The sequence below is a fragment of the Phaeobacter sp. LSS9 genome, from assembly GCF_003443595.1.
Lineage (GTDB): Bacteria > Pseudomonadota > Alphaproteobacteria > Rhodobacterales > Rhodobacteraceae > Phaeobacter > Phaeobacter piscinae.
In genome coordinates, this window is the sequence record NZ_CP031956.1 from 962663 (window position 1) to 1078005 (window position 115343).

General features: G+C 61.7%; 100 protein-coding genes, 1 tRNA gene and 1 pseudogene (2 of these 102 running past the window's edge). 41 read left to right on the forward strand and 61 right to left on the reverse strand.

From position 1 onward, the window contains the following. The 3 genes in view from D1820_RS04625 to mmsB are tightly spaced (at most 7 nt apart) and all read left to right on the forward strand, a layout consistent with a single transcriptional unit that may run on beyond the window. A protein-coding gene (locus tag D1820_RS04625; protein ID WP_118068034.1) for an acyl-CoA dehydrogenase family protein crosses the window boundary here: on the forward strand, positions 1–69 show its 3' end. It extends 1077 nt beyond the left edge of the window; the window shows 69 of its 1146 coding nt (coding positions 1078–1146); the start codon falls outside the window, past its left edge; its stop codon occupies positions 67–69. Positions 70–76: 7 nt separating this feature from the next. Continuing rightward, the gene (locus D1820_RS04630) at positions 77–1123 is read left to right on the forward strand and encodes an enoyl-CoA hydratase/isomerase family protein (protein ID WP_118068035.1); all 1047 of its coding nucleotides are present in this window, start codon (positions 77–79) and stop codon (positions 1121–1123) included. Then, positions 1120–1995, forward strand: coding sequence for a 3-hydroxyisobutyrate dehydrogenase (gene mmsB / locus D1820_RS04635; protein WP_118068036.1), 876 nt, complete (start codon positions 1120–1122; stop codon positions 1993–1995). The genes D1820_RS04630 and mmsB overlap by 4 nt, the downstream gene beginning before the upstream one ends. 786 nt (positions 1996–2781) lie before the next feature. Here the strand turns inward: mmsB and uvrA are convergent. The 7 genes from uvrA to D1820_RS04670 all read right to left on the reverse strand — a co-directional run bounded on the left by uvrA (position 2782) and on the right by D1820_RS04670 (position 15877). Continuing rightward, on the reverse strand, positions 2782–5658 hold the full coding sequence (gene uvrA, locus D1820_RS04640) for an excinuclease ABC subunit UvrA (RefSeq protein WP_118068037.1): 2877 nt from the start codon (positions 5656–5658) through the stop codon (positions 2782–2784). Positions 5659–5768: 110 nt separating this feature from the next. After that, the gene (locus D1820_RS04645) at positions 5769–7019 is read right to left on the reverse strand and encodes an MFS transporter (RefSeq protein ID WP_118068038.1); all 1251 of its coding nucleotides are present in this window, start codon (positions 7017–7019) and stop codon (positions 5769–5771) included. 129 nt (positions 7020–7148) lie between these two features. Beyond that, positions 7149–8543 (reverse strand): dihydrolipoyl dehydrogenase, encoded by a 1395-nt coding sequence (gene lpdA, locus D1820_RS04650; RefSeq protein ID WP_096868862.1) that lies wholly within the window; start codon positions 8541–8543, stop codon positions 7149–7151. Positions 8544–8734: 191 nt separating this feature from the next. Continuing rightward, on the reverse strand, positions 8735–9313 hold the full coding sequence (locus tag D1820_RS04655) for a DUF924 family protein (RefSeq protein WP_014874837.1): 579 nt from the start codon (positions 9311–9313) through the stop codon (positions 8735–8737). A gap of 137 nt (positions 9314–9450) precedes the next feature. Then, positions 9451–10725, reverse strand: a complete 1275-nt coding sequence (locus D1820_RS04660; protein WP_040169351.1) for an MFS transporter — start codon at positions 10723–10725, stop codon at positions 9451–9453. A gap of 249 nt (positions 10726–10974) precedes the next feature. After that, entirely contained in the window at positions 10975–12045 is a 1071-nt protein-coding gene (gene queA / locus D1820_RS04665; protein ID WP_118068039.1) for a tRNA preQ1(34) S-adenosylmethionine ribosyltransferase-isomerase QueA, read from the reverse strand. A 103-nt stretch (positions 12046–12148) separates the two neighbouring features. Continuing rightward, complete coding sequence (locus D1820_RS04670) at positions 12149–15877, reverse strand: DUF3971 domain-containing protein (protein ID WP_118068040.1); 3729 nt, start codon at positions 15875–15877, stop codon at positions 12149–12151. A 100-nt stretch (positions 15878–15977) separates the two neighbouring features. On the opposite strand from D1820_RS04670, the gene D1820_RS04675 reads away from it, so the two are divergent. From D1820_RS04675 to D1820_RS04700, 6 genes are all read left to right on the forward strand, one after another. Beyond that, positions 15978–16439, forward strand: a complete 462-nt coding sequence (locus D1820_RS04675; protein WP_118068041.1) for a peroxiredoxin — start codon at positions 15978–15980, stop codon at positions 16437–16439. A 141-nt stretch (positions 16440–16580) separates the two neighbouring features. Then, positions 16581–17462 carry a ferritin-like domain-containing protein gene (locus D1820_RS04680; protein WP_118068042.1) on the forward strand — a complete coding sequence of 294 codons (882 nt, stop codon included), beginning with the start codon at positions 16581–16583 and terminating at the stop codon, positions 17460–17462. 405 nt (positions 17463–17867) lie between these two features. Next, positions 17868–19199 (forward strand): M23 family metallopeptidase, encoded by a 1332-nt coding sequence (locus D1820_RS04685; RefSeq protein ID WP_118070028.1) that lies wholly within the window; start codon positions 17868–17870, stop codon positions 19197–19199. Further along, complete coding sequence (locus tag D1820_RS04690) at positions 19189–19731, forward strand: polymer-forming cytoskeletal protein (RefSeq protein ID WP_040169361.1); 543 nt, start codon at positions 19189–19191, stop codon at positions 19729–19731. The genes D1820_RS04685 and D1820_RS04690 overlap by 11 nt, the downstream gene beginning before the upstream one ends. A gap of 262 nt (positions 19732–19993) precedes the next feature. Further along, positions 19994–21238 carry a calcium-binding protein gene (locus D1820_RS04695; protein ID WP_118068043.1) on the forward strand — a complete coding sequence of 415 codons (1245 nt, stop codon included), beginning with the start codon at positions 19994–19996 and terminating at the stop codon, positions 21236–21238. A 243-nt stretch (positions 21239–21481) separates the two neighbouring features. Then, positions 21482–22978, forward strand: coding sequence for a calcium-binding protein (locus D1820_RS04700; protein ID WP_118068044.1), 1497 nt, complete (start codon positions 21482–21484; stop codon positions 22976–22978). An 86-nt stretch (positions 22979–23064) separates the two neighbouring features. Here D1820_RS04700 and D1820_RS04705 read toward each other — a convergent pair whose 3' ends face one another. From D1820_RS04705 to D1820_RS04715, 3 genes are all read right to left on the reverse strand, one after another. Next, entirely contained in the window at positions 23065–24072 is a 1008-nt protein-coding gene (locus tag D1820_RS04705; RefSeq protein WP_118068045.1) for a DUF3179 domain-containing protein, read from the reverse strand. Between the two features lie 198 nt (positions 24073–24270). Further along, positions 24271–24822 (reverse strand): peptidylprolyl isomerase, encoded by a 552-nt coding sequence (locus D1820_RS04710; RefSeq protein ID WP_040178650.1) that lies wholly within the window; start codon positions 24820–24822, stop codon positions 24271–24273. Further along, entirely contained in the window at positions 24815–25321 is a 507-nt protein-coding gene (locus tag D1820_RS04715; protein WP_040169371.1) for a peptidylprolyl isomerase, read from the reverse strand. Before D1820_RS04715 ends, D1820_RS04710 begins: the two co-directional genes overlap by 8 nt. Before the next feature lie 181 nt (positions 25322–25502). Between D1820_RS04715 and pgk the strand changes: the two genes are divergently transcribed. The 5 genes from pgk to D1820_RS04740 all read left to right on the forward strand — a co-directional run bounded on the left by pgk (position 25503) and on the right by D1820_RS04740 (position 31337). Further along, a complete protein-coding gene (pgk, locus tag D1820_RS04720; RefSeq protein ID WP_118070030.1) occupies positions 25503–26693 on the forward strand; it encodes a phosphoglycerate kinase in 1191 nt (396 codons plus the stop codon). Between the two features lie 276 nt (positions 26694–26969). Continuing rightward, entirely contained in the window at positions 26970–27269 is a 300-nt protein-coding gene (locus D1820_RS04725) for a septum formation initiator family protein (RefSeq protein WP_118070033.1), read from the forward strand. 302 nt (positions 27270–27571) lie between these two features. Further along, positions 27572–28585 (forward strand): pyruvate dehydrogenase (acetyl-transferring) E1 component subunit alpha, encoded by a 1014-nt coding sequence (gene pdhA / locus D1820_RS04730; protein WP_118068046.1) that lies wholly within the window; start codon positions 27572–27574, stop codon positions 28583–28585. Positions 28586–28601: 16 nt separating this feature from the next. Further along, positions 28602–29987: a pyruvate dehydrogenase complex E1 component subunit beta gene (locus D1820_RS04735; protein ID WP_118068047.1), complete on the forward strand. Its 1386-nt coding sequence runs from the start codon at positions 28602–28604 to the stop codon at positions 29985–29987. Positions 29988–29999: 12 nt separating this feature from the next. Further along, on the forward strand, positions 30000–31337 hold the full coding sequence (locus D1820_RS04740) for a pyruvate dehydrogenase complex dihydrolipoamide acetyltransferase (RefSeq protein ID WP_118068048.1): 1338 nt from the start codon (positions 30000–30002) through the stop codon (positions 31335–31337). Between the two features lie 182 nt (positions 31338–31519). Here D1820_RS04740 and D1820_RS04745 read toward each other — a convergent pair whose 3' ends face one another. The 22 genes and pseudogenes from D1820_RS04745 to fabF all read right to left on the reverse strand — a co-directional run bounded on the left by D1820_RS04745 (position 31520) and on the right by fabF (position 51271). Continuing rightward, on the reverse strand, positions 31520–32407 hold the full coding sequence (locus D1820_RS04745) for a sulfotransferase domain-containing protein (protein WP_118068049.1): 888 nt from the start codon (positions 32405–32407) through the stop codon (positions 31520–31522). 214 nt (positions 32408–32621) lie between these two features. Beyond that, on the reverse strand, positions 32622–33437 hold the full coding sequence (gene cysE, locus D1820_RS04750) for a serine O-acetyltransferase (RefSeq protein WP_040169387.1): 816 nt from the start codon (positions 33435–33437) through the stop codon (positions 32622–32624). Between the two features lie 267 nt (positions 33438–33704). Further along, positions 33705–34025, reverse strand: coding sequence for a hypothetical protein (locus D1820_RS04755; protein WP_118068050.1), 321 nt, complete (start codon positions 34023–34025; stop codon positions 33705–33707). A gap of 12 nt (positions 34026–34037) precedes the next feature. Next, positions 34038–37993, reverse strand: a pseudogene (locus D1820_RS04760) (glycoside hydrolase/phage tail family protein). Next, entirely contained in the window at positions 37993–38463 is a 471-nt protein-coding gene (locus tag D1820_RS04765) for an NlpC/P60 family protein (protein WP_118068051.1), read from the reverse strand. Before D1820_RS04765 ends, D1820_RS04760 begins: the two are co-directional and overlap by 1 nt. Continuing rightward, positions 38460–39410 (reverse strand): DUF2163 domain-containing protein, encoded by a 951-nt coding sequence (locus D1820_RS04770; protein WP_118068052.1) that lies wholly within the window; start codon positions 39408–39410, stop codon positions 38460–38462. The genes D1820_RS04765 and D1820_RS04770 overlap by 4 nt, the downstream gene beginning before the upstream one ends. Continuing rightward, positions 39410–40042 (reverse strand): DUF2460 domain-containing protein, encoded by a 633-nt coding sequence (locus D1820_RS04775; RefSeq protein ID WP_118068053.1) that lies wholly within the window; start codon positions 40040–40042, stop codon positions 39410–39412. The genes D1820_RS04770 and D1820_RS04775 overlap by 1 nt, the downstream gene beginning before the upstream one ends. Before the next feature lie 15 nt (positions 40043–40057). After that, positions 40058–40714, reverse strand: coding sequence for a phage tail tape measure protein (locus D1820_RS04780; RefSeq protein ID WP_118068054.1), 657 nt, complete (start codon positions 40712–40714; stop codon positions 40058–40060). Beyond that, complete coding sequence (locus tag D1820_RS04785; protein ID WP_118068055.1) at positions 40707–40964, reverse strand: rcc01693 family protein; 258 nt, start codon at positions 40962–40964, stop codon at positions 40707–40709. Before D1820_RS04785 ends, D1820_RS04780 begins: the two co-directional genes overlap by 8 nt. Next, positions 40961–41314 carry a GTA-gp10 family protein gene (locus tag D1820_RS04790; RefSeq protein WP_118068056.1) on the reverse strand — a complete coding sequence of 118 codons (354 nt, stop codon included), beginning with the start codon at positions 41312–41314 and terminating at the stop codon, positions 40961–40963. Before D1820_RS04790 ends, D1820_RS04785 begins: the two co-directional genes overlap by 4 nt. 14 nt (positions 41315–41328) lie before the next feature. Next, the gene (locus D1820_RS04795) at positions 41329–41742 is read right to left on the reverse strand and encodes a phage major tail protein, TP901-1 family (RefSeq protein ID WP_014880167.1); all 414 of its coding nucleotides are present in this window, start codon (positions 41740–41742) and stop codon (positions 41329–41331) included. 106 nt (positions 41743–41848) lie between these two features. Next, a complete protein-coding gene (locus D1820_RS04800; protein ID WP_118068057.1) occupies positions 41849–42262 on the reverse strand; it encodes a DUF3168 domain-containing protein in 414 nt (137 codons plus the stop codon). Beyond that, a complete protein-coding gene (locus D1820_RS04805) occupies positions 42259–42630 on the reverse strand; it encodes a head-tail adaptor protein (RefSeq protein ID WP_040169406.1) in 372 nt (123 codons plus the stop codon). Before D1820_RS04805 ends, D1820_RS04800 begins: the two co-directional genes overlap by 4 nt. Continuing rightward, positions 42627–43274 carry a hypothetical protein gene (locus D1820_RS04810; RefSeq protein ID WP_162894069.1) on the reverse strand — a complete coding sequence of 216 codons (648 nt, stop codon included), beginning with the start codon at positions 43272–43274 and terminating at the stop codon, positions 42627–42629. The genes D1820_RS04805 and D1820_RS04810 overlap by 4 nt, the downstream gene beginning before the upstream one ends. 185 nt (positions 43275–43459) lie before the next feature. Continuing rightward, positions 43460–44644: a phage major capsid protein gene (locus tag D1820_RS04815; RefSeq protein ID WP_118068059.1), complete on the reverse strand. Its 1185-nt coding sequence runs from the start codon at positions 44642–44644 to the stop codon at positions 43460–43462. Between the two features lie 48 nt (positions 44645–44692). Then, positions 44693–45310 carry an HK97 family phage prohead protease gene (locus D1820_RS04820; protein ID WP_118070035.1) on the reverse strand — a complete coding sequence of 206 codons (618 nt, stop codon included), beginning with the start codon at positions 45308–45310 and terminating at the stop codon, positions 44693–44695. A gap of 35 nt (positions 45311–45345) precedes the next feature. Next, positions 45346–45564: a hypothetical protein gene (locus D1820_RS04825; protein ID WP_040169410.1), complete on the reverse strand. Its 219-nt coding sequence runs from the start codon at positions 45562–45564 to the stop codon at positions 45346–45348. Continuing rightward, positions 45557–46750, reverse strand: coding sequence for a phage portal protein (locus D1820_RS04830; RefSeq protein ID WP_118068060.1), 1194 nt, complete (start codon positions 46748–46750; stop codon positions 45557–45559). The genes D1820_RS04825 and D1820_RS04830 overlap by 8 nt, the downstream gene beginning before the upstream one ends. A gap of 204 nt (positions 46751–46954) precedes the next feature. Further along, positions 46955–48247, reverse strand: a complete 1293-nt coding sequence (locus D1820_RS04835) for a DNA-packaging protein (protein ID WP_118068061.1) — start codon at positions 48245–48247, stop codon at positions 46955–46957. After that, positions 48219–48560: a recombinase gene (locus D1820_RS04840; RefSeq protein ID WP_118070037.1), complete on the reverse strand. Its 342-nt coding sequence runs from the start codon at positions 48558–48560 to the stop codon at positions 48219–48221. The genes D1820_RS04835 and D1820_RS04840 overlap by 29 nt, the downstream gene beginning before the upstream one ends. Before the next feature lie 291 nt (positions 48561–48851). Next, entirely contained in the window at positions 48852–50006 is a 1155-nt protein-coding gene (gene mltG / locus D1820_RS04845) for an endolytic transglycosylase MltG (protein ID WP_096706488.1), read from the reverse strand. Further along, positions 50006–51271 (reverse strand): beta-ketoacyl-ACP synthase II, encoded by a 1266-nt coding sequence (gene fabF / locus D1820_RS04850; RefSeq protein ID WP_040169421.1) that lies wholly within the window; start codon positions 51269–51271, stop codon positions 50006–50008. Before fabF ends, mltG begins: the two co-directional genes overlap by 1 nt. A gap of 363 nt (positions 51272–51634) precedes the next feature. On the opposite strand from fabF, the gene D1820_RS04855 reads away from it, so the two are divergent. Beyond that, positions 51635–52546 carry a PilZ domain-containing protein gene (locus tag D1820_RS04855; RefSeq protein WP_254683356.1) on the forward strand — a complete coding sequence of 304 codons (912 nt, stop codon included), beginning with the start codon at positions 51635–51637 and terminating at the stop codon, positions 52544–52546. A 291-nt stretch (positions 52547–52837) separates the two neighbouring features. Here D1820_RS04855 and D1820_RS04860 read toward each other — a convergent pair whose 3' ends face one another. The 4 genes from D1820_RS04860 to fabD form a co-directional block, all read right to left on the reverse strand. After that, the gene (locus D1820_RS04860) at positions 52838–53581 is read right to left on the reverse strand and encodes a HisA/HisF-related TIM barrel protein (RefSeq protein WP_096871438.1); all 744 of its coding nucleotides are present in this window, start codon (positions 53579–53581) and stop codon (positions 52838–52840) included. A 164-nt stretch (positions 53582–53745) separates the two neighbouring features. After that, the gene (locus tag D1820_RS04865) at positions 53746–53979 is read right to left on the reverse strand and encodes an acyl carrier protein (RefSeq protein ID WP_005982462.1); all 234 of its coding nucleotides are present in this window, start codon (positions 53977–53979) and stop codon (positions 53746–53748) included. A gap of 668 nt (positions 53980–54647) precedes the next feature. Then, a complete protein-coding gene (fabG, locus tag D1820_RS04870; RefSeq protein ID WP_118068063.1) occupies positions 54648–55385 on the reverse strand; it encodes a 3-oxoacyl-[acyl-carrier-protein] reductase in 738 nt (245 codons plus the stop codon). An 85-nt stretch (positions 55386–55470) separates the two neighbouring features. Further along, positions 55471–56403, reverse strand: coding sequence for an ACP S-malonyltransferase (fabD, locus tag D1820_RS04875; RefSeq protein WP_118068064.1), 933 nt, complete (start codon positions 56401–56403; stop codon positions 55471–55473). A gap of 184 nt (positions 56404–56587) precedes the next feature. Between fabD and D1820_RS04880 the strand changes: the two genes are divergently transcribed. Then, positions 56588–57892, forward strand: coding sequence for a cytochrome b/b6 domain-containing protein (locus D1820_RS04880; protein WP_118068065.1), 1305 nt, complete (start codon positions 56588–56590; stop codon positions 57890–57892). A 545-nt stretch (positions 57893–58437) separates the two neighbouring features. Here the strand turns inward: D1820_RS04880 and D1820_RS04885 are convergent. Beyond that, positions 58438–59013, reverse strand: coding sequence for a YceI family protein (locus D1820_RS04885; protein ID WP_102896859.1), 576 nt, complete (start codon positions 59011–59013; stop codon positions 58438–58440). A gap of 236 nt (positions 59014–59249) precedes the next feature. Next, positions 59250–59846, reverse strand: a complete 597-nt coding sequence (locus tag D1820_RS04890) for a hypothetical protein (protein WP_118068066.1) — start codon at positions 59844–59846, stop codon at positions 59250–59252. 266 nt (positions 59847–60112) lie between these two features. Between D1820_RS04890 and D1820_RS19070 the strand changes: the two genes are divergently transcribed. From D1820_RS19070 to D1820_RS04925, 8 genes are all read left to right on the forward strand, one after another. Continuing rightward, positions 60113–60352: a hypothetical protein gene (locus tag D1820_RS19070; RefSeq protein ID WP_162894070.1), complete on the forward strand. Its 240-nt coding sequence runs from the start codon at positions 60113–60115 to the stop codon at positions 60350–60352. 64 nt (positions 60353–60416) lie between these two features. Further along, positions 60417–60770, forward strand: coding sequence for a 30S ribosomal protein S6 (gene rpsF, locus D1820_RS04895; RefSeq protein ID WP_014874885.1), 354 nt, complete (start codon positions 60417–60419; stop codon positions 60768–60770). 28 nt (positions 60771–60798) lie between these two features. Then, on the forward strand, positions 60799–61026 hold the full coding sequence (rpsR, locus tag D1820_RS04900; RefSeq protein WP_005982441.1) for a 30S ribosomal protein S18: 228 nt from the start codon (positions 60799–60801) through the stop codon (positions 61024–61026). A gap of 12 nt (positions 61027–61038) precedes the next feature. Continuing rightward, positions 61039–61653, forward strand: a complete 615-nt coding sequence (rplI, locus tag D1820_RS04905; protein ID WP_040169455.1) for a 50S ribosomal protein L9 — start codon at positions 61039–61041, stop codon at positions 61651–61653. A 232-nt stretch (positions 61654–61885) separates the two neighbouring features. Further along, positions 61886–62068 carry a peptidyl-tRNA hydrolase gene (locus D1820_RS04910; RefSeq protein ID WP_118068067.1) on the forward strand — a complete coding sequence of 61 codons (183 nt, stop codon included), beginning with the start codon at positions 61886–61888 and terminating at the stop codon, positions 62066–62068. Positions 62069–62388: 320 nt separating this feature from the next. Continuing rightward, entirely contained in the window at positions 62389–62859 is a 471-nt protein-coding gene (locus tag D1820_RS04915) for a transglycosylase SLT domain-containing protein (RefSeq protein WP_040178672.1), read from the forward strand. Positions 62860–63009: 150 nt separating this feature from the next. Next, complete coding sequence (locus D1820_RS04920; RefSeq protein WP_118070039.1) at positions 63010–64968, forward strand: bifunctional 2',3'-cyclic-nucleotide 2'-phosphodiesterase/3'-nucleotidase; 1959 nt, start codon at positions 63010–63012, stop codon at positions 64966–64968. A gap of 298 nt (positions 64969–65266) precedes the next feature. After that, positions 65267–66535, forward strand: a complete 1269-nt coding sequence (locus tag D1820_RS04925) for a calcium-binding protein (RefSeq protein ID WP_118068068.1) — start codon at positions 65267–65269, stop codon at positions 66533–66535. A 214-nt stretch (positions 66536–66749) separates the two neighbouring features. Here the strand turns inward: D1820_RS04925 and tig are convergent, their stop codons facing one another. Both tig and D1820_RS04935 read right to left on the reverse strand, forming a co-directional pair. Next, complete coding sequence (gene tig, locus D1820_RS04930) at positions 66750–68081, reverse strand: trigger factor (protein WP_118070041.1); 1332 nt, start codon at positions 68079–68081, stop codon at positions 66750–66752. 268 nt (positions 68082–68349) lie between these two features. Beyond that, entirely contained in the window at positions 68350–69480 is a 1131-nt protein-coding gene (locus D1820_RS04935; protein ID WP_118068069.1) for a porin, read from the reverse strand. A 353-nt stretch (positions 69481–69833) separates the two neighbouring features. Between D1820_RS04935 and D1820_RS04940 the strand changes: the two genes are divergently transcribed. Next, positions 69834–72038, forward strand: a complete 2205-nt coding sequence (locus D1820_RS04940) for a methyl-accepting chemotaxis protein (protein ID WP_118068070.1) — start codon at positions 69834–69836, stop codon at positions 72036–72038. A gap of 174 nt (positions 72039–72212) precedes the next feature. Here the strand turns inward: D1820_RS04940 and D1820_RS04945 are convergent. Together D1820_RS04945 and D1820_RS04950 are read right to left on the reverse strand one after the other, a co-directional pair. Then, positions 72213–72297 (reverse strand) — tRNA-Leu (locus D1820_RS04945). A 116-nt stretch (positions 72298–72413) separates the two neighbouring features. After that, on the reverse strand, positions 72414–74108 hold the full coding sequence (locus D1820_RS04950; protein ID WP_118068071.1) for an NAD(P)H-hydrate dehydratase: 1695 nt from the start codon (positions 74106–74108) through the stop codon (positions 72414–72416). Between the two features lie 192 nt (positions 74109–74300). On the opposite strand from D1820_RS04950, the gene D1820_RS04955 reads away from it, so the two are divergent. The 3 genes from D1820_RS04955 to D1820_RS04965 all read left to right on the forward strand — a co-directional run bounded on the left by D1820_RS04955 (position 74301) and on the right by D1820_RS04965 (position 77701). Next, entirely contained in the window at positions 74301–74639 is a 339-nt protein-coding gene (locus D1820_RS04955; RefSeq protein ID WP_014874894.1) for a P-II family nitrogen regulator, read from the forward strand. Positions 74640–74732: 93 nt separating this feature from the next. Further along, positions 74733–76139, forward strand: a complete 1407-nt coding sequence (gene glnA, locus D1820_RS04960; RefSeq protein WP_118068072.1) for a type I glutamate--ammonia ligase — start codon at positions 74733–74735, stop codon at positions 76137–76139. A 536-nt stretch (positions 76140–76675) separates the two neighbouring features. Next, on the forward strand, positions 76676–77701 hold the full coding sequence (locus tag D1820_RS04965; protein WP_118068073.1) for a hypothetical protein: 1026 nt from the start codon (positions 76676–76678) through the stop codon (positions 77699–77701). 16 nt (positions 77702–77717) lie between these two features. Here the strand turns inward: D1820_RS04965 and D1820_RS04970 are convergent, their stop codons facing one another. Beyond that, the gene (locus tag D1820_RS04970; RefSeq protein WP_118068074.1) at positions 77718–78482 is read right to left on the reverse strand and encodes a DUF3445 domain-containing protein; all 765 of its coding nucleotides are present in this window, start codon (positions 78480–78482) and stop codon (positions 77718–77720) included. Positions 78483–78669: 187 nt separating this feature from the next. On the opposite strand from D1820_RS04970, the gene dddP reads away from it, so the two are divergent. Further along, positions 78670–80013, forward strand: coding sequence for a dimethylsulfonioproprionate lyase DddP (gene dddP / locus D1820_RS04975; protein ID WP_118068075.1), 1344 nt, complete (start codon positions 78670–78672; stop codon positions 80011–80013). 77 nt (positions 80014–80090) lie between these two features. On the opposite strand, the gene D1820_RS04980 is transcribed toward dddP, so the two are convergent. After that, positions 80091–80651 carry an NUDIX hydrolase gene (locus tag D1820_RS04980; protein WP_118068076.1) on the reverse strand — a complete coding sequence of 187 codons (561 nt, stop codon included), beginning with the start codon at positions 80649–80651 and terminating at the stop codon, positions 80091–80093. Between the two features lie 95 nt (positions 80652–80746). Here D1820_RS04980 and D1820_RS04985 point away from each other — a divergent pair, with 95 nt between their 5' ends. From D1820_RS04985 to D1820_RS05005, 5 genes are all read left to right on the forward strand, one after another. Next, the gene (locus tag D1820_RS04985; protein WP_118068077.1) at positions 80747–82003 is read left to right on the forward strand and encodes a bifunctional alpha/beta hydrolase/OsmC family protein; all 1257 of its coding nucleotides are present in this window, start codon (positions 80747–80749) and stop codon (positions 82001–82003) included. Between the two features lie 278 nt (positions 82004–82281). Then, positions 82282–83586, forward strand: a complete 1305-nt coding sequence (purB, locus tag D1820_RS04990; RefSeq protein ID WP_040178692.1) for an adenylosuccinate lyase — start codon at positions 82282–82284, stop codon at positions 83584–83586. A gap of 188 nt (positions 83587–83774) precedes the next feature. After that, positions 83775–84380 carry a tetratricopeptide repeat protein gene (locus D1820_RS04995; RefSeq protein ID WP_118068078.1) on the forward strand — a complete coding sequence of 202 codons (606 nt, stop codon included), beginning with the start codon at positions 83775–83777 and terminating at the stop codon, positions 84378–84380. 76 nt (positions 84381–84456) lie between these two features. Then, on the forward strand, positions 84457–85659 hold the full coding sequence (locus tag D1820_RS05000) for a flagellar motor switch protein FliG (RefSeq protein ID WP_096871514.1): 1203 nt from the start codon (positions 84457–84459) through the stop codon (positions 85657–85659). A gap of 377 nt (positions 85660–86036) precedes the next feature. Continuing rightward, on the forward strand, positions 86037–86972 hold the full coding sequence (locus D1820_RS05005) for a lysophospholipid acyltransferase family protein (RefSeq protein ID WP_118068079.1): 936 nt from the start codon (positions 86037–86039) through the stop codon (positions 86970–86972). Positions 86973–86986: 14 nt separating this feature from the next. Here D1820_RS05005 and D1820_RS05010 read toward each other — a convergent pair whose 3' ends face one another. Next, on the reverse strand, positions 86987–87718 hold the full coding sequence (locus D1820_RS05010) for a thioredoxin family protein (protein WP_118068080.1): 732 nt from the start codon (positions 87716–87718) through the stop codon (positions 86987–86989). 245 nt (positions 87719–87963) lie between these two features. Here D1820_RS05010 and acnA point away from each other — a divergent pair, with 245 nt between their 5' ends. Beyond that, entirely contained in the window at positions 87964–90651 is a 2688-nt protein-coding gene (gene acnA / locus D1820_RS05015; RefSeq protein ID WP_096871517.1) for an aconitate hydratase AcnA, read from the forward strand. 274 nt (positions 90652–90925) lie between these two features. Further along, positions 90926–91225, forward strand: coding sequence for a putative quinol monooxygenase (locus D1820_RS05020; protein WP_096789288.1), 300 nt, complete (start codon positions 90926–90928; stop codon positions 91223–91225). A gap of 77 nt (positions 91226–91302) precedes the next feature. Here the strand turns inward: D1820_RS05020 and D1820_RS05025 are convergent, their stop codons facing one another. The 9 genes from D1820_RS05025 to yajC form a co-directional block, all read right to left on the reverse strand. Continuing rightward, positions 91303–91842, reverse strand: a complete 540-nt coding sequence (locus D1820_RS05025; RefSeq protein WP_040178697.1) for a DsbE family thiol:disulfide interchange protein — start codon at positions 91840–91842, stop codon at positions 91303–91305. After that, positions 91835–92005: a heme exporter protein CcmD gene (gene ccmD, locus D1820_RS05030; protein ID WP_040169641.1), complete on the reverse strand. Its 171-nt coding sequence runs from the start codon at positions 92003–92005 to the stop codon at positions 91835–91837. Before ccmD ends, D1820_RS05025 begins: the two co-directional genes overlap by 8 nt. Beyond that, complete coding sequence (locus D1820_RS05035; RefSeq protein WP_040169524.1) at positions 92005–92736, reverse strand: heme ABC transporter permease; 732 nt, start codon at positions 92734–92736, stop codon at positions 92005–92007. The genes ccmD and D1820_RS05035 overlap by 1 nt, the downstream gene beginning before the upstream one ends. Before the next feature lie 45 nt (positions 92737–92781). Then, complete coding sequence (ccmB, locus tag D1820_RS05040) at positions 92782–93438, reverse strand: heme exporter protein CcmB (RefSeq protein ID WP_102896843.1); 657 nt, start codon at positions 93436–93438, stop codon at positions 92782–92784. Continuing rightward, positions 93435–94061 carry a heme ABC exporter ATP-binding protein CcmA gene (gene ccmA, locus D1820_RS05045; RefSeq protein WP_118068081.1) on the reverse strand — a complete coding sequence of 209 codons (627 nt, stop codon included), beginning with the start codon at positions 94059–94061 and terminating at the stop codon, positions 93435–93437. Before ccmA ends, ccmB begins: the two co-directional genes overlap by 4 nt. Before the next feature lie 97 nt (positions 94062–94158). After that, positions 94159–94512, reverse strand: coding sequence for an Mth938-like domain-containing protein (locus tag D1820_RS05050; protein ID WP_118070043.1), 354 nt, complete (start codon positions 94510–94512; stop codon positions 94159–94161). A 168-nt stretch (positions 94513–94680) separates the two neighbouring features. Then, positions 94681–95649, reverse strand: coding sequence for a protein translocase subunit SecF (gene secF, locus D1820_RS05055; RefSeq protein ID WP_096871521.1), 969 nt, complete (start codon positions 95647–95649; stop codon positions 94681–94683). A 1-nt stretch (position 95650) separates the two neighbouring features. Continuing rightward, on the reverse strand, positions 95651–97312 hold the full coding sequence (gene secD, locus D1820_RS05060; RefSeq protein WP_118068082.1) for a protein translocase subunit SecD: 1662 nt from the start codon (positions 97310–97312) through the stop codon (positions 95651–95653). Between the two features lie 34 nt (positions 97313–97346). Beyond that, positions 97347–97631 (reverse strand): preprotein translocase subunit YajC, encoded by a 285-nt coding sequence (gene yajC / locus D1820_RS05065; protein WP_040169532.1) that lies wholly within the window; start codon positions 97629–97631, stop codon positions 97347–97349. Positions 97632–97806: 175 nt separating this feature from the next. Here yajC and D1820_RS05070 point away from each other — a divergent pair, with 175 nt between their 5' ends. Together D1820_RS05070 and serS are read left to right on the forward strand one after the other, a co-directional pair. Then, positions 97807–99222: a pentapeptide repeat-containing protein gene (locus D1820_RS05070; protein ID WP_118068083.1), complete on the forward strand. Its 1416-nt coding sequence runs from the start codon at positions 97807–97809 to the stop codon at positions 99220–99222. 96 nt (positions 99223–99318) lie between these two features. Beyond that, on the forward strand, positions 99319–100611 hold the full coding sequence (gene serS, locus D1820_RS05075) for a serine--tRNA ligase (RefSeq protein WP_118068084.1): 1293 nt from the start codon (positions 99319–99321) through the stop codon (positions 100609–100611). Positions 100612–100702: 91 nt separating this feature from the next. Here the strand turns inward: serS and D1820_RS05080 are convergent, their stop codons facing one another. The 5 genes from D1820_RS05080 to D1820_RS05100 all read right to left on the reverse strand — a co-directional run bounded on the left by D1820_RS05080 (position 100703) and on the right by D1820_RS05100 (position 106348). Next, a complete protein-coding gene (locus D1820_RS05080) occupies positions 100703–101386 on the reverse strand; it encodes a helix-hairpin-helix domain-containing protein (RefSeq protein WP_118068085.1) in 684 nt (227 codons plus the stop codon). Beyond that, positions 101383–102396 (reverse strand): fatty acid desaturase, encoded by a 1014-nt coding sequence (locus D1820_RS05085; RefSeq protein WP_118068086.1) that lies wholly within the window; start codon positions 102394–102396, stop codon positions 101383–101385. Before D1820_RS05085 ends, D1820_RS05080 begins: the two co-directional genes overlap by 4 nt. A 331-nt stretch (positions 102397–102727) precedes the next feature. Then, entirely contained in the window at positions 102728–104188 is a 1461-nt protein-coding gene (gene der, locus D1820_RS05090) for a ribosome biogenesis GTPase Der (RefSeq protein ID WP_040169646.1), read from the reverse strand. A gap of 99 nt (positions 104189–104287) precedes the next feature. Further along, positions 104288–105610 (reverse strand): PQQ-like beta-propeller repeat protein, encoded by a 1323-nt coding sequence (locus D1820_RS05095; protein ID WP_118068087.1) that lies wholly within the window; start codon positions 105608–105610, stop codon positions 104288–104290. Positions 105611–105676: 66 nt separating this feature from the next. Beyond that, positions 105677–106348 (reverse strand): tetratricopeptide repeat protein, encoded by a 672-nt coding sequence (locus tag D1820_RS05100; RefSeq protein WP_118068088.1) that lies wholly within the window; start codon positions 106346–106348, stop codon positions 105677–105679. Positions 106349–106645: 297 nt separating this feature from the next. Here D1820_RS05100 and D1820_RS05105 point away from each other — a divergent pair, with 297 nt between their 5' ends. From D1820_RS05105 to D1820_RS05115, 3 genes are all read left to right on the forward strand, one after another. Further along, positions 106646–107938 carry an efflux RND transporter periplasmic adaptor subunit gene (locus D1820_RS05105; RefSeq protein ID WP_118068089.1) on the forward strand — a complete coding sequence of 431 codons (1293 nt, stop codon included), beginning with the start codon at positions 106646–106648 and terminating at the stop codon, positions 107936–107938. Next, positions 107935–111738, forward strand: a complete 3804-nt coding sequence (locus tag D1820_RS05110) for an efflux RND transporter permease subunit (RefSeq protein WP_118068090.1) — start codon at positions 107935–107937, stop codon at positions 111736–111738. The genes D1820_RS05105 and D1820_RS05110 overlap by 4 nt, the downstream gene beginning before the upstream one ends. Positions 111739–111827: 89 nt before the next feature. After that, complete coding sequence (locus D1820_RS05115; protein ID WP_024096937.1) at positions 111828–112055, forward strand: hypothetical protein; 228 nt, start codon at positions 111828–111830, stop codon at positions 112053–112055. Positions 112056–112117: 62 nt separating this feature from the next. Here the strand turns inward: D1820_RS05115 and D1820_RS05120 are convergent, their stop codons facing one another. Both D1820_RS05120 and D1820_RS05125 read right to left on the reverse strand, forming a co-directional pair. Next, on the reverse strand, positions 112118–113926 hold the full coding sequence (locus tag D1820_RS05120) for an ABC transporter ATP-binding protein/permease (protein ID WP_118068091.1): 1809 nt from the start codon (positions 113924–113926) through the stop codon (positions 112118–112120). 135 nt (positions 113927–114061) lie between these two features. Beyond that, positions 114062–115343, reverse strand: partial view of a LysM peptidoglycan-binding domain-containing protein gene (locus tag D1820_RS05125; RefSeq protein ID WP_118068092.1) — the 3' portion only. The gene runs 404 nt beyond the window's last position; only the last 1282 of its 1686 coding nucleotides appear in the window; its start codon lies off the right edge, out of view; the stop codon is at positions 114062–114064.

Below are 115343 nucleotides of genomic sequence, written 5' to 3' on the forward strand. Positions count from 1 at the left end.
ATCCTTGAGGGCACCAATGAGATCATGCGTGTGATCACCGCGCGCCATCTTCTGGCCGAAAACCACTGAGGCAGCCATGAGCGATATTGATATCCGCGTCACCAGCCGCGCCGGGCGGATCACCCTCACCCGCAGCAAGGCGCTTAATGCACTGAGCTATGACATGTGCTTGGCCGTCGACGCCGCGCTAAAGGCCTGGGCCAAGGACGACGCTGTTGATCTGGTGGTGATGGACGCCGAGGGCGAGAAAGCCTTCTGTGCGGGCGGTGACATTGCCGAGCTGTACCAGACCGGCACCAGTGGCGATTATGACTATGGTCGTCGGTTCTGGCGCGATGAATACCGGATGAATGCGCGGATCTTCGAATATCCCAAACCGGTGGTGAGCTTCCTGCAGGGGTTTGTCATGGGCGGCGGTGTTGGTCTTGGCTGCCACGGCACCCATCGCGTTGTTGGCGACAGCACAAAGATCGCCATGCCCGAGGTTGGCATCGGCCTTATCCCCGATGTTGGCGGCACCTTGATGCTGGCCCTGGCGCCGGGGCGGCTGGGGGAATACCTTGGCCTCACCGGGGCACGTATGTCTGCGGCGGACGCGATTTACGCAGGCTTTGCGGACCACTACATCCCCGAAGCCCGCTGGCCCGATCTGATTGCTGAATTGGAACACTCCGGCCGCGCCGATCTTCTTGCAGACGCCGCGGAATCCGCTCCCGAGGGCCGTCTGGAGGCGCTGCGCGACACCATCGACCACAGCTTCGCCGGGGAGACTCTGGGCGATATTCTGACCACAGTTGATCAGGACAACAGCACCTTCGCCGATGAGACGCTGAAAACCCTGCGCCGCAACGCCCCGCTGTCGATGGCCGCCACGGTTGAGCTGCTGCACCGGCTGCGCGTTGGCACCATGGGTATTCGCAAGGCGCTTGAACTGGAATACCGCTTCACCCATCGTGCGATGGAGAAAGGCGATTTTCTGGAAGGCATCCGCGCCCAGATCATCGACAAGGACCGCCAGCCCAAATGGCAATATGCCGACGGCGCGGTGCCTGCCACGGCGGTCAGCCAGATGCTGATGCCGCTGGCGACGCAGACGCTGCAGTTTGAGGAGGAGAACACATGAACATCGGATTTATCGGTCTTGGCAATATGGGTGGCCCGATGGCGGCCAATCTCGCCAAGGCGGGCCACAGCGTCACCGGCTTTGACATGGCGGATGTCTCCATCGAGGGGGTGACCATGGCCGCCTCCGCCGCAGAGGCGGCGACCGGCGCCGAGGTGGTGATCACCATGCTGCCCAATGGCCAGATCCTGCGCGCGGTCGCAGATGACGTCATCCCCGCCATGAGTACGGGCGCCACGCTGGTGGATTGCTCCACAGTTGATGTCGACAGCGCCCGTGCGGTGGCTGATCAGGCAGGGTCCGCCAACCTGATGTTTGTCGATGCCCCGGTCTCCGGCGGTATTGGCGGCGCCTCAGGTGGCACGCTCACCTTTATGGCCGGCGGCTCCGCTGCGGCCTTTGCAGCGGCGGAACCGCTGTTTGACATCATGGGGCAGAAGGCCGTCCATTGTGGCGAGGCCGGCGCCGGTCAGGCGGCGAAAATCTGCAACAATATGATCCTCGGCATCACCATGATCGGCACCTGCGAGGCCTTTGCCCTGGCCGACAAACTGGGGCTCGACCGGCAGAAGATGTTCGATGTGGTCTCCACCTCCTCCGGCTACAGCTGGTCGATGAACGCCTATTGCCCCGCCCCCGGCGTCGGGCCGCAGTCCCCGGCTGACAATGACTACCAGCCCGGTTTTGCTGCCGAGCTGATGTTGAAGGATCTGCGTCTGGCGCAACAAGCTGCCCATAGTGCGGATGCGGACACCCCCATGGGAGCATTGGCGCAGGCGCTCTATTCCATGTTTGTCGAGGACGAGGGAGGTGCAGGCAAGGATTTCAGCGCCATGCTGCCCCGCTTTGAGGCGCGCAGCCGCCACGACTGATCCGGCATCACCGCAGCGGCACCGCCCACTGACACCGGGGGTGCCGCAGTGATCCAGATGATCCGCGCGCTTTCGTAAAAACGACCAACGCCGCATTCCATTTCGGACTGCGGCGTATTTTTACTAAATTCGCGATTTTCCTTAAATTCAATCACATCTCTGATCGAAATAGCAGCGTCGTGAAGCTCTCAGCATCAGATCGAGAAATACTCGTTAATAATTCACTAATCCTGACATACCGCCGTTAGGAAATATAAAATTCTCATTTTTACGCCACCGTGGGCGTTAACTTTTCCCTAGACGCATGAAAACCCATATGCCAACCTACCATTAGATCAACGACATATTTGATCACCCCCGACGATGTGGCTAGAAACGGCCCCTCCCTCTGGAAGCAATCCGGACACCACCTGTCAATTGGCATCAGGCCGATACCCTGTGGGACTTAACAATGGAAATAGAATGGGAAAGGAAACAATTAACAGAAGCGATCCTTTGCGAATACGTAAGAAACGACACTGATCCCCCCACCGGTTTCGTCTATTTCGTCGCATTTACACAGGTTCGTTTGGCTTCTGAAAAGAAGACTTCCACGCCAATTGGATTAAAGACTTTGGTTCGCGATATCTGCCGCCTGCACATCCTCGCTTGCAGGCTCTCCCCCACCCCCACGGGTGTCGCGCCGTCCCAATCCAGCTCTGTGGAAAGCGCCGCTGACAGAATGTCGGCGGCGCTTCGTTTTTGGGGGGCAGACTTGTCGCGGGACACCACAAACGCTGCGGCGGATCACTCCGCCGCGAGACTGCGGGCGTCGAGGATTTCTTTGAGGTAGTGACCGGTATGGCTGCCCTTTGCTGCGGCCACATCCTCTGGCGTGCCTGCGGCGACGATCTCACCGCCGCCGTCGCCGCCTTCCGGGCCAATATCAATGATCCAGTCAGCGGTTTTGATCACATCGAGATTATGCTCAATCACCACAACAGAGTTGCCCTGTTCGACCAATTCATGCAGCACTTCCAAAAGCTTGCGCACGTCCTCGAAATGCAGACCGGTCGTCGGTTCATCCAGAATATAGAGTGTCCGCCCGGTGGACCGTTTCGCCAGCTCCTTCGACAGTTTGACCCGCTGCGCCTCACCGCCCGACAAAGTGGTCGCCTGCTGGCCCACCTTGATATAGCCAAGGCCCACCCGCATCAGCGCGTCCATCTTGTCCCGGATTGATGGCACCGCCTGGAAAAACTGCTGCGCATCTTCCACCGTCATATCCAGCACATCGGCAATCGACTTGCCCTTGAACTGGATTTCCAGCGTCTCGCGATTGTAGCGCGCGCCCTTGCAGGTCTCACATTCCACGTAGACGTCCGGCAGGAAGTGCATCTCGATCTTGATGACACCATCACCCTGACAGGCCTCACAGCGCCCGCCCTTCACGTTGAAGGAGAATCGCCCCGGTTTGTAGCCCCGTGTCTTCGCCTCCGGCAGCCCGGCAAACCACTCACGGATCGGGGTGAAGGCGCCGGTATAGGTGGCCGGGTTTGATCGGGGGGTCCGACCAATGGGCCGCTGGTCGATGTCGATCACCTTGTCCAGATGCTCCAGCCCTTTGATGGTTTCGCAAGGTGCCGGGGTCTGACGCGCGCCGTTAAGGCGCATGGATGCGGTTTTGAACAGAGTCTCAATGGTCAGCGTGGATTTGCCACCGCCCGACACCCCGGACACACAGAGGAACTTGCCCAGTGGGAACTCCGCCGTGACATTCTTGAGGTTGTTGCCGGTGGCCTTGACCACCTTCACCGATTTGCCATTCCCCTTGCGCCGCACGGCAGGGATGGCGATTTCCCGGCTGCCTGACAGATACTGACCGGTGATCGACCCGGTATCAGCGGCAATCACATCGGGCGTGCCGTGGCTGACGACCTGCCCGCCATGCACCCCGGCCCCCGGTCCAATGTCAAAAACGTAATCCGCCTCGCGGATCGCGTCCTCGTCATGTTCCACCACAATGACCGTATTGCCCTGATCACGCAGGTTTTTCAACGTCTCCAGCAGGCGATCGTTGTCGCGCTGGTGCAACCCGATGGACGGCTCATCCAGCACGTAGAGCACGCCGGTCAGGCCGGAGCCGATCTGCGACGCCAGCCGGATCCGCTGGCTCTCACCGCCGGACAGGGTCCCTGCATTGCGGCTTAGCGTCAGATATTCCAGCCCCACATTGTTGAGGAAGCCCAGACGCTCGCGGATTTCCTTCACAATGGCGCGGGCGATTTCCTGTTTCTGTGCCGACAGGTGGTTTGGCACATCCTCGATCCAGGCCAGCGCCTCGCGGATCGACATCTGCACCACCTGCCCCACATGCAGCCCTGCGATCTTCACCGCCAAGGCCTCTTCACGCAGGCGGTAGCCGTCACAGCTGCCACAGGGGCGGTTGTTCTGATAGCGTTCGAACTCCTCCCGGATCCAGCTGGAATCCGTCTCGCGGTAGCGCCGTTCCATATTCGGAATGACCCCTTCAAAGACGCGGGTCACCTCATAGACACGGCCGCCCTCGTCGTAGCGGAATTTGATTTCCTCATCCCCGGAGCCACGCAGGAACACCTGCTGCACCTTCTTGGGCAGGTCTTTCCACTTGGTGTTCTTGTCGAACTGATAATGTTTGGCAATCGCCTCAATGGTCTGCAGGAAATAAGGCGATTTCCCCTTGCGCCAGGGCGCCAGCGCCCCGTCATAGATTTTCAGGCTCTGATCCGGCACCACCAGTCGCTCATCAAAAAACAGCTCAACCCCCAGCCCGTCACAATCCGGGCAGGCCCCAAACGGCGCGTTGAAGGAGAACAGCCGCGGTTCGATCTCAGGAATGGTGAAGCCACTGACCGGGCAGGCAAAATTCTCGGAAAAGGTGATCCGCTCGGGGTCCGGCGCCTCTTCGCCCTCTTCCGCGCGGGGGGCCGTTTCCAGAATGGCGATCCCATCCGCCAGATCCAGCGCGGTGCGCAGACTGTCGGCCAGCCGGGTCTCTAATCCCTCGCGCACCACCAGACGGTCGACGACCACGTCGATGTCATGACGGAATTTCTTGTCCAATGTCGGCGGCTCGTCCAGCTCGTAAAATTCGCCATCCACCTTCACCCGCTGGAACCCCTGTTTGCGCAGTTCCAGGAACTCCTTGCGGTACTCACCCTTGCGGTCGCGCACAATCGGTGCCAGCAGGAAGCCACGGGTGCCCTCCTCCAGCGTCATGATCCGGTCGACCATATCCTGAACCTGCTGCGCCTCAATCGGCAGGCCGGTGGCCGGCGAATAAGGCGTGCCGGCACGGGCAAACAGCAGCCGCAGATAGTCGTAAATCTCGGTCACCGTGCCAACGGTGGAGCGCGGGTTTTTCGAGGTGGTCTTCTGCTCAATCGAAATCGCAGGCGACAGGCCGCTGATGTGATCCACATCCGGCTTTTCCATCATGTCGAGGAACTGGCGCGCATAGGCCGACAGGCTCTCGACATAACGGCGCTGACCCTCGGCATAGATGGTGTCAAACGCGAGGCTGGATTTGCCCGAGCCGGAAAGGCCGGTGATCACCACCAGCTGATCGCGCGGGATATCCACGTCGATGTTTTTCAGATTGTGCTCGCGCGCACCGCGCACTTCGATCGATTTCAACTCAGCCATACTGCCCCCAAATTCAACGCCAGCCGCCCTTGCGGCCAGTGTCCGACCCTACAGATAGGGACTGCGCCGCGAGTCTCCAATAGAAAAATGAGAACGGAGCGCGAACACGCTCAGATTGCTGCGGTTTGCCCGCGGCGACGGGCCAGCATTGCATGTACGGCAAAGCCCCCGACGAACAACATCAGCGCCATGGTCATCATCCCGTGGTAGCCGCCATAGGCAACTGCCGCCACCATCAGCGGCGTGCCGACCGCATTGCCCAGGTTGCCAGCCTGGCTCATGGCGCCATTGGATTGCGCCTGCTCCGCCGCCTCGGCGTTCAGCTGCGGCACCGAGGCAAAGCTCGCCCCCTGCACCAGCCCAAAGGCCACCGCCAGCGCCATACAGGCCAGCGGCAGACCGGGCGACAGCAGCAGCCAGATTGCGCCGCCCGCTGCCAGCAGGAAACCCGCCTGCACCACGCGCACCGCCGCCATCCGCCGCAACAGCCAGACCCCCAGTGTCATAGAGGTGGCGATGCTGACCAGTGGCATGGCACTGATCACGCCCACCCGCACCGCAGGGTCCAGATGCGGCGGCAGCACCGTCAGCAAGGCGACAAAACAGGTGGTGTAGAACAGCCAGCCCGCCGCCGGGGCCACTTTCGCGGGGGAGCGGTAGATCTCCAGATGCAGCGTCGGCAGATCCGCCAGCTTGGCCAGCGGCAAACGGGGGGGCACCTGCACCGTCTTCAACACCCGTCCCAGCACCAGCGCCAGCCCTGCCATCATTAGCGCATGGACGCCAAACAGCGACAACAGGCCAAACCCGGCGACCAGCGGCAAGCCAAACCACACCAGCAGCGCAAAGGACACGCCAAAGAACGTGCTCCAGATCGAAAGCGCTGTGCCCCGATGACGCGGGCTACAGATCTGCGGGATCAGCGTTGGGGCGGCCACCACGATCCCCAAATGCGACAGGCCTTCGATCAGCCGTGTTGCCAGAAACAGACCATAGGGCAGATGCAGCGCTTGAAGCGCCGATATCACCGCCCCGATCCACAGTGCCCACACCAGACTGCGGCGATACCCGAAGGAGGCGACAAACCCGCCCGCAACCACGCCCAGCAGAATGCCAAGCACACCAACCATGGTGACCACCAGGCTGAGCGAGGACCCCGCCCCGGGATACAGCAGGCCCAACTGATCAAAGATGATCGCGATCTTGCCATATTGCGCCGCAGCGCCCAGACCGGCGGCCCAGATGATCATCACCACACCCCAGCGGGTCTGTGGTTCACGGATATGGGGTGTGTTCATGGGGCTGCCCTCATTGCAATCGCGCATTGCGCAGGAAATCCGCCAGGACCGGCCGAAGCGCAGGACATACCCCGCCTGACAGCGAAGCGCCAGACGGGCTGAACGCCTCAGCCCGAAAACCGCACGTAAAAACGCCCGAAGCGATGCCTCGGGCGTCCTGACGATCTTAATCAGACAGATCAGAAGATCTGCTTACATATGGATCACTCGATCAAAGGCATCCAGCACGCTCTCATGCATCATTTCGCTCAGCGTCGGATGCGGGAAGACGGTGTTCATCAGGTCTTCCTCGGTGGTTTCCAGCTGGCGGCCGACCACATAGCCCTGAATCATCTCGGTCACCTCGGCCCCCACCATATGGGCGCCCAAGAGTTCCCCTGTTTTGGCGTCAAAGATGGTCTTCACCATGCCTTCGGCCTCACCCAGGGCAATCGCCTTGCCGTTGCCGATGAAGGGGAAGCGACCGACCTTGATGTCATAGCCCAGTTCCTTGGCCTTCGCCTCGGTGTAGCCGACGGAGGCGACCTGCGGCTGGCAATAGGTGCAGCCGGCAATGCTCTCAGGCTTTACGGCATGCGCGTGTTTGCCCGCGATCAGCTCCGCCACCATGACGCCCTCGTGGGAGGCCTTATGCGCCAGCCAGGGCGCACCGGCGATATCGCCAATCGCATAAAGTCCATCAACGCCAGTGCGGCAGAATTCATCCGTGACGACATGGGTGCGATCAACTTTGACGCCGAGACCTTCCAGCCCCAGCCCCTCAACATTGCCGACGATGCCCACGGCGGAAATCACCGTGTCAAATTCCTGTTTCTCGACCTTGCCGCCGACCTCAATATGGGCGGTGACTTTGCCCTTACCGCGGTCCAGCTGCTTGACCATGGCTTTCTCCATGATCTTCATGCCCTGTTTGACAAAGGCCTTCTTGGCAAAGGCGGAAATCTCCGCATCTTCCACCGGCAGCACCCGGTCCATGACTTCGACAACAGTCGTATCAGCACCCAAGGTGTTGTAGAAACTGGCAAATTCGATACCGATGGCGCCCGATCCGATCACCAGCAACTTCTTCGGCATCCGCACCGGATCCAGCGCGTGCTTATAGGTCCAGACCAGATCGCCGTCCGCCTCAAGTCCGGGCAGTTCCCGCGCCCGTGCGCCGGTGGCCAGCACGATGTTCTTCGCCGCCAGTTCCTGCGTGCCCTTGTCGGTCTTCACAGATACTTTGCCCTTGGCCGGAAGCGTCGCCTCGCCCATCACAACGGCAATCTTGTTCTTCTTCATCAGATGGCCAATGCCGGAGGACAGCTGTTTTGCCACCCCGCGCGAGCGTTTCACCACCGCGTCCAGATCATAGCTGATGTTCTCGGCCTTCAGGCCAAAATCCTTGGCCCGCTCCATCAGGTGGAACACTTCCGACGACCGCAACAGCGCCTTGGTCGGGATACAGCCCCAGTTCAGGCAGATGCCGCCCATATGTTCACGCTCGACAATACAGGTCTTCAGCCCCAGCTGAGCGGCACGGATGGCAGCCACATAGCCCCCCGGCCCTGCGCCGATTACGATCACGTCATAGGTTTCTGCGGCCATGGTGGTTCCTCGCCAAGCTGGATCAAAAACTAGTTCACCGTTAAACTATTTCTCGCTGCACTGCAATCATCCAGTGCGGGCTCATAGCCGCCATGCAAGAAACAGCAACGCCGCACCCCGATCCTTGGGGCGCGGCGCAAAACCAGTGTCAGGTCAGGACGCGTTTCAGGCAAGCCCGAAAGGCAACCGCCTCAGCCTGCGGCCTGCAGACTGCGCATGGTGCTGCCATAGCCGCCAGCCATGACGTAATCCATTTCAGGCGCCGTGCTGCTGCGCGACAGCGCCTCATTGCGATAAGGAAAGCGACCAAACTGCCGGATCACCTCGCGGTGGGCCCGCGCATGCAGCAGGTTGGAGGCACCGTTCTTGGGCATCCGCTCCAGCATCAGCCGCACACAGCGTTCCTGATCGCACAGGTTCTCCGAATGCATCAGCGGCAGGTAGAAAAACTGCCGCTGCGGTTCGTCGATCTTCATGTCCCAGGACTTGCTGATCGCACATTTCGCCGCCGCCAGCGCCAACGTATCCGTGGCAAAGGCCTGCGCCTCCCCCCGGAACATATTGCGCGGGAACTGGTCGGTCAGGATGATATAGGCCAGAACCCCCTTCGGCCCGCTGCGCCAGTGGTCACATTTGCCCTCGCAGGCGGCCTCCCACGTCGTCTCGAACCGGCGCCGGATCTCCTGATCCAGCGCGTCATCCTGCATATACCAGCCCTTCTCACCCGTGCTTACGAGCCAGAAGTCTAGGATCTCCTCAGGACCTGTCATAGGTCTGCCTCCACATAGATACCATCCTGAAATTCAGACGCTTTTGCAGAGATTTTACAAGGGGAAGCGCGTCACGAATTGCGTCATACACGACAGTTTCGTGAAAATTTCACCACAAATCCCGCAAGTTAGCGCAATCACCCAGCTTCGGCGGCGGCTTCCTGCTCCTCGATTTCCGTCTCAATTGCATATTCCTGGGCAAATTCAACCACAACAGGTGACCCGGTTGGCGCCATCGGTGACATGATCCCGGTCTCTTCGGTCGGAATGGCGGGCCGCTGAGTCGTGCGATAACCGGCATAGACCGCCAGCAACAGCAGCAGCACCGCCATGAACAGGAAGAACCCCGGCGCGCCGAACACACTGTCGCCCATCATCCAGCCGGTGATCAGCGGCCCGGCCACGGCCCCCAGCCCGTTGATGAACACCAGCCCGCCAGAGGCCGCCGGCATATCGTCATAGTCGAGGTAGTCATTGGTATGGGCAATCAGCAATGAGTAAAGCGGGTTGGTCATGCCACCGATCAGGAAGGCCGCGACCAGCAGGAAATTGAAGTCGGTCCCAAGTATCATCGCACCGATGGCCGCAGCCCCGGCAACCGCTGCACCAAACAGGATCAGCACCCGGCGATCCATCCGATCCGACATCCAGCCCAGCGGATATTGCATCACCACGGCCCCCACGTAGAAGGTCGCAACAAAGATCGAGATCTGCGTCAGGCTCAGCCCCGCAGAGGCGGCGTAAACCGCGCTCATGCCGAACTGGGCCGAGAACACACCGCCCAGCAGAAACATGCCGACACAACCCAGGGGCGAGGCATCCATCAGCTGGCGCAACGACATCGGCTTGGTCCGATCAAAGGCAGGCGTCGGCGAAATCGACAGCAGAATCGGCGCGAAGGACACCGAAACCACCACCGAGGCAATCACGAAGGTCTCATAGCCCGACGGATCGCCCACCAGCATCAGCGCCTGCGCGCTGACAATGCCAACCATCTGCACGATCATATAGAGCGACAGCGCCTTGCCCCGGTTTGCATTGTCGGAGGCGTTGTTGAGCCAGCTTTCGGCCGTGACATACACGCCGGAGAAGCAAAAGCCGATCACCACACGGCCCAGCATCCAGGCCACCGGGTTGGTGACCGCAGGATAGAGGATCATCACCGCGGAGATGAACGACGCCAGCGCCGCAAAGACCCGCACATGACCCACCCGGCGGATCATCTCCGGCGCCAGCCGCGACCCGCCCAGAAAGCCAACAAAATAGGCCGACATGACAAAGGACATCTGAAGGGTGGAGAACCCCTCAATATCGCCGCGCACACCCAGGAGCGTGCCCTGAAGACCGTTGCCGATCATCAGCATTCCCATGCCCAACAGCAGCGCCCATGCGCTAGACAGCACCTGCCACATTGCCCGTCTCTCCTACTTCGCTTGTCTGTTCCGGAGCGCGCCAATCCGGCTCCGGCCCCGCGCCGGGGTCTTGTTTAAATGAATATCGGCGTCGCGATTGCCGCGCGCTGTTATGGACCGGATCTCATGGCAGTTTGACGACCACGCGACCCCAAAAACCGGGCGTGCAGATGGCAGACCCGGTGACGACAGTTCCCGGCCCGACCAGAGGTCAGACCGGATAAAATCACTTCTTGCTGAAATTGCGCCTCAGGTCTGCGACAACTCCGCCATCGGCGGGATCAAAAGCGACGCATCGCCGTAGGAAAAGAACCGGTATTCCTCTGCCAGGGCATGATCATAAATTGCCCTGATCCTGTCCTGCCCCATCAGCGCCGATACCAACATCAGCAGCGTCGACTTCGGCAGGTGGAAATTCGTCATCAGCGCGTCGGCCACATGGAAGGTGAAGCCGGGATAGATAAAGATATCCGTATCCCCCTCCCAGGGCTGGATCGCACCCGATTGTGCCGCACTTTCGATCAGACGCAGCGCTGTGGTGCCAACCGGGATCACCCGCCCGCCTGCCGCCTTGGTCGCGGCAATCTCCGCCGCCGCCTCGGCGCTGACGCGGCCCCATTCGGCATGCATCCGGTGGGTGGTCACATCCTCCACCTTCACCGGCAGGAAGGTCCCTGCGCCCACATGCAGCGTCACATAGCTGATCTCGACACCCTTGGCCTGCAATTCCGCCAACAGCGCGTCGTCAAAATGCAGGGATGCCGTCGGGGCCGCCACTGCGCCGGAGTTGCGCGCCCAGACCGTCTGGTAATCGGTTTTATCCTGCTCATCTGCCGGCCGTTTGGCGGCGATATAAGGCGGCAGCGGCATCGCGCCAGCCTCTGCCAGAGCGGCATCAAAATCGGTTCCACTCAGATTGAACGACAGATGCCCCTGCCCATCCTCAATCCGCTCCAATGTCGCGCTCAGCGCATCGGAGAAAATGATCTCCTCGCCCAGCTTGACCTTCTTCAGCGGCTTCAACAGCGCCGCCCAGCTGCCATCCGCGCCCGGATCCAGCAGCGTCACCTCCACCTTGGCCGCCATCGGCCCCTGTGCTGTGTCGCGGTGACGCACCCCGCTGAGCCGTGCGGGGATCACCTTGGTGTCATTCAGCACCAGCCGGTCGCCGGGCCGCAGCCACTGGCCCAGATTGGCCACGCGGGCATCGCTGATACGGTCGCCCTCCGCCACCAGCAGCCGCGCGGAACTGCGCGGCACCGCCGGACGGGTGGCAATGCGGTCATCGGGAAGATCGAAGTCAAAATCACTGAGTTTCATAAGCTGCGATATAGGCTGTTGCGCCGCACTTGGCCAACAGGTTTTGTGCCAAAAACCGCCAAACGCCGTGCCGAAACCAGCCCCCGACCAAGATGCAGCCCCCTTAGCGATCTTCGCCGGGTGAGACGGAATAGGGCGGCCTTTCCCGCTCGGCCCGTGGTACCACGGTGCTGGGCGGCTCCTCCCCCGGCAGGCGCGGCGCCGGACCCCGGAACAGCTCGCGGAAAATCCCCGGTGCCAGTCCCGACAGCGGGTTTACCTGTACGCGCGGATCATCCGCTGCCCCCTTCAACGTGAAGGCAAAGCCAATCAACCCTTCGCCCTTGCGGGTGAACACCCGGCCAACCGCATTGAGCAGATAGATCGGAGAGATCACCCCCCGCATGTTCAGCACGCTGCGCTCCAGATCGTAATTGCCATCCATGGAGAGACCAATCGACGGCCCGACCGCGCTGCTTTCATGGACAATCAGATGGGTCGCGCCCAGCCGGAACTTGGCTTCCACCGTGGTGAACAGAATGCCCTGCCCGGCCAGCGCGTCAATCAGCCCGACCACGCTCACCGCATTGAGCAGCGCCGCCATTGATGGCGCGTCTTTGATGCGGGTGTTCTTCACTTCGATCTGGCCGTCATATTCACCGGGCGCGCCGGGGGCCGGGACCAGCGACATATCAAAGGTGCCGCCCGACCCATGGCGCAGCACGCCCGCCGCACGGAACACCCCGCCTGCGTCCTCTGACTGGATCCGGGTGGCAAAGCCGCCGTCCTTTGGCACCACAACACCGCTGACGCCGGTCTGTCCGTTCAATGCTGCGGTAAAATCACCGTTCAACCCGCCGGTGGTGGAAAACCGGCCGCGAAAACTAGTCAGCGCAATACTGTCGGTGACCTGCATTCGGTCCAATTGCAGCGTAATTGGACCGGTCCCGCCAGAGGAGCCACCGCTGCTGCCACTGCCGCCGGATCCATCCGGCATCCGCCGCAAATCAAGCACACCGCTGCGGATGTTGATGCCTGGCGCCCGCGCGCCACGCCCGACCAGCTCAACCGCCCCCCGGAACCAGCCTCGCAAGTCCACCCGGTCAAACAGTGCCCGGCTCAGGCCACCCCCCGGCTCCAGCGTGACACGGCCAGAGGCCTGCAACCCCGCCCCCTCCAGCGACAGCGCCTCCACCTGCGGCGGCTCTCCCAGCAGCGCGCGCAGTTGCAGCCGACCGGTGCCCGCCTCGCCCAGCCGCCAGCTCAGCGCCGGGATCCGCAGGCCAAGCCCAGCCAGATCGCTCTCCAGTGTCAGCCTTGGCGCAGACCCCTTGTCGATCACCACTTCATAGCGGCCCTCACCGCGACCAAAAACCGATCCCTTCGGCAGGCCGATGCGCAGGGCGTCAACCGTGGCCTGCGACAGCTCAATCGTGCCGCTGACCCGCACCGGTGGTGCCTGACCCGCTGCCGCAGTTGCCCGCTCCGCTGCCGGACCGACGGCCTGCCGCCAGATCAGGCTGCCCGGCACCCCCGACAGCGCGCCGTCCCCTTCGATCTGCACATGATCCTGATCGCCGCTCAGCCCCAGCACCTCCGCCGAGAGGCTCTCTCCCGGCACCAGCACATCACTGGCGGCCTCGCGGATGCGCCCGCGGTAGTGATAGGTGATCTCGTCAGGTGTCACCCCCTTGCGCAGCGGCAGGGACAGCGTGCCGCTCAGTGCGACCTGACCGGAGGCCAGATCCACCGGCAACCCAGCCTTCTCCATCACCGACAGCGGCGGACGGTTGAGCAACGACAGTGCCGCCGTCACCGGCCCCGAAGCCTCAATCCGGGCGATCCCCGGCGCGCCATCCTTCACCGATGTATCCGGAATGATAAACGAGGTGCCCGCCGCTTCGACGCGCCCGCCCTGATCCGCCGTCACCCAGCCCTTCGTCGCCATAACCACTAACCGGTTGCCATAAAGGCTGAACTGCCCGGCGGCCTCGCGCAGGGGCGGCAGCGATTTCTGAAACTTCACCGCCGCATCCTCAAACGCCAGATCCAGATAGACAAAGGGTTTCGCTGTCCCGCTGCCACGCATGGCAAAATTCACATCCCGGGCATAGCCCGCCAGCAGGTTCTCGCGCACCCATTCGCGCGGCTTGGGTGGCGCCGCCGCAGGCCAGACCTCCTTCAGCCGCGCCGCAGACATGCCATTGGCGCGCCCGTTCAGCGCGTAGTCCCAGCCCGCCTGCCCGGCAGAAATCTCCCCGTCCAGCAGGATCCGCGTGTCACCATCCCGCACCAGCATCTCGCCCAGACGCAGACGGAACGGTGCCATTTCCAGCTTGAAATCTGCCGTCACCCCCGCCAGATCCAGCGGCGTGTCATAGAGTTTCGCCGGGTTGAGGCTCAGGTCCTGAAACCGCAGCTGCCCGACCAGATCTGTCAGCTGGCCGTTTTCTACACCGATCAGACGCGCCCGCCCCTCCATCGTGCCGGAACCCCAACCACTGTTCACCGACAGCTCGTTAAAGCGCAGCTCCTGGCGATCCGGCAGATAGGTGAAATAACTCTGCGCGCCGGTGATCGGGACCGGGCGGGTGGCGGCGGTGGGCTGGATCACCCCCTCGCCAATCTGCAGGCTGGCAGACACCGGCAGCAAGGCACCGACACTACTAATCGCACCGCGCAGAGAGCCTGAGATCGGCGCGTCCAGCACGTCCAGCCAGCCGAGTGCGGCGCTCTGTGCCGCGATATCCTTGCTGGCGACAGAATTGACCAGCACGCCAAATTCCGCCGCCTTGTCGCCAATCGCGGAGCTGTAGTTCGCCTCAACCGTGCCAACATAATCGCGCCCGCTCAGCAATGAGAACCCGGCTGCCAACTCGATATCCTGACCGCTGCGGTTCATACGAATGCTGCCGCCATCCAGCGTCCAGACCCGCCCCAGACGCGCATCCTCATAGCGCAGCGTCAGCGCCTCGGTCTCAACCTCCACCAGCGCCGACAGCACCGGCAGCTCCAGCTGGCTGTCCCATTGCTCAATCAGCGCTGGCAGGGTGGCCGCCTGCCGCAGCGGCGCCTCCCCCTCAGCCAGGCTCAGCGCCAAGCCGCCGCTATTGTCCCGCCTGAGGGTGCCATAAAGCCCGCTCAGCATAATCGTCTTGGGTCGGATCTGACCGCGCAGCAGCGGCCGCATCGCCAGCGAGGCCTGCGCATCCGCCAGCCGCGCCACCCGCGCGCCGGTCTCGTCGCGCAGGGTCACATCACGCAGGCTGACACGAGGCCGCCAGCCACGGTTCACCACCAGATGAATGGCCCCGAATTCAATGCTCAATCCACCCAGATGCCGCTCAATTCGCCTCTCCACCCGGTCACGCAGCCAATCCGGCGCGTCAAACCGCGTCCCCAGCCCAAGGAAAACAACTCCGCCCGCCAGCATCGCCAGAACCACGGCGGTGATGGTTGCGCTGCGCAGCATCCGTCGCAGGATGCGGGATTTTGGCTTGGCGCTGGCATTCGACGCGGGTTGTGGCGCTGAAGTCGCCACCACTGGGTCTGCGTCCTCCTCAGCCGGTTTGACAAGATCCCCGGCGGAAATGCCATCGGACGGCTGTGGCCCCGGTACCGGCACCGCCTCGTTCCGCATTCCGCGTTCCGCCTCGGCCCCTTCGGGCGCCGAGGTCACCACCTGCGCTTCCTTACCCGGCGCCTCCTCATCCGGGCCGAAAAACACCACAGTCTCCGGCGGCGGCACCGCCTTTGCGACAGCCACATCCTCCTCAGCCGCAGCCCCACTGGGCCCGGCATCCTGCGCGGCATCCACCGGCGCAGAGGAAGATGGCTCCTGTTCAGGATCCACCGCTGTGGGTGAGGCTGGTTTAATCCTTGCTTTCCCTTTGCCTGTGATGGCCTAACTGTGGCACGCAAACCCTGCGAAACCGTTTTGGAGACCTCGAATTATGCTCGCCCCCTCAGACCCCGCGCCCTCCTTTAACCTGCCCCGCGATGGCGGTGGCACCGTGACGTTGGAGGAGCTGCGCGGCAAGGCTGTCGTGCTGTTCTTTTACCCCCGCGATGATACTCCGGGCTGCACCAAGGAATCCATCGGATTTTCCGAGCATCTGCAGGCCTTTGCCGATGCCGGGGCGGTGGTCTATGGCATCTCGAAGGATCCGGTTGCCAAACACGACAAATTTGTCGCCAAACACAGCCTGACCACGCCGCTGCTCTCCGATGCCGATGGCACCACCTGCGAGGACTATGGTGTCTGGAAAGAAAAGAACATGTACGGCAAGAAACACTGGGGGATTGAACGCTCGACCTTTCTCATCGACGGCGAGGGCAAGATCGCCCAGATCTGGCGCAAGGTGAAGGTCGACGGCCATGTCGCCGAGGTTCTGGAGGCCACCAAGGCGCTCTGATCACCCATCCCGGCAGCCCTGCATATCCCCATAGACCGGGCGTAGGGCTGCCTATCCGCTTGCAGCGCAGCGCGCCGGGTGGCAGGGACTGGCCAACAACAGCCCCAATCAACAGCCCACCGCCAAAACGGATCCGCACCGATGACCAGCGACGCAGTACAGACCCACGCAGACAGCCCCGACAGCCCGCTCAGCCTTGCGCAAATGGCGCAGGAGGTACTGACCACCGCCGATGGGCGCGAGAAAACCGCGCTGTCGCGCCGCCATTCCGCACACTGGTTTGCCTATCGCGCAGGTGATGCGGCAAAGATCGAGGTCGGAACCGCCACCCCCCCGCTGCACCCCGCGCGTCCCGACAGACCTGAACTGCTGAACCCGCGCGATGTCCCCCGCCGCCGCCCGGGATCGGAGGCCGGGCGCAAGGCGCTGCTGCATGCCGTCGCCCATATCGAATTGAACGCGGTTGATCTGCACTGGGACATTATCGCGCGGTTCTCCCATGTGCCGATGCCGCTTGGGTTCTTTGACGACTGGGTCAAAGCGGCGGATGAAGAATCCAAACATTTCAACCTGATGTGCGACTGTCTTGAGGCATTGGGCAGCCATTATGGTGAACTGCCCGCCCATGTCGGCATGTGGCGCGCCGCTGAGGACACCGCCGAGGATCTGATGGGCCGCCTCGCTGTCGTACCCATGGTGCTTGAGGCCCGCGGTCTGGACGTCACCCCCGGCATGATTGAAATCTTCCGCAAGGCAAAGCTCACCCAGGCGGTTGATGCGCTGGAGGTGATCTACGCCGAGGAAGTCAGCCACGTGGCCTATGGCTCAAAATGGTTTCATTTCCTCTGTGGACGCGACAATCTGGACCCGAAGGAGGTGTTTCATGACCTCGTGGGCCGATATTTCCACGGCCATCTGAAACCGCCCTTCAACGAGGAAAAACGCGCCGAGGCCGGCATCCCACCGGATTTCTACTGGCCGCTGGCGGATGAAATCCCGGTCAAACCCCCGGCCCTGCGTTAACCCCGGCGGGCTGCAAACCGGCCCCGGAAATGCCGCGAAACCTTTGCTCGTCACAGATAAAATCGGCCTGCCTATCATGGGCGGGCCGTTTTGTTTAACCTGCGCCGCCCCCCCCGGCTGCGCCACCTTGATCTGGCCAAATCCACGAGATATCGGCGGCTTTTCGCTCATTCCCCGGCCGATCCGCACAGCTGCCGCGCCGTTTCCGCGCGGACCCGCCGAACACTGGGTCAACAGGCTTGCCCAAACTGATCCGGCTGGCTATTCCCTTTCGCCATGGCGCGCGAACGCGGCCTGGCACTGCGACAGGGCAGCTCCGATGGGACCGGATCTGGCCATATGAAACCGGCAGGAGGAGCGCCGGGGACGCAGCGCCACAACTGGGGCAGGACTAAGGACCAAAGCGTGCGGACACGTCTGGCAATCAAAATTCACGCATTTCTCGAACGCCGCTTTCCGGAACGGCGGGTGTTCCTCAAGTCCGACTCAGATACCCGCTTCATTCGGCTCCGCTCCGAAACCCAGCTCATCGCCTTTGCGGGCATGGCCCTCTTGGTGGCCTGGTCCATTGTCGCCACCGCCATTGTTCTGATGGACAGCATCGGCTCCGGCAATTTCCGCGAGCAGGCCAAACGCGATCAGATGACCTACCGCGCCCGGCTCAATGCGCTGTCAAGCGAACGCGACGACCGCGCCGCCGAGGCGCTGGCCGCTCAGGAACGGTTCAACGCCGCTCTGACACAGATTTCCTCCATGCAATCGGAGCTGTTGGCCTCTGAAACCCGCCGTCGCGAGCTGGAAACCGGGATCGAGGTGATTCAGACCACGCTGCGCCAGACCATGTCCGAACGTGAGACCGCGCGCGACGCGCTGGTGGCGCTGAAGCAGGAAACCGCCGCAGACAGCCCGGCCCAGATGATGGCCGTCAGCGCCCCGGTTCAGATGGAATTCATGGCCGACGCGCTGGCCGAAACCGCCGCACAGCGCGACCAGATTGAGGCCAACGCCCGATCCGCGCTGGAACAGCGTGACGCGCTGGAACTGGAACTGCGTCTGCTGGATGAACGCAACGACCAGATTTTCCGCCAGCTGGAAGAAGCGATGGAAGTCTCCGTCGCGCCGCTGGACAAGATGTTCCGCAGCGCCGGCATGCCCACCGACCGCATTCTGGAACAGGTGCGGCGCGGCTATAGCGGTCAGGGCGGTCCGCTCAGCCCTTTAGCCCTGTCCACGCGCGGTGAGGAACCCACCCGCGAGGAACTGCGCGCCAATGATCTGCTGCGCCAGATGAACAAGCTGAATCTCTATCGGCTGGCCGCACAGAAAGCGCCCTTTGCCTCGCCGGTAAACATGAATTTGGTGCGCCGCAGCTCCGGCTTCGGCTATCGCCGCGACCCCAAGACCGGTGGTCGCCGCCTGCACAAAGGCTCCGATTTCGCCGGCCGCACCGGCACCGATATCTTCGCCACCGCTGATGGGGTTGTGACCCACGCGGGCTGGCAATCGGGCTACGGAAAACTTGTGACAATTCAACATGCCTTTGGCATTGAGACGAAATATGCCCATAACTCGAAACTCCGCGTGAAGGTCGGTCAAAGGGTCTCGCGCGGGGATCACATTGCTGATATGGGTAACACCGGACGGTCCACCGGGACCCACCTCCACTATGAGGTTCGGGTCAATGGCAACCCCGTAAACCCGATGATCTATATCAAGGCTGCGAGAAATGTTTTCTAAGAGCAAAATCAACGAGCCCGGCCAGAAAGCGGCCGAAGCAACCCCTGCGGCACCTGCGCCGTCCTCCGCTCCGGTTCCGCCCGCCAGCGATTTCAAGGCAACCGCCCCGAAGGCAAAGCCGCCGGCATCCGTGCTCAGCTCGGATCTGCACATCACCGGCAACCTCAAGACCACCGGCGACATCCAGGTCGAGGGCACCGTCGAAGGCGACATCCGCGCCCATCTGCTGACCATCGGTGAGAGCGCCACCATCAAAGGCGAAGTGACCGCTGATGACGTGGTCATCAACGGCCGCATCGTGGGCCGTGTGCGCGGCCTGAAGGTGCGTCTGACCTCCACCGCCCGCGTCGAAGGCGACATCATCCACAAGACCATCGCGATTGAGAGCGGCGCCCATTTCGAAGGCTCCGTTCAGCGTCAGGATGATCCGCTGAACCCGGGCAAAGCTGCCGCCCCCCGCGCCGCAGCCCCGGCACCGGCCCCCTCAGCCGCCGTCTCCGCAGCCACCGCGGCACATAAATCCGACAGCTGATCCCAAGCCTGCCTATTTCGGCACTCGCTAATAGACAAACGCCGCAGGTCACACCCTGCGGCGTTTTTTGTGTGCTGCAATCGGTATCCAGATCCACTCACACCACCAAGTCACGCAGGCCAAGCGAACGCAACGTCGCGTGCGGGGAACGCGCAACCTGAAATACTGGGCCTTGCACCTATAAGTTGCTGAATGTAGGGAATAGGTAAATTTGCAGGCATTACACCTGCCGCCACCACAATCAGGACATATGTTTTAGACAATGGCTATTTTTACCGTAAATGACCCGACCGGTACGCTGTCGCTGAATAACCTCAGCGACCTAGGCTTTGACAATGCCAGCTTGAACAGCCGGTCAATCAACCAACTGTTCTTTACCAGCCCGACTGGCACCAGCATCACGCTGACTGGGGATTTTTCAGCTGCATCCCCCTATTCTTGGACGATTGAGTCGATGGCGGTGAACTCCGGTGGAACACCGGTCTATGCGATTAGTGAGTTTTCCATAAACTTCTATCGTTTCAGTGCCAGCAGCGGAGCCGCGCTTGAAGCAGCGATTCTCACAGGTGACGACACAATCACCTCCAATATGGTTGAGGGAAATCGTTGGTTGGCCTACGGCGGTGATGACGTCATCAGCCTAGGTATCGGCGATGACTACGTCCACGGGGGGTACGGCACCGACAGGCTGATCATTCACGACACTTATGGCCGGGCGGACATCTCCTCGGTCTACGGTGGCGTGTGGATCGACTCTGCCGACGGGAGAGATACTCTGCTGTCGATCGAACAGCTGCAGTTCAGCAACCGTAGTTTTTCCCTGAGCGTGGACACCAGCAACAGCACCTCAATGAGCGGTGATCGCGACAGCACCCTTACCAGCGACATCATGCTGGGTGGCCTTGGCGCTGACACTTTGGCCGGACTCTCAGGGCGTGATATGCTGCTGGGCGAAGAGGGCGACGATCACCTGATGGGCGGCGAGGGCCACGACACATTAAAAGGCGGCGATGGGCGCGATATCCTTGTCGGCGGTTCCGGACGAGACTGGTTGGCCGGCGATCTCGGCAATGATGCCATCAGTGGCGGCTCCCACGGTGACAAACTGATTGGCGGCGGTGGTCACGACACTTTGCGCGGCCAGGATGGTCACGATGTTCTGCGCGGCAACTCCGGCTGGGATCATCTCTTGGGCGGGCGCGGCAACGACCGCATCTATGGCGATGGCGGTCAGGACCGTCTCTTCGGTCAGGAGGGCAACGACACTCTGGCGGGTGGCGCCCATGCCGACACATTCGTCTTCAATCGCGGCTATGGCACCGACATCATCACCGATTTCACCGTTGGCGAGGATCGGATCCAGATCGGTCGCGGCGCTGACGAGATGGAGGATCTGACCTTCGCCAGCCAAGGCACCACTGTTCAGATCACGTTTGCCGATGTCACCATCATGGTGGAGAACAGCACGCTGGCGCAGATTGAGGATGCGGACAACTTCCTGTTCTGAGCCTCTTCTGACCTGATGGCCCCTGGCCATCCGAAATCACAGGCGTATCCCAAAATGGGATGCGCCTTTTTTCATCCCGGCGGCAGCACAGCCGCAGATCTGGGGAGTGAAGAATTTGCGCAACAGGCTTCATAAAGGTTAAGAATTCATTAACAGCAACCTTCCCAGACCAAAGCCCCCCGCCTAGGCTGATCGCAAAAGCATCGAAAAGATGCGTCAGGCATTCAAGCAGTAGGTCAGACCATGGCAGAATTTCTCGTCACGGCTGCGTCAAATGTGGCGCCGCCGTTTGATTTCAGTGACTTCGATTTTACCAAGGTCGCGGTTCTCAGCGCCACGGACACCCAGATCGCGGTGCAATATAGTGCCTTTGTCATGGTGTTTCAGGGCAGCTTCAGCTTTGATGAAAGCGGCAATCTGAGCCCCGACAGCCCGCTCAATGGCTTTGGCCTGTTTTATGACCAGTCGCTGGTCATGTCGGTGAGCGGCTTCACCCTGTCCTCGCAGATGATTGCTGATGGGGATCTCTACGCGCTGCTGGCGGTGGCGCTCTCCGGGGATGATATCATCACCTCGGCCTGGAGCGGCGGCGAGCGGATCAACGGGTTTACCGGCAATGACACCATCCGCGCCGGTAGCGGAGATGACACCATCTTTGGCGGCGCCGGTCAGGATGAGCTGATCCTGGGGGACGGGGTTCAGACCTACAGTTTTACCTTTGACGACAGCGCCGGGGCGTTGCTGACCACCACTCAGGGGCGTGACATGCTCTTTGACGTGGAAACGGTGCGGCTCGCCAATCAGACCCTGCATATTCAGGAAGGCGGCGGCGCGGATGAGGCCCTGATCAGCACCAATGCCGATGACGCCAGCGTTTCAGACATGATCCATGGCCGGGGCGGCGATGACACGATCACCGGCGGTGCGGGCAAGGACTTTCTGCTGGGTGGCGCCGGGGAAGACAGCCTCTCCGCGGGCAAAAACGACGATTTCCTGGATGGCGGGCTTGGTGATGATCACCTCTCCGGCAAGGCGGGGGATGACAATGTGCGCGGCAGCCTCGGCAATGACACGCTGATCGGCGGCGCAGGCAATGACACGCTGCGCGGCGACAATGACGTGGGCCCCGATGACAACGCCAATGATCTGTTGATCGGCGGCAGCGGCCACGACAGCCTCGACGGCAACGCCGGCGATGACACGCTGAAGGCCGGCAGCGGCGCCGATACGCTGCACGGCGGCGCAGGCGACGACAGCCTCAACGGTGGGCGTGGGCGCGATTTGATCAGTGGCGATGACGGGCGCGATACGCTGGCCGGTGGCCGCGCCAATGATACGCTGACCGGCGGCGCTGACAACGACCGGCTGAGCGGCGGTGCAGGCCATGACGTGATGCGCGGCGATGCCGGCGACGATCTGCTGCTTGGCGGGCGAGGCCACGACATTCTGTTTGGCAGCGATGGCGCCGACCGGCTGATCGGTCAGTCCGGCCACGACCGCCTGACCGGCGGCAGCGGCGGCGACAGCTTTGTTTTTGCCCGGGGCTCTGGCCGCGACACCATCACCGATTTCCGTATCGGCGAAGATGTGATCGAAATTACCCGAGGCGCCAATCGGATCGACCAGCTGGGGTTTTCACAGCAGGGCGAGGATGTGCGCGTGACCTTCGCCAATGTCTCGATCGTGGTTGAAAACGTGACCGTCGACCAGTTGATGGACACCGATAATTTCCTGTTCTGATCAGTTACCGCTCTCAGAATATGGCCTTGGGCGCGCCTTTGCCGGTGCGCCCTTTTTTATGTCCACCCGCAGCGCCGCGCTGCGCCTCACTCCAGCATCCAGCGTCCCTTCGGCCAGAAGGCGTGATAGGCAAAGGCAAACATCACATCATGGGGCAGATCTGCGCCGTCACGCCCCCGTACCCGGACCGAGCCGACATCGCGCCCCTTGCCGACATGCCCCGCATCCAGCGCCGAGGCCTGCCCCGACCGCCAGCTGAGGGTCACACCCGCCTCGCGGATCTCGCCAACCTTGGCCAATCGCGCCAGAGGCCAGGCCCGATCCCCCACCCGCACCACACGCGCCAGCGGCGCGATGCCATGGGGTGGCGGCGTGCCATCATAAAGAAACGGCCAGTTTGACCGGTCATAGCCCTGATAGGGATTGCGGCCGTAGCTGCGATTGTGGCGCGGCTCCGCCATCACCAGCCCCTCTGGATAGGCCGCGCGAAACCCCTGCCAGCTGTCCAGCCAGCTCGGCAGCTGCCGCAGCGCCCGCCCGTTCATCTCGCCCACGATGCCGGTGCCCGTGGCCTGCTGCCACCAGCTTTCCGTCTCGCGGTCATACATCACCATATCGGACTGCCGCAGCTTGCCGGTGACGCCAAAGCTCAGGCTGCGCCCCGCCACCCGCCGGTCAAAGCTCATGGCGGAATTGCACAAGGGGCAATAGGTCACCGCAACCGGGGTACCGCCCACCCCGTCATTGACGATTTCGTGCCAGATCAGATAGCGCAGCGGATAGGCGCGCGCCGCCTGCCCCGGCAGATCCAGCACCACCACCGGTTCAGCGCGGCTCAGCTCCTTGGCCTGCCGCGCAGGGTGAAACGCGGGATCGCTCAGCGCCGGAATGCCATCTTTCGGCGGACCACCGGATTTGATCTCAGCCCAGTCCGCCACGCTGCTGCGCGTGAAATCCGTGACCGGCCATTCCCGCGCCCAGATGGCCGGATCCGCATGGGCCACCGCCAGCCAGGATAGCATCAACAGCAGCGACAGCCCCGCCACCGCTTTGTTTTGCAAGAAGAATGTATGTGTTGCAGTCATCTGTGACATCGCAGGCCTCCTCCCTGTGTCCCCAAGAGGTCTCCCATGGGGTCCCCGGCCCAAATCAGGGGCATAGCCTGCCGCAAATCCGCCTCACATGCACCGCACAAGCCCGTGACAGGCGGCAAACAGCAAACGGCCCGCACCAGTCAAGGCACGGGCCGTTCAGGCTATCATAGGCGGATCAGGAGACCCGCGAGCCAAGGCTCACTCGGTTACAGAGACCGTTTTCATCACATCAGGCTGGCCCACAACGGCGCCGTTCTGACTGCTGCTGCCACGCTTGATCGCGTCAACCACATCCATGCCTTCGGTCACCTTGCCCACGACGGTGTACTGACCATTGAGGAAATGCCCCGGTGCAAACATGATGAAGAACTGCGAATTGGCGCTGTCGGGATCCTGTGAGCGGGCCATGCCGACCACACCACGATCAAACTCCAGATCCGAGAATTCAGCAGGCAGGTCCGACCGCTCGGAACCGCCCATGCCTGCGCGGCGCATATCGCCACCCAGCTTGCCAAATTCCACATCACCGGTCTGCGCCATGAAGCCTTCGATCACGCGGTGAAACACCACGCCATCATATTTGCCTTCTGCCGCCAGCGCGGTGATCTGCTCGACATGTTTCGGAGCCACGTCCTCAAACAGGTCGATCTGGATGGTGCCATTGGCGCCCTCGCCCTCAACCGCGATCTCCAGACCGCTGGCCAGTGCCGGACCCGCCATCAGCGCAAAGACGGCTGCCAGCTTATACATCTGCCGCCACCTTGACGCTGACCATGCGGTCGGGGTTCGCAGGCGGCTCGCCACGGGTGATCGCGTCGACATGCTCCATGCCCTCAATCACACGGCCATAAACGGTGTACTGACCGTTCAGGAAATGGTTGTCCTTGAAGTTAATGAAGAACTGCGAGTTGGCCGAATCCGGGTTGGCCGACCGCGCCGCACCCAGCGTGCCACGGTCATGCGGCAGCTTGGAGAATTCCGCCGGAACATTCGGCAGATCAGAGCCACCGGTGCCCGCCATGCGCAGGTTGAACCCGTCTTCCATGTCACCGTGCTGCACGTCGCCGGTCTGCGCCATGAAGCCGTCGATCACCCGGTGAAACGCCACATTGTCATACTCACCGCTACGGGCCAGCTCTTTCATGCGTGCGCTGTGCTGAGGGGCCACGTCGGGCAGCAGTTCGATCACCACCTTGCCGTCTTTCAGCTCCATGATGATGGTGTTTTCGGGGTCTTTGATCTCGGCCATGTGGCCCTCCTGTTCTTTGCATTTGCCCGATAGTTAAGGCCCACGCCCGCAATTGCCAAGGGAGCTTTGGTCACGGAGCATTGACTGGGCGGCAAAAAGCCCCGAAACATCGCGCCAACACCGCCTGCGGCGCAGTTTCCGCAGCCGACGCCTCAAACCAAGACCAAAGAAGGATATGACCATGGGTTGGACCGCACTCGACACGATGGACCTGGCAGGCAAGCGCGTTCTGGTGCGCGTCGATATCAACGTCCCGGTTGAGGATGGCCGCGTCACCGATGACACCCGCATTCAGCGCGTCGCCCCCACGATCAAGGATATCCTCGCCGCCGGTGGCACGCCAATTCTGCTGGCCCATTTTGGCCGCCCCAAGGGCAAGGTGGTCGCAGAGATGTCATTGCGCCCGCTGGTGCCAGCACTTGAGGCCGCCTTTGACGCGCCGGTGACCTTTGTCGCGGATTGCCGCGGCCCCGCTGCCGAGGCCGCCGTTGCGGGCCTGCCTGCTGGTGGCGTGCTGCTGCTGGAGAACACCCGCTTCCACGCGGGCGAGGAAAAGAACGACGCCGATCTGGCGGCAGAGATGGCGAAGCTGGGCGACATCTACTGCAACGATGCGTTTTCCGCCGCCCACCGCGCCCATGCCTCGACCGAGGCGCTGGCCCGTCTGCTGCCTGCCTGTGCCGGCCGTCTGATGCAGGCCGAATTGACCGCGCTGGAAGCCGCGCTTGGTCAACCCCAGCGCCCGGTGACAGCCGTTGTCGGCGGTGCCAAGGTCTCGACCAAGCTGGAACTTCTGGGCAATCTGGTGGGCAAGGTCGACAATCTGGTGATCGGCGGCGGCATGGCCAACACCTTCCTCGCGGCACAGGGCATCGACGTGGGCAAATCCCTCTGCGAACACGAGATGGCCGACACCGCCCGCGAGATTCTGAGCAAGGCCGAAGCCAAGGGCTGCAAGATCCTCCTGCCGGTCGATGTTGTGGTCGCACGCGAATTCAAGGCAGGCGCCGAGAATGAAACCGTCGCTGCGGACGCCTGCCCCGCCGATGCTATGATCCTGGATGCAGGTCCACAGACCGTCGCCGCCGTCGCGGATACGCTTTCAGCCTCCAAAACGCTGATCTGGAACGGCCCGATGGGCGCCTTTGAGATCGCGCCTTTTGATGCGGCCACCAATGCCGCCGCACAACAGGCCGCCAGCCTCACCAAATCCGGCGCGCTGGTCAGCGTGGCGGGCGGTGGTGACACCGTGGCCGCCCTCAATCAGGCCGGGGCCGCGGCTGATTTCACCTATATCTCCACCGCAGGCGGGGCCTTTCTGGAATGGATGGAGGGCAAGACCCTGCCCGGCGTCGCTGCCCTCGAAGGTTAAGCTAACAGCACATAGGGAGGCCCGGTTGCACGCCGGGTCCCCCACTCTCCCGTGAAATATTGCCAAACCGTTAAGATTTTACCGATCCGCCAATCACGTTAACCAGCCGTTAACCTTCTGCGGTCAACAGCTGGCGCAAGATGTATTTTCCATCGGAAAATGTTCAAAATTAACAATTTTCATCTTTCACAAACCATGTTGCCTGTGGCAGTATTGTTGCAGACGCTGGGCAAACCGGCGCAAGACTTGAGCAGCAGATCATACAGGCTATCCACCGTGACCCGAAGCAACCGGCCCTCTCTGGGCGCATTCGTTTTCTCCACGATTGCATTCGCGCTCAGCGCGTATTTCACCTTTGCCGCTGTGCAGGGGGACTTCGGGTTGTTCAGGCGGGTCGAGATCCAGGCCGAGGCCGAAGCGCTGCGTCAGGATCTCGACCAGCTGAAACGCGAAACCGCGCAGATTGAAAATCTCACTCACCGGCTGTCGGATGACTACCTCGATCTGGATCTGCTGGACGAGCAGGCCCGCTCGGTCCTCGGCCTGCTGCGCGCCGATGAGATTGTCATCCGCTAAGCCAAGCATTCAGCAGACCACAACCAAATATATGTCACCGCCCGCAGCCCCCGCTTGCGGGCGTTTTGCTGTGATGAGGCGCCGCTAGCTGCTGCCCGGCCCCATGCCACAGCACCCCCAGCGCAATCCCCTCATAAATACGCCACCTCTCCCGCCACCTCTCCCAACGTCACCGCCTCTATCCGCCATCGCCTTTACCCCTTGGTGACGGCACGTCATAATAACACTCGCATGACGTGACAAAATCCATTATGAACTAGTTTAGCATTAAACTATCTAGCCTTAAGGGGGAGCCCGCCACCATGGCTGCGAGAAAAAGTGTCAAGAAACCAAACGTTTCTGCTGATGAGCTGCTCGAATACTACCGCGAGATGTTGCTGATCCGGCGATTCGAGGAAAAGGCCGGCCAGCTCTATGGCATGGGTCTGATTGGCGGCTTCTGCCACCTCTATATCGGTCAGGAAGCGGTTGTTGTCGGCCTTGAGGCCGCTGCAGATGACGGCGACAAACGCGTCACCTCCTACCGTGACCACGGCCATATGTTGGCCTGCGGCATGGATCCCAACGGCGTGATGGCGGAACTTACCGGTCGCGAAGGCGGCTATTCCAAAGGTAAGGGCGGCTCCATGCATATGTTCTCCAAGGAGAAGCATTTCTACGGCGGCCACGGCATCGTCGGCGCGCAGGTGCCGCTGGGGGCGGGCCTTGCCTTCTCCGATAAATACAAAGGCATCGACCGGGTGACCTTCGCCTATTTCGGCGATGGCGCGGCCAACCAGGGTCAGGTCTACGAGACCTACAACATGGCCCAGCTCTGGGATCTGCCGGTGGTTTTCGTGATTGAAAACAACCAATACGCCATGGGCACCTCGGTGCAGCGGTCAACCAAATCCCCCGCCCTGTGGAAACGCGGCGAAGCCTACGGCATCAAGGGCGAGGAAGTGGACGGCATGGATGTGCTGGCAGTGAAAGAGGCCGGCGAACGCGCCGTTGCCCACTGCCGCGCGGGCAAAGGCCCCTATATCCTTGAGGTCAAGACCTACCGCTACCGTGGTCACTCCATGTCCGACCCCGCCAAATACCGCACCCGCGAAGAGGTGCAGAAAATGCGCGAGGAACGTGATCCCATCGAACAGGTCCGCGATATGCTGCTCACCGGCAAACACGCGACCGAGGATGACCTGAAGGCGATCGACAAAGAGATCAAGGACATCGTCAACAAATCCGCAGATTTCTCCAAGGAGAGCCCGGAACCGGCGCTCGAAGAACTCTGGACCGATATTTATGCGGACGAGCTGCCGCAAGAAACCGCCTGAGGGGACGTAACACGATATGGCAACTGAAATCCTGATGCCCGCCCTGTCGCCGACCATGGAGGAAGGCACCCTGGCCAAATGGCTCGTGAAGGAAGGCGATACCGTAAATTCCGGCGATATCCTGGCCGAAATCGAAACCGACAAGGCCACGATGGAGTTTGAGGCCGTCGACGAAGGCACCGTCGGCAAGATCCTGATCGCCGAGGGCACCGAAAACGTGAAGGTCAACAGCCCCATCGCGGTGCTGCTGGAGGATGGCGAAAGCTACGACCCCGATGCGGCCCCCGCAGCATCCGCGCCCTCCGCAAGCGAAGCGTCGGCGGCAGAGGCACCTGCGGCGCCCGCAACCACCACCGCTGCTGCCGCAGCCCCCGCCGCACCGGAGGTGGACACCACCCCCGACTGGCCCGAGGGCACCGAAGTGGTGCAGACCACGGTCCGCGAAGCCCTGCGCGACGCCATGGCCGAGGAAATGCGCCGCGACGATGATGTCTTCCTGATGGGCGAGGAAGTCGCCGAATATCAGGGCGCCTATAAGATCTCTCAGGGCCTGTTGGACGAATTCGGCGCCAAGCGGGTGATCGACACCCCGATCACCGAACATGGTTTTGCCGGCATCGCCACCGGCGCGGCCTTTGGCGGTCTGCGCCCGATTGTGGAATTCATGACCTTCAACTTCGCCATGCAGGCGATTGACCACATCATCAACTCTGCCGCCAAGACGCTCTATATGTCCGGCGGTCAGATGGGCGCACCGATGGTGTTCCGTGGTCCCAACGGTGCCGCCGCCCGCGTGGGCGCACAGCACAGCCAGGATTATGCCGCCTGGTACATGCAGATCCCCGGCCTGAAGGTGGCGATGCCCTACTCCGCCTCCGACGCCAAAGGTCTGATGAAAACCGCAATCCGCGACAACAACCCGGTGATCTTCCTCGAGAATGAGATCCTCTACGGCAAATCCTTTGAAGTGCCGAAGCTGGATGATTACACCGTTCCCTTTGGCAAGGCCCGGATCTGGCGGGAAGGCACTGACGTCACCATCGTCTCCTTTGGCATCGGCATGACCTATGCGCTGGAAGCGGCGGAGAAACTGGCCGAGGATGGCATCAGCGCCGAGGTCATCGACCTGCGCACCCTGCGCCCCATGGACACCGGCTCCATCATCAAATCGGTGATGAAGACCAACCGCCTGGTTACAGTTGAGGAAGGCTGGCCGCAGGGCTCTGTTGGCAGCTACATCTCCTCTGTGGTGATGCAGGAGGCGTTTGACTACCTAGACGCCCCCGTCATCACCTGCACCGGCAAGGACGTGCCCATGCCCTATGCCGCCAATCTCGAAAAACACGCGCTGGTCACCACCGATGAGGTGATCGAAGCGGTGAAGCAAGTGACCTACCGGTAAGGAGAGACAGCGATGCCCACAGAAATCCTGATGCCCGCCCTCTCTCCCACAATGGAGGAAGGCACGCTCGCCAAATGGCTCGTGAAGGAAGGCGACACTGTCGCCTCCGGCGACTTGCTGGCGGAAATCGAAACCGACAAGGCGACGATGGAGTTTGAGGCCGTCGACGAAGGCACCATCGGCAAGATCCTGATCCCTGAAGGCTCTGATGGCGTGAAGGTCAACAGCCCCATCGCCGTGCTGCTGGAAGATGGCGAAAGCGCCGATGATATCGGCGCCACACCGGATGCCCCCGCTGCCGCAGCAGACGAGGCGCCCGCACCCGCCGCCTCCGAGGAAGCTGCTCCCGCATCGGCCCCGGCAGAGGCCGCGGCCGCAACACCCGCGCCCGCAGCCCCACAGGGCGCCGATGGCAACCGCATCTTTGCGTCACCTCTGGCGCGCCGGATTGCGGCGGACAAGGGTCTGGACCTCGCAGCCCTCACAGGCTCCGGCCCCCGTGGCCGCATCGTGAAGGCCGACGTCGAGAACGCCAAACCCCAAGCCGCTGCGGCCTCAGCACCGCAAGCCAAGGCCGAGAGCGCCAGCGCCCCGGCCGCCACCGCCGCAGCCCCCACAGGCCCCTCCGCCGATAAGGTCGCCCGCATGTACGAAGGCCGCACCTATGAGGAAGTCAAACTCGACGGCATGCGCAAAACCATCGCTGCACGCCTCACCGAGGCCAAGCAGACCGTGCCGCATTTCTACCTGCGTCGCGATATCCAGCTGGATGCGCTGCTGAAGTTCCGCGGTGAGCTGAACAAGCAGCTGGAGGCCCGCGGCGTCAAACTCTCGGTCAATGATTTCATCATCAAGGCCTGTGCCCTGGCGCTGCAAGCCGTGCCGGACGCCAATGCTGTCTGGGCCGGGGACCGCGTGCTGAAAATGCAATCCTCCGACGTGGCCGTTGCAGTCGCGATTGAGGGCGGCTTGTTCACCCCGGTCTTGCAGGACAGCGACACCAAATCGCTCTCGACCCTCTCGACCGAGATGAAAGACCTCGCCAAACGCGCCCGCGACCGCAAACTTGCGCCGCATGAATATCAGGGTGGCAGCTTTGCGATCTCCAACCTCGGCATGTTCGGCATCGACAATTTCGACGCCATCGTGAACCCGCCGCACGCAGGCATCCTCGCCGTGGGCGCAGGGGTCAAGAAACCGGTTGTCGGTGCAGACGGCGAACTGGCCGTGGCCACCGTGATGTCCGTGACCATGTCCGTCGACCACCGCGTCATCGACGGCGCCCTTGGCGCCGAACTCTTGAACGCGATCAAGGACAACCTGGAAAACCCGATGATGATGCTGGCCTGAGCCACCGCACCTCAACGGACGAGAAAAGGAAAGGACCGGGGCAGCGCTCCGGTCCTTTTTTATGTGGAGCGAGACTTTTGACCGCTCGGGATCCGCCCTCGAAGTTGAAACACAAAAGCTACAGCTGATCCTCAACGATTCAGCATCCCAGATCAGGACACCGAAGGCCTGCACAGCCCCGGTTAACCGGACTTCAACAATCCGGCGCTGCCATATTCCAACCAGTGCCGTTCCTCAGGGCTGAGCAACTCCGCCATACGCGCCTCATAGGCCGCAAGATCCGCATCCGAAAGCCGACCAACCCATTTCCCCGATGTCGCACTATCAAAGAAATCAGAATCGTTCCGCCAGAACCCTTGCCGCGCCAAGACGGCAAATCTCTCTGCGTTGCGCTTCATATTGGAAAATCGCGCCGCTTCCACCAGCGTCTCCATCACGGCAGCCGGATGGGTCAGGCCAATATGCTCTGCAATCCGGGCGACGGCTGACCTCAGATCACGGGTCATATCTGCGTAGTGCAGGCAGAGCACATTGTCCCGATTTTCCAATGCCAACACACTGCGGTAGTGATCGACAATGGATATCAGACTGGCCCCATCGCGATGATCTCCCTCCAGAAAAAGATGAAACCCCGCCTGAACGTCGCGTGGGAAGACCTCCTGAAGCACCTCCTCCGTCATGTTCTCGACATGGCGGCGAAAGGAAAAATGCACATCAATAGGATGCCTGAAAACCGTGATATAGCGCAGGTCCGACCAAAACGGGATCCCATCTAGCGGGGTATGGGTTTTGACCTGCCGCCGCCCGGTTTGCGCGTTCAGTTCAGCGATAATTCCATCCTGCTCGGGCGAGGTGACATCAATCCACGGTGCCTTGCGCGAGATCGCGGCATCCACCTCCGGGTCGCCGGAGATCAACAAGGCAAGAATGGCCTGCGTCCAGGTCGTGCCTGACTTTGGCGGCGTCGACACAACAATATCCCCCGCGCGCGGGGTGAAGGCCAACCACCGCTCAGGATCCGCAATCTTGCCGTCGTACCGGCGCTTTGGCAGTTCGGGTTCGTTTAACATGTCGCCATGGCTATCAATGCAATCAGGGCGTGTATATATTATATACTACACTGAAGCGACATAATGTTCATGACCTGGACCGAACCTCCTCCACCCCACGAAAAAAGGGGCCAGCCAACGCCGCCCCCTCTTCATCGTCATCTTTCCAAAAATACTCACAGGTATATCCGTGGCGGTAATCGCAACACCCGCGATGTTCCTCCGCAGCGCCGCCTTACTGCGGCTTGCCGCCCGCCAGCACCTGATTCATGCTGACCGAGGGCTGATCACAGCCTGCCTCGCCGACGATCTTGGCCGGCACGCCCGCCACGGTCTTGCACGGTGGCACCTCCTGCAGCACCACGGAGCCTGCGGCGATGCGGCTGCAATGGCCGACCTTGATATTGCCGAGCACTTTGGCGCCAGCCCCAATCAGTACGCCATTGCCAATCTTGGGATGGCGGTCTTCCTCTTCCTTGCCGGTGCCGCCCAGGGTCACCGAATGCAGCATCGACACATTGTCGCCCACCACAGCGGTTTCGCCAATGACGATGGAATGGGCGTGGTCGATCATGATGCCCCGGCCAATCCGCGCCGCCGGGTGGATATCGACGCCAAAGATCTCGGAGATCCGCATCTGGAAGAAATAGGACAGGTCATAGTCGCCCTGCTGCCACAGCCAATTGGCCACACGGTAACATTGCACCGCCTGATAGCCCTTGAAGTAGAGGATCGGCTGCAACAGCCGGTGGCAGGCGGGATCACGTTCATAGACCGCCATCAGATCGGCGCGCCCGGCGGCGATCAGATCGGGGTTTTCGCCATAGGCCTTGTCGACAATCTCGCGCAGGATCACCATCGACATCTCATTGGAGCAAAGCTTGGCCGCGATGCGATAGGACAGCGCCTTTTCAAGTGAGGTGTGATGCAGGATGCAGGCGTGAATCAGCCCGCCCATCAGCGGCTGGCGGCTCACGGCGTCCTGCGCCTCGGTGGTGATCTGATCCCAGACCGGATCAACGGAACTGACGGCGTGGCGCGTCTCAAGCATGGCTCTGCCTCCTGTGCTGCCGCTCAGAGTAGCGATTTATCCGCCGAAAGGCCAACCGCAAATCCGTGATGACAGCCATCGGATCTGCTGATCTTTCCGCTACGCCAGATTTATATGCCGCGCCAGCCCGTTGTTTTTATTGCGCCGAGGGTCGAATTACGACGCGCAGCAGCGCACGCACAGCGGCTGTGCGGATCTGTGATCGCCGGAAGGGAGACACGGCACAGCGCGCCTCAAAACAGCGTCGGCAGCCGCAGCAGATCGGCCTTAAGGGTCAGCTCCGTGACCTTCCCCCGAGCCATGGTCGCGCAGATGCCGCGCCAGCCGGGCCAGCACCAGCCGCGTGCAGGCCAGATAGGGGGCCACGTCATAAAACGGCTCATCCGCCAGCGTGAATTTTCGCGCCGCCGCGCTGAGGGAGCCATCACCCCAATCCGGGCAGAGCCGCCGTGTGCGGCGCGTATGGCGCAGCGCCTGCCCGGCCCCGGCAAAGATCCGCTCGCACAGCGCAAGCCGCTGCGCCGGGGCCACCGCCAGCAGGGCGCGGGCGGTGCTGGTGATGTCGCCGGGCAGGATGGGCCGCCGCATTGCCGTCCCTCCTCAGACCAGCCGCAGGGCAGTGGCCGCCCCGGCGCCATACCGGGCCGAGATCTGCGCCACCTCAACCCGGTCGCCGGGTGAAACCGCATCCGCCACCTGCGCCGCTGGCGGATAACTCCAGGCCGGACTGTCCAGCAGCTCCTCGCGCAGCACCTCACTTCCGCGCAGGATGCGCAGGCGGTAGCGCTCCAGATCCTCGCCAAGCGGGATCTCCGCCAGATCCCAGCGATCACCATCAATGCGGCTGCGGCGGATCCAGTTCAGCCCGACCGCACCAGAACCCAGCGCGCCTTGCTGGCGCAGATGCACCGGCGCATAGGGACGCAGCCCTTCCCCCGCGAAAGCCGCCTCCAGATGCAGATAGCTCGGATCATCATAGGGCCGCCGGGCGGTGCCAATGCGGTAATGGCGGTTCAGCCCCCGTTGGTTGGCGGCCAGCGCAATCTGCTGTGGTGTGCCATCCAGCGCCACCACATAGGACCCTTGGGGCCATTGCACCCGCATCCGCGCATCGCTGCCCTGCTGACCGCGCAGCCGGTCGCGCAGCAGGTAGCGCCCAGGTGCAATCAGCTCGACCGTTGCAAACTGTATCAGCTCCCAATTGCCGGGGGTGCCATCACCGATTGCCACCAGATTGGCGCCATTCAGCACCGCCAATGGGTCACGGCTCTGGAACTGGCCGGAGATCATATCGACCTCCAGATCCCCCCCCGCTCCCAACGGCCCAGCGCGCCCGCAGGCAGCGCGGTATTGGTGATGGCAATGGTAGAGGCCGCGGCCAATACCTCCTCCAGCAGGTAATCCGCATCGCTCTGTGCGCCATATAGGGCAACACTCCCCGGCCAGGGATCCGCCGTGACCGCCAGATGCGGCGCATGGGGCACCTCATCGCCGCGGATCAGCGGCAGATCCATGAACAGCGGCAGCACCGGCACTGGCGCTACAAAGGCGGTGACACCGGGCAATTCCTCCGGCACCGGCGCGGGGTGGTAATTCTCCGGCTCGATCCGCACCGCCTCGATCAGCTGCGCCGCGCCCTGTTCGACCCGGTCAATCCGGTAACGCGCCTGCGCGCCGCTGTCGGAACCCGGTTTGGCAACCGCCCCCGCAAGCGGCAGGCGGATCACATCCCCCGCGCCCAGCGCCATGGCGGAGGGTGGCAGTTCCAGCCGCAGGGTATCGCGGGCCATGCGCGCCTCGCTCAGCCAGCGGTCCACCACCTGCCGCCCTTCGGCGCGGGTCAGCGCCATCGGCAACTCATTGTCGCTGACCGCATGGGTGGCCTCATCGGGCAGGATCGCCTCCTCGCCGCGCAGATCATGGCGCCCGCCCCATTCGACAAAGCGCAGGCGCATACGGCCAGCCAGCTCTGCCTCTGGCGCGCGGGTCTGTTCGATGACCCCGTCCAACTCCTGCCCCTCAACCAGTTGCGCCAGATCCAGCGTGGCATCCGGTCGCCCGTTGCGCAGGCGGAATCGCAGCACCCCGTCGCGTTCTATCGCATCCACCCCGTGGCGCAGCAGCAGCGGTTGCAGAGCGGCGCGGGCCTCCCCGACGTCGCTAATCGCATAGCCCCGCACCAGTGCGGGCAGGTCGCTCACATCTATTGCCGCAACCCCAGAGGCGGCACAGATCTCCTCCAGCACCGAAGCCAGCGTGCGTTGCCCCACCCGTCCGTTGAGCCAATGGCCCCGCAGGTAGTTCTCACCGTCGCTCCAGACCTCCACCGCATTGGGAAAGGTCGGAAAGGGGCGCGCATCCCAGGCCCAGACATAGGCGTTGGACATATCCAGCATCGGGCCGCCATAGACCTCTGAGACCGGGTTATTCCCCGCCTCCCCCCAATAGCCCAGAAGGGCACGCAGATAGGCCAGCTGCATCATGTCATCACGCTGCCCGTCGGAGAACTTCGGCAGTTTTGATTCCGAGCTTTTGGGATCCAGAAACTTGTTCGGCTGATTGGTTCCCTTGTCGATGGCCGCACAGCCCAGTTCAGTGAACCAGATCGGCTTGCTCTCAGGCTCCCATGCGGTGGGCAATGCGGCCCGTTCGCCGTTGATCCGGTCATGATGCGGCTTCGACCACCAGCTGCGCAGATCCTTGTAGCGCCAGATCCACGGCTCCTCATAAGCCCCATCGGTGATCGGGGTGCGGATCTGGGCCGCCTCCGCCTCGGGCGAGTGGTAATACCAGTCATAGCCCTCACCGCCCTCGATATTGGCGCGCAGATAGCTGAGGTCATAGATATTGGGCGTGCCTGCCTTGGCGTCCAGATGGTCCTCCCCCTCGCGCCAGTCGGACAGCGGCATGTAGTTGTCGATGCCGATGAAGTCGATCTCCTCATCCGCCCACAGCGGATCAAGGTGGAAATAGCGATCCCCCTCCGGGCTCTGGTAGCCCCAGTATTCAGACCAGTCGGCGGCATAGCCGATCTTGGTGTCCGGCCCGAGGATCTGGCGCACCTCCTGCGTCAGCGCCCGCAGTTCTGCCACAGCGGGAAAGCCCGCCTCGTCGCGGATCTGGGTCAGCCCGCGCATCTCAGAGCTGATGCAAAACGCCTCAACCCCGCCCGCCGCTGCACAAAGCGCGGCATTGTGCAGGATAAACCGCCGCAGCCCCCAGTCCTCTACCGGGCCACTGTAGCTGACGCTCCCGTCAGCCACGGTGAAATCCGCCGCCGTCACTGTGCCAAAGAACTGCTGCACCTCCATACGCGCCGCTGCTGTCTCATCCGGGCTGCCCGGCTGTCCCGGTGCCCGCGACAGGGTGATCCGCCCGCGCCACGGCAGATGCGCTTGCCCTACTTCGCCGCTCCAGGGATCGGGCAGATCATTGCCCGCCATCTGATCCATCAGAATAAACGGGTAGAACATCACCCGCTTGCCCTGTTCTTGCAGTGCGCGAATGGCCTCAATCACCGAGGCGTCGGTCGGGGTGCCGCCATAGATCGGCCGATCCTCCTGCCGCGCGATCAGCTCTGCCTCCGTGCGGGTCAGACCCCCGACGGACCAGGGCATATTCGCCCCCTCGATATGCTGACGCTCCACCTTGGGTTTGATGGTACAGTCCCCGCAGCGCAGATCATTGCCAAACCACGACACGATCAGCGAGGCCGCGCCGCAGGCGGGCAGCTCCTCTCCCAATGTGGTGAGCGAGGTCACCAGATCCGTCTCTCCCGAAGGGCTGTGTGAATTGGCCGGTTTGGCCTGTCCCGGCCCATGATCATAATGCACCGGCGTCGTGGCCAGCGCATACTCCCCGGTCCCCGGCATCAGCGCCACGCCTTGCACCAGCTGCGGCAGATCCAGATCATAGCTGTTTGAGCTGGGTTGCTCGGCACGCAGCACCTCAAACGAGAATTGCGGCACCCGGTTGCCAAAGCGCTCCAGTGCGAGACCTTCCATCACCACATAGGCGGTGCCGCGATAGGCGGGCACCGCGCCTGCGCCCTCCACCGCCTCCATCACCGGGTCGGGCAGTTGGTCCATGGTGCCGCGATAGACGGTCATATTGAGATCCTTGGGCGCCACCTCCTCCCCATCGGCCCAGACCCGCCCGATGGAGGCCACCTCCCCGGCGCAGACCGCCACCGCCAGCGAGACATCATAGCTGTAGCTGGTGACCTTGGGCTGGCGCGCACCGCCGCCCTTGCCTCCGCCGCCACTGGTGGTGGAGGTTTCGCGGAACTCAGACGCCCAGATCACCTGTCCGCCCACCCGCATCCGGCCATAAACCTGCGCAATCGGCTGGCCGTCACTGGCATGGGTCAGGCGAAACCGTTCCACCCGGCCGGTCTCCACCGGCTCACTGCCCGCGCCCAGCAGGCGGCTGTCAATCGCGCGTCCAACCGTAGCGCCAAGCGCGCGGCCAATCGCAACTGACGACAGGCCCGCCACAGCCCCCCCAACCGAGCCGCCAAGTGCCGCCCCCGCCGCAGAAAGAAGAATGGTCGCCATCACGTCACCTCATCAGCATCAACATCAGGAAAGGAAAACCGCGCCACGATCCGCCGGTGCCACGGGTGGCTCAGGGTGTTTTCAACCACCCCGTGGCCGCTATAGGCATGGATAAATCGCGGCATGGCGCCGGTTTCAGTTTGCAGCGCAATATGTTTTGCCACCGCGCCGCGCCGCATCCGGAACAGGATCACATCGCCAGCGCGCGCCTCGGTGAGGGGTTTGGGCATGAGATGGCGCAGCGCGGCCTGCCACAGCGCCTCCTCACCTTGCGGTTCGGACCAGTCCATCGTGTAGCCGGGCACCGCCTCCGGCTCCTGGCCGTAGACCTCGCGCCAGAGCCCCCGGATCAGGCCAAGGCAATCACAACCGGCACCGCGCGTGGCCGCCTGATGCACATAGGGCGTGCCCAGCCAGCCCCGTGCTGCCGCGACCAATGCGGTGCGGGATACCCCCGTCGCGCCACTCATCTGCGGCTGCCGCCGGTGTTGGTGCCGCTCTGGCGCGGCACGCTCATCACCCAATCTTCTCCGGGAATATCAGGGAAGCCCTGAAAGTTGACGCCATTGTTGAACTTCAACCGGCAGGTCTTCAGCCGCTTGTCACAACCCGCGGCCAGATGCAGCAGATCGCCGGGCTGAACCGTCGCGCGCAACGGCTCCCACAGGGTCAGCTGGCGGTGTTCAACACTTGGATCCGGCGCGCTTGCATCCTGTCCCAGCCGCCCGGCCTGCTGGCGGTCCTGTTTGATCCAGCCCCACAGCCCCTTGGCGGCCCCACTCATCACCGTGAGGCGGCCAGACGTGAACCAGTTCGGCTCAAACCCCGGCAACGCGGCAAAGCTGAAATATTGCCCCTCGCGGATCTCTTCTGCGGCCCGGTCCAGCGTATAGCCCGGTGTGGTCATATCAAAGCGGCAGGCCCGATCACCCAGCACCGCCGTGCAAGGTTTCTGATAGATCCGCCCCATCGGCTGGTTGAGCGCCTCGGTCAGGCCGCGCAGCTCCGCCTCAAAGGCGCCGCCAGCGCGGCGGATCTGGCCGAAACTGCCGCGAAACTGCAACCAGCGGACCGATACATCGGCCCAATTGACCAGCCAACAGCGCACCTCAGCACCATCAAACCGCCCGGCCTCAATCTCTTCTTCGCGGATGGCGGCATCGCTCAGCGCGCCAAGCGCCTCGGTATTGTCCACCGCCAGCCCGGTGGCCTGTTGCAGGCTGCGCGCGGTCAGGCCAGTGCCTGCGCGAAACAGGAGACCGGCCTCACCCTCGGCGGCACTCTCGAACCGCAGATCGCGGTCATGGTCAGTAAAGCCGAACCGGGCGCCATCATTGCGGGTGACCAGCCAACAGCGACACAATGTGGTCAGGCCGCCTGCTACATGAGTTTGAAATGCCTCGCTCACCCCCGCCATCAGACCCGCACCTCCACCACTGGCACATTGGGCACGTCGCCCGCCTGAAAAGACGCCACGCTGGTCTGAATGCGGTCGGTGTCAAAGCGCACCGGCACATCAAATTCAAACCCTGCCTTTACTGCCAGACCGGCCTCCGGCGGATGTACCAGCGTGATGGTACCAAGGCTGCTGTCGAGCGTGTAATCCACCGTCTCCTGCAGGGCGTCCTGCTCAATCCCGATGCGCACGCTGCCCACCACCGGTTTCGCAATCGGTCGCTGATAAGCATAGCTGCCGGAGCGATAGGTCTTGGTCAGCTGAAACACCCGCTGTTCCCCGTCGCCCATGCCAATCACCTGATCGTCAAAGGCCACCTCCTGCGTGGCACGGGCGGATTTGAAATCGGACCAATCCTTCCAGCGGAAGCCATACATCTGGCCCTGCCGCGCCTCGAAAAAGGCGATCAGCGCCTCGATATCTTCCAACCCCCGAAGGCCCAGCCCCGCGTCATAGCGGCGGCGCGAATGCGCCCAGGGGGTGTTGCGTTCCTCATGCCCATTGGCGAGCGTCACCACATCGGTGCGCCGCTCCGGCCCACCAATGGACCCAAAGCTGAGCGATGCGGGAAATCTGACCTCGTGAAAATTCATCTGCTGTCCTCCGGCTCAGCGGTTGCGGTTGCCACGCGTCAGGGTGCGGCTCAGCTGGGCCGCGATCTGGCCCTGGCTGCGTTGAAATCCCTGCACATCAGGGGTCTGGATATTCATCACCACCGAAGGGCCCCCGCCGCCCTGGCTGCGCACCCCCAGCGCCCCATCAGCGCCGCGTGTCAGCGGCAGGATTGCCTCCGGGCCGGTCTCTCCCATCAGGCCGGTTGCGCCCCGCATCGGAAAACTCACCGGCCCGGTCACAACACCGCCTTTGGCAAAGGGCATCACCCGGCCTTGCGAAAACGCCGCCCCATCGGCAAAGGGGAGGATACCGCTCATCAGCTTGCCCACCCCCTCCGACAGCAGCCCGCCCACATGGCTGGTCACGGGTTTGATGGCCGCCGAATAGGTGGTCTGGATCATCGACTGCGCCATGGTATCCAGCGCATCGGAGAGTTTCATGCCGTCAAAGACAACACCGTCAAAGGCCCGGCGCAGCCCCTTGGACATGCCGCGCTCCAGTGTTTCGGCATCCTTGCCGGTGGCGGCGAAGGCGGCGCGCACCCGGCGCAGCTCGGCGTCGAACGTGGCCGCCATACCTGCCGCATCGCCCAGGCTATCGCTCAGCGCCTCGCTCTGCTGGTCCAGCGCATTCAGTCCTGTGTCAGTCATCGCTTACTGCTCCTGTTTCTTTGGGTGTCAGCGCTGCGGGGTCGGGAAAGGCCTGCATCAGTTGATCCAGACCTGACCGGCCCAGTGGCACCGCGCCCGTGTCCTGTCCCAGCATCAACCGCAGCTCTGCCGGGGTGAGGCGCCAGAACTGATCCGGCGTGAGGCGCAGCCCAACCAGCCCCGCCCGTATCAGCGCCGGCCAATCAAGCCCGGTGCCTTGTCCATCTGTGGCGCGCTGCTGGGGCGTCATGGGGTCACCTCTCCCGGCAGCGCAAAACTGCGCGCCAGGAGCTGTGCGGCGACCCGCGCCGCCTGCATCGGGCCGCCGTCAATATCGCCAGCGGCCAACTCGGCAGCGCTGAGGGCGTGACCGCCGCCGCGCAACCCCGCCGCCAGCAGCGCCAGCACATCGGCCGCGGAGAAGCAGCCGCCCTCAAACCGGGTCACGAGGTCAATCAGGGACCCGGTCCGCAACTCGCACTCCAAAGCGGCAAGTGCGCCAAGGGTCAGTTTCAGCGGCAGCATCTGGCCGTTGATCCCCAGCGCCACCTCACCTGTGTGGGGATTGGCACCAGAGCCGGTTTGCACATGGGGATCCATCCGCACCGCCTCCCTTAAATGGCCGTGAAGACCAGCGCCCCAGCGCTGGCCAGCGACAGCTCATACGTCGCCTCGCCATTGTGGCTGCCGGCATATTCCAAGGCGGTCACCTGAAACGCGCCTTCGACAATGCCAAAATCGGGGATGATCACCTGAAACGCCGGGGTCAGCCCGTCAAAGAACAGCTGCCGCGCCCTCTCATCGGTGCCTTCGTCGCGAAAAATACCAGAGCCGGAGATATTCGCCGAACGCACCCCGGCGCCGGACAACAGCTCACGCCAACCGCCCTGACTTTCCAGACTGGTGACATCGACGCTTTCAGCGTTGAAGCTGATACGCGTGGCGCGCAGCCCTGCGATGGTTTCGAACTGACCGTCGCCGGTCATATCGACCTTGACCAATAGATCCTTGCCGTTTTGGACACTCATTGTGGTGATCTCCTGTGGTTGAAAAGGCGGGCAGCACGGCGCAAAAGAACATCAGCTGTACTGCGCAATTATCTGATTTATCGGTATTGTCGTTTGTTTTGAGCGGTCAGATATCCTCCAGTCGCGCGGCAAAACGCAGGCGGATCTGACGGCCACCGGAGGTGGTGCGGCTGGCATTTGCGCGCTCAAACCACAGCCCCACCAGCCGCCCCCGAGACAGGGCCAGCACCGGCGCAACTGCCGTCAGGCTGTCGCAAATCAGGGCGGCAATCGCCTTGGCCCCGGCAAAGCCGGCGGTATCGGTGTGCACGGTGATCTCCACCCGGTGATGGGCGCCGGCGCCGCTGCGATCAGAACGGTCGCGCACCTCCTCCGGGCCGATGGTCACATAGGTCTGCGGCAGCGTGCCGGCAGGCAGCGCGTCATAAACCGCACCATTCAGCGCTGCGGTCAGATCGGGGTCGGTGCTCAGATGCTGAAACAGTGCTTCCTGCAATGGCAGGGCCAGGGCATAGGTCATGCGCTTGTCTCCTCGGTTGCAAAACAGGTCAGGAAGCGGCCATCGGGGTCGCCTTCGGCCACCGCATCAATGCGGAAAATCCGGGCGCCATCGCGCAGCCGCTGATCTGGTCGGGGCCGCGCCGGGCTGCCGGGTGGATGGGCACGCAGGGTGATGCGATAGCGTTGCAGCGACAGGCTGGTGCCGGATTGGTCGGTGCTGCGCCCGGTGAGCGCGCGCATCTCGCACCAATGGTGGCCAAGCAATTGCCATGCCTCAAGAAACCCGCCCGCGCCATCCGAGGTGCGGCGCGGATCTTCCAGCGCCAGACAGCGGTTGAGACGTGGTGTGGCGGCGGATGCGCGGCGCGCGGTGGTGCGGCGGCTCATGCGTCTGCTCCACGTCCAAGGTTGCGACCAAAGCCACGGTCTCCAGCGGCCCCCACGCCTAGGCTCACCCGCAGGGCGCGATAGCGTTCGATCAGGCTGGTCACTCCAAAGGGCATGCACCCGCCCTGCAGCCGGGTGTCATCGCGGAATTCATAGTAGTGCGCCGCCAGCATCAGCACCGCCTGCGCCAGATCACCGGGCAGCGCCGCCCAGCTGTTGGCCATGCCAGCGCGGATCGAAATCCGCACCGCGCCGCCGCTGGCAATCACCGGCAGCAGTCCCCCCACCGGGCGCAGCCGGGGCTGCTGGCTGTCGGGTTCCAGCCGGTAGCGCCCGGCCTCCAGCAGCGTCTCGCCCCCGTTGGAGCCAACCAGCGTGACCGAGTGGATCATCTGCACCGGCGCCAGTGGCAACGCCTGCACCTGCGGGTCGCGCCAGGTCGAAAGTGTCAGCAGAAAATCCCGCGCCAGCAACACCTTGCCGGTGCGCGCCTCAATCGCCGCGATGGCCGCACGCAGGAAGCTGATCAACACCGCCTCCTGCAAACCCGCCTCAACAAACCCGGTGCCCAGACGCAGATGCGCCTTGAACGCCTCTTGCGGCAGGGCTGCCTCTGGCACCGGTGTCACTTCACTCAACATCATCATTTCACTCCAACGGCTGTTCTTTCAGGGCTGCTCGGGTGGGGCTGCGTCTGGCGGATCGGATCGGGGCACGAATGCGCGCCGGGCTGCTGCCGTGGGACGGAAGGGGAGCAGCTGGACGACAGTCGCCGGGGCGCGCATCCACAGACGGAACCGGAGAGCCGGTCCCGCCATCGGTCCAAGCGTCAGCTCAGGCCGAATTTCAGCAGTTTGATGGCCGCAAAATCGCTGACATTGCCGCCCACACGTTTGGTGGCATAAAACAGCACATGCGGTTTGGCGCTGAAGGGATCGCGCAGCACCCGCAGGTCCGGGCGTTCGGCGATGGTGTAGCCAGCCGCAAAATCGCCAAAGGCCACGGCATAGCCATTCACATCGGCGTCGGGCATATCCTCAGCGATGACAACGGGATAGCCCATCAGCCGCGCCGGTTCTGCTGCGGCCAGACCATCGGACCACAGGAAGCGGCCATCAGCGTCCTTCAGCTTGCGCAGCAGGCCTGCGGTTTTGGAATTCATCAGAAAGCTGGCGTTGGCGCGGTACTGCGCGCCAAGCGCATAGACCAGATCAATGATCGCATCGCCATCGCCGATATCGCCTTCAACACTGGTGGTCACATAGCCAAGGTTGCCCCAGCTCCAGCTGTCGTTGGCCACCACCGGGTGGTAGAGGATGCCGGTTGGCTTGTCATTGCCGTCCCCCATGATGAAGGCGGCGGCCTCGGCACGGGAGAATTTATCCGCGATGCGCCCTGCCAGCCAGCCCTCAATATCAAAGGCACTGTCATCCAGCAGCCGCTGCGAGGCCTTGGGCAGCGCGCTGAGTTCATGCAGCGGGATGGTGATCCGGTCGATCACCGGGGTGGATGTTTCGGTCACAGTGCCGGTCTCATTGGCCCAGCCATGCCCCACATCGCCGTGGTCAATGAGCACATCATAAGAGGTTGCCTCCACCGTCACCACCGACGCCACTGCGCGGAGGGAAGCGGTGCTGGAGAGCACCGATTTCACGCTCTCTGCGGTCTGTGGATCCACCAGGTAGCCGCCATCGCCGTTGACGGTGGTGTTCATCGCCTTGGCATCCAGATCAAGACCGCGCAGGGCGGCATCATCACCGGAGCGAAGATAGGCATCCAGCGCCTTTTGATGGGGGGCCGCGCCCGCATCAGCGGCGGCAAGCGGGGGGCGATTGGCAAAGTGGGATTTACGATCCAGCATGGTCACACGCTCTTCTGTCTGTTTCAGTTTCAAGGCAATGTCGTCTTTGAACCCATTGAAATTATGCACGAAGTCGGCAACGGCCTGTTTGACCTCCTGCGGGGCTGCATCGGGGTGGGCCGATGGGTCGTTGTGGGATTGGGGGTGGCTCATCTGTCTGTCCTTTGGGTCGGTTGGAGAAGACGGGAAACGGCGCTGTGTTCAGCCAAGGGGTGCGAGGCTGGCGCCACTGCGCAGCATCTCGATCACCTCGCGCCAGATCTGCGGTGTCTCGCCGGGATCGCTCAGATCCGGCTCGGCCGATGTCGATTTGGCAGCTGTCACGGGCTGTGCGGTGGCGGTTACGCGGGCGGTGGGCAGCATCGGGAAGGTCACCAGCGACACCTCCCAGAGGTCGAGTTCCGCCAGGCAACGCCCGCCGCCTTTGCGCGCGGTGGCGCGGCGGGTGCGATAGCCGATCGAGAGACCATCCAGCGCGCCGGCACCAATCAGCGCTGCCGCCTCCGCCCCCTTCTGGGTGCGGGTCAGGATACGGCCCGTGACATGCAGGCCGCGGGCATCCTCGCGGACCGCATCCCAGACGCCGATCGGCTGTGCCGGGTCGTGCTGCCAGAGCATTTTCACGGCAATCCCGGCCTTGGACAGACGGTCCAGTGACGCCTGATAGGCGCCGGGTTGCACCAGATCACCGCCGCCATCGACGCAGCCGAACAAGCTGGCGTAGCCGCTGATCACGACCATGTCGTCGGCCTCATCCCCGACGGTCAGATCCTCGCCGAAGCGCGCGAATTTATGTTCCAGATGCTCATCATGTCGCATCATCTTCCCCTTATATCTCATTGAATTCATGTGAGTTACTGGACCACCAGAAAGGACTGGAACGCCTGTGCCAGAATGACCGCAGCAACACCGTAGACAGTGAGCCAGAGCCGTTTTTCCATCCGCTCCATCATCATCTCCAGCCGGTCGAGCCGACGGTTCATCGCCTCCTGCTGGATTTCAGCGATGCGTTCATGGGCGGAGAGCCGCAGCCCCGGAGAGCATTCAAACGGCGGGATCGGGATCTCAGTCATCGCGGTCCCCTTCCTCTTGTGGCGGCAGGCCCAGAAGGTGGCGTTTCTCTGCCACGGTCAGGAAATCGGCGCTGGCCACACGGCGCCACTGCGCCTCGCGTTCGGAGGCCAATGCAGACACCTGATCAAGGTCGGGCTTCAGGGTGACCGCAGCGCCCTGATAGCGCGACAGCCAGTCCGACAGGCTTGCCGCCACGCGGGTCACCAGCGGCAGGACGGTCAGGCGATAAAAGGCGCGATTGGCCTCTTGGTAATTGGCGTAGGTGGCATCGCCCGGCAGTCCCAGCAGCATCGGTGGCACCCCAAGCGCGAGCGCAATTTCGCGGGCGGCGGCGTCTTTGGTCTGGTGAAACTCCATATCCGACGGCGAGAAACCCATCGGTTTCCAATCCAGCCCGCCTTCCAGCACCATCGGACGACCAGCGTTGCGCGCGCCCTGAAAATTCATTTCTATTTCGTCACTTAGGCGGCGAAACTGATCCTCCGCCATCAGCCCTTGACCATCGCCGCCGGTCCAGACCAGCGCGCCCGAGGGGCGGGCCGCATTGTCCAAAAGCGCCTTCGACCAGCGCGAGGCGGAGGTGTGAACATCCACCGCCATGGCCGCAGCCTGCATCGGGGACAACCCGTAGTGGTCATCCTGCGGATGGAAACTGCGCAGATGGCAAATCGGCGCGCAGGCCAGGGTCACATCAAAACGATGTTTGCGCCCCGACACGCTGTAATCATAGGCCACGGGCCAGCCGTCGCTGCCGGGCACCACAGTCATCCGGTCAGGGCGCAGCACGTGCAATTCAACCGGGAGCGCGGCGCCCGCATCCGGGTCGCAGACCGCCTCGATATAAGCGTTGCCGGAGAGCAGGAGGTGACCAAACAGCGCCTCCAGCAGCTCGGCACGGCCCTGGGCGGCATTGGGTCGGGCCAGCAGCGTCAGCAGCGGGTGGCTGTCGTAGCGCTGTGTGCCATCCTGCAACACCAGCGGCAGCGCGGCGGCGGCCTCGATGATCATCTTGACCGCGCGGTAGCCCACCGGATTGCCAGCAAAGCCGCTGCGGGTCAGTGAGCTGCTGTCGCGCGGGCTCCAGCCTGTGCCACCGGTGCTGCCATGCCAGGCCACCACACGGGCGGCGGCGCTTGTCTTGGTTTCGACGGGCTGTTGCTTGCGCCGCAGGAGGTCAAAGACCATGGGCCACTCCTTTGCTTGAACTTGCGGGACCGGGCAAATCCTGCCCCCTGTTTGCTGCAATCCTTTATGACGGCTGGAATTGAATAAGATTTGAGCGAGGCGCGCGCAGGGCACGCAACACCCGCACCAAAAGATTGTAATAAAACGAAAAACGCCCGCATCACTGCGGGCGTTTCTGAGGCTGTCGGCCGAGGTGTGATCAGCTCACAACATGCGGGCGCGGGGCATTCGGTGGCTGTTGGCCGGGGTCAGGATCAGCTCCTGCACCGCCCAGACCAGCGCATCCAGCCGGTCGGGAGAGCCCTGCCCCAGATAGCCGCGCGGGGTCATCTGGCAGAGCTGATCCTCCAGCGCGCCCAAGGCCGGCAGGTGGCGCACACGCCCCTGCTCGTAAAGTGCGGCGACCGGTTCGGCCCGTCCGCCCTTGCCCCGGCTGGCGTGCAGCGCGGTGAAGGGCACCAACGGATCAATCTGGCGCAGCAGACTTTCGACCAGCGCGCCGCCCTGATTGACCTCCGCCACCACCCGGTCGGCGCCGTAGCGGTCGCGGGCATCAATGGCAGCCTGCGCCCAAGTGAGCGGGCCGACGCCCTGCACCGTGCAATCGGCCAGCACATAGGCGCACCAGTCCTGTGGCGGGCCCTGCAGGGTTGCGCCCACCACCATGATGCCACAGGCGTCGGAGTGTTTGCCCGCGCTCACCGCCGGGTCCACCGCCACCACCACCCGGTCCAGTGCCGGGGCCTTTGCAATCTGCGCGGCAACCAACCCGGCATTGGACCAAAGCGCGCCCTCGACATCCTGCAACAAGATGCCGTCCAGCTCCTGCCGACCAAGGCGGGACCCGGCGTAGCGATTGCGCACCTCTGCCAGAAAGGAGGCGGCGAGATTGGCGCGGTTGGCCTCCGTTGCGGCATGGGTCTGCACCGTGGAAGGGCTGGCGAGGAGGTCGCGCAGCACGCCCACATTGCGCGGCGTTGTGGTGACACAGACGCGCGGATCGGTGCCAAGGCGCAGGGCAAATTGCAGCATGTCCCAACTGTCCTGCCCGCGTTTCCATTTCGCCAGCTCATCCGCCCAGGCGGCATCGAACTGCGGGCCGCGCAGTGCCTCGGGGTCATGGGCAGAAAACGCCTGTGCGGTGGCCCCGTTGGGCCAGATCAGCCTTCGTTCGGTGGCTTTCCACGTCGGGCGCCGATCGGGGGGCGTGCAGGCAAGGAGGCCGCTGTCGCCCTGTACCATGACATCGCGCACCTGATCATAGGTCTCCCCAAGGAGCGCGATGCGGCGGGCGCGACCAGCGGACAGGGGTGTTGCCCCTTCGGCCAGCGTACGCACCCATTCGGCACCGGCCCGGGTTTTGCCAGCGCCGCGCCCGCCAAGGATGATCCAGCTGCGCCAGTCGCCCGCCGGCGGCAGCTGATGTGGCAGCGCCCAGAGATCAAAGAGATAGGGCATCGCACAGAGGTCATGATCGCTGAGCCGGTCCAGAAACATCGTCTGCGTCGAGGCTGGCGCGCAGGCGAGCCAAGCGGTTTTCGATTTCGCTGCGCGCGGCCTTGATGTCGAGACCGGCTGCGGCCTGATGCTGTTCACTTTGTTCGACAAGGGTTTTCTCCACTTTCTGGCTGTCACGGATCAGGCTTTCCAATTTGGCGATGCGCGGGGTGCTGCTGCCCTCCTCTGCATCGCAGGCAAGACGTTCGAGCATCTGCTCTGCCTCCTGCCGGAGCCGTTCGATGGAGCTGTGGAGTGAGGACAGGAGATCGGCGGTTTTTGCCAGCCGATTTTCCGGTGTATAACTGCTCATGGTTGGGGCCTCATAGTGATGGAACCTCCATCCGCAAAACCACGGATCCAGCCAGATGCGCAGCCCCAGATGAGGCTCCTGCATGGCAGATCAGTCAGTTTTCCAGCTGCCCCGAGAGCATGGCATAAAGCAGCGCAAAAGTCAAAATTCACCACCTGAAGTATCGGGCGCAAACTGCCGAATTTATTAAGGAAATGCCTGATTTCCCTACGATGGAGTTAACGGGTGCGCGCACGAAAAAAGGGACGCCAAAGCGCCCCTTTCCAGGCTTGGTTTATGCTGTTGTTGCGATCAGTTGCTGTTGCGCTCGGCTTCGATCTCGCGCCATTTGGCAACATTGCGGTTGTGCTCTTCCAGAGTGACGGCAAAGGCATGACCGCCAGTCCCATCCGCAACAAAGAACAGGTAATCTCCCTGATCGGGATCCACCGCAGCCTCAAGGCTGGCCATCCCGGGATTGGCGATCGGGGTCGGCGGCAACCCTTCGATCACATAGGTGTTCCAGGGGGTGGCCCGGCGTAGCTCGCTCTGGCGCAGCCCACGGCCCAGCACGCCCTCACCCTTGGTCACGCCATAGATCACCGTCGGGTCCGTCTGCAGCCGCATGCCGCGATTGAGACGGTTGGTGAAGACCGAAGCCACCTGACGGCGTTCTTCGGCGACGCCGGTTTCCTTCTCGATGATCGAGGCAAGGATCAGCATCTCCTCCGGGCTGGTGACCGCCGCGCGGTCCGAGCGGCTCTCCCAGGCGGCATTGATGCGCAGCACCTGACGTTCCTGCATCTCGGCCAGGATCTCAGCGCGATTGTCACCGGGGGAGACCTCGTAGCTGTCGGGTGCCAGCATCCCTTCCGCAGGGCGATCGCCTGGCTCGCCTTCAAGGATATCCATCGCCTTCAGCGATTCCACCACCTGCCAGCTGGTGACCCCTTCCGCCAACGCAATGCGGTAGCGGGTGTCGGCGTCGGCTTTCTTCTCATCGTAGACGGCAGGCACCTCATCGACGCCGGGCACAAATTCCGCGCGCTCAACAAAGCGGTTGGTGGCCGGATCCAGTTCGCGCACCTCTGCCAGCACGCGGGTGACGCCCACGCGATAGACGATCTCCGTGCCGCAGCTGCTGGCGCCGCCACGGGTGATCTGGTCCACGATGGCCTCCATCGAAGCGCCGGCTGGCACCAGATAGCTACCGGCCTTCAGCTCACCGGTTTTCTCGGCGTAACGCACCCCAACCCGAAACAGCGGGCCAGAATTGATGGCACCCTGGGTTTCCAGATCACGGCTGACCCGCGACATGTTGGAGCCAGACGGCACCCGCAGGCAGATTGCGCTCTCCAGCGGACCTTCCGAGGTATATTGCGACTGCCCCCAGAGGATGACGCCGCCCAGAAGGAACAGCATCACCACCAGGACCGTCAGCATATTAGAGGCGAGGCTGCGCCACATCACTCAGGCTTTCCGAACAGGACCGACGCATTGGTGCCGCCAAAGCCGAAGGAATTGGACAGCGCCACGTTGATCTCGCGCTCACGCTTGGCATTGGGGGCCAGGTCAACGGCGGTTTCCACTGCGGGAGTGTCCAGGTTGATGGTGGGCGGCGCCACCTGATCCCGGATCGCCAGAATGGAGAAGATCGCCTCAATCGCGCCAGCCGCGCCCAACAGGTGGCCGGTGGCGGATTTGGTGGAGGACATGGTGACCTTGCCTGCGGCATCGCCCATCATCCGCTCAACCGCGCCCAATTCGATGGTGTCAGCCATCGTGGAGGTGCCATGAGCGTTGATATAGTCGATGTCCTTCGGCTCAAGCCCGGCATTGGCCAGCGCCGCCCGCATGGAACGTTCGCCGCCTTCTCCGTCCTCAGACGGTGCGGTGATGTGGTAGGCATCGCCAGAGAGACCGTAGCCCAGCACCTCGGCGTAGATCTTCGCACCACGGGCCTTGGCGTGCTCATAGTCTTCCAGCACGACGATGCCCGCACCCTCACCCATGACAAAGCCATCACGGTCGGCGTCATAGGGGCGCGAGGCCGCTTTGGGGTCATCGGCGCGTTTGGTCGACAGCGCCTTGCAGGCATTGAAGCCCGCGATGCCAATCTCACAGATCGCCGCCTCGGCGCCGCCTGCGATCATCACATCAGCGTCGCCGGATTTGATCAGACGGGCCGCGTCGCCAATGGCATGGGCACCGGTCGAACAGGCGGTCACAACGGAGTGGTTCGGCCCCTTGAAGCCAAAGCGGATGGAGACCTGACCGGAAATCAGGTTGATCAGCGCGCCAGGAATAAAGAAGGGCGAGACCCGGCGGGGGCCTTTCTCCTTGATCATCACGGCGGTGTCCGCGATCGAGCTGAGCCCCCCGATACCGGAGCCGATCATCACACCGGTGCGCAGGCGGCTTGCCTCATCCTCGGGCGTCCAGCCTGCATCGCGCACGGCCATATCCGCGGCGGCAATACCGTAGAGGATGAAGTCGTCAATCTTCTTCTGGTCTTTCTTCACCACCCAGTCATCGGGGTTGAAGCTGCCCTCGGAGCCATCGCCGCGCGGCACTTCGCAGGCATATGTGGTGGCGACACCGCTTTCGACCGCATCAAAATGCGTGATCGGACCCGCGCCGGACTGCCCGTCCAGCAACCGTGACCAGCTTTCTTCGACGCCGCTGGCCAGCGGTGTGACCAGGCCCAGTCCGGTAACTACTACTCGACGCATTTCTTGCCCTCCTTTGCCTCGGCAATTTGTCACCAAATAGCTTGGATTGGCGCAAAGGTGCAAGAGCCGGAACAGTCGGGCGGTTTTACGCTATTTTAATGACATCCTTAGATTGCAATTAACCTCGCGAAGGTATCCCTAGGGTGTTTCGTGGCGCGGCTCACCGGGGGATCCCGGCTCAACGGCACCTGCGAAGCGACATGTGGCGCCTGCCTAGACAGGGCGCAAAATCAGGATCTACGGCTCTGGGGCAAGGCGTAAATGGTGCAAATACAGTTGTTATTGGGACGCCCCGCGTCATCGGACCCAGATTTGCGAAGGGGTCGGCGACCGGCACACCGCCGCCCTTCGCGCATGTGGGGCATGGGGCTGTTCGCCCTTTTGTTTATCACCGGTTTGTTTCTGGGCGCCGAACCGCTGGCGGCGCGGGAATGCCGGGTGTTCAACAAATTGATGACCCTGACCCTCGCCAGCGAGGACATGCTGGGATATCTGCGCACCGGCCGCAATTCGCGCGCCGTTCAGGAGCTGGAGCGGTTTTTATCCAATACCTCCAAGACGGAGCTGCAGCGTGGAATGCAGCGCGAGAACCTGCGTGAACTGTCCAAAGCCACCAACAATCTGATCGCCCAGCAGCGCAGCCTGTTGCGGGTTCTGTCGATCAAGGATCGGCGCACGGCGGAACGGACGTCGGTCAAGCTGTTCGCCCGCGAAACCCTGGATGCCTATCGCCGGGATTTGTCGAGGATGCCCTGTTATCGCGCCCATAAGAAGGATCTGAGCGCTGGCGGCATCGGTTCCCTGCCCGCCCTTGGCCATATTTCCAGCACCACAGCCGCAATCGGGTCGCTTGGGCTGGTAGCCTTCGGGGCCCTGTGTTTCATTCTGTTTGAGCGGCGCGTGGCCACTTTGAAGCGGCGGCGCAAACGCCATACCTGCAATCTGGACTGCCTGTTGCTGCACGCAGAGGAGGAAGCGGAGGCCACGCTTCTGGATATCAGCCAAGAAGGGGCCAAGATCAAATCCGATTTCATCTGTGCGGTCGGCGATGTGATCTCGCTGGACCTGCCCGAGGATGCGCCACAGGTCGAGCTGTCAGGCCGGGTCCAGTGGTGCAACGCCAATTATTTCGGCATTCAGTTTAAGGAAAGGTTGCCTCGGGATGTGGTGAAAAAACTGGCAGGGTTCCGCCGGGCGCCGTCGCGGGCCACGCGTGGTTTCGCGCGCGGCGACACGCCGCCCGACCTGGAACCACAGAGCGCCGTTTCCGGCTAGTTCTCCGCCCCCTAACCTGGAATCCTGCCCTAGCGCCCTATCCCTGACACTCTGCCCTGACGCCCTGCCCCGGACCATCACACCGTGCCTGACGCGCTGGTTGCGCCAGCCCCGAAGTAACACCACACGTGATGAAAGGCTGCGCAGTCGCCTGCGCAGCCTCCCTTAGGGTCGGTCGTGTGGTCCGACCCGATACCGGCGCTAGCCCCGGTCGATGCTTGCTCAAGCTTGCTCCGTCCCGGCCCGGCCCTGTCTGGGTCTCGGCCCGATCCTCGCTCAGCTCGGATCAGATCAGCGGAACTCAGCCACGGGTTCACGGCTGGGGGCGGCCTCTTCCAATGCCTCTGTCAGGGTCAGTGTCTTGCGGAACAGCGCCCGCCCGACCAGCGTCCCGGAGACCGAGCCAATGTATTTCAGCCGCGCCACATCGTCCGCAGTGCGCACCACGCCGCTGGCGATCACCGGCGTGCGGGCCTTCTCCGCCAGCCCGGCGATCAGCCCCAGTTGCGCCTCAACATCGCTCATATCACTTTCGATGTCGGTGATGATGATCCCCGCAAAGGGACAATCGGCAAAGGCTTCGATAAAGGCTTCGGGCGTGAACGACCCGGCCTGACGCCAGCCATCGGTCATCACCTGACCTTCCCAGACATCCACCGCCAGCACGATCTGATCGGGATAGAGACGGGTCAACATGCGCACCATCTCAGGATCCTGCGCGGCCAGAGTACCAACCACAACGCGGCCTGCGCCCTTGTCGATCCAATGTTCAACATGTTCGCGGCTGCGCATGCCACCGCCCAGCTGCACGGGAATGCCCGCCGTGCGGATGATTTCCTCCACCAGCTCAGCATTCCGGTTGTCGCCTTCAATGGCATCAAAATCCGTCAGATGCATCCATTCGGCACCATCGGCCGCAAAGCTGCAAGCGGTGGCCACCGGGTCCACATGCCAGATCATGGCGGTATCAAGCCGCCCCTTGTCCAGCGTCACGCAGCGCCCGTCCTTCAGCTCCATCGTGGGGTAGATCATCATCGCTATGCCCTCCTGTCGTCGGCAGTTTCGCCAAGGCTAGCACGGAGATCGATCACCCCTAAGGAGAAAACCCGACCTCGCATGGGTCGGAAACGGCCACAAACGCAAAACGGCGCCTTCCTGCCCGGAAAGCGCCGTCTGTGATCGTCACCGATTGGGTGGGATCAGGAAGCTTCGCTGATGAACTTCACCGCATCGCCAAAAGTCTGGATGGTCTCGGCTGCGTCATCGGGGATCTCGATGCCGAATTCTTCTTCGAAGGCCATGACCAGCTCAACGGTGTCCAGGCTGTCGGCGCCCAGATCATCGATGAACGACGCGTTCTCGGTCACTTTGTCTTCTTCAACACCCAGGTGTTCCACAACGATCTTTTTTACGCGGTCTGCGACGTCGCTCATGTCAATTCCTCATCTTTTCAGGCATTCGCCCGGTTTGTCAGGCCTTCGCCCGGTTCTGCCCTTGCCCGCTCGGGGCGGCGTGGTTGTGCCCGATGCGGGCGATCATGTCCCGCATAGCGGAACGTGCCCCTGCCGGTCCGGCATGGACCCGCAGATGGCGAATATGCGCCGCCTATAACACAGACCGACGCAGAGGCAAACGATTTCGCAGCATCCCTGCGACCGTCGACCAGAAGCCTGCTACCTGAGGCTCAGGCAACAGGGTGAGCATTTGGCCACAGGCGGCGGCACATGCAAGACTTGTATACGATATTTTTCATCCCATACCGACCATAGGCGCGATTTTTGCATTATCTTTCAGCGGGTTTCAGCCATATTTACCAGCTGCCAAAGCGGCGTTTTGCCCGCATTCACGCCACACCCGGACGCAGATCCACCGCAAAATACGCCGATCCCTCCCGCAAATCATCGTTGAGACCGCGCGCGATCAACTCCCCCCTGAGGCATCCGCATCACAGATAGGTCGGGCTGCGGCGGGCATGGCACACAAAAGCCCCGCCGCCGGAGGACCCGGAGACGGGGCCATTGATAGTGCGAGCGATAGAGCCAGTGACCCAGCCAGTAACGCGGGCCTCTGGTGCCTCATCCAAAGAGCTATCAGCCCCGGATCAGAGCATCGCCATACCGCCGTTCACATGCAACGTGGTGCCGGTGACGTAGCCGGCCTCAGCGCTGGACAGATAGAGCACGGCTGAGGCGATTTCCTCAGGGTTGCCCATGCGTCCGCTGGGGATCTGGGTCAGGATCGCGTCTTTCTGGGCGTCGTTCAGCTTCTCGGTCATGGCGGTCGCGATAAAGCCGGGAGCCACCGCATTCACGGTGATGCCACGGTTGGCGACCTCATAGGCCAGCGATTTCGACATGCCAACCATGCCCGCCTTTGCGGCCGCATAGTTGCCCTGACCTGGATTGCCGGTGGCCCCTACGATGGAGGAAATGTTGATGATCCGGCCCCAGCGTGCCTTCATCATGCCACGCAGAACGCCGCGACACAGGCGCATGGTGGAGGTGAGGTTCACCTCAAGCACGCTCTGCCATTCCTCATCCTTCATCCGCATGAAGAGGTTGTCGCGGGTGATGCCGGCGTTGTTGACCAGAATATCGACCGACCCCATCGCCGCGATGGCCTGTTTCGGCAGTGCCTCAACCGCCTCCCCATCGGAGAGGTTACACGGCAGCACATGGGCGCGCTCCCCCAGTTCGGCGGCGAGCTCCTGCAAGGGGGCTTCGCGGGTGCCAGAGAGGCCAACCGTGGCGCCAGCGGCATGCAGCGCGCGGGCGATATCACCACCGATGCCGCCGGACGCGCCGGTGATGAGGGCAGATTTGCCAGTCAGATCAAACATATGGTTTCCTTTGTCGCATCCCCGGCCCGCGGTCCGCCGTTTTCATTGGAAGAAAACGAGCCGGAATTTTAATGAAATTCCGCGTTCAGCCCGCGGTGATGGCGGCCACATCCTCAGCGGTGCCGACCTGACGGCTGGTCAGGCTGCGGTCGATCTTGCGGATCATGCCGGAGAGCGCCTTGCCTGCGCCGATTTCCCAGAACTCACTCACCCCTTTGGCGGCCATGGTCTGCACGCTTTCGCGCCAGCGCACCGACCCGGTCACCTGTTCGACCAGCAGTTTACGGATCTCATCGGGTTCGTTCACCGCATCGGCACGCACATTGGCGATCAGCGGCACGGCGGGGGATTTAATGGCCACATCTGCCAGCGCCTCGGCCATCACGTCGGCGGCAGGCTGCATCAGCGCACAATGGAACGGTGCCGAGACCGGCAGCATCACCGCCCGTTTGGCGCCTTTTTCCTTCGCTATCTCAGCGGCGCGTTCCACGGCAGCCTTGGCGCCGGAGACCACCACCTGGGTCGGGTCATTGTCATTGGCGGCCTGGCAGACCTCGTCTTGCGCGGCCTCCTCAGCGACGGCACGCACGGCCTCAAGGTCCAGCCCCAGAATGGCGGCCATTGCGCCCTCACCCACTGGCACCGCGCTTTGCATGGCCTGGCCACGGGTGCGCAGGAGCCGCGCCGTATCGGCCACCGAAATCGCGCCAGCTGCGGCCAATGCGGAATATTCACCAAGACTGTGACCGGCAACAAAGGCGGCCTTGTCGATGCTGACACCCTCAGCCTCCAGCGCCCGCATGGCAGCAAGCGACGTGGCCATCAGCGCGGGCTGAGCGTTCTGCGTGAGGGTCAGGGTTTCGATATCCCCCTCCCAGATCAGTTGGCTCAGCGCCTCTCCCAATGCGGCATCCACCTCGTCAAAGACCGCCTTGGCTGCCGGATAGTCCTCGGCCAGCGCCTTGCCCATCCCGATGGTCTGCGCGCCCTGCCCTGGAAACACGAATGCAATTGTCATCTGAGACCTCATCTTCTCTGCCATCTGCGTTGCACCGGGTTTAGACGCAGGTGACGCTGCGTACAAGCACAGCCTTGCGCGGATGCACCAAGCCTGTGCATCAGGTGACAGAGATGCGTGTTGTCTCAGACAGCGGAGGGGATAGGGTAACCCTGTCACTCCCGATGAGAAGGTTTTCCCTGACGTGTCCTCCCCTGCCAGCTCTCCCGTCGCCCGCCACAACACCGCCCTTCACTATGGCAGCGTTGCCAAGGGGTTCCACTGGCTGACCGCCCTGTTGATGCTGGCGGTGTTTCCGCTGGGATATTTCGCCAATGATCTGGCGCATCACATCCAGAGCGCCGATTTCGACGGATCGCAGGCCACGCTAACCCGCGCCGCGCTGCTGTTTTCGCTGCATAAAACACTGGGGCTGGCGCTGTTTCTGACGGCGCTTCTGCGCATTCTCTGGGCGTTGAGCCAGCCCAAGCCGGTGGCACTCCACCCCGAACGACGGGCGGAGACGGTGCTGGCGGAGGTGGTGCATTGGCTGCTGTATGGTGCGCTGGTCGCCGCGCCGCTGACGGGCTGGATCCACCATGCGGCGACCACCGGTTTTGCGCCGATCTGGTGGCCCTTTGGCCAGAGCCTGCCGTTTGTGCCGAAATCGGAGGCGGTGGCTGCGGTGTTTGGCGGGCTGCATTGGCTGTTTGTCTGGACCCTTGCGGTGGCGCTGGGGCTGCATATTGCCGGTGCGCTGAAGCATGAGGTGATCGACCGTGACGCCACCCTGCGCCGGATGCTGCCGGGGCGCGCGCCTAAGGTCAGCGTCAAGACCGAGACGCCCCATGGTGCCCTGCCGTTTCTGATGGCGCTGGTGATCTGGGTTCTGGTGCTGGCGGGTGGCGGGGCCTTCGGACTTTATGCGCCGCATAGCCATGGGCCCGCTGAGACCACTGCCGCCTACGGAGATGATCATACCCAAGAGGTCGCCACAGATGCCGCCCCCGCTGAGGCGCTGCCCGCTGGTGGCTGGGTGGTTGAGGACGGCACTCTCGCCATTGCCATCGTGCAGATGGGCAGCGAGGTGCGCGGCCAGTTCGACCAATGGCAGGCGAGCATCGCGTTTGAGGAGCCAGACGCCCCCGGCCCGGCAGGCACGGTCACCGTCTCCGTGGCAATCCCCTCGCTGATGCTGGGATCGGTCACCGATCAGGCGATGGGTCCGGATTACTTCGATAGTGCCAGCTATCCCACCGCCGAGTTCCGCGCAGAGATCGAGAAGCTGGCGGAGGGCTATGTCGCTGACGGCACCCTGCGCATCCGCGACCAGGAGGTGCCGCTGCGCCTGCCCTTCACCTTGGATCTGAACGGTGACACCGCCGTGATGTCCGGCAGCGCCGAGGTGAACCGGCTGGATTTCAACATCGGGCGCGGCGTAAAGGACGAAGGCTCGCTGGCCTATGCGGTGACCATCGCCGTCGACCTGACCGCCAGCCGCGCGCCCTGAGGGGGCTGTAGCAGGCACACAGCCGATGGATGAGGGATCCACACAGAGTCTTGGTCAACTATGCGAACGAAGCTGCCGTTTAGATTTATATAACTAGGCCAAACAAAAACAAAATCAGCGCTTCTTTATCGGAAACTGTGAACCATACGGCGACCAAAGATAAAGAAACCGAGCGCGCATAGAACCATCGGAACAATCGGGTCGATGATCTCTGCCAGAAATTTCGGAGCCACAAAAAATAGCCCAATGAATACAACGCATAGGACAAAATTGACTAATGGTGATGAGAGTAGTTTTCGCATCGTATGTCGGTTTCGCCCGGCAGGCGCGGCTCCTCAGTTTACGCTTGTGCATTAGCGGCCATAACGCAAGCGCTATTGACGTTCTTGGATTTCGTCAACGGTTTTGCTGTATATGCAAAGCAAGACAGAATGGGCTCACAGCGGACCATCATGCTCCAACGACAAAAAACCGCCACCCCGTCGGGGCAGCGGTTTCAAGTTATTGGGCGGCGGGTCTTGTGATCCCGCCGTTGGGCATCCGGCTTATTCGGCTTTCATCGCCTCAACCGAGATTTTCACATCGACCTCATCGCTGACGAAGGGGGCGAATTTGCCCAGTTCATAGTCGGAGCGCAGCAGCGTGGTGGTCGCGTCGAAACCGGCCCAGGGCTTACCCGCCATCGGGTGATCACCAACCTGGTTCAGTTTGGCATCCAGCACCACGGATTTGGTGACACCGTTCAGGGTCAGATCGCCGGTGATTTCGGCGGTATTCTCGCCAGTCACCTTGATGCCGGTGGAGGTGAAGGTGATCATCTCCTTGTCATCAGCGCCAAAGAAATCCTTCGACATGAAGTGATCAAACCGCCCTTCCCAGCCGGTCAGCATCGATTGTGCGGGCATCGAGACCGAAACGCTGGAGGCTTCGGGGTTTTCCTGATCAAAGGCAATCTCACCCTCGAACCCGGAGAACATGCCATAGGTCGTCGAGAACCCAAGGTGGTTGTAGCTGAACACCACCTGGCTGTGGCTCGCATCCAGATTATAGGCTTCGGGTGCGGCAAAAGCGGTGGTGGCGGCAGCGCCCATCAGGGCGGCAGCGAGAAGAGTGGTTTTCATGATCTTGGCTCCATTGGACCGTGTAACATCGCTTCCCAGTTGAGGATTTTCTCGCCCGAAAGGGAAGCCCGCAAAACCCAACACTATCTGTGTTCAGATGAACAACCAAAGCTGCATCTGTGCAGAGCGGCAGGTTCTCGCGCAGTTGTGATGGATTGCGGCCGGGATTGGACCGGCAGTTGATCGGAGCAGATCGGCGGGGGGCACCGCCTGTCGGGCCGGTTCTGCTGCGGCCGTCAGCTGAGAATGGGCAAGGCGCCATTCAGCTGATCGCGCAGCCGCAGACGGGTGTCGGTGCTGTCAATCGGCAGCTCCATCAGCACGGAGCCATCGCTGTCGAGCACCGAAATGGCATTGGCCGAAAGGCGCACACCGCCAAGGCTGGCGTAGCTGCGGCGCAGGACAACGCGGGGGACACCACTGCGGGATTTGCGCAGGATCCGCAGCTCGCGCCGGACCGGATCGAAACACGCCTCCGGCTGGCTGTCCGGGTGATGCGTGGTCAGCAGGATCAGTCCGACAAAGAGGAAGGCGATGGAAATGCCGATCCGGATCAGCGACATCTGCGGGTCGATCCCGGCGTCGGGCAGCAGCCACAGACCTGTCGACCCAAGCACCATCCCCCCGCCAAGAATACGCAGCAAAATGGAGCGGACCGGCCAATTGGCCTGCACCTGCAGGTTCAAAGGTGTGGCGCGGGCCAGATCCGCCAATCGGCGCGCGGCACGAGATTGCCTGACGTAGGATTGAGTTGAGGCGCCCTGCATGGCGTGACCAAATCGAGCCTGATGCGCAGGCTGAAACCCGATGTCGGATGGTTCGATGATGCTCATCTCTGGTCCCTTCTCACTCTTAGCGCGGTCGGTCTGTCCTGCCTTTTTCTGCGGCGCTTTCTGCGCCTTTGGTCTGGGTCTGGCTGGCCGGTTAACGCTTTGTTAACCAAGATTGACGCCAGCATTGAGGCTGAAATGCGGCGGAGTTGCGGTAAATGCGGGTCGCGCCCATAGGGTTGCCCCGGAGGTTGGTCCTGGGCCTGCCTGCCCTGCCTGTCCTAGCTTCCTGGCTGCCCCGATCACGTGGGCTGGTTCAGGCGGGGCTGGTGGAAACGGCAACCGTTGTCGCTGCTCTGGATCCACCCATAATCTTCTGGCTATCTTCAGCCTTGCATGATTTTGCTAAAATTTGGTTCACATCCGCTGAGCTGGCCCCTCACCGCGTGATTGACCCCGAAAATCCGCACAGACAGGGGCTGCCGGGAAACGGCGCTTGCCCTTTTGGCGGCAGCCTGTATATGGGGGTTTCCTTCCGCGACATTTTCGATCCGCGCAGACTCTCGTGACAGGGCAGCGGAAGGATCAACCGCCCCGTCTATGAAATGCGCCTAGACACAAACTGGAGTTCACATGCCACTCTACGAGCATGTCATGATTGCGCGTCAGGACCTGTCCAACTCGCAAGCTGAAGGCCTCATCGAACATTTCGGTGCTGTTCTGTCCGACAACGGCGGTAGCCTGGTCGACAGCGAGTACTGGGGCGTCAAGACGATGGCCTATAAGATCAACAAAAATCGTAAGGGCCACTACTCCTTCCTGAAGACCGATGCATCCGCAGCGGCGATCCAGGAAATGGAGCGTCTGATGCGCCTGCATGATGACGTGATGCGCGTTCTGACCATCAAGGTTGACGCACATGAAGACGGCCCCTCGGTTCAGATGCAGAAGCGCGATGAGCGCGACTCGCGTCGTGAGCGCCGCTGATCAACGCTTGAGAAAAGGACGCTAAACCATGGCAGCCAAACCGTTTTTCCGTCGTCGTAAAGTATGCCCGTTCTCGGGCGACAATGCGCCGAAAATCGACTACAAAGACACCCGTCTTCTGCAGCGCTATATTTCCGAACGTGGTAAGATTGTGCCCTCGCGCATCACCGCCGTTTCGGCAAAGAAGCAGCGTGAACTGGCCCGTGCTATCAAGCGCGCCCGCTTCCTCGCCCTGCTGCCCTACGCCGTGAAGTAAGGAGATAAGCACATGCAAGTTATCCTTCTGGAACGTGTGGCCAAACTGGGCCAAATGGGCGAAGTCGTGGACGTTAAGCCCGGCTACGCACGCAACTTCCTGCTGCCGCAAGGCAAGGCGCTGACCGCGTCGCAGAACAACATCGCTCGTTTTGAGGACCAGAAAGCGCAGCTAGAAGCGCGCAACCTGGAAACCAAGAAAGAAGCGGAAGCTCTGGCAGAAAAGCTGGACGGTCAGCAGTTCATCGTGATTCGCTCCGCTTCTGACGCGGGCGCGCTCTACGGTTCCGTCACCCCCCGTGACGCGGCAGACGCAGCCACCGAAGAAGGGTTCTCGGTCGACAAGAAGCAGATCGCTCTGCTTTCGCCGATCAAGGATCTGGGCCTGCACAGCGTTGCTGTGAAGCTGCACCCTGAAGTCGAAGTTCAGATCAAACTGAACGTTGCACGCTCTGCTGAAGAAGCTGAGCTGCAGGCCTCGGGCAAATCGATTCAAGAGCTGGCCGCTGAAGAAGAAGCCGCTGCTGAATTCGAAATCTCCGAGCTGTTCGACGATATCGGCTCTGCCGCTTCGGACGACGACGACGATGCAGCCCCGGCTGCAAGCGACGACGAGACCAACGCCTAATCGGCCTTGGATCTATCCGACATTGAGAAAGGCCGCTCCATCCGGGGCGGCCTTTTTCATGTGCCCATTCAGATGCTGCGATCTGCAGACAGATCAAAATCGCCTCAAACTCACCGCATAAAGCGCTGCGTTGGTAACCTCATCTTCGCTGGTTTCGACCAGTCTTGGACCCCGCCGTGGGCTTGTGCCTGCGCGTCTGTGTTCGACGATATGCAGTCATCTGGGGGTGACCATGGAAGAGGAACTGATCCGGGAAGAAACCGCATTGCGCCGCCGTCTGCTGTTGCGGCTGCTGCGGGGGTTCAGCTTTGAGAACCCGAGCCACAAGGGCGAGGCCATCAGCAATCTGGTGCCGCCGGAACTGATCACGGCAGAGCTGACCCGGCACAATCCGCATAGGATCATTCAGCCCTGAGTGCTCTGGCGGAGCCGCGAAGGCTCCCCCTCGCGGCCCCTTTGCATGTGCATCCCAAGCGGGCCGCAGGCACGGGAGCCGTGTTGGGACGGGGCGATGCCCGGTTCATGCGCGTCGAAATCCTGCGGCGTCCGGCAGCCCGGCACAATTGAATAGCGGCTAAAATTTTAGCCAGCAGTGCTCGCGGCGCGATGCCGCCTGGCCCCGGTCACCAACTGGGGGATATCCGCCGATGCCAACATCTGCCGTTTGCCCAAATCCCCTCCCCCGCCTAACCTGCCGCCGACCCGGCCAGACCGGGGATCTAACAGGCAGTTTCCATGATTGATCGCAGAACGGCTCTGGCCTTCCTTCTCAGCCCGCTGGCCCTTGCTGCCTGCGGAGATGCCCCCGCCGCAACCGAACGCGCAGCGGAGCCGCCGCTTTATCCCAATGAAACACCGGAGCTGCGCCGCAAGATCAATTTCTGGGCCGACCATTACGAGGTGCCGCGCCCTCTGGTGCACCGGCTAGCGATCCGCGAGAGCACCCATCGCCCCTGGGCCATCAACCGACCTTATTACGGGCTGTTGCAGATCCTGCCCGCCACCGCGCGGTCCATGGGATTTCGAGGCAGGCCGAAGGATCTTCTGGATGCGGACACCAATCTGAAATACGCGGTCAAATATCTGCGCGGGGCCTGGCTTCTGTCTGATGGCAGCTATGATCAGGCGGTGAAGCACTATTCACGCGGCTATTATTACGCCGCCAAACGCCGAGGCATGTTGCGCGAAACGGGGCTACGCCCTTAAGGATTCGAACACAACCACCTGATAAAAAACAGATTTTGTAGTTTTACGCGACAGGCTGCCGCCGAACCTGTTAGCGCAAAACTGTCACATGACGGCGGGCATTTTTCTGCTAGCATGGATGTCTATTATAAAAAGACGTGGGAGCGAAAAATGCCTATCCAACTTGACCGCCGGTCCTTTCTGGCTGGCAGCGCTGGTCTGATTGCGCTGCATCCGTTTTCTGTTCAGGCGGCCTCCAACCAGGTGCATCTGCGCCTGATGGAAACCACCGACCTGCATGTGCATGTGTTTCCCTATGATTACTACGCCGACAAGCCGCGCGATACGGTGGGTCTGGCCCGCACCGCCTCGCTGATCGGCGATATCCGCGCTGAGGCGACCAATTCACTGCTGCTGGACAATGGCGATTTCCTGCAGGGCAATCCGATGGGCGACTATATCGCCTATGAGCGGGGCATGAAGGAAGGCGACACCCATCCGGTCATTCAGGCGATGAATGCGGTGGGCTTTGATGCCTCGACGCTGGGCAACCATGAATTCAACTACGGGCTGGATTTCCTGATGAAATCCCTCGCCGGGGCCGATTTCCCGGTGGTCTGTGCCAATGTCGCCAAATCCACCGGCGCCGGGCCGCGCGACGACACAACCCTGCTGCCGCCTTATGTCATTATGGAGCGCGAGCTGACCGATGGCGCAGGCAATACACATGCAATCAAGATCGGCCTCATTGGATTTGTCCCGCCGCAGGTGATGAACTGGGACCGCCGCCATCTGGAGGGCAACGTTCAGGCGCGCGACATTCTGGAAACCGCCCGCGCCTATGTGCCGGAGATGAAGGAAAAAGGGGCCGATATCATTATCGCGCTCTCTCATTCCGGCATTGGCAGCGCACAGGAAGCTGATGGAATGGAGAACGCCTCGGTCCCGCTGGCGGCGGTTGAGGGCATTGATGCGATCATGACCGGCCATTCACATCTGGTCTTCCCCTCCTCCACCTATGCGGATTTTGCCGGGGTCGATGTCGACAAGGGCACCATCCACGGAACTCCCGCCACCATGGGCGGGTTCTGGGGCAGCCATATGGGTCTGATTGATCTGATGCTGGAACGCGATGGTGCTGGCTGGCGCGTCGTCGGCCATGCGTCTGAAGCGCGGCCAATTTCTCGGCGTGAAGAGGACCGCTCGATCACCGCCCTGGTCGACAGCGCACCGGCAGTGCTGGCGGCAGCACAGAAAGAGCATGATGAGACGCTGCAATATGTGCGCCGCGCCGTGGGCAAGACCGACGCGCCGTTGCACAGCTATTTTGCTCTGGTTGCGGATGACCCGTCGGTGCAGATCGTGTCGATTGCCCAGACCTGGTACATTGAACAGATGCTGAAAGGCACCGAACATGAGGGGCTGCCGATCCTCTCTGCAGCGGCCCCGTTCAAGGCCGGCGGTCGTGGGGGGGCGGAGTATTACACCGACGTGCCTAAGGGCGATGTGGCGATCAAGAATGTCGCCGACCTCTACCTCTACCCCAATACCGCCCGTGCGGTCCGGGTGACCGGCGCGCAGGTCAAAGACTGGCTGGAACGCTCTGCCGGCATGTTCAACCAGATCACCCCCGGTGAGGCGGATCAGGTGCTGCTCAACCCGGCCTTCCCCAGCTACAACTTTGACGTGATCGACGGGGTGACCTATCAGATCGACCTGTCGCAGCCTTCGAAGTTCGGCCCCAAGGGCGCGTTGGAAAATCCTGACGCCAATCGCATCGTCGATCTTGAGTTCAACGGCGCGCCGATCGACCCCGCGCAGGAGTTCATTATCGCCACCAACAATTACCGCGCAGGCGGCGGTGGCGCCTTCCCCGGCGCGATGGGTGACACGGTTGTCTTTGAGGGGCCAGACACCAACCGCGATGTGATCGTGCGCTATATCGTTGAGAAGGGCACCATCAGCCCGCAGGCGGATGCCAACTGGCGGTTCGCCCCGCTTGCGCAGACCTCCGTGCTGTTTGACACCGGCCCGAAGGCGGCGGCTTATGTCGACAGCGTCGAGAGCATTGCGATTGAACCTGCAGGTGAAGGCCCGGATGGCTTTGCACGCTACAGGATTTCTCTGTGAACAAACTGTTTCCATTTTGAGTGAAATAAACCGATTCCTGCCGTCCGGCGATACGTCACCGGGCGGCAGATCTAGGCGCACACGCCCCGCTTGCACACTATTTGTTGCGGCGCGCCCTAAAGGTTAATTTTTACAAATTTCGAGCAAAATTACGCTCTCCTTACTCTTTTTTAGGCATTTGTTTGCCAAATTACTGCCCCCTTCTTGCGACAGAGTTTTCCGACATGCCATGTGTCGGACAACGCTGAACACCAGCAGTCCGCATCAAGACGGTTGATACGCAAGAGGAGCAGTGACAATGCCAAACGGCAGTTTCAACGACTTTCGCAATGCGCTTCTGGCGTTTGAATCCGGCTGGGATCGGGACCGCTACGACGCCGGGCAGATCAGCGACGCACAGCTGACACAATGGGCCGGTGCGCCGGTTGGCAGTTTTTATCAGGGTCTGAGCAGCTGGGGCCAGCTGAACGCGACCCAGTGGCGCGATATGGCCTATCACTCGACCAACTCGCTGGGCTTTGTCGGCTATCAGTTCGGCGAGGCGCTGCTGATTGACCTAGGTTATTACCGGGATGATTTTTACTACCTGGGCGGTGATAGCATCAACCGCTGGGACGGCACCTGGACCGGCAAGAATGGCGTCAACAGCCTCGATGATTTCAAGACCCATGCCGCGCAGGACACAGCCATCAATGAGGCCTTTGGCTATAATTTCGAGATGCTCAGCTACTATCTCGGCCAGCAAGGGCGCAGCCTCGCCGATTACGTAGGTGAAACTGTCTCCTACCGCGACGTGAATGGCGCCATGGTTGAGGTTACCCTGTCCCTGACCGGGTTGATGGCTGCCGCACATCTGCGCGGTGCTTCCGGGCTGGCAACACTGCTGCTGAGCGATACCGCGTCGACGGATGAATACGGCACCTCGATTCTGAAATACGTTAAGGATTTTGGCGGCTATGACAGCCCCACCGCCGACGCGCTGATCGCCTTCTGGCAGGATCGCAAGGCAGGCGGCAACGCGCCGCTGGATATGGGCGAGCCTGAAGTGGGGGAAACCCTGCTGGGAACTGTCAGTCGCGATGTGCTTGACGGAACTGGAGCGGATGATCTTATTTCCGGCCGAGGTGGCAATGACCGGCTTGCCGGACGTGCCGGCGATGACGACCTGCGCGGCGGCGGCGGACGAGATCGGCTGATTGGCCAGAACGGTGACGACAAGCTGAATGGATCCCATGGGGCAGATACGATCCGTGGTGGTGCGGGCAATGACACGCTGGTTGGCGGCAACGGTAATGACAAGCTGTTCGGCCAACAGGGCAATGACCTGCTGATCGGCGGCAATGGCGCCGATACATTTGCCTTTGGCAGCAATCACGGGCGCGCGCGGATCCGAGACTTTGAGATCGGAACTGACAAGATCGATATCCTCAGCGGGGCTGAGACCCTCAATCAGATTGATTTCACCGCGAAAGGCAATCACGTTGTGATGGCCTTCGACAACGTGGTTGTAACGGTGGAGAATGTTTCGGTGGCGGAGTTGTCAAACTCCGATAACTTTTTGTTCTGACACTCATTTCCGACGAAGGCTGGAGAAACCACGCTCACATCATTCCGCGCCGCCCTTGGATAAGCCCAAGGGCGGTTTTTGCTTGTGACGGGCGCCCTCAGCGGTCCGGGTTGTCCCATTTCTGATCCGGAAAAGAAAAAGGCCACCCCCGAGGGGCGGCCTGTTCCATAGTCAGAAGCAAGAGCCCGCGCGAAGGCGCAGGCCCGAGGTCTGATTACTCGTCTTCCAGGGCCTCAACGGCGGCCTGCAGATCGTCTTTGGAGACCTCTTTCTCTTCCACTTTCGCCTGTTCGGCGATGTGGTCGATCACTTTGTCTTCAAAGATCGGCGCGCGCAGCTGCTGCTGCATTTGAGCATTCTGCTGGATGAACTCAAAGAACTGACGTTCCTGACCGGGGTACTGGCGTGCCTGCTGCATGATCGCCTGGGTCATTTCTGCGTCGGTCACTTCGACTTCGGCTTTCTGGCCCAGTTCTGCCAGCAGGAGGCCCAGACGCACGCGGCGTTCGGCCAGCTTGTTGTGCTCGTCAGTGGCTTCGATCTCTTCGTGATCATGGCCCTGAACCTCGGGGTTTTCCTCGTGCCACAGCTGGTGCGCGATTTGTTTGGCTTCTGCTTCGACCAGCGAAGGCGGCAGGTCGAAGGAGACCAGATCGTCCAGCTTGTCCAGCAGGCCGCGCTTCATCACGGCACGGGCCGCGCCGGTGTATTCGGCTTCCAGGCGCTCGGAGATCTGGCCTTTCAGGCCAGCGAGGTCTTCGGCGCCGAATTTCTGTGCCAGCTCGTCATTGATTTCTGCCGCTTTAGGGGCTTTCACCTCTTTCACGGCGCAGGAGAACACGGCTTCTTTACCGGCCAGATGCTCGGCCTGATATTCCTCAGGGAAGGTGACGGTGACGTCTTTTTCTTCGCCCGCTTTGGTGCCGACCAGCTGCTCTTCAAAACCGGGGATGAAGGAGTTGGAGCCCAGTGTCAGCGGGTAGTCGTCGCCTGCGCCGCCATCAAAGGCTTCGCCGTCAACCTTACCAACGAAATCGATGACAACCTGATCGCCATCTTCTGCCGCGGCACCGTCTTCGCGGGCTTCGAAATCCTGCGCGGTTTCTGCGAGGTTGGCCAGCGCTTCGTCAACGGCTGCGTCGTCTGCTTTCACGACCAGCTTTTCCAGCTCAACACCGGAGAGATCAACGTCGGGGATCTCGGGCAGTGCCTCATAGGACATCTCGACGTTGACGTCGTCGCCCTCTTTCCAGTCTTCATTGGTCATTTTCACGTCGGGCTGCATGGCCGGACGGTCACCGCTTTCCTCGAAGTGCTTGTTCATCGCACCGTCGATGGTTTCCTGCATGGCTTCGCCGATCAGACGCTGGCCGAACTGCTTCTTCAGCAGCGCCATGGGAACCTTGCCCTTGCGGAAGCCTTTCATCTCGACTTCGGGCTGTGCCTCGACCAGTTTCTCATTGACCTTAGCGTCCAGCTCGGCGGCGGTGACGGTGATCGCGTAACCGCGTTTCAGACCTTCGTTCAGCGTCTCGGTGACCTGCATCATATTCCCCATAGAGATTCGGGGCGCGCGCGCAGGCGCTCCCCCAGACAATTTGTGGCCTTCTATTTGCACATGAGCGGCGGCGCAAGAGGGATTGCCTCAAGAGCGGCCCCGACCGGGGCGGATGCGGCGTTTTTTGGCCCTCCAAAAGAAAAACACGCCCAAAGGGGCGTGTTTTGAGGGTGTACGGCCAGCTGAAGAACAATTCAGTCCAAGGTCAGGCAGGCGCGGCAGCCGTGCCACAACCGCCCTGCCCCGGCTGATTGGATCAGAACTTCCAGCGGGCCCCTGCCATAATGGACGAGGAGTCCTGATAGCTGGTCGCGCTGGTGTCCGAATAGGAATAGTCACGGTAGGCGACATAGGTCTCAAGGTTCAGATTGTCGAAATTCTGAACCGCCGCGACGCCCCAGGATTCAGCACTATCGCCGCTGGTGACCATATCCGAGCCGTCATAGTAATCGATGGCAAAGGACGTCGCCCCAACCGACAGGAAATTCGCGGTGTAACCCAGCTTGGCGAAGGCATAATCGCCGCCGGTGTCCCGGTCGCCGCCGGCAACGGCGAAGGACACGCCCGACGGCTCATGCAGTGCCGCAAAAGAGGCTACAATATCACGAGTTTTGGTGCCGGGGCCGTTCTCATTCCACACCGCACCCAGGGCGCCATTGATGGTAAAGTCACCGAGGTCATCATTGGTGTAGCGCACCGCAACATCATAGGCTTCGCGATCGGAATTCGAGCGCAGGATTTCCTCGCCGTAAGACGCCGACACGGTGAAGCCGCTGAATTCCGGCGTATCATAGCGCACCCGGCCCAGGCGACCGCCGTCCAGGCTGCGGAAGGCAGACCCGATGCTGACGCCGGACAATGCGCCAGAGGAGGTGCGGAACAGGAAACCGCCAGCAGAATCCGCAATCGAGGATGTCTGGATCACGCCAGTGCCGGAGAGATCAGACTCCGCCAGCCCATCCGATGCCATGGACCCCTGACCGAAAGAGAACGTGCCATACCGCGCGGTCGCATATTGGAGATCAACCTTGCGGATCCGGGTGCGGTCCCAGCTGATATTCTGAGGGCGCCCATTCTGGTCCACCCCGTCAGAGGAGCGCAGACCAAACGCGGTCTCGAAATTGAACCGCAGGGTGTTCTCGCCAAAGGGCTGTTCCAGCCAGAATCCGATACGGGAGTTTGAATTGGCGTTGTCGACAAGCGCGCTGAAATCGTCGCCGCCGTCGTCAAACGACTGGAAGGAGGGGTTGAACTGACCATAGTAGCGGAAGGTCCCGCCCGAGCTGTTCTCGTAGGTTGGTCCGGCCACCGCAGGCGCTGCAAGGCCGACAAAAAGCCCAGAGACCAAGGCCGTCGCCCCGAGGTGAGAGGCAAATCTGGTGTTCATGAGGAGATGCTCCAATATTGTTCAGGGCAGCTCCCTCTCCATCCCTGAGGGGCTGACCTGTCGCAGGTGCTATCACGCGTTTTTTCGCGGCAGTAGGCTTGAAATATACCGCGCTGCTTCCCTTGCCAGCGGCGGGACAAATTCTCTCAAAATTGTGATCGGTGGAATCACACGCGCGGCTCGCCGCACGGGGCGCGTATTGGATCCGCGACAAGGGTGTCATCACGGAACGTAAACCGAGCCCGAGTCAGGCGCAAAAACAGATCAAAACATGCAGGTTTTTCACAAGTTTCCACGGTTTATTAACAGCCGGCCGATAGTCGTGGCAGATCGACAAAGCAGGTACTCAGACTATGAAATTCAAGACTTCCATCAAGACGGCCGTATTTATGATCGTCTTCCTGGCCAGCGCAGTCATGTTCGCCCTGATCGGACTGTCGCGCTATACGGATCAGCTGCGCACCGAGATCGAGGCGGAGGTTACCGCGGTCGAAGGGTTTGCACAGACACTGTCAGAGGTGAGCGCTGATTTTCAGAGCACCCGTCTGGTCGAGATGAGCTTTCGCCTGAAACCGAGCCACGACGTCCTTGCCACGCAGGCTGATACGATGGCGCATCTTTCCAACCGGATTGAGAGTGCAAAAACCCAGATCTCGGCGCTGGACGGCATGGCGGAGGCCTCGGACAATCTGCGCCAGCTGGCAGCAGCGATCACCGCTTATGAGGCCGGGTTTGCCGAGGTGGTCGCCAGTCAGGAACGGCTAGGCTTTGACGAAACCGATGGGCTGCAGGGGGCGCTGCGCAGTTCCGTGCGCAGCATTGAGACGGCGCTGAAAGACACCGCCGAGCCTGACATGACAATCAAGATGTTGATGATGCGTCGCCATGAGAAAGATTTCATCATGCGTCACGCTGCAAAATACATTGAGCGTCTGAACGCGCGGGTTGATGAATTCCGTGCCTTTCCTGGCAGTTACTACAAGAATATCTCGCAGCGCGCCCGAATTGGCAGCCTGCTGACCAGCTATCAGAATTCCTTCAATGCTTATGCTGAGGAAGTCACCCAGATCGATGACCACTACAAGGCGCTGGACGTCATTGAGGCGGCCGCTGAACCGGTGTTGGCCGCCATGAATGAGCAGACAACGGCCCGCCTGGACATGATCCATGCCAGCGCGGCTGAGGCGATCAGCACGGCCAATGCCAATGCGCTGAAGGCCGGGTTAGGCGGGCTTGGCATCTTTGTCGTGGTGGCGTTCTTCCTGGCCATCGGCATCTCGCGGCCACTGTCGCGGGTCAATTTGGTCCTGCAGAAAATCATGGTCGGCGATTTCTCCACCCCGGCGCCGCAGTCGCGCATCAGGGAGGTTTCGACCATTGCCACCGCCGTTGAAGAGCTGCGCGCCGACAATGAGATGAAGGACCGGCTGACGCGCGACATCTCAGAGGTGATCCGCGCCTGCGCCGCCGGTGATTTCTCCAAACGGCTGCAGGTGGAGGGGGCCAGCGGCTCCTTTGCGGAGCTGGGTCGCGGCGTGAATGCCATTGGCGATGCCGCCGAAGGCGGGCTGGGCGATATTCGCCAGGTTCTGGACACGCTGGCGGCCGGCGATCTGACCCAGCGGATGCCGGAGGGCCAGAAAGGAATCTTCAAGGAGATCGCCAACGCAGTCGACAACCTCAGCGACAATCTGACCGGAATGGTGCAGCAACTGTCCCACAGCAGCGAGGTTCTGAACTCCACCGCCGCAGAAATTGCCGCCGCCGCAGATGACGCCTCGCGCCGGGGCGAAACCTCTGCCGCCTCTCTTGAGGAAACAGCCGCCGCCCTGCAAACGCTGGATGACACCGTACGGGGCACCGCCGAGGGCTCGGAGCAGGCCAAGGATATCGTACGCGACGCCTTCACCCAGGCCCGCACCACCAGCGAACTGGCCAGCCAGACCATCAGCGCGATGCAGCGGATTGAGGATTCGTCCGGCGCCATCGCCAAGATCACCGACCTGATCGAAGATCTTGCCTTTCAGACCAACCTTCTGGCGCTGAACGCGGGGGTCGAGGCCGCCCGCGCCGGCGAGGCCGGTCGCGGTTTTGCGGTCGTCGCGTCAGAGGTCCGCGGCCTTGCGCAGCGCTCCGCCGATGCGGTGCAGGAAATCAATCAGCTGATCGACGTCAGCACCCATGAGGTGGCACAGGGCGTGAAACTGGTCGATCAGACCGGCACTGCCCTCGCCTCCATCCAAAGTTCCGTGGAAGCGGTGGTGGGCAAGGTTGAACAGATTGCCGCCACCACGGTCGAGCAATCCAACGGGCTTTCCGAGGTGAACACCGCGGTTGTCAGTCTGGATCAGAATGCGCAGAAAAACTCCGCCATGCTGGAACAGACCGCCGCTGCCGGCCAGATGCTGCGCGAGGAAGCTCAGACATTGGTGCAGGCGGTCTCTGGCTTCGCCATTGATCCCACCAGTCGCGTCAACGAGCGCACCCCGCCGCCCGCGACCGACGATTGGGCCGACACCACCTTTGATGACAGGGACACCTACGCCCGCTCAGCGTGACGGGGGAAAAGACCACCGCATCGGTGCAAGACAAAAGCCGGGAGACACCTGATGTAACGGGTGTCTCTCAGATCGGTGGCCTATTTCAGGCCCCCAGCGAAAAATAATGCGAGGGCCAGAGTGCGAACCGAAACCCCGCAGAGACGCGATTATTCAACAGTATCAAGGGATAAATGGTGCGGGTGAAGGGACTTGAACCCCCACGCCTTGCGGCGCCAGAACCTAAATCTGGTGCGTCTACCAATTCCGCCACACCCGCATCCTGACGATGGGCGCGCCCACCGTGACGCGCTCAATAGCAAAGCTTTTCAGCGGATGCAAAAGGGAAAGCACTCTTTGGGCAAAACTTTTCCACGCCTTCCCTCCGCCGCCCGCTTAGAAAATATCAAGCTTGCGCAGAACAGCCGGAATTTGCTCCGGCAGGTCTTCAGCGATGAGCCCCGGGCCGAAGTTCAACGCGCATTCGACATGCAGATATGCAGCTGTTTCTGCCGCCTGCATCGGGTCCAATCCGCGCGCCATCAATCCTGTGATGAACCCGGCCAGCACGTCGCCCGACCCGGCAGTCGCCAGCCAGGGCGCGGAGCGGTCGTAGTGGGCGGAATTCACTGAGCAGAGCCCGTTCGGCGCGGCGATCACCGTGTCCGGCCCCTTGAACAGCACCACGCAGCCCGCGCGTTTGGCAGCCTCTCGGGTGGCGTCCACCTTGGAATAGGCGGGGCCGGTTGTGGCGGGCGCGTTCAGTTTCTCTGCCAGATCTGGAAAGAGCCGCGAAAATTCACCGCCATGCGGGGTGATGACACAGTTTTCGTGCAGCACCTCAAACAGCGCCTCAGCACGGTCCTCGAACTGCGTCAGCGCATCTGCATCCAGAACCGTGGCGCGGTTTGCCTGCAAAACCTCCAGAACCAAGCCCTCTCGATCAGCGGCCAGCCCAAGCCCCGGCCCAAGACAAACCGCGTTGAAACGGCTGTCCTGCAACAGCGTGCGCAGCTCATCCGCGCCATCCATCTGTCGCAACATAATCGCGGTCAGCTGGCAGGCGTTTTCCATCATCGCCGCACGTGGCGTGCCAACCGTGACCAGCCCCGCCCCGATCCGCAACGCGCCGCGGGCGGCAAGACGGGCGGCGCCGGTCTTGCCGTGGCCGCCGGAGAGGACGAGGGCGTGGCCGTGGGTGTATTTGTGGCTCCCGCCCCTCTTCCTTATTACGTCTGGCTCCGCCAACTTCGCAACGGCGCCCAGTTCAGTGCCTCCACCTGTTTCCAGGCCAATGGGCTTCACCACAACTTTGCCTGACTGCTCAGGGCCATTTACTAGGGCGTGCGCTAGCTTCATTCTGTGAAACGTCACGGTCAGGTCAGCACGGATTTCCTCAAACTCACGTGGTGGCTTCTCGCTCTGCAATATTTCACCAGAGTCGGTGCAGACCCCGCTGGGCAGGTCAATCGAGACTACGCGGGGAGCGGGAAAACAGCCCTTTCTCAAGGGTTCTTTGAGACGCCACTCGGTTATCTGGGTCACCCAACCGAACGAGTTAAATTTCTCGACCGGCCGGGTAAGGCCAGTTCCGAACAGCGCGTCAACAAGAAGAGTGTTTTCACGGTATCGTGTAGGATCAAGCGCAAAAGCGCCTTCCCCCTCATCATAGTATGGAACTACACCACTCAGCTCCCGCCACCGCTCATAATTCACCTTCGCATCCGGCGGCAGCCTGTCCGGGGCTCCATACAGAAACACCTCGACGTCCCAGCCGCGCTCCTTCAAGAGTCGCGCCACCACAAAACCGTCGCCGCCGTTGTTCCCCGGTCCGCATAAAACCACTGCACGCCGAAAGGGTTCGCCGCCCATATTCTGGCCTGAATTATCCCGGGGAGAGACCTGAGGCCGGGGGGCAGCCTCCCCAGCCTGGTAACCCAGATCCGCATCCAGCTCCGGCCATTCCTCAAAAATGGCCGCAACCACGCCCTGCCCGGCCCGCTCCATCAGCTCCAGCCCGGTCACCTCACCAGCGGCAATCGCGGCCTGTTCGATGGCGCGCATCTGGGCGGCGGTCAGCAATTCGGTCATGTCTGGGGCCTCTTTTTCATGTCGTGGTCATGTCGCGATTCAAAATTGCGCGAAAATCAGGCGCTGTGCTTAATTTTTAGGCAGAGACCGCGAAATCAGGCGCAGTTTCGCCGCAGCGCTTGCGGCTATTATTGTCCCCGCTCAGTAGAAGTGATCTGACCTCTCTCGACAAGGTTGCGAGGAGCCATGCCGATGAAAAAGATCGAAGCCATCATTAAGCCGTTCAAATTGGACGAGGTGAAGGAAGCCTTGCAGGACGTGGGCGTGCAAGGCCTGTCGGTGATTGAGGTCAAGGGGTTTGGTCGCCAGAAGGGTCACACCGAACTCTATCGCGGTGCCGAATACGTCGTCGACTTTCTGCCGAAGGTGAAAATCGAGGTGGTGCTGGACGATGATCAGGTCGACGCCGCAATCGAGGCCATCGTGGCCGCGGCCAAGACCGACAAGATCGGTGACGGCAAGATTTTTGTCTCCCCCGTAGAGCAGGCCATCCGCATCCGCACCGGCGAAACCGGCTCGGACGCGCTCTGAGCCTGACACCAGAACACAGGGGTGCCCGCCGTCGCTGATGGGCGCGGCAGCCCGGACACACATAAGATTACAAGATCAGAAGGACCATTGGAAATGAGCGCAGACGCAGTTCTGAAGATGATCAAGGACGAAGACATCGCCTATGTCGACATCCGTTTCACTGATGTGCGGGGCAAGCTCCAGCACGTGACCGTTGATGTCGACCTGGTGGACGAAGACTTTATCGAAGAAGGCTTCATGTTCGACGGTTCCTCCATCGCAGGTTGGAAGTCGATCGAAAACTCCGACATGAAGCTGATCCTCGACACCAGCTCCGCCTATATCGATCCGTTTTATGCCGAAAAGACCCTCTGCATCCATTGCTCCGTGGTTGAACCCGACACCGGCGAAGCCTACCCGCGTGACCCGCGCGGCACCGCGCAAAAGGCAGAGGCCTATCTGAAGTCCTCCGGCATCGGTGACGTCGCCTATATGGGCCCCGAGGCGGAATTCTTCCTGTTTGATGATGTGCGCTTCTCCAACACCATCAACAAAGTGTCCTTTGAGGTCGACGCAACCGACGCCTCCTGGAACACCGACACTGAATATGAGATGGGCAACATGGGCCATCGCCCCGGTCTCAAGGGCGGCTACTTCCCGGTGAACCCCATCGACGAAGCCCAAGATCTGCGCTCCGAGATGCTGTCCACCATGAAGCGTCTGGGCATGAAGGTCGACAAGCACCACCACGAGGTGGCCTCCTGCCAGCACGAACTGGGTCTGATCTTTGACAGCCTGACCAAACAGGCTGATGAGCTGCAGAAATACAAATATGTGATCCACAATGTGGCCCACGCCTATGGCAAATCGGCAACCTTCATGCCGAAGCCGATCTACGGTGATAACGGCACCGGCATGCATGTGAACATGTCGATCTGGAAAGACGGCAAGCCGCTCTTTGCAGGCGACAAATACGCAGATCTCTCCAATGAAGCGCTGTATTTCATTGGTGGTATCCTGAAGCACGCCAAGACGCTCAACGCGTTCACCAACCCCTCGACCAACTCCTACAAGCGCCTGATCCCCGGCTTTGAGGCCCCGGTTCTGCGCGCCTATTCGGCCCGCAACCGCTCTGGCTGCGTGCGGATCCCATGGACCGAAAGCCCGAAAGCCAAGCGCGTTGAAGCCCGTTTCCCCGATCCGGCCGCGAACCCCTACCTGTGCTTTGCCGCACTGCTGATGGCCGGTCTGGACGGCATCAAGAACAAGATCGATCCGGGCGAAGCCATGGATAAGAACCTCTATGATCTGCCCGCAGAAGAGCTGGCCGATATCCCCACCGTCTGCGGCTCCCTGCGCGAAGCGCTGGAATCGCTGGCAGGCGATCACGACTTCCTGCTGCAGGGCGACGTGTTCACCAAAGACCAGATCGAAGGCTACATCGCCCTCAAGATGGAAGAGGTGGAAACCTACGAACACACGCCGCATCCGGTGGAATACGGCATGTACTACAGCTGCTGATCCCCGATCACGCAGATTTACTGGGCGCTCCCATCACTTGGGGGCGCCTTTTTCGTTTGCAGAGCCCCACGCCTTTTGCAAACCCCAGCCCCCGGCCAAACCTTGTCTGACAGATGCACCCCGACCGCCTGGGGCACTGCCTTTGGTTGACGCTTTGACTACCGACCGGGCTGTCGCGCGCTCTGGATTTCATATTCTCAACACTGCCCCCCCCTTCCCCGGCGCAGCCTGATCGTTCCACGCAAGCCCTCAAGGTTGACCTCGCGTCACTCAATCGGAAACACTGTTAGCCTCACGCCCAATTTGTAAGGGCTACGGCATCAATATGGCCGTCAGCTGCCCAGTTCTTGCCCAAATTCAAAGAGGCGCTTAGGGCGGATTATTATTTTACTGTTAATTTTCAAATGGTTAAATCAATCACAATACAATCGTCAAATTGGAAAGGAATTTTTTACCTCTCAGCTGTCACCGCCTCACTTTCTGCCATTTCAAATTTTAACTTAATTGCTGAAGCACCTGAGCGGAGGACCCTGACGGTGACACAGGTAGATCAGTATAAAGGCAAGCTGGGTTTTGAAATTCGAGACCCAGATGCGCTGTCCAGCGGCTCGACTGCTGTGGTCGATACATTGGAAGAATACGGCCACAGCGTGCGCCAGTTCCAATCGCGAAACCCCAATCTGATCCGCCTTGATTGTGATCACTACCGGGTTGAACTGCGCTACCGTCGCCATCCGATCAAACCAACGCAGGCCAGTGCGGCTGGTACTGACAGCACCGAGACACCGCTGCGCAGTTCGCTTGGCGTGACGCTGACCCCAAACCACCCGGACCACTGCGATGTGGAGCTGAGCGAGATGTTGCTGGCGATGATCCTGCGCCGCCTGGCCGAGGATCTGGATGTGGCGACGGTGGACTGGCTGCATGTGCCCTTCACCCTGACCCGTGACGCTTTCCTTGGGGTATTTGAAGACGCGGAAACGCAGGTGGAAACCCACGCGGAGGCTGTTGCAGACCACGCCACGCTGGACATTTCTCCTGTGACCGAAATCGCCGCGGATATCGCCGACAGCCAAGCCGCCAAGTCGAGCGCCCCGCTCAGCCCGCAGACGACACACGAAGCGGACGCCCCTGTTGCGACACCGATTGATGCCGCCCTTGATACGCCGCCGCCTTCGCCGCAGCTTGCCACCGGCGCCAAGCCTGTTGCAAATGGGCGCCTGCGGGGACGCGCCTGTTTTGAGCCGGTCGAGGTAACGGTTGCGCAGCTGGAAGAACATTATGCCGCAATGTTGCAGTCCCCGGACACCCGCGCCACCGGGCGCCATGCTGTCGAGGCGCGCAATCGGGCCCGGGCCCGCGCCAAAGCGGTTATGACACAGTCCCGCGGCAGCGGTGCCGCCGTTGCCCGGTTGGGCGGTCTTCTGGCGGCCATGCCGCAGCGGATGATCGCAACCACCAGCCATCTCCTGCGCAGCCCGCAGCTGCGTGGCCATCTTCACATCGTCTGCGGCGCGACGGCCCTTCTTGCGCTGCAAAGCTCGGCTGCCATCGCCTTTTAGACCTCCCGGTCTTCACTCAGCGCGAGGCTGCCGGTGCCCCCCACTGGGCCATCACATCCGTACGGGTCACGACACTGGTGTGGATGCTGAACACAACGGCGCGGCTCTGCGGCAGGCGCAGGATCGTCTGCCGCTCACTGCGCATATAGCCCGCCGTTTCGACGCCGGGACGCGGGCGATCGCCACTGGCGCGGCGCGGCTGGTGCAGCGTCGCATCGGCGTACCACAGCGCATTGAACCGCCACATCGGCCGCCCCACCTGCACCCCGTCAAACAGCCGCTGCACCCGCGCAGCAATGCCAGAATCATAGCTGTCGACCGGCGCGTGAATGGCAATCAGTGGCCGCCCTGCTTTCTCCGCCAGCGTCCAATTTGCGGGAAAGCACAGGATCGCGCCGGTCAACACATGCTCTTGCGCGCCCTCCGGTTTTTCCAAAATGCAGAAATCCTGCTGGGCAATCCGGCCAAGCGTGCCCAGCGGATCTTCCCAATCCAATGCCACCTCGACCCCATCGGGGCGGACCACGTGGGTCCGGGCCGTATCCGGGTAGAGCTGTGCCAAAACCGCGTCCAACAGCTCAGAGGCCGCTGGCATGGCCTCGGGCGCGCAATACAGGACCTGCGTACGGCACTGCTGCAACAGCCGCTCCCGCTCCGCCATCTGGCCCGCGCACGCCTCATCAAAGTTCAACCAGTCCTGCGGCGCCAAGGGCTGAATACCGGGCAGCTTGCGCTCTTCCAGCGGATTATACGGCAGGCGGGTTTGCAGAATCTTGGTCATGACATGTTGTAGCAAGCCAGACGCGCAGCGCCACCCGCAACGTGAGACAGGCTGACCCATTCAAATCTGTCTGAAAACGACCGTTTGCGCGGTCGCATTTGGTGGCGACTCATCTTCGCGGCACGGGTCACATTGGACAGAGATGTCCAGCGGCCAATTCAAGACGATGTCGAGTACGGAGCCAGAGATGAACGAGCATTACCGCGACACCCGCAAGATCGACCCCACGCGCGGTGCCACCCTTGGCGACAACACCCCCAATGATCAGGACCGGGTCGAAATTGGGCCGACCCGGCTGGCCTTCGGCGAATGGGCGGCTGCGGGTCTTCAACTGCCCGATCTTCAGGCCATGCGGCGCTATCGCTGGGAGCGGCTCACCCGGTTCATCAACGATCGCGATTATGCCGGACTGTTGGTGTTTGATCCGATGAACATCCGCTACGCGACGGATTCCACCAATATGCAGCTGTGGAACACCCACAACCCGTTTCGCGCGCTGCTGATCTGCGCCGATGGTTATATGGTGATGTGGGACTACAAACAGGCGCCGTTTCTTAGTGAATTCAACCCTCTGGTGCGCGAACAGCGGGCCGGGGCCGATCTGTTTTACTTTGACCGGGGCGATAAGGTGGATGTGGCGGCGGACGCCTTCGCCAATGAAGTGCGCACACTGCTGGCGGAGCATAGCGGCGGCAACACGCGTCTTGCGGTGGACAAGATCATGCTGCACGGGCTGCGCGCGCTTGAGGCGCAGGGGCTTGAGGTCTTCCCCGGCGAGGAGTTGACCGAGAAATGTCGCGCGGTAAAAGGCCCGGATGAAATCCTCGCCATGCGCTGCGCCAATCACGCCTGTGAAACCGCCGTCGCCGAGATGGAGCGCTATGCCCGCAGCGCCATACCCCGCAGTGGCATCAGCGAAGATGACGTCTGGGCCGTGCTGCATGCCGAAAACATCCGCCGCGGTGGTGAGTGGATCGAAACCCGCCTGCTGACTTCAGGCCCGCGCACCAATCCGTGGTTTCAGGAATGCGGCGGGCGGATCATCCAGAACAATGAAATCGTCAGCTTTGACACCGATCTGGTCGGCTCCTACGGGATCTGCATCGACATCTCGCGCAGCTGGTGGATTGGCGACCGGGCCCCGCCCGCAGATATGGTCTATGCCATGCAGCACGGGGTTGAGCATATCCAGAGCAATATGGAGATGCTGAAACCCGGCGTGAACCTGCAGGAGCTGTCGCGCCACTGCCACCCTCTGGATGCGCAGTTCCAGAAACAGAAATACGGCTGCATGATGCACGGCGTCGGACTTTGCGATGAATGGCCGCTGGTGGCCTACCCGGATGCCATGGTCGAGGGTGCCTTTGATTACGAGCTGGAGCCGGGCATGGTGCTCTGTGTTGAGGCGCTGGTCTCCCCGGAAGGTGGTGATTTCTCGATCAAGCTGGAGGATCAGGTGCTGATCACCGAGGACGGATATGAGAATCTCACCACCTACCCGTTTGATCCCGCGCTGATGGGAAAGCCGTGATGCCGCCGCCGCAATGAGTGGCGACAAAACCGCCGTAGTGCCCCACCTGGCGAACGGCCGCTGATCCTGTGGGGCGCTTAGCAGCCTGCGCTGTGCAACCGGGCCAGTTTTTCCTGCAAGATCAGCACACTATCCGCCTGACTATACTGCGCCAGCTCTGCCAACGGCACCCAGGCGAGTGCCTTGGACTCCGCGCTGGCATGGATATCGCCTGCTTCAGCACGAAACACGTAGCGCACATCATAGTGCAGATGCGCCGCCTCGCGGCTGTTGGCGGGTATTTCGTGGATATCAATGTCAAACACCTGATCGGACAGCAGGCTAATCCGGGCCAGACCGCTTTCTTCATAGGCTTCTTTCTGGGCGGTAAACCGGGCGTCGGCGATGCCGTCGCAATGTCCCCCCAGTTGCAGCCAACGGTCCAGTTTGGCGTGATGGGTCAGGAGCACCGCTGACAGATCGGGTGACAGGACAAAGGCCGATCCCGTCACATGGCCGGTCGTTGGATCTCGTTCAAACGCCTTTGGTTCGCGCGCGCAAAACGCGGTCAGGCGCTGCCACATCTGCTGGTCACGCGCATCCTGCGGCGCGAAACCTCCGATGCCTGCGCAGGCCTCGGCCAAACGGTCTGTTGTCAATATCCCTCACCTTCCCGTGACGTGGGCGGCGGATGCCTTGTGCCCGCCCGCCTGTCGCCGCACCTTAGGGTGACCCCCAGATAAAGGCGAGCCTGATGCCCACCGAACGCATTTCTTTTTCCGGCCACTCCGGTGACCAGCTGGCTGCGCGGCTGGACCTGCCCGAAGGGCCGATCCTGTCCACAGCACTTTTTGCCCATTGTTTTACCTGTTCCAAGGACATCCCCGCCGCACGGCGTATCTCAGCCCGTCTGGCGGCGATGGGCATCGCCGTGTTGCGGTTTGATTTCACCGGTCTTGGCCATTCCGATGGTGAATTTTCCAATACCAACTTCAGCTCCAATGTCGCCGATCTGGTGGCGGCGGGACAGTATCTGGCCGGGCGCGGGCTGGCGCCATCATTGCTGATCGGTCATTCGCTGGGCGGCGCTGCGGTGCTGCGGGCGCGGGCCGGGCTGCCATCGGTGCGCGGTGTTGTCACGCTGGGCGCGCCCTCTGACCCGTCCCATGTGGCGCATCAGTTTGGAGATGCGCTGGAGGTCATTGAGGCCGAAGGCGCGGCGGAGGTCTGTCTGGCTGACCGCCCGTTCCTGATCCGCAAGCAATTTGTCGATGACATCCGCGCCGAGGCGCTGACCAGCGCCCTTGCCGGTCTGGATGCCGCCCTGCTGGTGATGCACGCCCCTCTGGATGCCACGGTCAGCATCGACAATGCCGCCGATATCTTTGTTGCCGCGAAACACCCCAAGAGCTTCATTACCCTAGATGATGCCGATCATCTGATCACGCGGCCCCGTGATGCGGAATATGCCGCTGATGTCATTGCCGCCTGGGCCGGGCGCTATATCGATCTGTCCCCCCCGGCACCGCCCCCCGGCGCGCCTGAGGGTGTGTTGCGCGTCACCGAAGCTGATCCCAATGGGTTCCTGCAGGATATCCAGTCCGGCCCGCGCCATCACACCTACGCGGATGAGCCACTGGCCTATGGCGGCAGCAATCGCGGCATGACGCCTTATGGGTTTATCTCGGCGGGGCTGGGTGCCTGCACCTCCATGACCATCCGCATGTATGCCCGCCGTAAGGGTTGGCCCTTGGAAGGCGTCAGCGTCGATGTCTGCCATGACAAGGTTCACGCACAGGACGCGCTGCCCTCCGGTCCCGCGCAAATCGACCAGTTCACCCGTGTGATCTACCTCAGCGGCAATCTGACCCAGGATCAACGTGCCAAACTGCTGGAGATCGCCGACCGCTGCCCGGTGCATCGCACGCTGGAACATGGCGCCAAGGTCACCACCCGATTGGATGAGCCCGAGAGCGAGGCAGATGTAGATCCCGCGCATCTGCCGTTCTGACCGGTGCGCCGTGCCCCGGCCCGATGAAATCACCACGAGCCCCCTTGCAAATAGGGGGCTTCGACCGTGACTGACGCGCGACCCAATTATCGGCAGGCTATGGGCAGTCTCGTGGCCTAGGCAGACCGAACATCATCCTTCCCACCATAAGAGACCTGTTTTTGCGGGCTTTCTGTCGCGGCGCGCGCCCCTGCCCTTGCCCTGTAGGGCGCGCTGCTCTAAGACCCGCGGCATCATCCGCTTCCCTTCTGCCCTGCTATGAAAAGGTGCTGCTGCCCATGATCCCCCGCTATTCCCGTCCTGAAATGGTTGCCATCTGGTCGCCGGAAACCAAATTCAAGATCTGGTACGAGATCGAGGCACACGCCTGCGAAGCCATGGCCAACCTTGGCGTGATCCCGCGCGAAAACGCCGACGCGGTTTGGAAAGCCAAGGATGTCGAATTCGACGTCGCCCGCATCGACGAAATCGAAGCCGTCACCAAACATGACGTCATCGCCTTCCTCACCCACCTTGCCGAACACGTCGGTTCTGAAGAAGCGCGTTTTGTGCATCAGGGCATGACATCCTCTGACGTGCTGGACACCTGCCTCAATGTGCAGCTGGTGCGCGCCGCCGATATTCTTCTGGGTGGCATGGACAAGGTACTGGCCGCGCTGAAAAAACGCGCGCTGGAACATAAGGACACCGTGCGTGTTGGCCGCTCTCACGGCATCCACGCCGAGCCGACCACCATGGGTCTGACCTTTGCCCGTTTCTACGCCGAGATGGACCGCAACAAACAGCGCCTGCAGAACGCGCGCAGCGAAGTCGCCACTGGCGCGATTTCCGGCGCGGTTGGCACCTTTGCCAATATCGACCCTCGCGTTGAAGAACACGTCTGTGAGCAGCTCGGCCTGAGCCCCGAACCGATCTCGACACAGGTGATCCCGCGTGATCGTCACGCGATGTTCTTTGCCACGCTGGGGGTGATTGCCTCCTCGATCGAAAACATCGCGGTAGAAATCCGCCACATGCAGCGCACCGAAGTGCTGGAGGGGGCGGAATTCTTCTCCATGGGGCAGAAAGGCTCCTCCGCGATGCCGCATAAGAAGAACCCGGTTCTGACGGAAAACCTCACCGGTCTCGCACGTCTGGTGCGTATGGCGGTGATCCCGGCGATGGAAAACGTGGCTCTCTGGCATGAGCGCGATATCTCGCACTCCTCCGTTGAGCGCGGCATCGGCCCCGACGCCACCGTGACCCTGGACTTTGCGCTGAACCGTCTGGCTGGCGTCATCGACAAGATGCTGGTCTTCCCGGAGAACATGCTGGACAATATGAATAAATTCCCCGGCCTGGTGATGTCGCAGCGGGTACTTCTGGCGCTGACGCAAGCGGGTGTCAGCCGCGAAGATGCTTACGCCATGGTGCAGCGCAACGCCCTCAAAGTCTGGGAAGATCGCGTTGATTTCCGCGAATTGCTGCTGGCGGATGCTGATGTGGTTGCCGCCCTCGGCGAAGAGGCGATCAACGAGAAATTCGACATGGGGTATCATACCAAACATGTCGACACGATCTTCAAGCGGGTGTTTGGCGCCTAAGCCGGAGTTCACCAGCAACCACAACAAGGGGCCGTTCTGTCAGCGACAGGGCGGCCCTTTTTCTATAGTCATACAGTGCTGGGATCACGTCTCACCGTCTTGTTATCGCGCGGTTGCGGCCAACCGTCTAAGGTGGAGCGATCCAAAAGGCCGCAGAGCTGCGGCGCGCGCGACAAAAGGACAAACTGATGCCTGCCATGCTGACACATAATGCCCCCCATGCCCGCTCTCTGCCTGCATCTGCGATGCGCGCCAGCTGCGCGACCCTAACCGCGCTGGTGCTCTCTGCGGCATTTGCCAGCGGCGCATTTGCCGCCGGAAGCGGTGACAGCGCGGCGCCAAAACCGACCAACACCACCAAAACCTGCAAGGGCGCGAAGGTCTGGGACGATCAGAAACAGCGTTGCGTTGCACCAGAGCAATCCTCCCTGGACCCGGATGAGATGTATGATGCGGTGCGCGAACTCGCCTATGCCGGGCGCTACAGCGACGCGCAGGCGGTACTGGCCGCGATGCCTGACCAAACGGATAGCCGGGTGCTGACCTATTGGGGCTTTACCTATCGTAAGCAGGGCTATCCCGATCAGGCGATGTCCTATTACACTCAGGCCATCGCGCAGGATCCGCAGAACCACCTTGCGCGCTCCTACATGGGTCAAGGGTTTGTAACCGAAGGAAAATACGGGCTTGCGCTGGAACAGTGGAAGATCATCCGCGCCACCGGAGGCAGCGACAGCTGGGCCGAAGTCTCCCTGCGGGACGCTCTTTTGTCCGGACAGACGCAAAGCTACTGATTTTCAGCATTTATTTACTGCTTTGCCCCTAGATTGGAGACAACAGAAAGAGAATCTTTTTGGCTAGGGCTCATAAATGCAGAATGAAAATGCTTTGGCGCTTCCCATGGCGGCCTCCTCAGATGATTTGGGTGATTTTTCCGCCCCGGCTCCGCTCGGCGGTATGGATCTGGGCGGCGATTTCGGCGGTGGTGACTTGGGCATGGGCGGCATGGGTGGTGGCGCGCTGGATATGCCTGCCATGGGTGGCGGCGGTCTACCTGCTGCCAAATCCAAACTCAGCGGCAAGGCGAAGGCCGCCATCGTGGTGCGCCTGCTGCTGAATGAAGGGGCCGATATTCCGCTGGAATCGCTGCCCGATGATCTTCAGATCGAACTGACACAGCAGATGGGCCGCATGGGGCTGATCGACCGCGACACCCTACATGAGGTGGCCGGTGAATTTGCCGAAATGCTGGACAATGTCGGATTGTCCTTTCCCAACGGGCTGGCCGGTGCGCTCTCCGCGATGGAGGGCAAGATCAGCCGCCAGACCGCGAGTCGCCTGCGCAAGGAAGCGGGCGTGCGCCAGTTTGGCGACCCATGGGAGCGTCTGCGCGCCCTGCCGCCAGAGGATCTCGCCGAGCTGGCAGAGGCCGAAAGCACCGAGGTCGCCGCCGTTCTCCTATCGAAGCTGGACACCACAAAGGCGGCGCAGATGCTGATCCACCTGCCTGGCCCGGTCGCCCGCCGCATCACCTATGCCGTCAGCCAGACCGCCGCCGTGACCCCGGATACCGTCGATCGCATCGGCCTGTCCCTCGCCGCGCAGATTGAGGCGCGGCCGGAGGTCGCCTTTGACGAGACCCCGGGCCAGCGCATGGGCGCCATCCTGACCCAGGCGGCCGCCGGCAAACGCGACGAGGTGCTGACCGCGCTGGACGAAGAAGACGAGGAATTTGCCGGCGACGTGCGCAAATCGATCTTCACCTATGCGCTGATCGCCCAGCGGGTAAGCCCGGTGGACGTGCCAAAAATCGCCCGTGTTCTGGCGCAGCAGGATCTGGTCACGGCCATCGCCTTTGCCACCGACGAAGAAGATGTCGAAACCAGCGAATTCATGCTGGCCAATATGTCCAGCCGCATGGCCAACAACATCCGCGAAGAGGTGAGCGAGCGCGGCAAGGTCAAGCGCAGTGTCGGAGAAGGCGCCATGAGCACCATCGTCAACGCCCTGCGGGAGCTTGTGAACTCCGGTGAGGTCGAACTTCGCTCAGCCGAGGATGAAGAAGAAGAGTAAGCCCGCGCGATCAGGTCTCCGCATTGGCCTGTGCCTTCCTGCCTGCGGTCGCACACATATGTCGACAGCCCTAGAGATAACTGATGCCCGACCACGCCCATCTGCGCCACCGCTCTGAGACGGGACCTCAACGGATACCGCAGTGATCGAAGGCGCCCTGCCAACGGATCAGCACCCCGGCCCGCGCCTTGTCTGCTGATCCGTAGCTGAGACTTGGCATCGCTGGCATGTGGCCTTGATACCCCGCCGCCGTCAGGGACGCAGTTCCGCTGAGCGCGGCCCGCAACTGCGGATCACCGCCGGGCTTGCTTGTGCCTCTCTGCGCTGCCGTTTATGGTCGCGGCGATATTGTCTCTCCAATTGCAGGCCCTCCGGACATGCCCGTCGATCCCTCCACCCTGTCCCCAGGCCGTCGCGCCAGTTACTACGCCAGCAATCTGGCTCTGCGTGGTCTTATCGGGGCGCTTGGGCTGATCCCCTATGAAAAGCGTATTCCGGCAATGGGCTGGGTGATGCGCAAGGCTTCCCCTCTGGTGGGGTTTCACAATCGGATCCGTGATAATCTTGCGCTCACCTGTCCTGAGCTGCCGGAGGCGGATGTCGCGCGGCTTTGCGATGAGGTGAGTGACAATATCGGCCGTGTCGTCGCCGAGCTCTATGCCGGACAGCCGTTTCTGGAGCGCGCCTGGGCGGCGCCGGTTTCCGGCCCCGGCCTGCCCGCGCTGGAGCGCGCCCGCGCGGAGGGGCGACCGGTCATTCTGGTCACCGGCCATTTCGGCAATTACGACGCCGCCCGCGCCAACCTGATCCGGCGCGGCTTTTCCATGGGGGCGCTCTATCGCCGGATGGCCAACCCCTATTTCAACGACCACTACGTTCAAGCAATTGAAAAAACCGGCAAGCCGATGTTCGAACAGGGCAAACGCGGCATGATGGAAATGGTCCGTCACCTGAAACAGGGCGGCATCATTGCGATTGTCGCGGATCTGCACGCCCATGGCGGGGTCAACATCGATTTCTTCGGTGAACCCGCCGTGACGTCCATTGTGCCGGCAGAACTGGCGCTGAAATACAACGCCGCGATGATCCCGGTCTATGCCATTCGCCAGCCCAACGGCCTCGATTTTGAAATTATCGTGCAGGAGGAGATTGCCCCCTCTGATCCGGTCACCATGACAACCACCGTCTGCAAACGGCTGGAGGATCTGGTGCGCCAGCACATGGGGCAATGGTTCTGGGTTCATCGGCGCTGGAAACCCTATGTGCCGATCCCGAAATCCTCGCCGACAGGTCAAAGGTCCAGCTCCGACTGACCCCAAGATGCCGCTTAGTTGAGTGTCGCCGCGGCAAGGATGGCACCATAGGGCGCTTGCTGAACCAGCAATGCCGCCGGACGCGTATCGGTCAGCGTCACCGTCAGCTGCAATGTGCCCTGCCCGTCCCAGTCCGCCACGCGGTCAATCTGCTCCACCACATTCGCATAATCCAGGCGTCGGCCCGCCAATTCTCCACGGGAGATATCGACCGTTTTCAGCGGCGCATAGCGCACCAGTTGTACCGAAATCGGACCGGACAGCACCGGTGCGACATCGGCGCGGCGCAGTTCTACAGCGATCCCGCCCGTGCCGCTTTGGGTGCCGTCGATGGTGATCGCAACCGGGGTTGGGCGTGCCTGATGCGCGGCGATGGTCTCGCTCAGCTTCATGGCATTCGCACCGACCACATCGTCCTGACCGTTCACGATCATCTGCGGTGTGTAGACCATCTGACGGCCACCTTCATGGGCGTAGCCTTTCTGACGGCGGGTGTGGGCCGGGTGGGCGAACTGATCTTTCCAGCCGATATAGTCCCAATAATCCACATGCAGCGCCAGGGGCAGCACATCCGACCGCGCTGTCAGCTGCTGTAACAACGCATCGGCTGGCGGACAGGAGGAGCAGCCCTGCGAGGTGAACAGCTCCACCACCACCAGATCCGTGGCCGGTCCACCGCTCTGGGCGGCGGCCCCAACTGGCAGCGCCATCCACGCGGCCATGACAAGCGATGCGAAAAATTTCATGCAACGAACCCTTTTTGCTCTGATCTACCGATGTAGCGGCGGCCGGCTGAAATGACCAATCAATCATTCTTGAGACCGTCGTGCGCAGGGCGATTTGAGGCGAAATGCGACGTTGGTGCAAATTTTGTGTACTATTGCATACAAAAATGCAGCCTGCGGCGTTTCAGCTATTGAATGCACGCCCGACCTGTTGCAGATAGCCGGTAGCGAATTCCCTGTATTCACATCCCAGAGGGAGGCCAAACATGCCTATCACCGTCGGACAGGACAATGCCAAGACGCGCCGCAAGCTGAGCGCGGGTGGCAAGTCGATCTCATATTACTCGATCCCCGCAGCCACCGAGGCCGGCCTTGGCGATTTTGCCAAACTGCCCGCCGCCCTGAAAGTGGTGCTGGAAAACATGCTGCGGTTTGAGGATGGCGGCTTCTCCGTCTCCACTGACGACATCAAGGCCTTTGCCGAATGGGGCGCCAACGGCGGCAAGAACCCGCGCGAAATCGCCTATCGTCCGGCCCGCGTGCTGATGCAGGATTTCACCGGTGTTCCCGCCGTTGTGGATCTCGCCGCCATGCGCGACGGCATCAAGGCGCTGGGGGGCGACGCCCAGAAGATCAACCCGCTGAACCCGGTTGATCTGGTCATCGACCACTCCGTCATGATCGACGAATTCGGCAACCCGCGCGCGTTCCAGATGAATGTCGACCGCGAATACGAACGCAACATGGAGCGGTACCAGTTCCTGAAATGGGGCCAGGGCGCGTTCAACAATTTCCGCGTTGTGCCTCCGGGCACCGGCATCTGCCATCAGGTGAACCTGGAATATCTCGCCCAGACCATCTGGTCGGATGAGGATCAGAACGGCGATATGGTTGCCTACCCTGACACGCTGGTCGGTACCGACAGCCACACCACCATGGTCAACGGCGCTGCCGTTCTCGGCTGGGGTGTAGGCGGTATCGAAGCTGAGGCCGCGATGCTGGGTCAGCCGATCTCCATGCTGATCCCTGAGGTTATCGGCTTTGAGCTGACCGGCGCCATGGTCGAGGGCACCACCGGCACCGACCTCGTGCTGAAGGTTGTGGAAATGCTGCGCGCCAAAGGTGTGGTTGGCAAGTTCGTGGAATTCTACGGCAAGGGTCTGGACACGCTGCCGCTGGCGGATCGTGCGACCATCGCCAACATGGCGCCCGAATATGGTGCGACCTGTGGCTTCTTCCCGATTGATGATGAGACCATCCGCTACCTGCGCAACACCGGCCGCGACGAAGATCGTATCGCGCTGGTCGAAGCCTACGCCAAGGAAAACGGCTTCTGGCGCGATGCGGATTATGCTCCGATCTACACCGACACGCTGAGCCTCGACATGGGCACCATCGTGCCTGCGATCTCCGGCCCGAAACGCCCGCAGGACTATGTTGCCCTGACGGGCGCCAAGGCTGCGTTCCGCAAGGAAATGGAAGAGACCTTTAAGCGTCCCATGGGCAAGGAAGTCGCCGTCAAAGGCGAAGACTACACCATGGAAAGCGGCAAGGTCGTGATCGCCTCGATCACCTCCTGCACCAACACATCCAACCCTTACGTGATGATCGGTGCGGGCCTTGTGGCGCGCAAGGCCGCAGCATTGGGTCTGGATCGCAAACCTTGGGTCAAAACCTCGCTTGCGCCCGGCTCGCAGGTGGTTTCCGCCTATCTAGAGGCCGCAAACCTTCAGGAAGATCTGGATAAGGTCGGCTTCAACCTGGTCGGCTATGGCTGCACCACCTGTATCGGCAACTCCGGCCCGATCCAGCAGGAGCTGTCAGACGCCATCGCCGAGGGTGATCTGGTCGCGACTTCCGTCCTGTCCGGCAACCGCAACTTCGAAGGCCGCATCAGCCCTGATGTGCGCGCCAACTACCTGGCCTCGCCGCCGCTGGTTGTCGCCTATGCGCTGGCGGGCACCATGGATATTGATCTGGCGACGGATCCGATCGCACAGGACAAGGACGGCAATGACGTCTACCTGAAAGACATCTGGCCGAGCCAGAAGGAGATCGCAGATCTGGTCGAAGCGACCGTGACCCGCGAAGCCTTCCTGTCGAAATATGCCGATGTGTTCAAAGGTGACGAGAAGTGGCAGGCGGTGGAAACCACCGATGCAGAAACCTACGACTGGCCTGCAGCCTCCACCTACATCCAGAACCCGCCCTACTTCCAGGGTATGGGTTCTGAGCCGGGCACCATCTCCAACATCAAGGACGCAAAACCGCTCTTGATCCTTGGCGATATGGTCACCACCGACCACATCTCGCCCGCAGGTTCCTTTGCAACCACCACCCCGGCTGGCCAGTATCTGCTGGACCGTCAGGTGCAACCGCGTGAGTTCAACTCCTACGGTTCGCGTCGTGGCAACCACGAGATCATGATGCGCGGCACCTTTGCCAATATCCGCATCAAGAACGAGATGCTGGACGGTGTCGAAGGTGGCTATACCAAAGGCCCCGATGGTCAGCAGACCTCTGTCTACGAGGCTTCCATGGCCTATCAGGAACAGGGTATCCCGCTGGTGGTCTTCGGTGGTGAGCAGTATGGCGCGGGTTCCTCGCGCGACTGGGCGGCCAAGGGTACAGCCCTGCTGGGCGTCAAGGCTGTCATCGCCGAGAGCTTTGAGCGGATCCACCGCTCCAACCTGGTTGGCATGGGCGTTATCCCGTTTGAGTTCACCGGCGGCGACACCCGCAAATCGCTGAACCTCACCGGGGATGAAACCGTCTCGATCCACGGTCTGGATACCATCAAACCTCAGGAAGAGGTCTCCTGCGACATCACCTATGGCGATGGCACAACCAAGACCATCACCCTGAAGTGCCGCATCGATACCGCGCCGGAAATTGAATATATCGAACACGGTGGCGTGCTGCACTACGTGCTGCGCAACCTCGCCAAATCGTAAAACCGGCGCAGGTTTCCTGCGACCCTAACACAGAAAACGGGCGCCATTGCGGTGCCCGTTTTTGTTCCCGTTAAATGACCCGCTCCCTGCACCCGCTTAAAGAGCATCGGCAATGGCAATTTCCCTTACGTCAACTTCCATCTGGACGGCGCACTGTTCAGCGGTCTAGCATTCATGTTGATGGTGGGCACTCCGCCGTACCCTTTCTTTGCGACAGTCGCCACCAACACACACTGCCACCCCCGGCAGAACAACAACCACAAACGGACAGCCCGTGACCAAGACCCCTGAAAAAGAAGCAATTGTTGTCACCGTAAAAGCAGTGCCCAGCCTGTTCGAGGAGTTGGTCGCAGCAACCCAGGCCATGATGCCGGAAACCCGCGCGTTTCCCGGCTGTATCGAGGCGCATCTGCTGCTGGCCCCAGAGCGCGAAGAGATGGTGATTTTTCAGATCTGGGAAAGCAGCGAAGCCCAGAACGCCTATCTGACCTGGCGTGCGGAACGGGGCGACTTTGAGCGCCTGGGCGAGCTGATCCACGATGAGCAGATCTTCCGCACCTATTCACTTGGCTGACACCAAAAAGCGGAGCCAAAAATGGCCCCGCTTGGGTCGATTTTCCGCCGCCTGCCTTGCGGAGCAGCGGGCCCGCATCAGTTCTGCGCCGCACGCTCCAGCGCCGGGCGCAGGGTGGTGTCGATCACCCGCTGCGTAATGGGACCGGCAAAGCGCAGGATAATGGTCCCCTCACCGTCGATCACATAGGTTTCCGGCACGCCATAGACGCCCCAGTCCAGCGCCATCCGGCCGGCCTCATCCCGGCCAATGGCACGATAGGGGTTGCCCAGCTCCTCAAGGAACCCAACCGCATTGTCTTCTTGATCCTTGTAGTTGACGCCATAGATCGCCAGCCCTTCCTCGGACAAGGCGTCAAGGCTCGGATGTTCCACCCGGCAGGGGCCGCACCAGCTGGCCCAGAAATTCACCAGTTTTACAGTGCCGTCACGCAAGGTCGCATCATCAAATCCGGGGTCGTCAGCAAAGCTGGTCAGCACAACCGGCGGCGCCGATTGCCCTTCACGCGCAGATGGCAGGCTTTCTGGATCGTTGCGAAACATGCCAGCAAAGGCCAGCGCAACAAAACTGCCAAAGACCAGAACGGGCAGCGCCATCACAGGAGAGATCTTAGCCACGGCGCGGTCCTCCCTGGCTTTGCATCTGCTGCTCCATCTCCTGCATCTGTCGCCGCACGCGGCGGCCACGAGCAAATGTCATCAGCAGCAGCGCCAACAATAGCAACAGGGAAGCGGCATAAGAGGACAGTACCTCAACCGCATATTTTCCAAGATCCGGCATCATGCTTGCATCCTTTCCCGCAGCATCAGGGCGCGCATCCGACGGGCGCGGATCTCTGTGCCGGTGCGATAGAGCACCAGCGCCAGAAACAAGAGACCAAAGCCAACCATACAAACATACAGCGGGTTGGAGAACGCATCCGCCACATTCTCCTCCTTGTCCAGCGACAGCGAGGCCCCTTGATGCAGCCCCTGGTTCCAGAAGTTGACCGCATAGCGGCTGAGCACCGCAAAGACCGAGCCGACCAGACATAGGATGGAGGTCAGATCAGCGGCAGTATCTGGGTCCTCAATCGCCTCCCAGAGGGCGATGTAGCCAAGGTAGAACAGGAACAGCACCAGAAAGGAGGTCAGCCGCGGATCCCATTCCCACCAGGTGCCCCACATCGGCTGCCCCCAAAGCGCCCCGGTGATCAGCGCAATCAGCGTCATCACCACCCCGATGGGGGCCGCAGCCTTCGCCGCCAGCGCGCTCACGTGATGGCGACGTACCACCCAGATCAGCGAGGCGACCAGCATCATGAACCAAGCATTGATCGCAATCAGTGCTGCGGGCACATGCAGGAAGATGATTTTGACGGTAGACCCCTGACGGTAGTCATCAGGCGTGAAAAAGAACCCCCAGATCAGCCCGACCGTGCACAGCACAGCGGCTGAGACCCACAGTGCAGGCATCACCCGTTCCGACGTGGTCAGAAACTTCTTTGGATTGGCGTATTCCCAGATCGACATAGTGGCTATTTAGCTCTTGCTTGAAGGGATCTCAATTCATTCATCCTAGCGCAAATTGACGCGCAGGACGGCGGCGCTGGCAAAGGGCAGCAGCGCCAGCGTGGCGGCCGAAATACCGGCCAGCATCAACAACGGCGTCTCCACCGCCATACCCGCGGCACCCCGCCGCGCGGCCTCTGCGCCGAAGATCAACGTCGGCACGTAAAGCGGCAGCACCAAGAGCGACATCAACAGCCCGCCCCGCTTCAGCCCCACTGTGAGTGCGGCGCCAAAGGTGCCGATCACCGACAGTGCAGGCGTGCCCAGCAGAAGCGAGACAACCAGCCACAGAAAGCCTTCGGTCGGCAGGTTGAGCAGCACGCCCAGCACAGGCGCCGCCAGCACCAGCGGCAGGCTGGTGGTGATCCAATGGGCCAGCGCCTTGATCGTCACCACCGCTTCCAGCGGCAGCGGAGCGGTGGCCATCAGATCCAATGTGCCATCCTCCCAGTCCAGCGCCAGCAGCCGGTCCAGCGACAACAGGCAGGCCAAGAGCGCACCAAGCCACAGCACACCGGGGGCAATGCGGCCCAGCAGCTCTGACTGCGGTCCGACCGAAAACGGCACCAGCACTGTAACAATCAGGAAAAACGCCAGCCCCAGGCCAAAGCCGCCGCCCGCGCGCAAGGCCAGCCGCAGGTCGCGCAGCAACAGCGCCCTCACAGGAAGGCTCCGTCGAAATTGTCCAGATCCGGCAGCTTGGCGCGAAACCGGCTGACGTCCAGCGTGTCGCCGTCAAGGCCAAGGTCGATATGGGTGGCAATCAACGCCGCACCGCCACCCGCAAGATGGCCCTGCACAACATTCGCAAACTGCTGCACCGAGGCCCGGTCCAGACTGACCGTCGGCTCATCCAATATCCAGTAACGCCGCCCGGTGACCATCAACCGCGCCAGCCCCAGACGGCGTTTCTGCCCGGCAGAAAGCGCCCCGGCCTGCCGATCACGCAGGGACCGCAAATCAAAGGCATCCAGCGCGTTGTCGATCTCATCCGTAGCAAAGATCGCCGCCCAGAACTTCAGGTTTTCCGCCACCGTCAGGGTCAGCTTGATCCCGTCGGCGTGGCCTGCATAGGCGATATCGTCGCCCTCGCCGGTCCCGTTCATTGTCACCTCACCGGCAAGCGGCGGTTGCAGCCCGGCAATGGTGCGCAGCAGCGTGGTCTTGCCACAGCCATTCGGCCCCCGCAGGATCAGTGCCCGCCCGGGCGTCAGCACAAAGCTCACCCCTTCCAGCACGGGCACGCCGCCGCGCGCGATGCTCAGCCCTGCAATGGTCACTGTCATGAAATCCGCCTACCTCTTTGGTTCTTGGTCGAAAAACCCGATCCCGCGCGGCCTGTCCTTGCGCCAGATCAAGCCTGTTTCCATCATGGACAGGTGATCAGACCGCAAGCGCCGCAAGGGCGATCCGGCGCCCTTCTGAGAGGAGGACGTTATAGGTCCGGCAGGCCGCGGGAGAGTTCATCGCCTCAACCCCAATTCCGGCCCCTTCCAGCTGCCGACGCAGGCTGGCCGGAATATGCGCGACCTCGGCGCCGGTGCCGATGAACAGCACATCCACCTCGCCGACAAGTGCCAACAGCGGGCCAGCGTCCTCATAGCCGCCCCAGCCAGTGGTCCCCATTGCCCCGGTCAGGATAGAACCGTGAAACACCTCACCGCCCACGCGAAAAAAACCCGGGCCGTAGCCGTCGATAGGCAGGGCGTCCGTATAGGCAACTTCGTTCAACCGCATGGCGTGCATCCTCTGTTCGTGGTCGGCGGTGGGCGCGTGGCGCGGCGCCCTGCCCGGCTGCATAACATGTCCGTCCCCCTGACAAAATACCAGCCCGGCTGAGACCCATAAAAAGAGGCCGCATCCCGGCGGGACGCGGCCTCTGACATGTCATACCTAAGCGGCGGCTCAGGCGTCGATATTGGCGAACTGGTTGCCGGTGGTGTTCGATGGCTTCGTCCAGTCACGCTTCACGCCCAGCCACAACAGGATGGTGGAGGCCACGAAGATCGACGAATAGGTGCCGATGATAACGCCCCAGATCATCGCAAAGACAAAGCCTCGGATCACATCCCCGCCCAGCACATAAAGCGAGATCAGCGCCAGTAAGGTGGTCACCGAGGTCATCACGGTCCGGCTGAGAGTCTCGTTGATCGAGATGTTCAGCACCTCGGCCAGCGGCTTCTTCTTGTAGCGACGCAGGTTTTCGCGCACCCGGTCAAACACCACCACAGTATCGTTCAGCGAATAGCCGACGATGGTCAGCAGCGCTGCGATGATCGCCAGGTCGAACTTGATCTGGAGTTCGGAGAAGACACCGATGGTCAGCACCACATCATGCACCAGCGCCGCGACGGCCCCCAGCGCAAACTGCCATTCAAAGCGCAGCCAGATGTAGATCAGAACCGCGCCAATCGCGAGCGCAACCGCCAGGACTGCCGTCTGCACTAGCTCGCCCGAGACCTTCGGCCCGACGGACTCCACCGACACGAATTTGATGCCCGGCGCCACCGCATCCAGCGCGGCATTCACCTCGGCAATCACCTCACCAGAGATCGACTCGCCATCAGCCTGCGCCTGAATACGCACCATGGCGACATGCTGATCCTCGGCAAATGTCGGATCAAACACCTCGCTGATGGTGATGTCACCCAGCTCCAGCGGCTCCAGCGCAGTCCGGTAGCTGCCCACGTCAATGTCCGTGGTGCTTTCGGTGCGGATGGTTGTACCGCCCCGAAAATCAATGCCGAAGTTCAGCCCCTGCAAGGCAAAGGAGGCAAAACCCACGACGATCATCAGGGCAGAGATGCCCAGCCACAGTTTCCAGCGCTTGAAGAAATCAAACGAGGTACTTTCGGGAATAAGTTTCAGCCGCATCTCACACCTCGATCGTTTTCGGACGACGCCGTTCAAACCACATCACAATGATCACCCGCGTCACAAAGATCGCGGTGAAGACGGACGTCATGATCCCCAGCCCCAGCGTGATCGCAAAGCCGCGCACCGGGCCGGAGCCCATGGCAAACAGGATCACCGCCGTGATGAAGGTGGTGATATTGGCGTCCAGAATGGCGCTCAGCGCCTTGGAGTAGCCCTCATCAATGGCCCGTGCAGGACCACGACCAGCCTTCAGCTCCTCCCGGATCCGTTCAAAGATCAGCACGTTGGCGTCGACCGCCATACCTACCGTCAGAACGATACCCGCAATCCCCGGCAGGGTCAGCGTTGCGCCAATCAGGCTCAGCGCGCCAAAGATCAGGCCGATGTTGAGGATCAGCGCGACATTTGCAAAGAGGCCAAACAGACCATAGCTTAGCGCCATGAAGACCAGCACCCCGACAAAGGCGACAATCGTCGCAACCTTACCGGCATCAATGCTGTCCTGACCCAGTTCCGGGCCGATCGTACGCTCTTCCAGGAATTCCAGCCCCGCAGGCAGGGCACCGGCACGCAGCAGGATCGCCATATTGGTGCTTTCCTCGATGGTGAAATTGCCGGTGATGATACCTGAGCCACCTGCGATATGGGCCTGGATGACCGGGGCGGAGACCACCTCTTCATCCAGTACAATCGCAAAGGGAGAGCCGATGTTCTCCGCCGTGTAGTCGCCGAACTTGCGCGCCCCTGTGGTGTTGAAGCGGAAGCTGACAGCCGGGCGGCCATTCTGATCAAACGACGGCTGCGCGTCCACCAGTTCCTCACCGGTCACAACCGGTGCGGCCTCGACGGTGTAGAACACGCCGTCCTCATCAAGCGACGGCACAACCTTGTTGCCCACGCCCGCATTGGAGTCTGCATCGCTGCCACGGCCCACAACCGGGTTAAAGGTCAGCTGAGCGGTGGTGCCGATGATTTCCTTCAGCTCAGACGCCGACCCGATGCCCGGCACCTGAATCAGGATCCGATCGCTGCCCTGGCGTTGAATGGTCGGCTCGCGCGTGCCCACCTCGTCAATCCGGCGGCGGATGATTTCCAGCGCTTGCCGCACCGTGCGATCATCAGAGGCCAGCTTTTCCTGCTCGCTCAGCTCCACGGTCAGAATGTCCCCGCTCCCGGACACGGTGATATCGGTGGCCCCGGCCCCGGTCAGGCTGGTGATCGGATTGGCCAGACCACGCACAACCTCCAGCGCGCGGGCCATGCCCTCGGGCTTGGAGATCTTCAAACGAATCTGCCCCTCCGGTGCCTGCTGGCGGCGGAAGGTGCCGACCTCACCACGCTCGGGCCGCAGCGCGTCACGCACCTCAGGCCAGAGCGCATCCATACGCGCGCCATAGACGTCGGCGACCTTCACCTCGGCCAGAAGATGCGCACCACCGCGCAGATCCAAGCCGAGGTTGACCAGCGACGACGGCATGAAGGACGGCCATTGGCCCGCCACCTCCAGCCGCTCGGGGCTCTCGCCCTTGGCGATTATTTCGGCGGCGGCGTCGTTGGCCTGCTCGACGCGCGTGTAAAACGCATTTGGCAGGGCAAGCAAAAGGCCGGTCACACAGACCAGCCAGATGAGAACCCGCTTCCAGAGATCAATTTGCAGCATTGCCCTGCCTTTTCAGTTGGTTAAGCGGGGCTACTTACGCTGCCGGCTCGGTCTTGTTCAGAACCTGTGCGATGGTGGTTTTGATCACGCGGATTTTCACACCCTCGGCGATTTCCACTTCGATTTCGCCGTCATCCTTGACCTTGGCCACCTTGCCGATGATGCCACCCTGGGTCACCACCTGATCGCCACGGCGCAGTGCTTCGACCATCGACTGATGCGTCTTCAGCTTTTTCTGCTGCGGACGGATCAGCAGGAAGTACATGATACCAAAGATCAGAATGAGCGGGAGAAATTGGGCGAGTGCGCCACCTTCCATGGGATATTCCTTCTGTGTGACAGGCGCTTGAGACGCCCTTAATTTTGCAGGGGAACCTATGCGCAGAAAGGGCCACTTGCAAGGCTAAGGGAGCCTTATCTGATACCGCAAACGCCGTTGACCCGATGCAGGCGCGGCGAGAGGGTGATCGCATATTTATATCGAGGCTATTTTAGTGCTGGATACCTATCTGACCATCGTCAGCCACCCGCTGTTATTCACCTTCATTGCGCTTTGCGGTGGCGTCTACGCGCTGCTCTGGGCAATCAGCCTTAAGCCCACCACACTCCCGCAACTATTGGCTTGGCTGCGCCAGCACTACGTCATGGCGCTGCTGATCGTGGTTAGTCTGCTCTTTGTCCTCGCGATGACCTTCTATCTGGTCGAAATCGGGCTGAGCGTGCGTCGCCTTGTCGATCTTCTGGGGAACGAACTTGCCAAAGCAGAGCCGCAGGCCGAAGCGCTACGCTTTCTCGCTCACAGCATCGGCATCCTCGTCGCCATACTCGCAGGCTCCGCCACCATATTCTTTGCCTCAATCCGGGTGTGGACGAATGAACGAAACACGACGGCCACCGAACAGGGGCTGATCACCGACAGGATCAACAAGGCCGTTGAGGGTTTGGGGGCTGAGAAGACGGTGAAGCAGCAAAGACAGGATTCCGAAGGTGCTTTGCTCTATGAAGATGATGCGAATGGTGAGCCGGATCTGAAAAAGCCGATCATGGCGGAAATCACCAAACCAAACATCGAAGTCCGAATTGGGTCGATCTTAGCGCTGGAGAGACTGGCGAAAGAGAATTTGGAATTTCACATCCAGATTGTGGAAATCCTTTGTGCCTATGTCCGAAATAACGTGCCCTGTGACGATCCCAGCCCCACAGGGAAGCTGGAAAGAGTTCCGCCATTGAGGGACGACATCCAAATGGCCATAAAAGCAATTGGCCGACGTGGACAGAAGGGAAAACAAGCAGAAGCTTTGCTGCGCTTCAGACTGGACCTGCGCAGTTGCAATCTTTCTGGTGCCGACTTCGCTACACGCGATTATTCTGGAGCGATGTTCCACCACAGTCTCATTGAGGGCGCTAATTTTACGAGGGCGAATTTCCAAGGCGCTGAGTTGAGCTACTGCACTCTAAACTATTCAAGATTTCTGGATTGTGATCTGACAGGCGCGAACCTAGCACACGCGACACTTAACCGGTCGGCAGGCCCGATTCACTATAATAATCTTGGATGGGCAACTCTGCGGGGGCTTAATGTCTCAGCTGCTGATTTATCAGGTGTATTCAGCCTCGGCGACAACATCCAGATGAATACGATTTTCGGCACGAGTGATACCAAACTCCCGGAACGCTATACTAGCCCAAACAGAACTGGCAGCATTTCTGAACTTAGGATGGAATTGGAGTATGCAAAAGATGACGGAGAGGCCGAGCGCGCGGATGACCTGTTACGTAAATTGTCTGAAAAAGGATTTAAGTCTTGGTCACCATATAGTTCTGACGACGGTGTAACCCACTCTCTCTACAACGACCTTATGATCAAACTGGACCTCTGCCACTTCCCCTTTCATGGAAGACACAAGTGAGCGAATAAGTTCGCCAACCACTAGCGCCCCCTTCCCCTTCCCGCCCCCATCCGGCATATGCTGGCGGCACTGATTCAACGCTTTAGGAGCACCCCCATGCATGACATCCGCGCGATCCGCGAGAACCCTGCCGCTTTTGACGCCGCTTTGGCGCGGCGTGGGGATGCGGCGATGTCTTCTGACATCCTGGCGCTGGATGAATCCCGCCGGGCCAAGATCCAGGCGGCTGAAACCGCGCAGGCCGATCAGAACAAGGCGGCCAAGGCCATTGGCGCGGCCAAGGCCAAGGGGGATGACGCCGAATTCGAACGTCTGCGCGCCGAGGTGGCCGGCAAGAAAGCCGAAGTCGCCGCCCTGCAGACCGAGGCCAAGGAGCTGGACGCCAAGCTCACCGACGTGCTGGCCCGCATTCCCAACCTGCCGGCCGAGGACGTGCCAGCGGGCGCGGATGAGGACGACAATGTCGAGGTCAGCAAATGGGGGGCGATCCCCAATTTCACCTTCGACCCCAAAGAACACTTTGAGATCAAGGGCGTCGCGGCGGCGATGGACTTTGAAACCGCCGCGAAGATCTCCGGCTCCCGCTTTGTCCTGCTGAAGGGCGCCGTGGCCCGCATCCACCGCGCGCTGGCGCAGTTCATGGTCGACACCCATGTCGATGAGAACGGCCTCACCGAGGTAAACTCCCCGGTACTGGTGCGTGATGAGGCGATGTATGGCACCGATAAGCTGCCCAAATTCGGCGATGACAGCTATCAGACCACCAATGGCTGGTGGCTGGTGCCCACCTCCGAGGTGCCGCTGACCTATTCCGTCGCGGGCGACACGCTGGACGAGGCCGCCCTGCCGATCCGCATGACAGCCCATACGCTCTGCTTCCGCTCCGAGGCGGGCAGCGCGGGCAAAGACACCTCCGGCATGCTGCGCCAGCACCAGTTTGAGAAGGTGGAGATGGTTTCCATCGTGCATCCGACCCAATCCGATGATGAGCAAAAGCGGATGCTGCGCTGCGCGGAAGGTCTCTTGGAGAAGCTGGGCGTGCCCTATCGCACCGTGGTGCTCTGCACCGGGGACATGGGCTTTGGCGCGCGCCGCACCTTTGACATTGAGGCCTGGGTGCCCGGTCAGAACACCTACCGCGAGATTTCCTCTGTCTCCACCACCGGTGATTTCCAGGCCCGTCGCATGAATGCGCGGTTTAAACCGGCCGATGGCGGCAAACCGGAATATCTGCACACGCTGAACGGCTCTGGGCTGGCTGTCGGGCGCTGCCTGATTGCGGTGCTGGAAAACGGTCAGCAGGAAGACGGCTCCGTCAAACTGCCCGAGGTTCTGGCCCCCTATCTGGGCGGTCGTTTGACCCTGACGGCGGAGGGGGCGTTGGTTTAACAACTGCGCGCAACCTATTAATAAAAAGTAAAAAAACCGACGCCTTACAGCGTCGGTTTTTCTTTGTTCTCATTATAGCGTCCCGGCGGCGCTATTTCTTTTTCTTAGGTTTCGCAGCAGCACCCGGATCAGGTTGCTTTTTGGCCAGGGATTTCTTGGCCGCGTCTTTCTTGGCTGACGCCTTCTTGGTCGGGTCCTTCTTGGATGGGTCTTTCTTGCCGCTGTCCTTCTTAGGTGCCTCTTTCTTCGGGTTGTGCTTGGCCTCAAGGATGGCCTTCGCCTTGGCCTTTTCCTTCTCAATCGCGCGTTTGGCCTTGGCCTTCACCCGCTTGGCCTTCGCCTTGGCTTTCACCTTTGCGGCAGCAAATTCCTCAGCAAGCGCAGCGGCTTTCTTCGCGGATTTTTTGGCTTTCAGCACAGCTTTTTCGGCCTTGGCCTCTGCCGCACGACGGGCAGCCTCAGCCGCGGCCAGCGCGGAGCTGAGCTTTTCCGCCTCAGCGCGGTCAACGGGCTGCTCCTGCGCTGCACCATTCGGCATCGCTGGAGCATCCCCATTGGCACGGCGGGCAGGTTTGCCTTGCTCTGGGCTGGTTTCCCCATGGGCTTTCTTTGCTTCTGCGGACAATCTCGCCGCGCGCAGCTTGCCGATCCGTGGGATTTTGCTCAGCTCCTGCGGCGATTTCCCTGCCACCGCCTCTATCGTGGCGTAGCCATGGTCAGTCAGAACCCGCGCCAGCGCGGGGCCGACACCGGGAAGTTTGGCGATGGATGTCATGAAGGCTCCTGCGTATTGGTTCGCCCTGCTGCCCTGGCCAGCGCCCCCTGCGCATTGCCCGGTGGGAATGGCACCAGCCGCTGTTGGTCTTCGTCCCAGAGCTTCAGCCCCAGAGCGCGGATCGCCTCGCCAAATCCAATGCGACGCGGCGCAATCTCGGGCGGCAGATTATGGTGACAGCGGCGCAGCCGGTAGCTGGGAATGCGGGCGTTGAAATGGTGAATGTCATGCAGCGTGATATTGGCGACTGCAAAGTCAAAAAACCAGCCAAAATCGAGACAGGAGGACCCCTGAAGCGCTGCAACCTGCGGATTGAGGTCGGGCCGACGATCCCAATAGGTGTCTTCAAAATTATGCTGCAGATAGACCAGAAACACACCGATCATCCCACCGAGAAACGAAAATCCCAGCCAGATCAGCACGCCAGTTGTCCCCGCAATGGCATAAAGCAGCCCAAGCAGCAGCAGAATGACGACGTTGTGCAGAACCACCCCCAAGGCGCCAAACCGCAGCGTGTTCTTTGGCCAGCGGTAGCGGATAAAATAAGTGAACGCCGCCCCAAACGGCACCAGCACAAGCGGATTGCGATAGAGCCGATAAGCCAATCGCTGCGCCCATCCCGCCGCCTGCCATTCGCGCAGGGTCATGGTGTGGATCTCGCCGGATTCGCGGTGCTCCAGATTGCCGACATAGGCGTGATGCTCATTGTGGTTCTGCTTCATCACCTCAAACGGGGCAAAGGTGAAGGGCGACAGCACATGACCGGCAAGCTCATTCTGGAGGCGCGTTTCAAACAGCGACTGATGGCCGGTATCATGTTGCAGCACGTAAAGCCGCACCGCCGCAAAGGCAAAAACCACCCCCGCAGGCAGCATCAGATACCAGATCTCAGCGTGGCGGATCGCCACCGTCAGCGCGAGGAAATAGACCGCAAATGTCCCGAAATAGCTGAGCGCGGCCAGCCGGTTGTCTTTCTCGCAATAGGTCCGCGTATATGCTCTCAAATCCATGGGATGTTCCCTAGAGACGCCGTGTGACACTGCCGTGACGCCAGATCTCAGCACATGGCCGATAACCTCGCGATATCCCGAACCGTCACGGTTCATATCCCGGCGTCTGCCCTGCCTGTGCCGATCCGGTCCCTGTGCCCGGCCCAGTCACACCCCAGTTCTGCAAGACACGCGCCCCATCTTTCAATAACCTATGGTGAAGCCTAGCAAAGCCAATGGCTTGCGGTCAAATCCTGCCGATACCGCAGGCGCAAACCTGCCCCAGCCATGAAAAAAGGCAGCCCCCAAGGTGGGAGGCCGCCTGATAATTTGACCAGAAACAGGCGCGCGCTTAGTTGCGGCGGCCTTCCAGATGTTTGCGCAGCTTCGACGGCGGCGCCTTCTTCTTACCCTTGTAGGGATTCTTGTCCGACTGCGAGCGCAGCGTCAGACGGATCGGCGAGCCGGGCATATCAAAATCCTGCCGCAGCCCGTTGACCAGATAGCGATTGTAGCTCTCGGGCATCTTGTCGGGATGTGAACACATCACCACAAAGCCCGGCGGACGGGTCTTCGCCTGGGTCATATAGCGCAGCTTGATCCGCTTGCCCTGCGGGGCGGGCGGCGGGTGCTGTTCCAGCATTCCCGTCAGCCAGCGGTTCAGCGCCGCGGTGGGCACCCGGCGGTTCCAGACGTCATAGGCGCGCATGATCGCTGCGTGCAGACGATCCAGCCCCTTGCCGGTCTTCGCCGAAACCGTGATCAGTGGTGCACCGCGCAGCTGCGGCAGCAACCGATCAAAGGCTTCCTTGAGGTTGCGCAGCTTTTCCTGCTTCTCATCCTCAATGTCCCATTTGTTGACCGCAACCACCACCGCGCGGCCTTCCCGCTCGGCCAGATCGGCAATCCGCAGATCCTGCTGTTCAAACGGGATCGCCGCATCCAGCAGGACCACCACCACCTCGGCAAATTTCACCGCGCGCAGACCGTCGGAGACGGAGAGCTTCTCCAGCTTTTCCTGCACCTTGGCCTTCTTGCGCATGCCAGCAGTATCGAAGATGCGCATCGGCACATCCTGCCAGTCGATCTGAAGCGAAATCGCATCGCGGGTGATCCCGGCCTCAGGCCCGGTCAGCAGGCGGTCCTCACCCAGAATCTTGTTGATCAGGGTGGATTTGCCCGCATTGGGACGTCCGACAACAGCCACCTGCAACGGTTTGTTGCGGGTTGGCATCGGCACCGACAGATCGTCTTCGTCGGCGTCTTCGTCCAGAACGACGTCGATCTCGGGGCTGTCGTCCTCGGCGCGTTTTTCAAACTCATCCGCCAGCGGCATCAGCTGCGAATAAAGGTCATTCAGACCTTCGCCATGCTCACCGGACAGGCGGATCGGCTCCCCCAGACCCAGGCCCCAGGCATCCAGCACACCGGCATCGGCGGCGTTGCCCTCAGCCTTGTTGGCGGCCAGAATCACATGGGCGGATTTCTTGCGCAGGATCTCTGCAAACATCTGGTCCACCGGGGTCACGCCAACGCGGGCATCCACCATGAACAGACAGATATCAGCCATATCAACCGCCCGCTCGGTCAGGCGGCGCATCCGCCCTTCCAGCGAGTTGTCGGTGGCATCTTCCAGACCGGCGGTGTCCACCACGGTAAAGCGCAGGTCGCCGAGACGCGCTTCCCCTTCGCGCAGATCGCGCGTGACGCCGGGCTGGTCATCCACCAGCGCCAGCCGCTTGCCGACGAGACGATTGAACAATGTGGATTTGCCCACATTCGGGCGGCCCACAATAGCGAGGGTAAAAGACATCAGACCAACTTTCTGCGATTCAGACGCGCCCCATAGCGCATCTGCGCGCGCCCTGCCAGAGCACATCGCTGCGTAAATCTCTCCTACCGCATCAAAGCGCTATCGGAAAGCGTGCAATTCACCCTTGGTGGAGACAACATAAAGCGTCCCATTCGCCACAACGGGCGCGGTGCTGGCGCCGCCGGGCACCGCCACACTGCGCAGCAGCGCGCCGCTTTCAGGGCTGAAGAAGCGCAACAGCCCGTCGTTGGAGGCCACCACCACCTGACCACCAGCCAGAACTGGCCCGTGATGGGCCACCACTGCGCCGCGTTTGCGGGGTTTATCCTTGAGGTATCCGGGCAGGTTCGTGGCCCAGATCGCCGCGCCACTGTCCGCATCCAGCCGCACCAATTGGCCAAGGTCGCTGATCAGGAATACATTGCCCGCAACCGCCCAGACCGGATCCACCGCCCCATGGGGCGCGGTCCACAACCGGTCGCCGGAGCCAAGGTCAAAGGCCGCTGTTCGCCCGGACTGGTTGCCCACATACATCCGGTTGCCGGACACAACAGGCGCGCCGGTGACATCACTGATCCGGGAAATGGTCCGGCCAATCCGCTTACCCGCCACGGAGGCGTTCCAGCGCCGCAGGCCGCCCTTGCGGAAGGTCGCGGTCAGATCACCCGAGCCAAAGGCGAAGATCGCCAGATCAGAGGTGACCGCAGGCGCCGGTGCGCCCAGAATGTTCGAGGGGCTGGGGGTGGCCTGAACCTGCCAGGCAATACGACCATCCTTTGCGTGTACCGCCCAGCCGGTATCATCTCCGGCCACCAGATAGACCAGACCGTCGCGCACCGTGGGCTGACCGGAGCCGGTGGCCTCCAGCTCCTGCCGCCAGATGGTTGCTCCGCTGGCCGCATCCAGCGCGGTCAGCACGCCATAGCCGGACGAGACATAAAGCACGCCACCGTCGTAGGCCAAACCGCCACCGGTGGCCTGCCCTGAGCTGTCAGACGCAGGCAACAACTCGCTTTGCCACTGCAACGCCCCGGCTGGGCTGACGGCCGAAACCCTGGCGCCGCTGTCCAGCGTGTAGATACGCCCATCGCCCACAACCGGTGTCGCGGTGATGCGCTGGCGGCGGCTGTCACCGTCGCCGATCGAGGTGGACCAGATTGCGTGCGGCGCAGCGGCCAACGCCGGATGTACAGGGCGCAGCCCCTCAACGCCCGGCCCCTGTGGCCAGCTGGCATTGTTGCGTGTTGCAGGCAGCGCAATGGCGCGGGTCTCATTGCTGACAACCGTGACGCTGTCATCGCGCAGATCCAAACGCTCGCCGCGCAGGATGACCTCAGGCTCGGCGCAGGCGGACAGGATCAACGCCAATGCGGTTCCCGTCAGAATGCCCCTCGCGCTCCAAAAGCTTGTTACTGCCATCATTGCCCTGCCCCATTACTGCACTTTTACTGCACGTTTGTCGTGGCGCCAATCGGCGCCGAATTGATCTTAGCCTTCTGTCGCCGATACCGGCTCCAGCGCTCCCCCAAGCGCCACAATCACTTGCGAAGCACGGTCTTTCAAGTCCGAGGTGACACCGGCGGAGGCAATAATCTCCTGCAACCGCGTAATGGCGGCTTCTGTGTTGTCCTCTTCGATATCAATCAGTGCCAGCTGTTCCTGTGCCAGTAGCGCCAGCGGCGCACCGGGTTGGGCCAGCGCCTCGAACTGAATCCGGCGATCTGCCGCTGGCAGGCTCTCCTGCTGCAGGCCAAGCGCCTTGAACGTCGCGATGTGACGATAGATCAGTGGCATCTCACCGTTGCGCGCAACCGCATTCAGCCGTTCAACAGCCGCCGCACGGTCTCCGGCATCCGCCAAAGCACCCGCCTGCAACAGCTTCAAAACGGTATCGCCACCTGTGGTCTCAGCGGTGATCGCATCCAGGGCCGTCGCCCGTGCCGCACTGTCATCACTGTCCAGCGCCGCAATCATCTGATCGCCAAGCGCCTGGGATGCCGCTTCGGTCTGGGCCCGGTTATATTCGCGCAAGGCGGCGCCACCGACGATCAACACCACCGCAATGCCGCCAATCCAGCCATAACGTTTGAGCATCTTGAACAGGCGATCGCGGCGGACCTCTTCTGTCACCTCATCGATAAAGCTGTCGGTGTCGCTCATGAAAATGTCCCTGGCAGATCCCGCAACCGCCCCCGCAGTCGCCGGAAAGTTTCCTGTGTTCTGCTTCTCTTACAGTGCAACCGATGCCAAGCCAAGTGGCCCTGATACCCCGGTATGGGCACAAACCGCTCCAAAAAGGCAAAAAATGTGAACTGAACTACAGAGTTTAGTATGGACAATACTTATATCGCCCATATCACTTAGCGCCAGTTCGCCCGAACATGCCCATTAATGGTATGATTGTTGAGTGGCTCTATATGTCCCGAATGGGATGACTATGTATTAGGAAGGCCCAAGATGCGTGTAATTCCACTGATGACTGCTGCTGTTGTGACGGCAGGCCTGTATTATGCCGTGATTGAGCGGGATGCGCTTCTGGCCTTTGCCCGTGGCGAGCAGGTCAGCGATGAGACCGCATCCTCTGATGTCTCCGAGCCGACCGATGCATCCGCAACAACCGCCGCAGCAGCAGAAGCTGTGGCCCCGCAAGCCGCCGACGCTGACAAGGCCGACAATTCAGGCGTCCGAGTGGTTGCCCTGCGCAGCACCGCCCGCGGCATCGACAGCGCGGTTGTACTGCGCGGGCAGACGCAGGCTATTCGCCAGGTCGAAGTCCGCTCCGAAACCACCTCCACCGTGCTGTCCGAACCGCTGCGCAAAGGCGCGCAGGTGAAGGCGGGCGATCTTCTGTGCAAACTGGATCCCGGCACCCGCCCCTCCACCCTGTTGGAGGCCAAGGCCCGGCTGAGCGAGGCGAAAATCCGCGTTCCCGAGGCGCAGGCCCGTCTGGACGAGGCCCGCGCCCGCCTCAAGGAAGCGCAGATCAACCTGACAGCAGCCGCCAAACTCTCCGAAGGTGGCTTTGCCTCCGAAACCCGCCTGGCCTCCTCCCAGGCCGCAGAGCGCTCGGCCGTGGCTGGCGTGGCCACTGCGGAAACCGGTCTGGAGACCACCAGTGCGGGGATTGAGGCAGCCTCAGCCCAAGTCGCCGCCGCCGAGAAGGAACTGGCGCGTCTGGATATTCTGGCCCCCTTCGACGGGCTACTGGAAAGCGACACCGCCGAGCTGGGCAGCCTGATGCAGCCCGGCAGCCTCTGTGCGACCGTGATCCAGCTGGAGACCATCAAACTGGTTGGCTATGTGCCTGAAACCGAGGTGAACCGCGTCACCATCGGGGCGGGCGCGCGCGCTGAGCTGGCCAATGGCCGCAATGTTGAGGGCAAGGTGACCTTTATCAGCCGCTCCGCAGACCCGACCACCCGCACGTTTGAGGTGGAAATCACCGTGCCCAACCCGGATCTGGCGATCCGCGACGGCCAGACCGCCGACATCGTGATCTCTGCCGAAGGCTCCAAGGCCCACTACCTGCCGCAGTCGGCGCTGACCCTGAATAACGACGGTCAATTGGGCGTGCGTGTGGTAGAAGACGACATGACCGTCGGGTTCTACCCCATCCAGCTGCTGCGCGACGAAGCAAGCGGCGTTTGGCTGGGCGGCCTGCCGGAACAGGCCGATGTGATTGTTGTGGGACAAGATTTTGTTGTTGCGGGCGTCTCTGTTGCGCCCACCTATAAAGAGGTATCCCAATGACCGGTATCGTCAGCTGGGCCGCAGAACGGGCCCGTATGATCCTGGCATTCATTGCCATCTCGCTGCTGGTCGGCGGCTTTGCCTATGCCAGCCTCCCGAAAGAGGGCGAGCCGGACATCGAAATCCCGGCTCTGTTCATCTCTGTCCCCTTCCCCGGCATCTCTGCTGAGGATGCCGAAACGCTGCTGGTCAAGGTGATGGAGACCGAGCTGGCTGATCTGGACGGGCTCGACAAAATGTCCTCCACCGCCGCCGAAGGCTATGGCGGTGTGGCGCTGGAGTTCGATTTCGGCTGGGACAAGACCGCCATCATGGCCGACGTCCGCGATGCGATGGATGCCGCCGAGGCGGATTTCCCCGAGGGGGCAGAGAAATATTCGATCAACGAGATCAACTTCTCCGAATTCCCTATCGTCATTGTCAACCTGACCGGCGCCGTGCCGGAACGCACAATGGCGCGGATCGCCAAGGATTTGCAGGACAATCTTGAGGCCTTGGAACCGGTGCTTGAGGCCGGGATCGCCGGCAACCGCGACGAGATGGTCGAGGTGCTGATCGACCCCCTGCGGCTGGAGGCTTATAACGTCACGGCGCTTGAGCTGATCACCGTTGTGCAGAACAACAATCAGTTGATCGCAGCGGGCGAGGTCGAGAGCAATCAGGGCACCTTCTCGGTAAAGATCCCCTCCTCCTTTGACGACGTGCGCGATATCTATGAACTGCCGATCAAGACCAATGGCGACCGCGTGGTCACGCTTGGCGAGCTGGCAACCATCAACTTCACCTTCGAGGACCGTCGCGGCACCGCCCGGTTCAACGGTAAGGACACCGTTGCCCTGCAGGTGGTGAAGCGGAAAGGCTACAACCTGATCGACACCGTTGATCTGGTGAAGGAAACGCTGGCTGAAGCAAAAACCAAATGGCCACCGGAATTGACGGCAGCCGTCTCCGTCGGCACCTCAAATGACCAAAGCCGCGTCGTGGCCTCCATGGTCGGCCAGCTGGAAGGCTCGGTTCTGACCGCCGTCGCACTGGTGATGATTGTGGTGCTGTCAGCGCTTGGCAGCCGGGCGGCCCTGCTGGTCGGCTTTGCGATCCCGACCTCCTTCCTGCTGTGCTTTGCGCTGCTGGCTGTGATGGGGATCAGCATCTCCAACATCGTGATGTTTGGTCTGATCCTCGCGGTGGGCATGCTGGTGGATGGCGCCATCGTGGTGGTGGAATACGCTGACAAACGCATCAAGGAAGGCACCGGCCCGATGCACGCCTATGTCGAGGCGGCACAGCGCATGTTCTGGCCGGTGGTCTCCTCCACCGCGACCACGCTCTGTGCGTTCCTGCCGATGCTGTTCTGGCCCGGCGTTCCCGGTGAGTTCATGGGCATGCTGCCAGTCACGCTGATCTTCGTTCTGTCGGCGTCGCTGGTGGTGGCGCTGATCTACCTGCCCGTCATGGGCGGCGTCACCGGCCGGATGAGCCGCCTGTTTGAAAACCTCTCCGATGGGTTGCGCGCCGTTGCGCCCTGGTGGCTGCGCGCGGCGCTGGTGCCCGTGATGCTCTGGGGCATGTTTGCAGGCGCAATGCAGATGCTGAACGGCGGCTACCTGCTGCCTGCGGATGTGCCGGATGTGGCCGCGCTGATCTTCGGCGCGCTGGTCTTCGTGCTGGCCTCCTTCGGCGCCTCTGTCACGCTGGGCGCTACCAGCCTGCAACGGTCGGAAAAATCGGTCAACGCCGGCTACAAACACACGCCCTTTGGCCATTTCATTAAGTTCATCGTCGGCAATCCGGTGATGCCCCTTGTTGCGATCGGGGCTGTTGCCTTCTCCATCATGACCGTTTTCACGCTGTTCTCGACCAACAACTACGGCGTTGAGTTCTTTGTCGAATCTGAACCGGAACAGGCCACCGCCTATGTCCGGGCACGCGGCAATACCTCGCTGATGGAAGAGGACGAGATGGTGCGCCAGACCGAACAGGTCATCCTGTCGCATCCGGCGGTGGTCAATGTCTTCTCCTTCGCAGGTGAAGGCGGGCTGAACACCGATGCCTCCGGCGCGCAGACACCGCCCGACACCGTGGGTCAGGTACAGTTTGAGATCATCCCTTGGGAGGATCGCCCGACCCAGACTGAAACCTGGTTCAACGGCTGGTTCACCCGTGAGGTCACAGCAACCGATTTCGACGGTGACACCGTGATCGAGGAGATCAATACCGAGCTGGCAAAACTGCCCGGTTTCGAGGCTGAGATCCGCGCATTGGCGCAGGGGCCTGCCTCTGGCAAGCCGATCCATCTGCGCCTGAAGGGCGACAGCTGGGACACGCTGACCGCCGCCACACAAACTGCCCGCGCCCGGTTTGATGAAACCCCCGGTCTGGATCTGATCGAGGACAGCCTGCCCCTGCCCGGCATTGACTGGCAGATCGACGTCGACGTCGAAAAGGCCGGCCGCTACGGCGCCGATGTCGCCACTGTTGGCGCCATGGTGCAGCTGGTCACCCGCGGGATCCTTCTGGATACCATGCGCGTCGACAGCTCGGATGAGGAGATCGAAATCCGCGTCCGCCTTCCGGAGGAGGACCGCGTGCTCTCCACTCTGGATGTGATGAAACTGCGCACCGAGGATGGCCTAGTGCCGCTGTCGAACTTCATCTCCCGCCAGCCGGTGCCGAAGCTGGAACAGATCAACCGTGTCCAGCAGCAGCGTTACTATGACGTGAAGGCGGATATCGAACCCGGCCTCTCGAAGGTGATCATCACCGGCGAGGACAGCGGTGCAGAAGAAACGCTGGCCTATGTCAAATCCTTCGCCGAGGGCAGCGACACCAGCGCCAGCGACCTGACCGGGCCAAGCGGTGCACCGCTGAAGCTGCGCAGCCTCGCCAGCGCCGACAGTCTTGAGGCGGTGCAGACCGCGCTGGACGATGACGCTCGCGTTGTCGCCCTCAATGCCAATGAACGCATCGCCGCCCTGACGGAATGGCTGAACACCGACCCGCTGCCCAAGGACATCACATGGGAATGGACCGGTGATCAGGAAGAACAGGCCGAATCCGGTGCCTTCCTTATGAAAGCCTTCGCCGGTGCCTTGGCGCTTATGTTCGTGATCCTGCTGGCCCAGTTCAACAGCTTCTACAACTCGGTCCTGGTGCTTCTGGCGGTGGTGCTCTCCACCACTGGCGTGCTGATCGGCATGATGGTGATGCAGCAGCCGTTCTCGATCATCATGACCGGCACCGGTATCGTCGCGCTGGCGGGGATCGTGGTGAACAACAATATCGTTCTGATCGACACCTATCAGGAATACGCCCAGAAGATGCCGCGGATCGAGGCGATCATTCGCACCGCTGAGGCCCGCATTCGCCCGGTTCTCCTGACCACCATCACCACGATGGCAGGTCTTGCGCCGATGATGTTCGGGCTCAGCCTCGACTTCATCAATGGCGGCTACTCGATCGACAGCCCGACCTCGCTGTGGTGGAAGCAGCTGGCAACGGCAGTGGTCTTTGGCCTTGGCATCGCTACGGTCCTGACGCTGCTGGTCACGCCGTCACTGCTGGCGATCCGGGTCTGGCTCTGGATCTACGTAGGTGCGCTTGGCCGCTTGCTGGCCCGGCTCACCCGTGGCCGGTCCAGCCGGATTGCCCGGGATATGCGGCTGGCCACCAAGGCCCGCACCCTGCCCACCACGGAAATCCTGTGGGAGGCTGAACCGAACCCGGACAGCCCCCCGGCCAAGACCACAACGCGCGACGACCGCGAAACCCCGCCGTCAACACCGCTTCGCGCCGCTGAATAACCTGACAACGCCCCGCCCTCGCGGGGCGTTGTTCGTTTCAGCAGGCAGATCACCACCGCCAGAGCCCCCCAGCAGAAAGGACCCAGCCCATGCCCGATTTCAACGATATGTTTGAATTGACCATCGCCGATGTCGACCTGATCGAGGCCGCGCTGCAACGCACCCGCGACAGCCTGGCCGATGCCAACCAGCAGGCGCAGGGCATCGCCGGTCACAGCCGCGAGGACAGCCTGCGCCAGATCCATGATCTGCTCGGACGGCTACACAATCAGAAGATTTTCTACAAACCCAAGGACGGGGTCTACGTCAGCGGTTAGACGCGCAGACGCAGGCCCCGTTGATGCAAACCCCATAATACCGGATATCCAGAAGGCAACGGCTACGCCGCGTCCTGATCCGACTGCTGGCGCTGCCACAGATGCGCGTAGCGCCCGTCCTTGGCCAGCAGATCCTCATGGGTGCCCTGTTCGGCGATCTCGCCCTGTTCCAGCACAATGATCTGGTCGGCCTCGGCCACTGTGCTCAGCCGGTGCGCGATGGTGATCACCGTGCGTCCCTGCCCGGCCCGTGACAGCGCCTCCTTGATCTCCTGCTCGGTATCGCTGTCCAGCGCCGATGTCGCCTCATCCAGCAGCAGGATCGGCGGGTTCTTCAGCAGCGTCCGCGCGATGCCCACCCGCTGCTTCTCACCGCCCGACAGCTTCAGCCCGCGCTCGCCGACCTGCGTCTCATAGCCCTCGGGTAGCCGCATGATGAAGTCGTGGATCTGCGCATCGCGTGCGGCCTTTTCGACCTCCTCCTGGGTGGCGCCAGCGCGGCCATAGGCGATGTTGTAGCGGATGGTATCATTGAACAGCACGGTATCCTGCGGCACCACGCCAATCGCGGCGTGCAGGCTCTTTTGCGTGACCTCGCGCACATCCTGCCCGTCGATGCGCAGCGCGCCGCGCGTCACGTCATAAAACCGGAACAACAGCCGCCCGATGGTGGATTTGCCCGATCCGGTGGACCCGACGATGGCCACCGTCTGCCCCGCCGCCACCTCAAAGCTGACGCCCTTCAGGATCTGGCGGTCGCTGTCATAGCCGAACTCCACATTCTCCAGCGCAATCGCCCCGCCGTTGACCTGCAAGACCTTGGCGTTGCCCTCATCCTTCACATCCGGATCCTGTTCGATCAGATCGAACATCTCGCCCATATCCACCAGGCTCTGCCGAATTTCGCGGTACACCGTCCCAAGGAAGTTCAGCGGCACGGTGATCTGGATCATATAGGCGTTGACCATGACAAAATCGCCCACCGTCAGATTGCCCTGCTGCACGCCAATTGCCGCCATCACCATCACCGCCACCAGACCGCCGGTGATCACCAGACTCTGGCCAAAGTTCAGGAATGCCAGCGAATAGGCCGTCTTCAGCGCTGCCTTGGCATAGGCGCGCATGGCCACATCATAGCGCTCGGTCTCGCGATCCTCGGCGCCAAAATATTTGACCGTCTCGTAGTTCAGCAGGCTGTCGATGGCCTTCTGATTGGCATCGGTGTCCTGCTTGTTCATCTCCCGGCGCAGCGTCACCCGCCATTCGGTCACCGCGAAGGTGAACCAGACATAGAGCCCGACCGTCACCGCCACCACGACGAGATACCAGATGTCGAACATAACGGCGAGGATGATGGCAACCAATGCCAGCTCCAGCACCAGCGGTCCGATGGAAAACAGCAGGAAGCGCAGAAGGAATTCCACGCCTTTCACACCGCGTTCGATAATCCGGCTCAGCCCGCCGGTCTTGCGGGTGATGTGATAGCGCATCGACAGGCGGTGAATATGGCGGAAGGTCTCCAGCGCCAGACGCCGCAGGGCGCGCTGGCCAACCGGGGCAAACACCGCATCGCGCAGCTGCTGAAACCCGGTGGTGAGGATCCGCGCCATCCCATAGGCCACGGTCAGGCCAACCGCCCCCAACGCCAGCGGCGGCACGCCCTCGCCCGCCAGACTGTCCACCGCACCTTTGTAGAGCATCGGCGTGTAAACCGCGACCAGCTTTGCCAAAATCAGCACCGCCAGCGCTGCCACAACCCGGTATTTGACCCAGGCCTGCCCCTCGGGCCAAAGATAGGGGAAAACACGGCGCAACGTGCGCAGACCGGAGCGGCGCTCCTCCTGCGCGGTTGTCATATCGCTGTCTGTCATCACATGTCCTTACTGCAAGACCTCTGACATAGGGGCCGCGTGGCACTTTGACCAGCGCAGCCCCTATATCATGGCCCATCTTCTGGCTGAGGGGCGGCACGGAATGCAGCCCCCTGGCGGGATCAGGCTATGGCCTTACTGCACCGGGACGGAGAACACCTGACCGGGGTAAATCAGATCCGGGTCCCGGATCGCCTGTCGGTTGGCATCAAACACCCGCACATAGAGCAGCCCGTCGCCATATCGCTCCCGCGAAATTGCCCAGAGGGTGTCGCCCTCCTGTACGGTGACCAGCCGCACCAGCGGTTTCGCTCCGGTGGGGGCTGCATCCGGTGCTGCTTCACCTGAGGCGGCAGGCTCAACCGGTGGCTGCAAAACCTCAGGCGCCTCCCGTTTGAACGGGGTTTCAAGACGGCTCAGCACCTTGCCGTCGGTGTCCAGCGCATCCAGCCGCAGCGCGTAAATCCCCGGCGACACATCCGGCAGGACGCCGGACCAGCGCCCTTCTTCATCTACCGGCAGATCGGCAACTGCCGCATTGTCCAGATAGGCGCGCACCACCGCATCGGAGCGCACCCGGCCGCTTAGCACCACGGCGCCCTCCGCATCGTAGGAGATGGTATCCAGCGCCACGGTCTGTGGTGCCTCGGCCAGGCTTGGCGTCGGCGGCTGTACCAACGTCACACCGCTGGCATCAGAGCGCAGCACCGCCCTCTGCTCCGGCGCCGCCTCTGTCGCGGTCTCCGGCGCTGTCGCCGCGACGTCATCTGATTGCGCCGCATCACTCTCCGCACCCTGACCAGCCGCTGCGTCCTGCGCCTCATCGCGGTTGTCATCCGTGGCAGGGGCAGCCTCCGTCTCCGCCGCTGGTATGTCGTTGGCGGCTGTCACTGTCTCCTCCTGCGTCACCTCAGACGCTCCCTCGGCAGCCGCCACGACGGCAGTACCCTCTGCGTCGCTGTCCGCCACATCCGTCTGAGCGATGGCCTGATCTGGCGCATCCGCTGCAACGTCACTGCCGCGGGGTTCCTGCGCTTCGGAGAGATTGGTGTCCGCATCAGCCGTACCGATGGCGGGACGATCCCCTTCCGGAGCCGCCACCGATGCAAGGTCTGTTGCTTGCGCGCCTGTCGCCGCCTGGTCCGCCACCTGCCCCTCAGCAATCGGGGCCTCCGCCACCTCAACCTCGGCCACGGGGGCCAGAATAAACTGCGCATCCGAAGGCAGAACCGCCTCCCCCAGCGCCGCCTCCAGCGAAATCACCTGCGGGCGGGTCGAGGGGGCAACGGTGGTGAACAGCACAAAACTGCCATCGGAGGGCACCGTCAGCCGCTCAACCACAACCCCGTCCAGCAACAGCGAGACGACCGCACCGGGCGTCGCCCGCCCGGCCACCATGCCACTGCCATCGGTCTCA

Excerpts from the sequence above, each read along its gene's own strand:
- D1820_RS05005 (WP_118068079.1), top strand. The coding sequence starts at position 86,037 with ATGCCCGTCGATCCCTCCACCCTGTCCCCAGGCCGTCGCGCCAGTTAC.
- pgk (WP_118070030.1), top strand. The coding sequence starts at position 25,503 with ATGGGTTGGACCGCACTCGACACGATGGACCTGGCAGGCAAGCGCGTT.
- D1820_RS04780 (WP_118068054.1), bottom strand. The coding sequence starts at position 40,714 with ATGACTGACACAGGACTGAATGCGCTGGACCAGCAGAGCGAGGCGCTG.
- D1820_RS04675 (WP_118068041.1), top strand. The coding sequence starts at position 15,978 with ATGCTCGCCCCCTCAGACCCCGCGCCCTCCTTTAACCTGCCCCGCGAT.
- rplI (WP_040169455.1), top strand. The coding sequence starts at position 61,039 with ATGCAAGTTATCCTTCTGGAACGTGTGGCCAAACTGGGCCAAATGGGC.
- D1820_RS04810 (WP_162894069.1), bottom strand. The coding sequence starts at position 43,274 with ATGATGTTGAGTGAAGTGACACCGGTGCCAGAGGCAGCCCTGCCGCAA.
- D1820_RS04695 (WP_118068043.1), top strand. The coding sequence starts at position 19,994 with ATGGCTATTTTTACCGTAAATGACCCGACCGGTACGCTGTCGCTGAAT.
- rpsR (WP_005982441.1), top strand. The coding sequence starts at position 60,799 with ATGGCAGCCAAACCGTTTTTCCGTCGTCGTAAAGTATGCCCGTTCTCG.
- D1820_RS04815 (WP_118068059.1), bottom strand. The coding sequence starts at position 44,644 with ATGAGCCACCCCCAATCCCACAACGACCCATCGGCCCACCCCGATGCA.
- D1820_RS04800 (WP_118068057.1), bottom strand. The coding sequence starts at position 42,262 with ATGACCTATGCCCTGGCCCTGCCATTGCAGGAAGCACTGTTTCAGCAT.
- secF (WP_096871521.1), bottom strand. The coding sequence starts at position 95,649 with ATGCGGCTGAAACTTATTCCCGAAAGTACCTCGTTTGATTTCTTCAAG.
- D1820_RS04745 (WP_118068049.1), bottom strand. The coding sequence starts at position 32,407 with ATGTTAAACGAACCCGAACTGCCAAAGCGCCGGTACGACGGCAAGATT.
- D1820_RS04705 (WP_118068045.1), bottom strand. The coding sequence starts at position 24,072 with ATGTCACAGATGACTGCAACACATACATTCTTCTTGCAAAACAAAGCG.
- uvrA (WP_118068037.1), bottom strand. The coding sequence starts at position 5,658 with ATGGCTGAGTTGAAATCGATCGAAGTGCGCGGTGCGCGCGAGCACAAT.
- D1820_RS04680 (WP_118068042.1), top strand. The coding sequence starts at position 16,581 with ATGACCAGCGACGCAGTACAGACCCACGCAGACAGCCCCGACAGCCCG.
- D1820_RS04805 (WP_040169406.1), bottom strand. The coding sequence starts at position 42,630 with ATGAGCCGCCGCACCACCGCGCGCCGCGCATCCGCCGCCACACCACGT.
- D1820_RS04985 (WP_118068077.1), top strand. The coding sequence starts at position 80,747 with ATGCCCACCGAACGCATTTCTTTTTCCGGCCACTCCGGTGACCAGCTG.
- D1820_RS05000 (WP_096871514.1), top strand. The coding sequence starts at position 84,457 with ATGCAGAATGAAAATGCTTTGGCGCTTCCCATGGCGGCCTCCTCAGAT.
- pdhA (WP_118068046.1), top strand. The coding sequence starts at position 27,572 with ATGGCTGCGAGAAAAAGTGTCAAGAAACCAAACGTTTCTGCTGATGAG.
- D1820_RS04735 (WP_118068047.1), top strand. The coding sequence starts at position 28,602 with ATGGCAACTGAAATCCTGATGCCCGCCCTGTCGCCGACCATGGAGGAA.
- D1820_RS04660 (WP_040169351.1), bottom strand. The coding sequence starts at position 10,725 with ATGTGGCAGGTGCTGTCTAGCGCATGGGCGCTGCTGTTGGGCATGGGA.
- D1820_RS04995 (WP_118068078.1), top strand. The coding sequence starts at position 83,775 with ATGCCTGCCATGCTGACACATAATGCCCCCCATGCCCGCTCTCTGCCT.
- D1820_RS05085 (WP_118068086.1), bottom strand. The coding sequence starts at position 102,396 with ATGGATTTGAGAGCATATACGCGGACCTATTGCGAGAAAGACAACCGG.
- fabG (WP_118068063.1), bottom strand. The coding sequence starts at position 55,385 with ATGTTTGATCTGACTGGCAAATCTGCCCTCATCACCGGCGCGTCCGGC.
- D1820_RS04710 (WP_040178650.1), bottom strand. The coding sequence starts at position 24,822 with ATGTATAAGCTGGCAGCCGTCTTTGCGCTGATGGCGGGTCCGGCACTG.
- tig (WP_118070041.1), bottom strand. The coding sequence starts at position 68,081 with ATGCAGGTCACCGAGACGCTGAACGAAGGTCTGAAACGCGGTTACGCG.
- D1820_RS04755 (WP_118068050.1), bottom strand. The coding sequence starts at position 34,025 with ATGCGGCGGCCCATCCTGCCCGGCGACATCACCAGCACCGCCCGCGCC.
- D1820_RS05050 (WP_118070043.1), bottom strand. The coding sequence starts at position 94,512 with ATGCGGTTGAACGAAGTTGCCTATACGGACGCCCTGCCTATCGACGGC.
- D1820_RS04690 (WP_040169361.1), top strand. The coding sequence starts at position 19,189 with ATGTTTTCTAAGAGCAAAATCAACGAGCCCGGCCAGAAAGCGGCCGAA.
- D1820_RS05120 (WP_118068091.1), bottom strand. The coding sequence starts at position 113,926 with ATGACAGACAGCGATATGACAACCGCGCAGGAGGAGCGCCGCTCCGGT.
- D1820_RS04920 (WP_118070039.1), top strand. The coding sequence starts at position 63,010 with ATGCCTATCCAACTTGACCGCCGGTCCTTTCTGGCTGGCAGCGCTGGT.
- D1820_RS04925 (WP_118068068.1), top strand. The coding sequence starts at position 65,267 with ATGCCAAACGGCAGTTTCAACGACTTTCGCAATGCGCTTCTGGCGTTT.
- serS (WP_118068084.1), top strand. The coding sequence starts at position 99,319 with ATGCATGACATCCGCGCGATCCGCGAGAACCCTGCCGCTTTTGACGCC.
- D1820_RS04955 (WP_014874894.1), top strand. The coding sequence starts at position 74,301 with ATGAAAAAGATCGAAGCCATCATTAAGCCGTTCAAATTGGACGAGGTG.
- purB (WP_040178692.1), top strand. The coding sequence starts at position 82,282 with ATGATCCCCCGCTATTCCCGTCCTGAAATGGTTGCCATCTGGTCGCCG.
- der (WP_040169646.1), bottom strand. The coding sequence starts at position 104,188 with ATGTCTTTTACCCTCGCTATTGTGGGCCGCCCGAATGTGGGCAAATCC.
- rpsF (WP_014874885.1), top strand. The coding sequence starts at position 60,417 with ATGCCACTCTACGAGCATGTCATGATTGCGCGTCAGGACCTGTCCAAC.
- D1820_RS04795 (WP_014880167.1), bottom strand. The coding sequence starts at position 41,742 with ATGAGTGTCCAAAACGGCAAGGATCTATTGGTCAAGGTCGATATGACC.
- D1820_RS04890 (WP_118068066.1), bottom strand. The coding sequence starts at position 59,846 with ATGAGCATCATCGAACCATCCGACATCGGGTTTCAGCCTGCGCATCAG.
- D1820_RS04765 (WP_118068051.1), bottom strand. The coding sequence starts at position 38,463 with ATGAGTGGCGCGACGGGGGTATCCCGCACCGCATTGGTCGCGGCAGCA.
- yajC (WP_040169532.1), bottom strand. The coding sequence starts at position 97,631 with ATGGAAGGTGGCGCACTCGCCCAATTTCTCCCGCTCATTCTGATCTTT.
- D1820_RS04910 (WP_118068067.1), top strand. The coding sequence starts at position 61,886 with ATGGAAGAGGAACTGATCCGGGAAGAAACCGCATTGCGCCGCCGTCTG.
- D1820_RS04840 (WP_118070037.1), bottom strand. The coding sequence starts at position 48,560 with ATGAGCAGTTATACACCGGAAAATCGGCTGGCAAAAACCGCCGATCTC.
- dddP (WP_118068075.1), top strand. The coding sequence starts at position 78,670 with ATGAACGAGCATTACCGCGACACCCGCAAGATCGACCCCACGCGCGGT.
- lpdA (WP_096868862.1), bottom strand. The coding sequence starts at position 8,543 with ATGGCCGCAGAAACCTATGACGTGATCGTAATCGGCGCAGGGCCGGGG.
- fabF (WP_040169421.1), bottom strand. The coding sequence starts at position 51,271 with ATGCGTCGAGTAGTAGTTACCGGACTGGGCCTGGTCACACCGCTGGCC.
- D1820_RS04700 (WP_118068044.1), top strand. The coding sequence starts at position 21,482 with ATGGCAGAATTTCTCGTCACGGCTGCGTCAAATGTGGCGCCGCCGTTT.
- D1820_RS05095 (WP_118068087.1), bottom strand. The coding sequence starts at position 105,610 with ATGATGGCAGTAACAAGCTTTTGGAGCGCGAGGGGCATTCTGACGGGA.
- D1820_RS04770 (WP_118068052.1), bottom strand. The coding sequence starts at position 39,410 with ATGGCGGGGGTGAGCGAGGCATTTCAAACTCATGTAGCAGGCGGCCTG.
- queA (WP_118068039.1), bottom strand. The coding sequence starts at position 12,045 with ATGAAACTCAGTGATTTTGACTTCGATCTTCCCGATGACCGCATTGCC.
- ccmD (WP_040169641.1), bottom strand. The coding sequence starts at position 92,005 with ATGCCGGATCTTGGAAAATATGCGGTTGAGGTACTGTCCTCTTATGCC.
- D1820_RS05115 (WP_024096937.1), top strand. The coding sequence starts at position 111,828 with ATGCCCGATTTCAACGATATGTTTGAATTGACCATCGCCGATGTCGAC.
- D1820_RS04855 (WP_254683356.1), top strand. The coding sequence starts at position 51,635 with ATGGGGCTGTTCGCCCTTTTGTTTATCACCGGTTTGTTTCTGGGCGCC.
- D1820_RS04860 (WP_096871438.1), bottom strand. The coding sequence starts at position 53,581 with ATGATGATCTACCCCACGATGGAGCTGAAGGACGGGCGCTGCGTGACG.
- D1820_RS04785 (WP_118068055.1), bottom strand. The coding sequence starts at position 40,964 with ATGACGCCCCAGCAGCGCGCCACAGATGGACAAGGCACCGGGCTTGAT.
- D1820_RS04885 (WP_102896859.1), bottom strand. The coding sequence starts at position 59,013 with ATGAAAACCACTCTTCTCGCTGCCGCCCTGATGGGCGCTGCCGCCACC.
- D1820_RS04775 (WP_118068053.1), bottom strand. The coding sequence starts at position 40,042 with ATGAATTTTCACGAGGTCAGATTTCCCGCATCGCTCAGCTTTGGGTCC.
- cysE (WP_040169387.1), bottom strand. The coding sequence starts at position 33,437 with ATGCTTGAGACGCGCCACGCCGTCAGTTCCGTTGATCCGGTCTGGGAT.
- D1820_RS04950 (WP_118068071.1), bottom strand. The coding sequence starts at position 74,108 with ATGACCGAATTGCTGACCGCCGCCCAGATGCGCGCCATCGAACAGGCC.
- D1820_RS04940 (WP_118068070.1), top strand. The coding sequence starts at position 69,834 with ATGAAATTCAAGACTTCCATCAAGACGGCCGTATTTATGATCGTCTTC.
- secD (WP_118068082.1), bottom strand. The coding sequence starts at position 97,312 with ATGCTGCAAATTGATCTCTGGAAGCGGGTTCTCATCTGGCTGGTCTGT.
- D1820_RS05100 (WP_118068088.1), bottom strand. The coding sequence starts at position 106,348 with ATGAGCGACACCGACAGCTTTATCGATGAGGTGACAGAAGAGGTCCGC.
- acnA (WP_096871517.1), top strand. The coding sequence starts at position 87,964 with ATGCCTATCACCGTCGGACAGGACAATGCCAAGACGCGCCGCAAGCTG.
- D1820_RS05080 (WP_118068085.1), bottom strand. The coding sequence starts at position 101,386 with ATGACATCCATCGCCAAACTTCCCGGTGTCGGCCCCGCGCTGGCGCGG.
- D1820_RS04970 (WP_118068074.1), bottom strand. The coding sequence starts at position 78,482 with ATGACCAAGATTCTGCAAACCCGCCTGCCGTATAATCCGCTGGAAGAG.
- D1820_RS04820 (WP_118070035.1), bottom strand. The coding sequence starts at position 45,310 with ATGCGACATGATGAGCATCTGGAACATAAATTCGCGCGCTTCGGCGAG.
- fabD (WP_118068064.1), bottom strand. The coding sequence starts at position 56,403 with ATGACAATTGCATTCGTGTTTCCAGGGCAGGGCGCGCAGACCATCGGG.
- mmsB (WP_118068036.1), top strand. The coding sequence starts at position 1,120 with ATGAACATCGGATTTATCGGTCTTGGCAATATGGGTGGCCCGATGGCG.
- D1820_RS05035 (WP_040169524.1), bottom strand. The coding sequence starts at position 92,736 with ATGTCGATCTGGGAATACGCCAATCCAAAGAAGTTTCTGACCACGTCG.
- D1820_RS04655 (WP_014874837.1), bottom strand. The coding sequence starts at position 9,313 with ATGACAGGTCCTGAGGAGATCCTAGACTTCTGGCTCGTAAGCACGGGT.
- D1820_RS04835 (WP_118068061.1), bottom strand. The coding sequence starts at position 48,247 with ATGTTTCTGGACCGGCTCAGCGATCATGACCTCTGTGCGATGCCCTAT.
- ccmA (WP_118068081.1), bottom strand. The coding sequence starts at position 94,061 with ATGACAGTGACCATTGCAGGGCTGAGCATCGCGCGCGGCGGCGTGCCC.
- D1820_RS05110 (WP_118068090.1), top strand. The coding sequence starts at position 107,935 with ATGACCGGTATCGTCAGCTGGGCCGCAGAACGGGCCCGTATGATCCTG.
- glnA (WP_118068072.1), top strand. The coding sequence starts at position 74,733 with ATGAGCGCAGACGCAGTTCTGAAGATGATCAAGGACGAAGACATCGCC.
- D1820_RS04740 (WP_118068048.1), top strand. The coding sequence starts at position 30,000 with ATGCCCACAGAAATCCTGATGCCCGCCCTCTCTCCCACAATGGAGGAA.
- D1820_RS04865 (WP_005982462.1), bottom strand. The coding sequence starts at position 53,979 with ATGAGCGACGTCGCAGACCGCGTAAAAAAGATCGTTGTGGAACACCTG.
- D1820_RS04915 (WP_040178672.1), top strand. The coding sequence starts at position 62,389 with ATGATTGATCGCAGAACGGCTCTGGCCTTCCTTCTCAGCCCGCTGGCC.
- D1820_RS04935 (WP_118068069.1), bottom strand. The coding sequence starts at position 69,480 with ATGAACACCAGATTTGCCTCTCACCTCGGGGCGACGGCCTTGGTCTCT.
- D1820_RS04830 (WP_118068060.1), bottom strand. The coding sequence starts at position 46,750 with ATGGTCTTTGACCTCCTGCGGCGCAAGCAACAGCCCGTCGAAACCAAG.
- D1820_RS04715 (WP_040169371.1), bottom strand. The coding sequence starts at position 25,321 with ATGGCCGAGATCAAAGACCCCGAAAACACCATCATCATGGAGCTGAAA.
- D1820_RS05010 (WP_118068080.1), bottom strand. The coding sequence starts at position 87,718 with ATGAAATTTTTCGCATCGCTTGTCATGGCCGCGTGGATGGCGCTGCCA.
- D1820_RS04630 (WP_118068035.1), top strand. The coding sequence starts at position 77 with ATGAGCGATATTGATATCCGCGTCACCAGCCGCGCCGGGCGGATCACC.
- D1820_RS05105 (WP_118068089.1), top strand. The coding sequence starts at position 106,646 with ATGCGTGTAATTCCACTGATGACTGCTGCTGTTGTGACGGCAGGCCTG.
- D1820_RS04790 (WP_118068056.1), bottom strand. The coding sequence starts at position 41,314 with ATGGATCCCCATGTGCAAACCGGCTCTGGTGCCAATCCCCACACAGGT.
- mltG (WP_096706488.1), bottom strand. The coding sequence starts at position 50,006 with ATGTGGCGCAGCCTCGCCTCTAATATGCTGACGGTCCTGGTGGTGATG.
- D1820_RS04825 (WP_040169410.1), bottom strand. The coding sequence starts at position 45,564 with ATGACTGAGATCCCGATCCCGCCGTTTGAATGCTCTCCGGGGCTGCGG.